Source organism: Halocynthiibacter sp. SDUM655004, assembly GCF_026015885.1.
GTDB lineage: Bacteria > Pseudomonadota > Alphaproteobacteria > Rhodobacterales > Rhodobacteraceae > Falsihalocynthiibacter > Falsihalocynthiibacter halioticoli.
Map to the genome: position 1 here is coordinate 973,440 of NZ_JAPDUG010000002.1, position 113,197 is coordinate 1,086,636.

At 52.9% G+C, this 113,197-nt stretch carries 114 protein-coding genes, 1 tRNA gene and 5 pseudogenes; 66 read left to right on the plus strand and 54 right to left on the minus strand.

Annotated features, from left to right (window positions below):
* Positions 1-134: 134 nt before the first annotated feature.
* The gene (locus N9C89_RS12350) at positions 135-848 is read left to right on the plus strand and encodes a phosphatase PAP2 family protein (protein WP_263954216.1); all 714 of its coding nucleotides are present in this window, start codon (positions 135-137) and stop codon (positions 846-848) included.
* Here N9C89_RS12350 and N9C89_RS12355 read toward each other — a convergent pair.
* On the minus strand, positions 820-1,254 hold the full coding sequence (locus tag N9C89_RS12355; RefSeq protein ID WP_263954218.1) for an RbsD/FucU family protein: 435 nt from the start codon (positions 1,252-1,254) through the stop codon (positions 820-822). The two genes, N9C89_RS12350 and N9C89_RS12355, sit on opposite strands and share 29 nt — an antisense overlap.
* Positions 1,255-1,315: 61 nt before the next feature.
* Positions 1,316-1,492, minus strand: coding sequence for a hemin uptake protein HemP (gene hemP, locus N9C89_RS12360; protein WP_263954219.1), 177 nt, complete (start codon positions 1,490-1,492; stop codon positions 1,316-1,318).
* A gap of 205 nt (positions 1,493-1,697) precedes the next feature.
* On the opposite strand from hemP, the gene N9C89_RS12365 reads away from it, so the two are divergent.
* On the plus strand, positions 1,698-3,479 hold the full coding sequence (locus tag N9C89_RS12365) for an IlvD/Edd family dehydratase (protein WP_263954220.1): 1,782 nt from the start codon (positions 1,698-1,700) through the stop codon (positions 3,477-3,479).
* A 44-nt stretch (positions 3,480-3,523) separates the two neighbouring features.
* Here N9C89_RS12365 and N9C89_RS12370 read toward each other — a convergent pair whose 3' ends face one another.
* Positions 3,524-4,360, minus strand: a complete 837-nt coding sequence (locus tag N9C89_RS12370; protein WP_263954221.1) for a fumarylacetoacetate hydrolase family protein — start codon at positions 4,358-4,360, stop codon at positions 3,524-3,526.
* 109 nt (positions 4,361-4,469) lie between these two features.
* Between N9C89_RS12370 and N9C89_RS12375 the strand changes: the two genes are divergently transcribed.
* Both N9C89_RS12375 and N9C89_RS12380 read left to right on the plus strand, forming a co-directional pair.
* A complete protein-coding gene (locus N9C89_RS12375) occupies positions 4,470-5,141 on the plus strand; it encodes a GntR family transcriptional regulator (protein ID WP_263954223.1) in 672 nt (223 codons plus the stop codon).
* A 2-nt stretch (positions 5,142-5,143) separates the two neighbouring features.
* A complete protein-coding gene (locus N9C89_RS12380; RefSeq protein ID WP_263954224.1) occupies positions 5,144-6,052 on the plus strand; it encodes a sugar kinase in 909 nt (302 codons plus the stop codon).
* A gap of 50 nt (positions 6,053-6,102) precedes the next feature.
* On the opposite strand, the gene N9C89_RS12385 is transcribed toward N9C89_RS12380, so the two are convergent.
* The 4 genes from N9C89_RS12385 to N9C89_RS12400 all read right to left on the minus strand — a co-directional run bounded on the left by N9C89_RS12385 (position 6,103) and on the right by N9C89_RS12400 (position 9,890).
* Positions 6,103-7,272 (minus strand): Gfo/Idh/MocA family protein, encoded by a 1,170-nt coding sequence (locus N9C89_RS12385; protein ID WP_263954225.1) that lies wholly within the window; start codon positions 7,270-7,272, stop codon positions 6,103-6,105.
* A 2-nt stretch (positions 7,273-7,274) separates the two neighbouring features.
* On the minus strand, positions 7,275-8,333 hold the full coding sequence (locus N9C89_RS12390) for a sugar phosphate isomerase/epimerase family protein (RefSeq protein ID WP_263954226.1): 1,059 nt from the start codon (positions 8,331-8,333) through the stop codon (positions 7,275-7,277).
* Positions 8,334-8,539: 206 nt separating this feature from the next.
* Positions 8,540-8,680 carry a hypothetical protein gene (locus N9C89_RS12395; RefSeq protein WP_263954227.1) on the minus strand — a complete coding sequence of 47 codons (141 nt, stop codon included), beginning with the start codon at positions 8,678-8,680 and terminating at the stop codon, positions 8,540-8,542.
* Positions 8,681-8,852: 172 nt separating this feature from the next.
* The gene (locus N9C89_RS12400) at positions 8,853-9,890 is read right to left on the minus strand and encodes a LacI family DNA-binding transcriptional regulator (RefSeq protein WP_263954228.1); all 1,038 of its coding nucleotides are present in this window, start codon (positions 9,888-9,890) and stop codon (positions 8,853-8,855) included.
* A gap of 179 nt (positions 9,891-10,069) precedes the next feature.
* Here N9C89_RS12400 and N9C89_RS12405 point away from each other — a divergent pair, with 179 nt between their 5' ends.
* From N9C89_RS12405 to N9C89_RS12430, 6 genes are all read left to right on the plus strand, one after another.
* A complete protein-coding gene (locus N9C89_RS12405; RefSeq protein WP_263954229.1) occupies positions 10,070-11,302 on the plus strand; it encodes an ABC transporter substrate-binding protein in 1,233 nt (410 codons plus the stop codon).
* A 119-nt stretch (positions 11,303-11,421) separates the two neighbouring features.
* Positions 11,422-12,318: a carbohydrate ABC transporter permease gene (locus N9C89_RS12410; RefSeq protein WP_263954230.1), complete on the plus strand. Its 897-nt coding sequence runs from the start codon at positions 11,422-11,424 to the stop codon at positions 12,316-12,318.
* Positions 12,308-13,207 (plus strand): carbohydrate ABC transporter permease, encoded by a 900-nt coding sequence (locus N9C89_RS12415; protein WP_263954232.1) that lies wholly within the window; start codon positions 12,308-12,310, stop codon positions 13,205-13,207. Before N9C89_RS12410 ends, N9C89_RS12415 begins: the two co-directional genes overlap by 11 nt.
* A 3-nt stretch (positions 13,208-13,210) precedes the next feature.
* A complete protein-coding gene (locus N9C89_RS12420) occupies positions 13,211-14,302 on the plus strand; it encodes an ABC transporter ATP-binding protein (protein WP_263954233.1) in 1,092 nt (363 codons plus the stop codon).
* Positions 14,303-14,305: 3 nt separating this feature from the next.
* Entirely contained in the window at positions 14,306-15,052 is a 747-nt protein-coding gene (locus N9C89_RS12425) for a sugar phosphate isomerase/epimerase family protein (protein ID WP_263954234.1), read from the plus strand.
* 9 nt (positions 15,053-15,061) lie between these two features.
* A complete protein-coding gene (locus N9C89_RS12430; protein WP_263954235.1) occupies positions 15,062-16,183 on the plus strand; it encodes a Gfo/Idh/MocA family protein in 1,122 nt (373 codons plus the stop codon).
* A gap of 56 nt (positions 16,184-16,239) precedes the next feature.
* On the opposite strand, the gene N9C89_RS12435 is transcribed toward N9C89_RS12430, so the two are convergent.
* Complete coding sequence (locus N9C89_RS12435; protein WP_263954236.1) at positions 16,240-17,031, minus strand: N-acyl homoserine lactonase family protein; 792 nt, start codon at positions 17,029-17,031, stop codon at positions 16,240-16,242.
* Positions 17,032-17,182: 151 nt separating this feature from the next.
* Between N9C89_RS12435 and N9C89_RS12440 the strand changes: the two genes are divergently transcribed.
* From N9C89_RS12440 to N9C89_RS12450, 3 genes are read left to right on the plus strand one after another with little or no spacing between them, the layout of a single operon-like run.
* Positions 17,183-18,286 carry an isocitrate/isopropylmalate dehydrogenase family protein gene (locus tag N9C89_RS12440; RefSeq protein WP_263954237.1) on the plus strand — a complete coding sequence of 368 codons (1,104 nt, stop codon included), beginning with the start codon at positions 17,183-17,185 and terminating at the stop codon, positions 18,284-18,286.
* Entirely contained in the window at positions 18,286-19,314 is a 1,029-nt protein-coding gene (locus N9C89_RS12445; protein WP_263954238.1) for a Gfo/Idh/MocA family protein, read from the plus strand. The genes N9C89_RS12440 and N9C89_RS12445 overlap by 1 nt, the downstream gene beginning before the upstream one ends.
* An 8-nt stretch (positions 19,315-19,322) precedes the next feature.
* On the plus strand, positions 19,323-19,622 hold the full coding sequence (locus N9C89_RS12450; RefSeq protein WP_263954239.1) for a putative quinol monooxygenase: 300 nt from the start codon (positions 19,323-19,325) through the stop codon (positions 19,620-19,622).
* Between the two features lie 37 nt (positions 19,623-19,659).
* On the opposite strand, the gene N9C89_RS12455 is transcribed toward N9C89_RS12450, so the two are convergent.
* The 3 genes from N9C89_RS12455 to xylF form a co-directional block, all read right to left on the minus strand.
* Entirely contained in the window at positions 19,660-20,424 is a 765-nt protein-coding gene (locus N9C89_RS12455) for an ATP-binding cassette domain-containing protein (protein WP_263954240.1), read from the minus strand.
* A 14-nt stretch (positions 20,425-20,438) separates the two neighbouring features.
* Complete coding sequence (locus N9C89_RS12460; protein ID WP_263954241.1) at positions 20,439-21,704, minus strand: sugar ABC transporter permease; 1,266 nt, start codon at positions 21,702-21,704, stop codon at positions 20,439-20,441.
* Positions 21,705-21,851: 147 nt separating this feature from the next.
* Positions 21,852-22,838 (minus strand): D-xylose ABC transporter substrate-binding protein, encoded by a 987-nt coding sequence (xylF, locus tag N9C89_RS12465; RefSeq protein ID WP_394358509.1) that lies wholly within the window; start codon positions 22,836-22,838, stop codon positions 21,852-21,854.
* A 266-nt stretch (positions 22,839-23,104) separates the two neighbouring features.
* Here xylF and N9C89_RS12470 point away from each other — a divergent pair, with 266 nt between their 5' ends.
* Together N9C89_RS12470 and N9C89_RS12475 are read left to right on the plus strand one after the other, a co-directional pair.
* Positions 23,105-24,328: an ROK family transcriptional regulator gene (locus N9C89_RS12470; protein WP_263954244.1), complete on the plus strand. Its 1,224-nt coding sequence runs from the start codon at positions 23,105-23,107 to the stop codon at positions 24,326-24,328.
* Positions 24,318-25,832: a CRTAC1 family protein gene (locus tag N9C89_RS12475; protein ID WP_263954245.1), complete on the plus strand. Its 1,515-nt coding sequence runs from the start codon at positions 24,318-24,320 to the stop codon at positions 25,830-25,832. The genes N9C89_RS12470 and N9C89_RS12475 overlap by 11 nt, the downstream gene beginning before the upstream one ends.
* Positions 25,833-25,845: 13 nt before the next feature.
* On the opposite strand, the gene N9C89_RS12480 is transcribed toward N9C89_RS12475, so the two are convergent.
* From N9C89_RS12480 to N9C89_RS12505, 6 genes are all read right to left on the minus strand, one after another.
* On the minus strand, positions 25,846-27,159 hold the full coding sequence (locus tag N9C89_RS12480; protein ID WP_263954246.1) for a cytochrome-c peroxidase: 1,314 nt from the start codon (positions 27,157-27,159) through the stop codon (positions 25,846-25,848).
* The gene (locus tag N9C89_RS12485; protein WP_263954247.1) at positions 27,156-28,160 is read right to left on the minus strand and encodes an aldose epimerase family protein; all 1,005 of its coding nucleotides are present in this window, start codon (positions 28,158-28,160) and stop codon (positions 27,156-27,158) included. The genes N9C89_RS12480 and N9C89_RS12485 overlap by 4 nt, the downstream gene beginning before the upstream one ends.
* A gap of 30 nt (positions 28,161-28,190) precedes the next feature.
* Positions 28,191-29,501 (minus strand): xylose isomerase, encoded by a 1,311-nt coding sequence (gene xylA, locus N9C89_RS12490; protein ID WP_263954248.1) that lies wholly within the window; start codon positions 29,499-29,501, stop codon positions 28,191-28,193.
* Positions 29,498-30,952 (minus strand): xylulokinase, encoded by a 1,455-nt coding sequence (gene xylB / locus N9C89_RS12495; protein ID WP_263954249.1) that lies wholly within the window; start codon positions 30,950-30,952, stop codon positions 29,498-29,500. The genes xylA and xylB overlap by 4 nt, the downstream gene beginning before the upstream one ends.
* Before the next feature lie 199 nt (positions 30,953-31,151).
* Complete coding sequence (locus tag N9C89_RS12500; protein ID WP_263954250.1) at positions 31,152-32,207, minus strand: ABC transporter ATP-binding protein; 1,056 nt, start codon at positions 32,205-32,207, stop codon at positions 31,152-31,154.
* 17 nt (positions 32,208-32,224) lie between these two features.
* Positions 32,225-32,962 carry an IclR family transcriptional regulator gene (locus N9C89_RS12505; protein WP_394358510.1) on the minus strand — a complete coding sequence of 246 codons (738 nt, stop codon included), beginning with the start codon at positions 32,960-32,962 and terminating at the stop codon, positions 32,225-32,227.
* A 191-nt stretch (positions 32,963-33,153) separates the two neighbouring features.
* Here N9C89_RS12505 and N9C89_RS12510 point away from each other — a divergent pair, with 191 nt between their 5' ends.
* From N9C89_RS12510 to N9C89_RS12525, 4 genes are read left to right on the plus strand one after another with little or no spacing between them, the layout of a single operon-like run.
* Positions 33,154-33,924, plus strand: coding sequence for an SDR family NAD(P)-dependent oxidoreductase (locus N9C89_RS12510; protein ID WP_263954252.1), 771 nt, complete (start codon positions 33,154-33,156; stop codon positions 33,922-33,924).
* Between the two features lie 2 nt (positions 33,925-33,926).
* Positions 33,927-34,835, plus strand: coding sequence for a 2-dehydro-3-deoxygalactonokinase (locus N9C89_RS12515; RefSeq protein WP_263954253.1), 909 nt, complete (start codon positions 33,927-33,929; stop codon positions 34,833-34,835).
* Complete coding sequence (locus tag N9C89_RS12520) at positions 34,832-35,449, plus strand: 2-dehydro-3-deoxy-6-phosphogalactonate aldolase (RefSeq protein ID WP_263954254.1); 618 nt, start codon at positions 34,832-34,834, stop codon at positions 35,447-35,449. The genes N9C89_RS12515 and N9C89_RS12520 overlap by 4 nt, the downstream gene beginning before the upstream one ends.
* Entirely contained in the window at positions 35,446-36,321 is an 876-nt protein-coding gene (locus N9C89_RS12525; protein ID WP_263954255.1) for an SMP-30/gluconolactonase/LRE family protein, read from the plus strand. The genes N9C89_RS12520 and N9C89_RS12525 overlap by 4 nt, the downstream gene beginning before the upstream one ends.
* Before the next feature lie 67 nt (positions 36,322-36,388).
* On the opposite strand, the gene N9C89_RS12530 is transcribed toward N9C89_RS12525, so the two are convergent.
* On the minus strand, positions 36,389-38,926 hold the full coding sequence (locus N9C89_RS12530; RefSeq protein ID WP_263954256.1) for an ABC transporter permease: 2,538 nt from the start codon (positions 38,924-38,926) through the stop codon (positions 36,389-36,391).
* The gene (locus tag N9C89_RS12535; RefSeq protein WP_263954257.1) at positions 38,923-39,612 is read right to left on the minus strand and encodes an ABC transporter ATP-binding protein; all 690 of its coding nucleotides are present in this window, start codon (positions 39,610-39,612) and stop codon (positions 38,923-38,925) included. The genes N9C89_RS12530 and N9C89_RS12535 overlap by 4 nt, the downstream gene beginning before the upstream one ends.
* On the opposite strand from N9C89_RS12535, the gene N9C89_RS12540 reads away from it, so the two are divergent.
* The 3 genes from N9C89_RS12540 to N9C89_RS12550 all read left to right on the plus strand — a co-directional run bounded on the left by N9C89_RS12540 (position 39,602) and on the right by N9C89_RS12550 (position 42,421).
* Positions 39,602-40,315, plus strand: coding sequence for an arylesterase (locus tag N9C89_RS12540; protein ID WP_263954258.1), 714 nt, complete (start codon positions 39,602-39,604; stop codon positions 40,313-40,315). The two genes, N9C89_RS12535 and N9C89_RS12540, sit on opposite strands and share 11 nt — an antisense overlap.
* Before the next feature lie 59 nt (positions 40,316-40,374).
* Positions 40,375-41,658, plus strand: a complete 1,284-nt coding sequence (locus tag N9C89_RS12545) for a 3-deoxy-D-manno-octulosonic acid transferase (protein WP_263954259.1) — start codon at positions 40,375-40,377, stop codon at positions 41,656-41,658.
* A 61-nt stretch (positions 41,659-41,719) separates the two neighbouring features.
* A complete protein-coding gene (locus N9C89_RS12550) occupies positions 41,720-42,421 on the plus strand; it encodes a Crp/Fnr family transcriptional regulator (RefSeq protein WP_263954260.1) in 702 nt (233 codons plus the stop codon).
* A gap of 51 nt (positions 42,422-42,472) precedes the next feature.
* Here the strand turns inward: N9C89_RS12550 and N9C89_RS12555 are convergent, their stop codons facing one another.
* From N9C89_RS12555 to N9C89_RS12565, 3 genes are all read right to left on the minus strand, one after another.
* The gene (locus N9C89_RS12555) at positions 42,473-43,609 is read right to left on the minus strand and encodes an ABC transporter substrate-binding protein (RefSeq protein ID WP_263954261.1); all 1,137 of its coding nucleotides are present in this window, start codon (positions 43,607-43,609) and stop codon (positions 42,473-42,475) included.
* 24 nt (positions 43,610-43,633) lie between these two features.
* Positions 43,634-43,870, minus strand: a complete 237-nt coding sequence (locus N9C89_RS12560; protein ID WP_263954262.1) for an Lrp/AsnC ligand binding domain-containing protein — start codon at positions 43,868-43,870, stop codon at positions 43,634-43,636.
* A gap of 136 nt (positions 43,871-44,006) precedes the next feature.
* Positions 44,007-44,660 carry a 50S ribosomal protein L25/general stress protein Ctc gene (locus N9C89_RS12565; RefSeq protein ID WP_263954263.1) on the minus strand — a complete coding sequence of 218 codons (654 nt, stop codon included), beginning with the start codon at positions 44,658-44,660 and terminating at the stop codon, positions 44,007-44,009.
* 154 nt (positions 44,661-44,814) lie between these two features.
* Between N9C89_RS12565 and N9C89_RS12570 the strand changes: the two genes are divergently transcribed.
* Complete coding sequence (locus N9C89_RS12570; RefSeq protein ID WP_263954264.1) at positions 44,815-45,966, plus strand: MFS transporter; 1,152 nt, start codon at positions 44,815-44,817, stop codon at positions 45,964-45,966.
* Between the two features lie 2 nt (positions 45,967-45,968).
* On the opposite strand, the gene N9C89_RS12575 is transcribed toward N9C89_RS12570, so the two are convergent.
* Both N9C89_RS12575 and trpA read right to left on the minus strand, forming a co-directional pair.
* A complete protein-coding gene (locus N9C89_RS12575) occupies positions 45,969-47,132 on the minus strand; it encodes an alpha-hydroxy acid oxidase (RefSeq protein ID WP_263954265.1) in 1,164 nt (387 codons plus the stop codon).
* 162 nt (positions 47,133-47,294) lie between these two features.
* Positions 47,295-48,086 carry a tryptophan synthase subunit alpha gene (gene trpA, locus N9C89_RS12580; protein WP_263954266.1) on the minus strand — a complete coding sequence of 264 codons (792 nt, stop codon included), beginning with the start codon at positions 48,084-48,086 and terminating at the stop codon, positions 47,295-47,297.
* A gap of 143 nt (positions 48,087-48,229) precedes the next feature.
* Here trpA and ychF point away from each other — a divergent pair, with 143 nt between their 5' ends.
* The 6 genes from ychF to N9C89_RS12610 all read left to right on the plus strand — a co-directional run bounded on the left by ychF (position 48,230) and on the right by N9C89_RS12610 (position 54,601).
* Positions 48,230-49,327 (plus strand): redox-regulated ATPase YchF, encoded by a 1,098-nt coding sequence (ychF, locus tag N9C89_RS12585; RefSeq protein WP_263954268.1) that lies wholly within the window; start codon positions 48,230-48,232, stop codon positions 49,325-49,327.
* Positions 49,328-49,410: 83 nt separating this feature from the next.
* Positions 49,411-49,500: transfer RNA gene (locus tag N9C89_RS12590), tRNA-Ser, on the plus strand.
* Between the two features lie 142 nt (positions 49,501-49,642).
* Entirely contained in the window at positions 49,643-50,995 is a 1,353-nt protein-coding gene (locus tag N9C89_RS12595) for a DUF6538 domain-containing protein (RefSeq protein ID WP_263954269.1), read from the plus strand.
* A gap of 395 nt (positions 50,996-51,390) precedes the next feature.
* The gene (locus N9C89_RS12600; protein WP_263954271.1) at positions 51,391-51,603 is read left to right on the plus strand and encodes a hypothetical protein; all 213 of its coding nucleotides are present in this window, start codon (positions 51,391-51,393) and stop codon (positions 51,601-51,603) included.
* Positions 51,600-53,717 (plus strand): hypothetical protein, encoded by a 2,118-nt coding sequence (locus tag N9C89_RS12605; protein WP_263954272.1) that lies wholly within the window; start codon positions 51,600-51,602, stop codon positions 53,715-53,717. The genes N9C89_RS12600 and N9C89_RS12605 overlap by 4 nt, the downstream gene beginning before the upstream one ends.
* A 122-nt stretch (positions 53,718-53,839) precedes the next feature.
* Positions 53,840-54,601 carry a hypothetical protein gene (locus N9C89_RS12610; RefSeq protein WP_263954273.1) on the plus strand — a complete coding sequence of 254 codons (762 nt, stop codon included), beginning with the start codon at positions 53,840-53,842 and terminating at the stop codon, positions 54,599-54,601.
* Between the two features lie 88 nt (positions 54,602-54,689).
* Here the strand turns inward: N9C89_RS12610 and N9C89_RS12615 are convergent, their stop codons facing one another.
* Entirely contained in the window at positions 54,690-54,890 is a 201-nt protein-coding gene (locus tag N9C89_RS12615) for a hypothetical protein (RefSeq protein ID WP_263954274.1), read from the minus strand.
* A 100-nt stretch (positions 54,891-54,990) separates the two neighbouring features.
* On the opposite strand from N9C89_RS12615, the gene N9C89_RS12620 reads away from it, so the two are divergent.
* The 4 genes from N9C89_RS12620 (at position 54,991) to N9C89_RS12635 (ending at position 59,899) form a co-directional block, all read left to right on the plus strand.
* Positions 54,991-55,560: a hypothetical protein gene (locus N9C89_RS12620; protein ID WP_263954275.1), complete on the plus strand. Its 570-nt coding sequence runs from the start codon at positions 54,991-54,993 to the stop codon at positions 55,558-55,560.
* A 323-nt stretch (positions 55,561-55,883) separates the two neighbouring features.
* Positions 55,884-56,837: a GIY-YIG nuclease family protein gene (locus tag N9C89_RS12625; RefSeq protein WP_263954277.1), complete on the plus strand. Its 954-nt coding sequence runs from the start codon at positions 55,884-55,886 to the stop codon at positions 56,835-56,837.
* A gap of 147 nt (positions 56,838-56,984) precedes the next feature.
* On the plus strand, positions 56,985-59,330 hold the full coding sequence (locus N9C89_RS12630; protein WP_263954278.1) for an AAA family ATPase: 2,346 nt from the start codon (positions 56,985-56,987) through the stop codon (positions 59,328-59,330).
* A 392-nt stretch (positions 59,331-59,722) separates the two neighbouring features.
* Positions 59,723-59,899 (plus strand): hypothetical protein, encoded by a 177-nt coding sequence (locus tag N9C89_RS12635; RefSeq protein ID WP_263954279.1) that lies wholly within the window; start codon positions 59,723-59,725, stop codon positions 59,897-59,899.
* Here N9C89_RS12635 and N9C89_RS12640 read toward each other — a convergent pair.
* Positions 59,896-60,198 (minus strand): annotated as a pseudogene (locus N9C89_RS12640) (cupin domain-containing protein); the annotation flags it as partial. The gene N9C89_RS12635 and the pseudogene N9C89_RS12640 sit on opposite strands and share 4 nt — an antisense overlap.
* 226 nt (positions 60,199-60,424) lie before the next feature.
* Between N9C89_RS12640 and N9C89_RS12645 the strand changes: the two are divergent.
* The 3 genes and pseudogenes from N9C89_RS12645 (at position 60,425) to N9C89_RS12655 (ending at position 63,208) form a co-directional block, all read left to right on the plus strand.
* A pseudogene (locus N9C89_RS12645) lies at positions 60,425-61,259 on the plus strand (integrase core domain-containing protein).
* A 295-nt stretch (positions 61,260-61,554) separates the two neighbouring features.
* Positions 61,555-62,970, plus strand: coding sequence for a Stealth CR1 domain-containing protein (locus tag N9C89_RS12650; RefSeq protein ID WP_263954280.1), 1,416 nt, complete (start codon positions 61,555-61,557; stop codon positions 62,968-62,970).
* Between the two features lie 22 nt (positions 62,971-62,992).
* The gene (locus tag N9C89_RS12655) at positions 62,993-63,208 is read left to right on the plus strand and encodes a hypothetical protein (protein WP_263954281.1); all 216 of its coding nucleotides are present in this window, start codon (positions 62,993-62,995) and stop codon (positions 63,206-63,208) included.
* A 26-nt stretch (positions 63,209-63,234) separates the two neighbouring features.
* On the opposite strand, the pseudogene N9C89_RS16195 reads toward N9C89_RS12655, so the two are convergent.
* From N9C89_RS16195 to N9C89_RS12665, 3 genes and pseudogenes are all read right to left on the minus strand, one after another.
* Positions 63,235-63,438: pseudogene (locus tag N9C89_RS16195) on the minus strand (integrase core domain-containing protein); the annotation flags it as partial.
* 440 nt (positions 63,439-63,878) lie between these two features.
* The gene (locus N9C89_RS12660) at positions 63,879-64,034 is read right to left on the minus strand and encodes an IS3 family transposase (RefSeq protein WP_263954282.1); all 156 of its coding nucleotides are present in this window, start codon (positions 64,032-64,034) and stop codon (positions 63,879-63,881) included.
* Between the two features lie 155 nt (positions 64,035-64,189).
* Positions 64,190-64,363, minus strand: coding sequence for a transposase (locus tag N9C89_RS12665; RefSeq protein WP_263954283.1), 174 nt, complete (start codon positions 64,361-64,363; stop codon positions 64,190-64,192).
* Between the two features lie 239 nt (positions 64,364-64,602).
* Between N9C89_RS12665 and N9C89_RS12670 the strand changes: the two genes are divergently transcribed.
* Complete coding sequence (locus N9C89_RS12670) at positions 64,603-65,775, plus strand: cell division protein ZapB (RefSeq protein WP_263954284.1); 1,173 nt, start codon at positions 64,603-64,605, stop codon at positions 65,773-65,775.
* Positions 65,776-65,935: 160 nt separating this feature from the next.
* Positions 65,936-66,727 carry a hypothetical protein gene (locus N9C89_RS12675; protein WP_263954285.1) on the plus strand — a complete coding sequence of 264 codons (792 nt, stop codon included), beginning with the start codon at positions 65,936-65,938 and terminating at the stop codon, positions 66,725-66,727.
* A 182-nt stretch (positions 66,728-66,909) separates the two neighbouring features.
* On the opposite strand, the pseudogene N9C89_RS12680 reads toward N9C89_RS12675, so the two are convergent.
* Positions 66,910-67,320: pseudogene (locus tag N9C89_RS12680) on the minus strand (integrase core domain-containing protein); the annotation flags it as partial.
* Between the two features lie 10 nt (positions 67,321-67,330).
* Between N9C89_RS12680 and N9C89_RS12685 the strand changes: the two are divergent.
* Positions 67,331-67,876 (plus strand): annotated as a pseudogene (locus tag N9C89_RS12685) (IS3 family transposase); the annotation flags it as partial.
* 273 nt (positions 67,877-68,149) lie between these two features.
* Here the strand turns inward: N9C89_RS12685 and N9C89_RS12690 are convergent.
* A complete protein-coding gene (locus tag N9C89_RS12690) occupies positions 68,150-69,580 on the minus strand; it encodes a CDP-glycerol glycerophosphotransferase family protein (protein WP_263954286.1) in 1,431 nt (476 codons plus the stop codon).
* Between the two features lie 763 nt (positions 69,581-70,343).
* Between N9C89_RS12690 and N9C89_RS12695 the strand changes: the two genes are divergently transcribed.
* The 5 genes from N9C89_RS12695 to N9C89_RS12715 all read left to right on the plus strand — a co-directional run bounded on the left by N9C89_RS12695 (position 70,344) and on the right by N9C89_RS12715 (position 75,607).
* Positions 70,344-70,751, plus strand: coding sequence for an adenylyltransferase/cytidyltransferase family protein (locus N9C89_RS12695; protein WP_263954287.1), 408 nt, complete (start codon positions 70,344-70,346; stop codon positions 70,749-70,751).
* 362 nt (positions 70,752-71,113) lie between these two features.
* Positions 71,114-72,118: a LicD family protein gene (locus tag N9C89_RS12700; RefSeq protein WP_263954288.1), complete on the plus strand. Its 1,005-nt coding sequence runs from the start codon at positions 71,114-71,116 to the stop codon at positions 72,116-72,118.
* Between the two features lie 513 nt (positions 72,119-72,631).
* Complete coding sequence (locus N9C89_RS12705; RefSeq protein WP_263954289.1) at positions 72,632-73,267, plus strand: acetyltransferase; 636 nt, start codon at positions 72,632-72,634, stop codon at positions 73,265-73,267.
* A gap of 202 nt (positions 73,268-73,469) precedes the next feature.
* Positions 73,470-73,715, plus strand: a complete 246-nt coding sequence (locus tag N9C89_RS12710; RefSeq protein ID WP_263954290.1) for an acyl carrier protein — start codon at positions 73,470-73,472, stop codon at positions 73,713-73,715.
* Complete coding sequence (locus tag N9C89_RS12715; RefSeq protein WP_263954291.1) at positions 73,712-75,607, plus strand: HAD-IIIC family phosphatase; 1,896 nt, start codon at positions 73,712-73,714, stop codon at positions 75,605-75,607. Before N9C89_RS12710 ends, N9C89_RS12715 begins: the two co-directional genes overlap by 4 nt.
* A gap of 498 nt (positions 75,608-76,105) precedes the next feature.
* Here the strand turns inward: N9C89_RS12715 and N9C89_RS12720 are convergent, their stop codons facing one another.
* From N9C89_RS12720 to uxaC, 11 genes are all read right to left on the minus strand, one after another.
* Entirely contained in the window at positions 76,106-77,914 is a 1,809-nt protein-coding gene (locus N9C89_RS12720) for an ABC transporter ATP-binding protein (RefSeq protein WP_263954292.1), read from the minus strand.
* Positions 77,915-77,968: 54 nt separating this feature from the next.
* Positions 77,969-78,376, minus strand: a complete 408-nt coding sequence (locus tag N9C89_RS12725; protein WP_263954293.1) for an adenylyltransferase/cytidyltransferase family protein — start codon at positions 78,374-78,376, stop codon at positions 77,969-77,971.
* Positions 78,377-78,789: 413 nt separating this feature from the next.
* Complete coding sequence (locus tag N9C89_RS12730; RefSeq protein ID WP_263954294.1) at positions 78,790-79,296, minus strand: DUF3299 domain-containing protein; 507 nt, start codon at positions 79,294-79,296, stop codon at positions 78,790-78,792.
* Positions 79,287-79,796 carry a DUF3299 domain-containing protein gene (locus tag N9C89_RS12735; RefSeq protein WP_263954295.1) on the minus strand — a complete coding sequence of 170 codons (510 nt, stop codon included), beginning with the start codon at positions 79,794-79,796 and terminating at the stop codon, positions 79,287-79,289. Before N9C89_RS12735 ends, N9C89_RS12730 begins: the two co-directional genes overlap by 10 nt.
* Positions 79,793-81,043 (minus strand): ABC transporter permease, encoded by a 1,251-nt coding sequence (locus N9C89_RS12740; protein ID WP_263954296.1) that lies wholly within the window; start codon positions 81,041-81,043, stop codon positions 79,793-79,795. The genes N9C89_RS12735 and N9C89_RS12740 overlap by 4 nt, the downstream gene beginning before the upstream one ends.
* Positions 81,040-81,738, minus strand: coding sequence for an ABC transporter ATP-binding protein (locus N9C89_RS12745; RefSeq protein ID WP_263954297.1), 699 nt, complete (start codon positions 81,736-81,738; stop codon positions 81,040-81,042). Before N9C89_RS12745 ends, N9C89_RS12740 begins: the two co-directional genes overlap by 4 nt.
* 5 nt (positions 81,739-81,743) lie before the next feature.
* Entirely contained in the window at positions 81,744-82,412 is a 669-nt protein-coding gene (gene zrgA / locus N9C89_RS12750; RefSeq protein WP_263954298.1) for a zinc uptake protein ZrgA, read from the minus strand.
* Positions 82,413-82,542: 130 nt separating this feature from the next.
* Positions 82,543-83,970: a mannitol dehydrogenase family protein gene (locus N9C89_RS12755; RefSeq protein WP_263954299.1), complete on the minus strand. Its 1,428-nt coding sequence runs from the start codon at positions 83,968-83,970 to the stop codon at positions 82,543-82,545.
* Positions 83,971-84,062: 92 nt separating this feature from the next.
* Positions 84,063-84,887, minus strand: a complete 825-nt coding sequence (kduI, locus tag N9C89_RS12760; protein ID WP_263954300.1) for a 5-dehydro-4-deoxy-D-glucuronate isomerase — start codon at positions 84,885-84,887, stop codon at positions 84,063-84,065.
* A 9-nt stretch (positions 84,888-84,896) separates the two neighbouring features.
* Positions 84,897-85,214, minus strand: coding sequence for a cupin domain-containing protein (locus tag N9C89_RS12765; RefSeq protein ID WP_263954301.1), 318 nt, complete (start codon positions 85,212-85,214; stop codon positions 84,897-84,899).
* A gap of 69 nt (positions 85,215-85,283) precedes the next feature.
* Positions 85,284-86,690 carry a glucuronate isomerase gene (gene uxaC / locus N9C89_RS12770; protein WP_263954453.1) on the minus strand — a complete coding sequence of 469 codons (1,407 nt, stop codon included), beginning with the start codon at positions 86,688-86,690 and terminating at the stop codon, positions 85,284-85,286.
* A gap of 109 nt (positions 86,691-86,799) precedes the next feature.
* Between uxaC and N9C89_RS12775 the strand changes: the two genes are divergently transcribed.
* Positions 86,800-87,492 carry a GntR family transcriptional regulator gene (locus tag N9C89_RS12775; protein WP_263954302.1) on the plus strand — a complete coding sequence of 231 codons (693 nt, stop codon included), beginning with the start codon at positions 86,800-86,802 and terminating at the stop codon, positions 87,490-87,492.
* Between the two features lie 354 nt (positions 87,493-87,846).
* Here N9C89_RS12775 and N9C89_RS12780 read toward each other — a convergent pair whose 3' ends face one another.
* Positions 87,847-88,713: a LysR family transcriptional regulator gene (locus N9C89_RS12780; protein ID WP_263954303.1), complete on the minus strand. Its 867-nt coding sequence runs from the start codon at positions 88,711-88,713 to the stop codon at positions 87,847-87,849.
* A gap of 92 nt (positions 88,714-88,805) precedes the next feature.
* Here N9C89_RS12780 and N9C89_RS12785 point away from each other — a divergent pair, with 92 nt between their 5' ends.
* On the plus strand, positions 88,806-89,288 hold the full coding sequence (locus N9C89_RS12785) for a c-type cytochrome (protein WP_263954304.1): 483 nt from the start codon (positions 88,806-88,808) through the stop codon (positions 89,286-89,288).
* A 69-nt stretch (positions 89,289-89,357) separates the two neighbouring features.
* Entirely contained in the window at positions 89,358-90,233 is an 876-nt protein-coding gene (locus N9C89_RS12790; RefSeq protein WP_263954305.1) for a cytochrome c, read from the plus strand.
* A 26-nt stretch (positions 90,234-90,259) separates the two neighbouring features.
* Here N9C89_RS12790 and N9C89_RS12795 read toward each other — a convergent pair whose 3' ends face one another.
* Positions 90,260-90,970 (minus strand): hypothetical protein, encoded by a 711-nt coding sequence (locus N9C89_RS12795; protein ID WP_263954306.1) that lies wholly within the window; start codon positions 90,968-90,970, stop codon positions 90,260-90,262.
* Between the two features lie 200 nt (positions 90,971-91,170).
* On the opposite strand from N9C89_RS12795, the gene N9C89_RS12800 reads away from it, so the two are divergent.
* Positions 91,171-91,728, plus strand: coding sequence for an isochorismatase family protein (locus N9C89_RS12800; protein ID WP_263954307.1), 558 nt, complete (start codon positions 91,171-91,173; stop codon positions 91,726-91,728).
* Between the two features lie 389 nt (positions 91,729-92,117).
* Here the strand turns inward: N9C89_RS12800 and N9C89_RS12805 are convergent, their stop codons facing one another.
* The gene (locus N9C89_RS12805) at positions 92,118-93,317 is read right to left on the minus strand and encodes an SGNH/GDSL hydrolase family protein (protein ID WP_263954308.1); all 1,200 of its coding nucleotides are present in this window, start codon (positions 93,315-93,317) and stop codon (positions 92,118-92,120) included.
* Positions 93,318-93,918: 601 nt separating this feature from the next.
* Between N9C89_RS12805 and N9C89_RS12810 the strand changes: the two genes are divergently transcribed.
* The 4 genes from N9C89_RS12810 to N9C89_RS12825 are packed head-to-tail and all read left to right on the plus strand — an operon-like array spanning position 93,919 to position 97,529.
* Positions 93,919-95,052, plus strand: coding sequence for a hypothetical protein (locus N9C89_RS12810; RefSeq protein WP_263954309.1), 1,134 nt, complete (start codon positions 93,919-93,921; stop codon positions 95,050-95,052).
* Between the two features lie 32 nt (positions 95,053-95,084).
* Positions 95,085-95,522: an SxtJ family membrane protein gene (locus N9C89_RS12815; protein ID WP_263954310.1), complete on the plus strand. Its 438-nt coding sequence runs from the start codon at positions 95,085-95,087 to the stop codon at positions 95,520-95,522.
* 9 nt (positions 95,523-95,531) lie between these two features.
* Positions 95,532-95,681: a DUF5989 family protein gene (locus N9C89_RS12820; protein WP_263954311.1), complete on the plus strand. Its 150-nt coding sequence runs from the start codon at positions 95,532-95,534 to the stop codon at positions 95,679-95,681.
* 9 nt (positions 95,682-95,690) lie between these two features.
* On the plus strand, positions 95,691-97,529 hold the full coding sequence (locus N9C89_RS12825) for a carbamoyltransferase (protein ID WP_263954312.1): 1,839 nt from the start codon (positions 95,691-95,693) through the stop codon (positions 97,527-97,529).
* A 4-nt stretch (positions 97,530-97,533) separates the two neighbouring features.
* Here the strand turns inward: N9C89_RS12825 and N9C89_RS12830 are convergent, their stop codons facing one another.
* The 6 genes from N9C89_RS12830 to N9C89_RS12855 form a co-directional block, all read right to left on the minus strand.
* On the minus strand, positions 97,534-99,111 hold the full coding sequence (locus N9C89_RS12830; RefSeq protein ID WP_263954313.1) for a carbamoyltransferase C-terminal domain-containing protein: 1,578 nt from the start codon (positions 99,109-99,111) through the stop codon (positions 97,534-97,536).
* 261 nt (positions 99,112-99,372) lie between these two features.
* Positions 99,373-99,927, minus strand: a complete 555-nt coding sequence (locus tag N9C89_RS12835; protein WP_263954314.1) for a F0F1 ATP synthase subunit B — start codon at positions 99,925-99,927, stop codon at positions 99,373-99,375.
* Positions 99,928-99,931: 4 nt separating this feature from the next.
* Entirely contained in the window at positions 99,932-100,480 is a 549-nt protein-coding gene (locus tag N9C89_RS12840) for a F0F1 ATP synthase subunit B' (protein WP_263954315.1), read from the minus strand.
* 80 nt (positions 100,481-100,560) lie between these two features.
* Positions 100,561-100,800, minus strand: coding sequence for a F0F1 ATP synthase subunit C (locus N9C89_RS12845; RefSeq protein ID WP_039017421.1), 240 nt, complete (start codon positions 100,798-100,800; stop codon positions 100,561-100,563).
* A 62-nt stretch (positions 100,801-100,862) separates the two neighbouring features.
* The gene (locus N9C89_RS12850) at positions 100,863-101,636 is read right to left on the minus strand and encodes a F0F1 ATP synthase subunit A (RefSeq protein ID WP_263954454.1); all 774 of its coding nucleotides are present in this window, start codon (positions 101,634-101,636) and stop codon (positions 100,863-100,865) included.
* A 74-nt stretch (positions 101,637-101,710) separates the two neighbouring features.
* Positions 101,711-102,070 carry an AtpZ/AtpI family protein gene (locus N9C89_RS12855; protein ID WP_263954316.1) on the minus strand — a complete coding sequence of 120 codons (360 nt, stop codon included), beginning with the start codon at positions 102,068-102,070 and terminating at the stop codon, positions 101,711-101,713.
* 278 nt (positions 102,071-102,348) lie between these two features.
* Here N9C89_RS12855 and N9C89_RS12860 point away from each other — a divergent pair, with 278 nt between their 5' ends.
* Positions 102,349-102,678 carry an ArsR/SmtB family transcription factor gene (locus N9C89_RS12860; protein ID WP_263954317.1) on the plus strand — a complete coding sequence of 110 codons (330 nt, stop codon included), beginning with the start codon at positions 102,349-102,351 and terminating at the stop codon, positions 102,676-102,678.
* Here the strand turns inward: N9C89_RS12860 and N9C89_RS12865 are convergent.
* Positions 102,675-103,607, minus strand: a complete 933-nt coding sequence (locus N9C89_RS12865; protein ID WP_394358511.1) for a DMT family transporter — start codon at positions 103,605-103,607, stop codon at positions 102,675-102,677. The two genes, N9C89_RS12860 and N9C89_RS12865, sit on opposite strands and share 4 nt — an antisense overlap.
* On the minus strand, positions 103,600-104,478 hold the full coding sequence (locus N9C89_RS12870) for a LysR family transcriptional regulator (RefSeq protein WP_263954318.1): 879 nt from the start codon (positions 104,476-104,478) through the stop codon (positions 103,600-103,602). The genes N9C89_RS12865 and N9C89_RS12870 overlap by 8 nt, the downstream gene beginning before the upstream one ends.
* 142 nt (positions 104,479-104,620) lie before the next feature.
* Between N9C89_RS12870 and N9C89_RS12875 the strand changes: the two genes are divergently transcribed.
* The 13 genes from N9C89_RS12875 (at position 104,621) to rpmE (ending at position 112,722) form a co-directional block, all read left to right on the plus strand.
* Positions 104,621-105,199 carry an FMN-dependent NADH-azoreductase gene (locus N9C89_RS12875; RefSeq protein ID WP_263954319.1) on the plus strand — a complete coding sequence of 193 codons (579 nt, stop codon included), beginning with the start codon at positions 104,621-104,623 and terminating at the stop codon, positions 105,197-105,199.
* Positions 105,200-105,210: 11 nt separating this feature from the next.
* Complete coding sequence (locus tag N9C89_RS12880; RefSeq protein WP_263954320.1) at positions 105,211-105,564, plus strand: DoxX family protein; 354 nt, start codon at positions 105,211-105,213, stop codon at positions 105,562-105,564.
* A 275-nt stretch (positions 105,565-105,839) separates the two neighbouring features.
* Complete coding sequence (gene ffh, locus N9C89_RS12885) at positions 105,840-107,339, plus strand: signal recognition particle protein (protein WP_263954321.1); 1,500 nt, start codon at positions 105,840-105,842, stop codon at positions 107,337-107,339.
* A complete protein-coding gene (locus N9C89_RS12890) occupies positions 107,340-107,858 on the plus strand; it encodes a GNAT family N-acetyltransferase (RefSeq protein WP_263954322.1) in 519 nt (172 codons plus the stop codon).
* On the plus strand, positions 107,855-108,418 hold the full coding sequence (locus N9C89_RS12895) for a GNAT family N-acetyltransferase (RefSeq protein ID WP_263954323.1): 564 nt from the start codon (positions 107,855-107,857) through the stop codon (positions 108,416-108,418). The genes N9C89_RS12890 and N9C89_RS12895 overlap by 4 nt, the downstream gene beginning before the upstream one ends.
* Before the next feature lie 82 nt (positions 108,419-108,500).
* Positions 108,501-108,800, plus strand: coding sequence for a chorismate mutase (locus N9C89_RS12900; protein ID WP_263954324.1), 300 nt, complete (start codon positions 108,501-108,503; stop codon positions 108,798-108,800).
* Between the two features lie 55 nt (positions 108,801-108,855).
* Positions 108,856-109,242: a 30S ribosomal protein S16 gene (gene rpsP, locus N9C89_RS12905; RefSeq protein ID WP_263954325.1), complete on the plus strand. Its 387-nt coding sequence runs from the start codon at positions 108,856-108,858 to the stop codon at positions 109,240-109,242.
* Positions 109,243-109,260: 18 nt separating this feature from the next.
* Positions 109,261-109,890 (plus strand): 5,6-dimethylbenzimidazole synthase, encoded by a 630-nt coding sequence (gene bluB, locus N9C89_RS12910; RefSeq protein ID WP_263954326.1) that lies wholly within the window; start codon positions 109,261-109,263, stop codon positions 109,888-109,890.
* 8 nt (positions 109,891-109,898) lie between these two features.
* Positions 109,899-110,429 carry a ribosome maturation factor RimM gene (rimM, locus tag N9C89_RS12915; RefSeq protein ID WP_263954327.1) on the plus strand — a complete coding sequence of 177 codons (531 nt, stop codon included), beginning with the start codon at positions 109,899-109,901 and terminating at the stop codon, positions 110,427-110,429.
* 12 nt (positions 110,430-110,441) lie between these two features.
* On the plus strand, positions 110,442-111,251 hold the full coding sequence (trmD, locus tag N9C89_RS12920) for a tRNA (guanosine(37)-N1)-methyltransferase TrmD (protein WP_263954328.1): 810 nt from the start codon (positions 110,442-110,444) through the stop codon (positions 111,249-111,251).
* Between the two features lie 85 nt (positions 111,252-111,336).
* Complete coding sequence (locus N9C89_RS12925) at positions 111,337-111,753, plus strand: MAPEG family protein (protein WP_263954329.1); 417 nt, start codon at positions 111,337-111,339, stop codon at positions 111,751-111,753.
* A 358-nt stretch (positions 111,754-112,111) separates the two neighbouring features.
* Positions 112,112-112,489, plus strand: a complete 378-nt coding sequence (gene rplS / locus N9C89_RS12930; protein WP_263954456.1) for a 50S ribosomal protein L19 — start codon at positions 112,112-112,114, stop codon at positions 112,487-112,489.
* Between the two features lie 11 nt (positions 112,490-112,500).
* Entirely contained in the window at positions 112,501-112,722 is a 222-nt protein-coding gene (gene rpmE, locus N9C89_RS12935) for a 50S ribosomal protein L31 (RefSeq protein ID WP_263954330.1), read from the plus strand.
* Between the two features lie 67 nt (positions 112,723-112,789).
* Here rpmE and N9C89_RS12940 read toward each other — a convergent pair whose 3' ends face one another.
* Positions 112,790-113,050, minus strand: a complete 261-nt coding sequence (locus N9C89_RS12940) for a hypothetical protein (protein WP_263954331.1) — start codon at positions 113,048-113,050, stop codon at positions 112,790-112,792.
* Between the last annotated feature and the right edge of the window lie 147 nt (positions 113,051-113,197).

Consider the following 113,197-nt stretch of genomic DNA (forward strand, 5'->3'; position numbering starts at 1 on the left):
CAACGGTTTATTCAAAAAATTTGTCGGCAAATTGTGCAACGCAGCGAGCATTGCGTGGGCCATAACGGCAAAGACGCTTGGACGGGATAACTTTACCGTGCTAGGCAAACCCAATACCAATCCGGAAGCCATTTATGCAGCCCTATCTTCAGAAACTGGTCCTCGCTTTCCTCTTCACATTGATGGTGTTTACGACGGTACCAAAGCTTGATCTCTGGGCAACCGGATTATTCTACGTCGAAGGCGTCGGATTTCCTGCTGCGCAAAACGAGTTTGTTGTTCAACTCCGCTTTCTCATGATGCGCTTTATGCTTTTACTCCCGATTATCGCGCTCGTGATGCTGGTTGTGAACATCTGGAAGCGTGGGTTTGGCGGCATTCCGGCAATCGTTTGGGGTAAAATCCTTACGCTCTTTCTCTTGGGGCCGGGCCTGTTGGTTAATGGTATACTCAAAGAATATTGGGGGCGTGCTCGTCCAGAGAAAACGCAGTTTTTTGGTGGTAGTGCCGAGTTCACGCCGCCTTTTCAAATAACGGATCAATGCAGCCACAACTGTTCATTCGTTTCAGGCGAGGCGTCAGGCGCAACAGCGGTTGCGATTTCGCTGTTCGCGCTGTCTTACTGCTTCACAAATGAAATCCTCGCCAAAGCTACGCGTATTTTTGCGATTGCATTTGCGGTTATCGCATCAAGCTTTCGCGTCATCATGGGTAGGCATTTTCTATCAGACACGATCTTCGCGATATTAATGGTCCTGTTGGTCTCTTACGCGATAAACGCGGTATTTAGTCGAATCTGGCCGCCCAAAGCTTCTGGCGCTAGCTCGGCGCGACAACACCTTTCTTAAGTATTAGATTCCCATAAATCCGAAGCTCGCCCGTTTGGACGATTGCGTAAGCTTTCTTAGCTTCCTCATAAAAGGCAAACCGCTCTACAGTTTTGATCTGGGCGGGGAAGTCTGCTGTCTTGTTGATGATCTCTTGATACTCCTGAACCACAGGCGGAATCTCATCTGGCTTGCCCACAATTTGCATGGAGCGCGCTGGATCATCGACGAAATTATCAAGCGGCATAATGCTCAATACAGCCTCGACGACATCCGGTGCCGCAACGCCATCAAGTCGCACAAGCCGATCAGTGCTGGAGTCACTTGGGAAATTGGCATCAGCGATCACAATTTCATCGCCGTGGCCCATGCTGGCCAAGATATACAACAGATCAGGCGAGAGGATCGGATTTAGATTTCTGAGCATTTGCGAACCTTTGCTATGATTAACCCTACGGTAATCAGAGCCACTCGCAAGTCCAGCAAAATTACTTTGTTAGGATCAGTTTTCCCGCGCGCGTAATCCGCAAATGGTAAACCGCTCCGTCAAGAACAAGGTTAGCCTGCCCATGTGTACGCGTGAGGCTGCGAACATCGTAGGCGGGTATATCAAGCTCAACTTTGGTGGCTTCAATGTTTTGATCAATTTCAACTCTGGCGTTCATATCAATTCTCCTGATGCTCCTCATTTCTTAGTTTTTTAGTCAGGATTCGTCAACAGCTTTATCCCTTGCGCCTGAACCAAACATAGAAGTATGTTTTATTGGCAAAATTGAGTGGTAGTTTGCAAATTAAGGGGCTTGCAGACTCCCGCGTGATTTTAATCCAGAAAACTGTCGGAAACGACCTCGTTCAAACGCAGGAACACGCATGAAACTTCGCTCACAAAAATGGTTTGATAACCCGGAAAATCCCGGAATGACCGCCCTTTACATCGAACGTTATCTGAACTTCGGGATCACTCGAGAAGAACTTCAATCCGGCAAGCCGATCATCGGAATTGCGCAAACCGGTAGCGATCTTTCGCCGTGTAACCGTCATCATGTTGAGCTTGCGAAACGCGTGCGCGATGGAATTGTAAGCCAAGGCGGGATTTGCTTCGAATTTCCCGTGCACCCGATTCAGGAAACCGGGCGCCGCCCGACTGCGGCACTTGATCGCAACCTCGCCTACCTCGGACTGGTGGAGGTTCTGCACGGCTATCCACTTGATGGTGTTGTCCTGACAATCGGCTGTGACAAAACCACGCCTGCGCTTCTTATGGCCGCGGCAACGGTGAATATTCCTTCGATCGCGCTTTCAGTTGGCCCGATGCTCAACGGTTGGCACAAGGGCAATCGCGCCGGCTCCGGTACAGTGATTTGGGATGCGCGGCAGGACCTCGCCACTGGCGAGATTGATTATAAAGAATTCATGGATATCGCCTCTGCCTCTGCCCCGTCGGTTGGCTATTGCAACACCATGGGAACGGCCAGCACCATGAACTCACTCGCTGAGGCATTGGGTATGCAGCTTCCGGGTTCGGCAGCTATTCCTGCGCCTTACCGTGAGCGCGGTCAGATTTCTTATGAAACCGGCAAGCGCATTGTGGATCTCGTGCGCGATGACGTGAAGCCCAGCGATATTATGACCCGTGAAGCGTTTGAGAACGCAATTGTCGTGAACTCGGCCATCGGCGGATCAACCAACGCCCCGATCCACCTCAACGCAGTTGCGGCCCATCTTGGCATCGAGCTCACCAATGCAGACTGGCAGAAGCATGGTCATTCAACGCCACTGCTTTGTAACGTCCAGCCTGCGGGCAAATACTTGGGCGAAGACTTCCATCGCGCCGGTGGTGTTCCTGGCGTTTTCTCGGAGTTGCTTAAAGCAGGTGTCTTGCCTCACCCTGATGCACGCTCCGTTGGCGGAACAACCGTGGGCGAAGCCTATGCCAATTCCGAAGTAAGCAATCATGATGTGATCTACCCTTACGACAAACCACTCAAGCCAGCGGCTGGTTTTGTTGAGCTTTCGGGTAATCTCTTTGACAGCGCGATTATGAAAACAAGTGTAATTTCCGAGCATTTCCGTGAGCGGTATCTGTCAAACCCAGATGACATGAATGCCTTTGAAGGGCGCGCCATCGTGTTTGACGGACCGGAGGATTACCACGACCGTCTCGACGATCCGGCGCTGAATATCGACGATAGCTGCATTCTTGTGATCCGCGGCGCGGGGCCAATCGGCCATCCAGGTGGTGCGGAAGTTGTGAACATGCAGCCGCCTACCGCGCTCATCAAGCAAGGCGTGAGTGAGCTGCCTTGCATCGGCGACGGGCGGCAATCGGGTACATCCGGCTCGCCGTCAATCTTGAACGCGGCCCCAGAAGCGGCGGCTATGGGTGGGCTTGCTCTTGTTCAAACCGGAGACATGTTGCGCATCGACCTGAACAAAGGGTCGGCAGACATCCTAATCAGCGAAGAAGAACTCGCGACCCGTCGCTCAGACCTAGAGGCCAAGGGCGGATATCCCTACCCCGCGCACCAAACGCCGTGGCAGGAAATTCAGCGCGGCATGGTTGACCAGTTCGACAAAGGTATGGTGCTTAAACCGGCCACCAAATACCGGAACGTGGGTGACATCGACAAACTCGCCCGCGACAACCACTAATCAAAAAAGAAACGCCCCCAAGAAACCTTGGGGGCGCTTTCGTTTTAGAGGCTCTCAACCGTTTGTTTCTGCGAGCCGAGGTTCTCGATACCAAGCTCAACAGTATCGCCAACTTTCAGGTATTTCGGTGGGTTCATCCCCATGCCAACACCTGGAGGCGTACCTGTACAAATCAGGTCTCCTTCTTCGAGCTTCATAAAGCTGCTCATGTAGGAAACGATTGTTTTCACATCAAAAATCATAGTGGAGGTTGTGCCGGTTTGCATCCGCTCGCCATTCACATCAAGCCACATGTCAAGATTTTGCACTTCAAGCTCATCAAGCGTCACAAGCCATGGACCAGTCGGGCAGAAGTTCGGGAAGCTTTTACCCTTCATCCACTGGCCGCCACGGTCAATCTGCCACGAACGCTCTGAAACGTCGTTCACAACTGTAACACCGGCTACGTAGTCAAGCGCGTCTTCCGGGGCCACGCCGAAAGCAGTTTTGCCGATAACGATGCCAAGTTCGACTTCCCAATCAAGCTTGGTCATGTGATCCGCATAATAGAGCGGCGCGTTTGGGCCACAGAATGTGGACGCGGATTTGTTAAAAAGGATGGGTTCTTCCGGAACAGGCAACCCAGATTCTTTTGCGTGATCTGTATAGTTCAAGCCAACGCAGTAGATGTTCTTTGGCTGACTGATCGGGGTTCCGATACGCTGGTCACCTTCGTAAAGCGGGAACTCAGCCAGATCGAGACCTTTCAGCGTATCGGCAACACCTTCAAGTGTTTGCGGACCAAAATCCTTCACCACAGACGATACATCGCGCGCTTTGCCGTCCGCATCCAATACACATGGTTTCTCCGATCCTTCGGTGCCCATTCTTAGCAGTTTCATGCAAATTCCCTCTTAACTGTTATCTTCATTTCCCCTACCGAATCCTATTGCGGCTCGGCGCTCGGCCATCTAATATGTTAGTCTGCGAGAAGTCACAAGCCTGGATGTTATGGACAACCACCGAACAGCCTCCGTTACCGAAACGATCTATGATGCGCTTTATCGGCAAATCATTGAGTTGGAACTCAAGCCCGGACACAAAATGTCCGAAGCGGAGATCGCGCGCCAATATGATGTGAGCCGTCAGCCGGTTCGAGATGCCTTTTATCGACTGTCCAAGCAAGGTCTCCTGCTGGTACGGCCACAGCGCGCAACCGTCGTCACGCATATCTCGGTCAGCGACATCAAGAGCGTGCAGTTCATTCGAACCGCGCTTGAGAAAGAAACCGTTCGCGCCGCTGCTGCGAAGATTGATGATATTCAAGCTGATCTATTGGAACTTATGATCACGCGGCAGGTTCAGGCGCTCTCGCGTAAGAACCTCAGCGAATTCTATCAGTGGGATGAAAACTTCCACGCGCGCATATGTGAAATCGCAGAGCGCCCAGAAGTCTGGGACCTTATCACCGATGTCAAAGCACAGGCCGACCGCATCCGTTTTCTTAGCCTGAACTTCGATGCCGGAGACGCCCTCACCGACCACAACGAAATCGTAACGGCCCTACGCGCGCATGACGGTGAAGCTGCTGCGGCGGTGATCACCAATCATCTAACACGAACAGAATCCTCCCTCCCCCGCATCCTCGCAGAGCACGCGAGTTACTTTAAGGATATCACCTGAACATGACGAACAAGACTTTCCTTTCTATTGGCGAAGCAATGATCGAAATGGCCGTTGTCGGCCCAGACACCTATCGCCGCGGGTTTGCCGGAGACACGTTCAACACAGCTTGGTACCTCGCCAAACTTCTCCCTACTGACTGGGGTGTGAAGTATTTCTCGGGTCTTGGTGTAGATGCGGCCAGCAATGAGATGCGCGAATTTGCCAAGTCTTCGGGGATCGATATGTCGCCCGCACGCGAGGTCGCGGAGAAGACAGTCGGCCTTTACATGATCCACCTTGACGGCGGCGAACGTAGCTTTTCCTACTGGCGTTCGGATTCCGCGGCTCGGCAAATGGCAGGCGATGTGGATTACATGACTGAGAGATTCATGGAAGCGGATGTATTGTTCTTCTCAGGCATTTCTCTTGCTGTTGTGCTGCCTGAACACCGCGCGGCATTCCTTGAAGCAATTGGTAAAGCGCGCGCTGCTGGAAAAACGACAATCTTCGACCCGAACCAGCGCCTGCGCCTTTGGAAAGACCAAACAGAGATGTCAGACGCCATTTCGGATGCGGCGAAGGTTTCGGAGATCATCCTTCCGTCCTTTGACGAAGAGCAGCAGTTCTATGGTGATACTTCGCCGGAGGCGACAATCGAGCGCTATTTCGCCGCTGGTGTGAACACTGTGATCGTCAAAAATGGGCCGGGTCTTGTAACAGCGCAAACCAAGGGCGAAGCACCGATTACCGTGCAGCCGAACATTGTTGAAAACGTCGTAGACACAACTGCCGCCGGAGACAGCTTCAATGCGGGTTTCTGCGCCGCGCTCCTTCAAGGTGCAGATCTTGCGAGCGCGATTACCAGCGGCGCAGAGCTTGCGGGAAAAGTTGTCACAAGCCACGGCGCATTGGTAAACGACGCCGTTTAAACGAAAACGGGGGCAAAACTGCCCCCGTTCTTTGTGTCGTTTCTAGGGTCTTAGGCCAGCTTGACCCAAGCCGCGTTACGCGCCGACGAGCGCACGCAAGCGTCAATGAATTGCACGCCTTTAAGACCATCCTGAACAGTTGGATAGACAACCTCAGCTGGCACATCTTTCCCTTCACGGCGCGCCTGAATCGCTTCGGCCGCTTCGGAATAGATCGTTGCAAAGCCTTCAAGATACCCTTCAGGATGCCCAGGAGGTATGCGGCTCACACGGCCAGCGGCCTCACCCGAACCCGCACCGCCGCGCGTAATCAAACGCTTCGGCTCACCGAATGGAGTGTACCAGAGATAGTTCGGGTCTTCCTGACACCATTCGAGGCCACCCTTCTCACCGTAGATGCGCAACCGCAGGCCATTCTCATTGCCGACAGCAACTTGGCTGCACCAAAGTGTGCCGCGCGCTCCACCTTCGTAACGCATCATCACATGAGCGTTGTCATCGACCAATCGACCGGGAACAAACGCTTGAAGATCCGCCGAAAGTGTATCTACCTCGAGGTCGGAAACGAAGCTGGCAAGGTTGAACGCATGCGTGCCAATATCACCAGTTGAACCACCCGCGCCGGATTTCTCCGGGTCAGTACGCCATGCGGCTTGCTTGTTGTCGGCGTCCGCCTCTTCGGCAAGCCAATCTTGAACATACTCAACCTGCACCAAACGGAGTTTGCCAAGTTCGCCATTCGCGATCATCTCACGCGCTTGGCGGATCATCGGATAACCCGTGTAGTTGTGCGTCAGGATAAAGAGCGCATCCGAAGACTCCGCCGCCTTCACCAATTTTTTGGCGTCCGGCAATGTCGAAGTCAGAGGCTTGTCACAGATCACGTGAATGCCGCGCTTTAGAAACTCGCGCGCTGCATCAAGGTGAACGTGGTTTGGCGTTACGATTGCCACAGCCTCGATCCCGTTTTTCAATCGGGCCTCGCGGATCGCCATTTCCTTATAGCTGGAGTAGATACGATCCTCCGCCAGCCCAAGCGCACGACCGGACTCCAGAGCGCGTTCAGGCGTGCTGGAAAGTGCACCTGCGATCAATTCAAACTTGCCATCAATGCGCGATGCGATCCGGTGAACACCACCGATAAAGGCGTCTTTGCCTCCGCCGACCATACCCAAGCGGATTGGTCCGGACAGGGCTTCGTTGCGTCCTGTAATCGCCATGATTAAACCTCCAGACCAAGCATTTTGCGGTTGGCAACCTCATCGGTTCCGCCATCGGCAAAGTCATCAAATGCGCGCTCGGTTACGCGAATAATGTGGTCTTTGACGAACTGCGCGCCTTCGCGTGCACCGTCTTCTGGGTGTTTCAGCGCACATTCCCACTCGACAACAGCCCAGCCATCAAAATCATTTGCGGCCATCTTCGAGAACACCGCTCCGAAATCAACCTGACCATCGCCAAGACTGCGGAAACGGCCTGCGCGATCGACCCAGCTTTGATAACCACTGTAAACGCCTTGGCGTCCGGTTGGGTTAAACTCGGCATCCTTGACATGGAACATTTTGATCCGGTCTTTGTAGATGTCGATATTGTCGAGATAATCAAGGCACTGAAGCACATAGTGGCTTGGATCATAGAGCATGTTACAGCGGGCGTGATTGTTTACGCGCTCAAGGAACATCTCAAATGTAACGCCATCATGCAGGTCTTCGCCTGGGTGGATTTCATAGCAAACGTCAACGCCGCATTCATCAGCATGATCAAGAATCGGCTTCCAACGCTTTGCCAACTCATCAAATGCTGTTTCAACGAGCCCTGCTGGACGCTGTGGCCAAGGGTAAACATATGGCCATGCGAGCGCACCAGAGAAGGTTGCATGTGCATCGATTCCAAGGTTCTTACTCGCGGAAAGCGCCATTTTAACCTGCTCGACCGCCCATTCCTGACGCGCCTTTGGGTTGCCTTGAACGTGTGGTGCTGCAAAGCCATCGAATGACGTATCGTATGCGGGGTGAACTGCAACGAGCTGTCCTTGAAGGTGTGTCGAAAGTTCGGTGATCTCTACGCCGTTCTCACGGGCTTCGCCAGCAAGCGTGTCACAGTAATCTTTTGAAGTTGCGGCTTTTTCCAGATCAATGAAGCGCGCATCCCAGCTCGGAAGCTGAACGCCTTTGTAGCCACAATCTGCTGCCCATTTTGTGATTGCAGACCAGGAATTGAACGGAGCGTCGTCTCCTGCGAACTGCGCGAGGAAAAGGCCGGGGCCCTTTAATGTTTTCATGAATCCCTCCCAGAATCTCAATTAGGGCGAGAAACAATACGCGCCCGAGAGGCACCGTAATCGATTACAAATGCAGAAATCAAGCAATGTAAACGGTTACTGTCTCATTTTTCGTGAGATTTGGGGGTTCGACCTATTGCGCAGCCGCAATTCTGATGCGGATACGCTCCACGTCGATGGCAGATTTTTCGGGAAGGAACCGTAGTTCAGGACTGTGTGTTAACGAGCCAACCGCCTGGACCTGCGATTGTGTCTGGCAGTGCGAGCACCATGATTTCACGTACAATGTAGCACGCCATAAAGCTCAGAAGGATTTGGTCAATTGTAATGGCACTCAGGAATGACATAATAAACTCGTCCGTTTTAGCCTCGTTAAGCGGTCCGAACAGGAGGACCAAGGAAAATGTCGCCCGAGAAAAAGGCAACAAAATGGCGCAATTCGACGAGCAATATGGCCATTCAGCGTTGATTTCTTGCGGTGTGCCTTCGGCGCGAACAACCGATGCCGGATCTTCCTAATTATTTCTGCGGCAACGGACCTGTGCTTTCTCTCCCAACCAATTCCACGGGGACGATATGTTGAAAATGTTCCCAATCCTTGTTCGGGTTCTGGATTCTTTCCAACAGCGCTTTTGCGGCAATCCGACCGATTTCAACACGGTTTTGTCGAATGGTTGTGAGCGAAGGGTGCATGTAAGCCGCAATCGCTACGTCATCAAATCCGATCAAAGCAATTTCTTCCGGAATCTTGATACCAGCCGCCAAGAGACCTTTCATAAATCCAAGCGCCATCATGTCTGAAGCACTGAATATTCCAGTCGGACGCTGATCCATGGCAAGGATTGTCTCCGCCGCCGCTGCACCAGAGGCGAGGCGGAAATCTCCGGGCAAAATCCACTCGTCCCGAACTTCCATGCCGAGCGCGCGCGCCTCTTTTACAAATTCATCTCTGCGCGTAGGCGTTAGGATATTGTCCTTTGGGCCGCATATGTGCCCGACTCGTTTATGACCACACTCCGCAAGATGCCGCGCCGCGAGTCGCGCACCTTCGGCGTTATCAGATCTTATAGAAGGAAGGCCGACGCTCTCCGCCCATTCACAGGCATAGACCACCAGATTTTCCGACCCTGTGGCCCGCACAGATTCAATGGATTCTGGCTCCATGAACCCATCAAGGATAATAACACCATCCGCAATTCCATCAGTGAAAACGTCAGCGACATGAATTTTTGGAGTTGATTGATTTTCCGTATCCGCAACAAGAATTGAGTATCCAGCTTGGCTCGCCACTTGCTCGATGCCGGAAATGACCTGCGAGAAAAATGGATTAGACAGATTCGGAATAAGCGCCAGAATTGCGCCCGTTTTCTGGGTTCTCAAGTTCCTCGCTGCGCGGTTGGCGCGATAGCCAGTCTGTTCTACAGCCTGCAGAACAGCCTCGCGCGTTTCATCCGAAACTTGCGACGGATTACTTAACGCGCGACTGACACTGGCGGTCGAAACGCCCGCCGCTCTCGCAACGTCGAGAATCCGCGCTCTCTGATTCGGTGACTTCATTCCTCCTCCTACGAGATTTTCCCTGCCTGCACCAAAAGTTTGACGGAAGGGCTTGACAGAATCTCAATTAGAATGTCCCATACTGTAATCGATTACAGCATCTCTAACGTAACGATGCGTGAAATTGTAATCGATTACAAGGGCGTCGTGGGATGACGCTTACATAAAGGGAGGAATCTATGAATTTCCGTAATGCACTTGTTGCAACTACTGCGCTTTGCGCGGCTTCCGCAGTTTCTGCGGCCGATCTAGAGGTAACACACTGGTGGACATCAGGCGGCGAAGCTGCTGCTGTTGCCGAATTTGCAAAAGCTTTCAACGAGACAGAAGGCAACAACTGGGTCGACGGCGCGATCGCTGGCGGCGGCGGCGTTGCACGCGGCGTAATCGTAAGCCGTATTCTTGGCGGCGATCCAATGCACGCCACCCAGCTTAACCACGGACGTCAAGCCGAAGAGCTTGTTGAAGCTGGCCTGATGCTTGACCTTACTGACATCGCAGAAGAAGGCGGCTGGCGCGACATCGTACACCCTGTTTCGCTTCTTGATAGCTGTACAGTAGACGGCAAAGTTTACTGTGTTCCTGTGAACATCCACTCTTGGCAGTGGCTCTGGCTGTCGCACAAAGCATATGCTGACGCAGGCGTAGACGTTCCTTCCAACTGGGATGAATTTGTTTCTTCCGCTCCAGCTCTCGAGGCAGCTGGCAAAGTGCCACTCGCAATGGGTCAGCAAAGCTGGCAGTCCTCAGGCGCATTTGGCGTGATGCTTGTTGCACTCGGTGGCCCTGAGCTCTGGACAAAAGTATACGCAGAGAAAGACGCAGACGCAGCTGCAAGCGCTGAAATGGCCGCTGTATTTGAAGCTGCTGCAGCCGCGCGTGAGCTTTCTGCTGGCTCAAACGTGTCCGATTGGAACCTCGCAACAGCTATGGTTATCAACGGCGAAGCCGGTGGTCAGATCATGGGTGACTGGGCACAAGGTGAATTCGCGGTTGCCGAGCAGGTTGCCGGCGAAGACTACACATGTCTGCCAGGTTTGGGCGTGAACGAAATCATCTCTACTGGTGGTGACGCGTTCTATTTCCCGAAACAGGACGATCCAGAAGTCGAAGCTGCTCAAAAAGAGCTGGCTAAATTGCTTCTGTCCAAGGAAGTACAAGTTAACTTCAACCTGAAGAAAGGCTCGCTGCCTGTTCGTGGTGATGTTGACCTTGCCGCAGCGAACGACTGCATGAAGAAAGGTCTCGAAATCCTCGCTTCTGGCAACATCCTTCCTGATGGCAACCAAGTTCTTTCCGCTGACACCACAGGCCAGCTTGAAGACCTGATGGTTGAATTCTGGAACGACACTTCGATTACGGCTGAAGACGCGCATAAGCGTTACGCCGACATCATTGCAAGCGCGGACTGATCCTCTCTGTTTGTAAGCCGCTCCCGAGTGTTCGCACTCGGGAGCAACCTGAATACCCTGATGTGCGGCACGGCTAACCCGTCGCACACCCTCAGCTAAATCCAACAGCGAGAAATTCCATGGCGGATGCAAAAAGGCCCAACCAGCTTTTGCGCAATCTGAACGCCAAGGTTGCCGCGATCCCAATGGTCGCTACTGCCCTTGTCGTTTTCGTAGGTTGCACAATATGGACGATTGTCCACTCCTTTACTAAATCAAAACTTCTTCCAAAAACCGATTTTGTTGGTCTCGACCAATACGAGCGACTTTGGAAGACCAACAAATGGCTGATTTCCATTGAGAACTTGGCAATCTACGGGATTTGCTCCCTTGTATTGTCGATTTGCATTGGATTCTTCCTTGCGACTCTGTTGGATCAGAAAATCCGCTTTGAAAATACAATCCGGACGATCATCCTTTATCCGTTTGCTCTGTCATTTGTTGTGACTGGCCTTACATGGCAGTGGATTTTGAACCCTGACTTCGGAGTACAGAAGATCGTGCGTTCCCTTGGTTGGGAAAGCTTCGCTTTTGATCCCCTCTATAATCAGGACATCGTGATCTACGGCATTCTGATTGCCGCAATCTGGCAAGGGTCTGGTCTGATCATGGTCATCATGCTCGCTGGTCTCCGAGGCATTGATCAGGAGATCTGGAAAGCCGCGCGCGTTGACGGAATTCCAAAGTGGAAAACATACATCTTTATCGTGATCCCGATGATGCGCCCTGTTTTTGTAACGGCGCTCGTACTCATCACCGCCGGCATCGTTAAGGTCTATGACCTTGTCGTCGCACAAACCAATGGCGGACCGGGCATCGCTTCTGAAGTTCCGGCCAAATACGTTATTGAATCCATGTTCAAAAACCAAAACCTCGGACAGGCATTTGCCGCCTCTACCATGATGTTGGTGACGGTGCTGATAATCCTCGTTCCCTACGCTTATCTCGAATACGGAGGGAAACGCCGTGCAAAATAAGTACAATCTCGAAGGCCCGCAGGGCACCAAACCCCGCAAGCGCCTCTCCGGCACAAACATCATGCTCTATGGCACGCTGCTGGTCGTTGCGTTCTACTATCTCCTACCTCTTTATGTGATGGTTACGACATCGCTTAAAGGCATGCCCGAGATCCGCGCAGGTAACATCTTTGATCTGCCGGTAGACATTACGTTCGAGCCATGGGTGAAGGCGTGGTCTACCGCATGTACCGGCCTGAACTGTGACGGCCTTAGCCGCGGTTTCTGGAATTCGGTTTCCATCCTCGTTCCTTCGGTGGCGCTATCTATCGCGATCGCTTCTGTAAACGGCTATGCGCTGGCAAACTGGAAGTTCAAAGGGTCCGAAGTATTCTTCACCATTCTAATCTTCGGTGCATTCATTCCCTATCAGGTGATGCTCTATCCGATTGTGATCCTGCTCCGCGAAGTTGGCCTCATGGGATCGCTTTGGGGGCTGGTTGTGGTGCACACGATCTTTGGCATGCCAATCCTGACGCTATTGTTCCGCAACTATTTCACATCACTGCCTGACGAGCTGTTCAAAGCTGCTCGGGTTGATGGTGCCGGTTTCTGGGGAATTTATTTCCAGGTGATGCTACCCATGAGTCTTCCGATCTTTGTTGTGGCGATGATCATTCAGGTCACAGGTATTTGGAACGACTTCCTCTTTGGGGTGATCTATACAAAGCCGGACATCTATCCGATGACTGTACAGCTCAACAACATCGTGAACTCGGTACAAGGCGTGAAAGAGTACAACGTCAACATGGCGGCTACTCTTCTGACCGGCCTCGTTCCTCTCATTATCTACTTTGCCTCTGGCAAGCTCTTCGTGCGCGGCATTGCTGCCGGTGCGGTGAAAGGCTAAATCATGACAAGCACATCAAGCGTATCCATCAAACACCTCGATCTCAGCTTTGGCGCGGTCGAAGTGCTCAAAGACCTCAACCTCGAAATTGCCAACGGCGAATTCCTCGTGCTTCTCGGTGCGTCCGGCTGTGGCAAGTCAACGCTCCTGAACTGCATCGCCGGACTGCTGGACGTAACGGGCGGCCAGATCCACATCAAAGGCGAGAACGTCACATGGGCAGAGCCAAGCGAGCGCGGCATCGGCATGGTGTTCCAGAGCTATGCGCTCTATCCACAAATGAGCGTTGAAGGGAACCTTTCCTTCGGCCTCAAGAACGCCAAACTCCCGAAAGACGAGATCAAGAAACGCGTTCAGCGCGCTGCAGAAGTCCTGCAAATGGAGGACCTACTGAAGCGTAAACCGGCGGCCTTGTCTGGTGGTCAACGCCAGCGCGTTGCTATTGGCCGCGCCCTTGTTCGCGATGTGGACGTATTCCTCTTTGACGAGCCATTGTCCAACCTTGACGCCAAGCTTCGCGCGGACCTGCGTGTAGAAATCAAACGTCTGCACCAGCAGCTTCACAACACGATGATCTATGTGACACACGATCAGGTGGAAGCCATGACACTCGCGGATCGCATCGCGATCATGAAAGACGGCCTGATTCAGCAACTCGCAAGCCCAAGTGAAATCTACAACAAGCCGGCGAACAAATACGTGGCCGACTTCATCGGGTCGCCCTCAATGAACTTCTTCCTCGGCGCAGTTAACACAGATGGCGCGCCGACCTTTGAAACCGCGGGGCAGACCATTCCGCTCACGGGGTATGAGTTTGTTTCGTCCCCCGCCGCGGGCAACGCATGGATGGGTATTCGCCCAGAACATATTGTTGTTGGCGAGGCCGCCGAAGCATCTGACTTCAAAATCGACACAAGCGTCGAAATCGTCGAGCCAATGGGCAGCGATACCGTAGTTTGGTGCGAGGTTATGGGTGAACGCATTCGTATCCGCATCGACGGCCAATCTTCTGTTGAGCCCGGAGACACATTGCGGATCGGATTTGACGCCGCACGCCTCTCACTCTTTGAAAAAACCACCGAAAGCAGGATCTAAATCATGAGCGCTTCCTTTCAACTTTATAGTGCCAGAGACTTCACCCCATGGGACGACGTTTTCAAAACTCTGTCCGAACTTGGCTACACGGGCGTAGAGGGCTATGGCGCCCTTTATGGCGACACCGACAAGGTTCGTGCCGCGATGGATGCAACGGGCCTGTCAATGCCAACCGCGCATGTCGGTATTGATGACCTAGAAAGCAATCTTGAGAAGGTCGTCGAAATCGCGGGCGCTCTTGGTATCAAAACCATTTATGCGCCCTACTTGATGGACAATCAGCGCCCGTCAGACAAAGCAGGCTGGCAAGCCTTTGCCGCGCGTCTCGCCGCGGCTCAAGAGGCACTCGCTGCGCATGGCATCGGCTTTGGCTGGCACAACCACGACTTCGAATTTGTCGCAACAGCTGATGGCGCCGTCCCAATGGAAGTAATCCTTGAAGCCGCGCCAAAAATCGAATGGGAAGCAGACATTGCGTGGATCGTCCGCGGTGGCGGTGACCCAATCGCATGGATCACCAAATACGCTGACCGCATCTCTGCGATCCACGTCAAAGATATCGCGCCTGAAGGCGAATGCACGGACGAGGATGGCTGGGCAGATGTTGGCGAGGGCACCATGGATTGGGCGGGCATCCTTGATGCTGTTCGCACCAAGACCAAGGCAGCGCACTTCGTAATGGAACATGACAAACCAAACGATTTCAAGCGGTTCGCAACCCGTTCGATCAACAACTACAAAGCTCTTTAGGAGTTCGAAATGACTAATAAACTTGGCGTCGGCATCATTGGTGCCGGCAATATCTCAGCGGCTTATCTCCGGCTTGGCCCTATGTTCAAAGGCATCGAGCTTCGGGCCGTCGCTGATTTGAACATGGATGCCGCGAACGAGCGCGCAAAAGAATTCGGCGTTCGGGCTGAAACTGTCGATGGCCTGCTTGCTTCGGATGACATTGATATCGTTGTGAACCTGACGATCCCTGCTGCGCACTTCGAAGTTTCAAAAAACGTACTGCTTGCCGGCAAGCATGTGTATTCGGAGAAGCCATTCGTTCTGACCTTGGAAGAAGGTGCCGAGCTTAAAGCACTGGCCGAAGAAAAAGGGCTCCGTGTTGGTTCCGCTCCAGATACGTTCATGGGCGGCGCGCATCAGCGTGTTCGCAACATAATCGATAGCGGCGAGGTTGGAAAAATCACGTCTGGGACGGCTTTTGTGATGGGACACGGGATGGAGCATTGGCATCCAAACCCTGACTTCTTCTATCAGCCAGGCGCAGGCCCTGTTCTAGACATCGGCCCTTACTATGTCACCAATCTGGTACAGTTGCTCGGTCCTGTTGCGCGGGTTGCCGCCCTCACGTCAACGCCAGCTCCAGAGCGCCTCATCACGTCTCAACCACGCAATGGCGAGAAAATTCCTGTTGGCACACCGACAACAATTCACGCTTTGCTTGAGTTTGAATCCGGCGCAGTAATCACCATGGTAACAAGCTGGGATGTCTGGCAGCACGGTCATTCAAACATGGAGCTTTATGGCGAAGAAGGAACGCTTCACGTGCCTGATCCAAACTTCTTTGGCGGCGAGATCAAGCAAACGAAGCGCGAAGCTGACGTTGAGCTTTCTGGTGAATGGGAGCACCCATTCTCTGTTCCTAACGACGGAGACAACGCAAATTACCGCTGTGCAGGTTTAGCCGATATGGCGATCGCCATTCAAGAAGGCCGCCCACACCGCTGCTCCGATGCACTAGCGTTACACGCTGTCGAGGTCATGACATCGATCCTCGCTGCTGGCGAAAAACGTGGTTTCGTCGAGATGTCAACAACCTGCGAGCGCCCTGCTCCGCTCACTCCGGATGCTGCGCGCGAACTGCTCGCTTAAGTTTGGAACATTAAGAAATTCGGGCGGGCCAAACGGCTCGCCCTTTTTTGTTGATACTACGCTTTGAGCCGATCAAGCCGCCATAAATAGCCACTCTCGCCGAATTCATCGAACCGATCCGTAACCAGCGGATCGTGTCCTGGAATAACTCGCGAAGCGCTTCCCCCGGCTAGGGCCTGAATCTTGTCAAACCCCTGCACCATGTCTTCCATATCAACGACAATCGGAAACGGTTTTCGCTGCTGAAAGTTCTCGTAGTAATGCGCGGCGTCGCTTGCGAGGCACAATGGTCCATTCTCTGTTTCAACACGAACGGCCTGAAGACCGCGTGAGTGGCCTCCGATCCTATGAACAGTGACGCCCGGCGCGACTTCGCCGTCCCCCTTGTAAAACACCACACGCCCAGCGAAGACATGCCGCACCATTTCGCAAACATGATCGGCCGTGTAAGGCATCTGCAATGTCGGATCACACATGCAAGGCCCCGTCGCAAAGCCCATTTCGACTTCCTGAAGGTGGAACTTCGCGTTTGGATACCGATCTAGCCCCCCCGCGTGGTCATAGTGGAGATGCGTTACGATGACTGTATCGATAAGCAGTGGGTTTACATCCAATGCGGCCAGCGCCTGTGCTGGATCGCGCAAGATCGGTCGCGCACGCCTTTGGCCTTCGGCCTCGTCATAGCCCGTATCTACAAGAATATTTCGTGTGCCATCGGTCAGAAGCCAAACGAAATAGTCCATTCCATGTTGCGCGGCGGGGTGATCGTCAAATATGAAGCTGTCTTTCCGCGTTCGCGTATTCCGCTCCGCATATTTAACCGCATAGACCTGCCATTTGGTTGTCATTTGGCCTCCTCCCCGCTTATCGCTCTTTTTAGATGTATTTTTGATCATTTCAGATTGCAAACTGTCGTTGCGTGCATTAATGAGTTTTTTAATGCATTTATTAAGGTATCCGCAATCCTTGATAAGAGCAAAAGCTTAAACAAGGTGAAACATGACACGGACGCCCAAGATTTCACTCATAAAGGGTGACGGAATCGGTATTGACGTTGCAGAGGCCGCGCTTGCGGTAACATCAGCTGCGCTGAAACACTCTGGAGCCGTGGCACCGAACATTCAAGAGATCAAAGCCGGAGCGGGATACTATGCCGAGACTGGCAGGGATATCGAACCGGACGGCGAAGAGCGCGCTGGCGAAGCGGATGCCATTTTCCTCGGCGCGATTGGCCTTCCTGCTATTCGTCATAAAGATGGTACAGAAATCTCTCCGCATCTGCGCTTGCGCGACCGGTATCAACTTTATGCAGGCATTCGCCCCGTCAAGGCCTACCCCAACGCACCGCAGCGCCTTGCTGATCCTCGGGCCGAAGGTATCGACATGATAATCCTTCGCGAAAGTACCGAAGGGCTATTCTACACCGCAGCTGTTCACAACCGCGCAGAAATCGTGCCCAATGTCGAAGTTCGCGACATCATGCGCATTTCGCGCGCCACAACGGAAAAACTCCACGAGTTTGCGTTCCAATTGGCCGAAAAACGCAAAGAGCGCGGAAAATCCGGGCGCCTTACCTGTGTGGACAAAGCCAACGTATTTACCAGCCAAGCCTTCTTTCGCCAGATCTTTGACGAGGTGAAAGCCGCGCATCCAACCGTCGAAACGTCTTACAATTATGTGGACGCCATGGCGCTTGACCTTGTGCGCAAGCCTTGGGAGTTTGATGTCATGGTTATGGAAAACATGTTTGGCGACATCCTGTCTGATCTCTGCGGCGGCCTTGTCGGCGGGATGGGCATGGCGGCCTGTGGCGAAATCGGTGACACCATCGGCCTATTCCAGCCCGCTCACGGAAGCGCGCCGGATATCATGGGCCAAGACAAAGCCAACCCGCTTGCAGCTATCCTGTCCGGCGGCTTGATGCTTGACTACATCGGCGAAAAAACAGGCGTTGGCGGTTATGAAGATGCAGGAGCGCTCGTCGACAAGGCGGTAGACCTTGGTTTTGAACGCAACGCGCTCCGGCCTATGGAGTTTGGCGGCGATATGGGCACCAAAGCCGTAACCGAAACCGTAATTGAGCTGCTCGAAGAGGTTGCCTAATGGAGGCGCCGTACAAGGTTGCGGTTATTGGTCTGGGTTATTTCAGCCAATTCCACCTAGATGCTTGGCGGGACATTGCAGATACCGAGCTTTGCGGCGTATTTGACCTCGACGCGGTGCGCACGCAGGAAATCGCGGCTGAATACAGAACCAAAACTTTTCAATCCGTCGAAGACCTTACCTGCGAACAACTTGATATCATCGACATTGTTGCACCTCCGCCAGCGCACAAAGCGTTGATTGAAACCTTTGCCAGCGATGGTCGGGTCATAATTTGCCAGAAGCCGTTCTGCACGTCCCTCAAAGAAGCTGAAGCCGTTGCAGCACTTGCGAAAAAACGCGGCTGCACGCTCATTATTCACGAGAACTTCCGCTTTCAGCCGTGGTATCGGGAGATCAAATCGGTGCTCGAAAGCGGAGAGCTCGGCCATGTTTACCAAGCCCGTTTCGCGCTTCGGCCCGGTGATGGACGTGGCAAAGATGCCTACTTGTCGCGGCAACCGGCTTTCCGAACCATGGACCGTTTGTTGATACATGAAACCGGTGTTCACTTTGTCGATCTGTTCCAATTCCTCTTCGGTGACATTCAAAGCGTCTATGCAGATATTGAGAATCTAAACCCTGTGTTGGCGGGGGAAGACGCGGGCGTGATGCTGATGCAGCACACGACGGGCACCCGTACAATGCTCGACGGCAACAGGCTTTTGGATCACGCAGCAGAGAATACCCGCCACACGATGGGCGAAATGGAGATCGAAGCCGAGAACGGGACTTTGCGTCTTGATGGATTTGGCAAGATCACAATGCGCAAGTTCGGAGAGCTGAGCTGGAGCGAACTTCCCGTTTCTGAGCCTATCGACGATATTCGGTTCGGCGGTGGCTGTGTCGAAGCGCTGAACCGCCATGTTGTTGCTGCTCTTAACGGCACGAAGAAATTTGAGAACACCGCGGCAGAGTATCTATCCGTAATTCGTGTGACCGATGCAGCTTATGTTTCCGCCGAAACCGCAACCAAACAAACACTTTAGGAGCAGCTATGTTCGCCGTTTGCGTCACATTCATCATTGAGCCATCTAAGGCCGAGGCTTTCCACGCGCACATTAACCTAAACGCGAAAGCATCCGTAGAGATGGAAGCGGGATGCCAACTTTTCGATGTCTGCACAGACCCAAGCGACCCCGCCAAATTCTTCCTCTATGAAATTTACGACAGCGCCGCCGCGTTTGATGAGCACCTTGAAAGCGCGCATTTCAAGTCATTTTGCTCCGACATCGAGGGAATGGTCATCGACAAGAAGGTAGAGAGTTTTGAAAACGTAACGGCGGCACGCAAATAGCGCACCGCCGTTCGTTTAGGCCCTAAAGAAAGATCGCTTATGCGTCTTCTTTATTTTCATGCGGATGCTTGCCGAGAATAATCATCCCGAGCAAATCATCGTCCGTAACCTCATCAACATTCACAGTGCCAACAAGCTTGCCGTTCTTCATAACAGAAGCGCGGTCGCAGAGGTCCATAACATCGTGAATGTCGTGGCTGATGAGGAAGATACCAATCCCTTCAGACTTGAGCTGCTGAATGAGTTCCGAAACCATCTGGGTTTCGTGCGGCCCAAGCGCGGCTGTTGGTTCGTCCATGATCAGGATTTTGGCGTTGAAGTATACCGCACGTGCAATCGCAACAGATTGGCGCTGGCCGCCGGATAGCGCTGAAACAGGGCTGCTGAACTTTTCGAAGTTCGGGTTCAGACGGCCCATGATCTTCCGCGTTTCCGCTTCCATCGCGTCATCATCAACCGTACCAACGTTGGTTACAATTTCGCGACCAAGGAACAGGTTTGACGCAGCATCGAGATTATCCGCCAAAGCAAGTGTCTGGTAGATCGTCTCGATGTTGTAGTTCCGCGCATCACGTGGGTTGGCGATATGCGCCTTTTCGCCGCTGATATAAATCTCGCCCGCATTTGCGTGATACGCACCGGAGAGGATTTTGATCAGCGTGGACTTACCCGCACCGTTGTGACCCAGAAGGCCCACAACTTCACCTTCGTGCAGGTCAACCGACACGTCATCCACAGCCTTCACACCGCCAAAGGCGATGGAAATGTTCTTCATCTCGACGAGAGGGGTTTTCGTAGTCATTCTCATATCCTCCCTTAAACGCCGACTTTACGGCGATAAACGATGTCGATCCAAACCGCGACAACCAGCACGAAGCCCACGACCATGTTTTGCAACGGTGCGTCAACGCCAACAGAGGCCATACCAGATTGCAAAGTTTGCATGATCGCAGCACCAATCACAGCACCATAGATCGTGCCGAAGCCCCCAGCGAGTGCGGTTCCGCCAATAACAGCGGCCGCAATCACACGAAGCTCGTCGAGCGTTCCGAGGCCCACGTCAACCGAACCAAGCCGCGCCGAGGCGACAACAGCAGAGATACCTGTAAGCGCGCCCATGAGCGCAAATACCTTGACCGTCAGCATACGCGTATTAATGCCCGAAAGCTCTGCGGCTTCTGGGTTGCCACCTGTTGCATAGATATAGCGGCCAAAACGCGTGCGCTTAGACACAATCGTCATGGCAACGGTCACCAAGAGCAGGATCACAACTGGAATCGCCACACCATGGTTCAGAGACAATGTATCGGTAAGCTCAAGCCCCCGCGCCTCTGCAACACGTGCCCGCGCGCCTTTGGCAATTGGATAGGAATTGAGCGTCCAAACGAAGCCCATAATCAACCCTACGGCCAAAGCGATAAGAACACCCTCTGCCCAAACAGGCTTCACAACAAAACCGTGGTTCGCTTTACGGCGGCGAGACAGAATGATCAGGACAACAGCAGCAAAAGACGCAAACAAGCCAAAGGCCCAACTCAGCGTTTCACCAAGTGTTCCCTCTGCACCGCCTCCAAGTAGCTTGAAGTTCGGATCAAGTGGAGAAACGGTTTGCCCCTCTGTGACCCACCACATAGCACCGCGATAGATCAAAAGCCCGCCAAGCGTAACGATAAAGGCTGGAACGGTCAGATAACCAATCACCCACCCCTGCGCGGCGCCGATAACAAGCCCCATCAGAACCGCCGCAACTGAAGCGATGATCCAGATCGACCAATGCCCGAGCCCGACGATATCCGGCAGGACGTGCACTTGAAGCGCCGCGACGCTCATGCCGATAAAGCCCAATAGCGAACCAACCGATAGATCGATGTGTCGCGTCACAATCACAAACACCATTCCGGTTGCCATAATCGCAACGGATGAAGTCTGTACCGAAATATTGAACAGGTTGCGCGGCGTCAGAAAGCGCCCACCGGTCCAGAGATCAAAAACCACCCAAAGAACGACAAGTGCGCCGATCATACCGAGCAGCCTTGGATCAATGCCCACATTGGACACGAATTTTTTAGCTGAATCTTTCATGTGTTGCCCTCTCCCAAGCGGCAAAGCTTAGATACGCGTTTTGATACGTTCCTCTCTTTCTCGAGGACGCAGTACCAGAAATCACGTTTTTTGGAAAATTGTAAGGAGCAGAGCCCCCAGCTCAAGGCTGAGGGCTCGTTGTTTGGTTTACTTACAGACGTCGAGTGTCGAACCGGCGCAAAGCGCTTCTTTCGAAATCCAACCCGCGTCGAGAACAACGTTGAGGTTGTCTGCAGTTACAGGAACCGGCTCAAGGAACTTCGCCATCAGCGTTGTACCAGAAGGCGATGTCCACTCAGCAGCACCGTCGATCGTCGCGTTTGGATCTTCCGCGAGCGCAACAGCAATCTCACCAGCGGCTTTACCAAGCTCACGGGCGTCTTTCCAAACCGAAACGGTTTGTGTGCCGATCGCAACGCGGTTCAGCGCAGCGTGGTCACCGTCCTGGCCGGATACTGGAATACCTTCCATACCCTGAGCAGTAAGAGCAGCAACAACACCACCAGCAGTACCGTCGTTGGACGCAACAACAGCATCAACATTGTTGTCGTTGGCTGTCAGGATTTGCTCCATGTTGCGTTGCGCATTCGCAGGAACCCAGCCGTCAGTGTAAGCTTCGTCAACGATGGTGATATCACCCGCGTCGATTGCAGCTTGAAGCACTTCTTGCTGACCGCCGCGCAGGAAGTCTGCGTTTGGATCAGTTGGCGAGCCTTTGATCATCACGTAGTTGCCTTTTGGCTGTGCAGCCAAAACAGCACGTGCCTGCATACGGCCAACTTCAACGTTGTCGAATGTCAGGTAGAATGCACGCTCGTCTTCGATCAGACGGTCATAAGCAATTACAGGAATGCCTTCGTCAGCAGCAGCCTGAACAGCAGGGCCAACAGCAGATGTGTCTTGTGCCAGAACGATCAGCGCATTTGCACCCTGAGCAATCAGAGATTCAATGTCAGAAAGCTGCTTGGCAGAAGAAGATTGTGCGTCAGCGGAGATGTAAGATGCGCCAGCCGCATCCAGAGCTGCAACAATCGCAGCCTCGTCAGTTTTCCAGCGTTCTTCCTGGAAGTTCGACCAGCTCACACCAACGACAACACCGTCAGCAAGAGCAGTTGTTCCCAGAACAGCAGCCATAGCGACCGCAGCGAAACCAGTTACTTTTTTCATTTGATCCTCCCTTTCAAGATCGTACGCACCCCATAATACAGTTTGGAATCGGGGTGTGCCCAAAATTGATAGCACCATTAAATTCAGAGGTCTAATTAAATCCGCGCACCTCTTCTCACGAAATTGAAAATGATTGAAAAACCAAGAAAAAACTGGTTTGAATACAATATGCTCGAGAAATCGAAATAATGGATTCTGCTTGGAGCAAGCATTTGGGGAGGAATGATTTCTTGGTGAAGAACGACAAAATTTCATCGTCATCCGACCAGCGCGAATCAGGGCGTCAGCAGGTGATCAGCGCGATTCGTAAGGCTGAACAGATCGCCCGAATCGACATTGCTTCGCAGACGGGCTTTAGCCCAGCAACGGTAACATCCATCACAAGCGAACTCCTCAACGCGGGCTTAATCGAAGAGGTTGCGGCATCCGAGCAGCGCGACACAAAACGAGGCCGCCCAAGGGTTGCGCTCAAAATTCGAGGGGACTCCCACTTCGTTGCTGGCATAAAAGTCGCCAACACCTCTGCTACTGTTGCCCTGATGAATTTTGAGGGGCAGACCATTGCGGAATCCGAAATTCCTCTGCCGAGCAGCCAACTTTCGGGCCCTGAGATGGTCAGCTTTATCCGCAAGGCTCTTGAAGACACTTTGGAGGACACCGAGCTTTCAATAGAAAAACTTTCAGGCCTTGGCCTTGGCGTTGCGGGTATCATCGATGCACCGCGTGGCTTCGTGTATTGGTCGCCCTCCATGACCGAAAGAAACGTGCCACTTCGTGATCTGATCGAAGCCGATATCCCTCTTCCCGTATTCATCGACAACGACGCGAACCTTGTTGCCAAAGCCGAGCAGCTTTTTGGCATGGGCAAGTCCTACAGCGACTTTATCGTCGTCACCATTGAACACGGTGTCGGTATGGGCATCGTGATCGACGGCCAAATTTACCGCGGTACGCGAGGTTGCGGCGCCGAGTTCGGGCACACAAAGGTTCATTTGAATGGCGCTCTTTGCCGATGCGGGCAACGTGGGTGCCTTGAAGCCTATGTCGCCGATTATGCGCTCATGCGCGAAGCCGAGATCATGGGCTCCGGTGGGAACGAAGAGCTCTCAGAAAACCGCCTCGCCCAACTCTTCACAGACGCGAAATCCGGTGACTCTCTCGCCCAATCCATTTTTCATCGCGCAGGTACCATGTTTGCCATGGGGCTTGCCAATATCGTTAACATTTTCGACCCAGAGCTTATCATCCTCTCTGGTGAACGGATGCAGTTCGATTACCTCTATGCCGACGATGTAATTGAAACCATGAAGAAATCAGTCGTTCAGATAGACGCCCCACTCCCGCAGGTCAAAATCCACAAATGGGGAGATTTGATGTGGGCCAAAGGGGCCGCCGCCTTTGCGATGGAAGGTGTGACAGAACTTGCCATACGAGAGATTACCCACAATGCGGTGTAGCACGGCCCTCCTAACCACACTCCTTGCCACACCGATTTTCGCAAACCCAAGCTTCGAACCGATCTCGATTGAGGCGCATGAATACATTGGCGGCTGGGAGTTCTATGTCGGCGGCGGGCTTGCTTCGTTTGACTGCAACGATGATGACTTGCCCGAACTTTACGCCGCTGGTGGCGAGGCCCCCGCTGCGCTGTTTGTGAACACAAGCACCAAAGCGGCGTTGGACTTCCGCAAAGAAACGCCAGAGGCACTGGCAATTCAAGGCATGACTGGCGCTTACCCAATCGATATCGACAGCGATGGCATTACCGATCTCGCCATCTTGAGCGTCGGTGAAAATATGCTTCTGAAAGGCGAAGGCAATTGTACGTTTCGCCCGTTCGACGCGCTCGAATTCTCAAGTAGCAGCCATTGGACAACATCATTTTCAGCAACGTGGGAAGCCAACAACTCATTGCCAACTCTCGCCTTTGGCAACTATGTCGACCGAGAAGATCCGAACGGTCCTTTTGAGACCTGCGACGTCAACACGCTCTACCGCCCAAATGGCAAAAGTTACGCCACCCCGTTCGAACTATCGCCTGGATATTGTACGCTCTCGATGCTCTTTTCTGATTGGGGGCGCAACGGGCGCGCTGATCTGCGGGTGTCAAATGACCGACACTACTATGTGAAAGGCGGCGAAGAGCAGATGTGGGCGATGGAGGAAACACCCCGTCTGTACACGCAGGAAGATGGTTGGGAATCCTTCTCGATTTGGGGCATGGGCATCGCAAGCCGTGACCTAACTGGGGATGGGCTTGCCGAAATCGCGCTCACTTCGATGGGCGATCAAAAAATCCAGTCGCCTATCGACCGATCTGCGCCACGGTTTACCGACTACACGTTCGAGCGTGGAACGACAGCTCATCGCCCCTATACCGGCGGTGACGGACGCCCCTCAACTGGTTGGCATGTCGCGTTCGGCGATATCCAGAACAACGGCAGAGACGACATCTTCATCGCGAAAGGAAATGTCGAACGCATGCCTGGCGCGGCGATGAAAGACCCAAACAACCTGCTAATTCAAGGTGAGGATGGGAACTTTACCGAGTTCGGTGACGTTGCTGGCATTGCCTCGCTTGTGCGGAGCCGCGGTGCGGTGCTTGCTGATTTAAACAATGATGGGCTTTTGGATCTCGCTGTGAACAACCGCAAAGCGCCGCTAGAAGTATATCAAAATACTTCAACAGAAACCGGAAATTGGCTTGCGGTGCAGCTATCCCAGAACAGCACCAACACTGACGCGATCGGCAGTGTGATTGAGGTCAAAACCCAGTCTGGAATTCAAACCCGAGAAGTTACCATCGGGGGCGGCCATGCAGGCGGCAGTTTGGCAGCGCAGCACTTTGGTCTTGGCGATCATACTGACGGAGAACTGCGCGTGATTTGGCCGGATGGAACAGAAGGTGCTTGGCAGGCATTTAAGGCTGGTCAAAAGATCACCGTTCGGAATGACACCTAAGCCATACGCACAATCACTGCGTAACCGCATCGAGCGGCAACCCACTCGGAACAGACTCCGGCACGCCGAGGCGCCCTCGTCCGTCATTATCGTCCTTGAGCGCTGCTAAAAAGGCAAGAATGTCATCCACTTCAGCATCGCTAAGGCCGGAATTTGGTGCGAGTGAATTCGCATCGGCAATGGCATTCACTTCCGCTTCATTCTCGACAATATGCCAATCCTCTGCCTCAGCGAACTCAGGTAGAGCAGCGCGATCTGCGGAATAGGCCCGAAGAGATGCGACCGGATCAAGATGGTGCTCCACCACATCGCGCAGGTCAGCATACGCACCCGAATGACCATAGGGCGCAGTCACTGTAACGTTGCGAAGGCTCGGTGTACGGAAGGCATAAGCATCCGCTTCCGCTCCGGTCACAAGCATTCGGCCTGTATCGCGAAAGTGGCTTTCAAAGGGTGCAGATTTGCCAGGGCCGATCTGGGGCATCGCAATGGCATGAAAATCATGGTCTGTTTGGAACTGGCCGCTATGGCAACTGTCGCATTCCGCCTTGCCATAAAAAAGTTCCATGCCGCGCAGTGCTCCGCCACTAAGGCTAGCTTCGCCTTTGATGTGCCGGTCAAACGGGCTGTCATCCGAGCGCCACTCAAACGCAATAAAATCTGCAAGGGCATTCGCAATATCAACATAGCCTATCGGTTGATCCACCCCGATTATCGCGTCAAAGCGCTCCCGATATTCTGGAATGCTCGCAACGCGCGTTGCGATGATATCCCAAACTCCGCCTTCCTGACTGTTTTGCCCAAGCCTTGCAGCTTTGGAAATATCGCTCTCGGAGTAGTGACCTGCCATTTCATCGCCAGATAGCACAGGGAACATGGCCTGAACCGCTAGAATATTTTTGGCGCCAGCCAACATCTCTTCGCCAAGCGGAGTGCGCACGCCGTTTGGCTCCGCTGGATCGAGCTCTACACGCCCGTCATGGAACATCCGCGTAAATTCGGTAGCGCCCAAATTCCACAATGCTGGCGCATTGCGCGGAATTCTTTCTTCCGGCGGGTTTTCTGGGTCAAACATCCGATGCAACCCAAGACCAAATCCGCCCTCTCCAATCCCTAGCGACACCCCATCAGAGGTGCCGAGTGTTGGGTGGTGACAGGTTCCACAAGAAATATTCTTGTTACCGCTCAAAATCGGGTCATAGAACAGAAGCTGCCCGAGCTCTGCGCTTTCAAATGAAACCTCTGGGAACACTGCATTCGCATCTGGGAGCGGACCGGCGAGCGCCGGTACTGCGATGGTAATTGCAAGTATCCCTGCCAATCTCATTCGCGACCCTCTTCGATTGTTACGGTAAGCTTCTGTTTATAAGGCACATCCGGCGTAGCAAACCTTGCTTCGAAGCCTGCTTGGTTCAGCGCATTCGGAAAGGTTTGCGGCTCAAGGCAGATGCCACCATGCTTCACATGCTCCCTGCCATTTAACCCAGCAACGCTATTGTCCAGATAGGCACCAGTGTAAACCTGAAGCCCCGGCTGTTCTGTTTCAAGCGTGAGCGAAAGTCCGTTTGGCGCGTTTAGGACGGCAGCGGGGGCGCTGCCTTCCAGTACAAAGTTATGATCAATCCCGAGCTGTTCGGAATCTGCATCTTTGATTAATGTTGGCTGTCGAAAATCAAATCGCGAATTTGCAATGCCAAGAATTTCGCCCGTTGGGATCAAGGCATCATCAACAGGGGTATATCGATTTGCCGCGAGGTGCAGCTTATGATCCCAAATCGTACCTTCCCCCATCAGGTTATAGTAGTTGTGCTGCGCCATATTAATTGGCGTCACCTGATCTGATCGTGCCTCCATCTCGTAGGTAAGCGCGGCACCATTCAGTGAAACCGTAACTGTAAAATCAACTGCGCCAGGGAACCCTTCTTCGCCATCTGCGGAGTGGTAAGTAAACCGCGCAGCGTTGTTCGCAGTATCAAGCGCAACAGTCCAAAGCCTACGGGCGAGGCCCAACGCTCCGCCATGGAGCATGTTCTCGCCCTCGTTCTGTGTGCATTGGTAGCTCTTGCCATCCAGAGTGAAACGGCCACCTGCGGTACGATTTGCCACGCGCCCCGCGATTGCGCCGAAATAGGACGGGTTTTCAAGATAAACCGCGGGATCGTCATAAGACAGAACAACGGGAATTTCGCGGCCTTTGTGACTGACGCGCCAGTCCCGTGTCGCAGCACCCGCCGTAAGAAACGAGACCGAGGCGACATTGCTTTCCAATGTCACCTCGTCAATGCTCGCACCATCAGAAGTGCGAGCAACTGTTTTAAGCAAAGCCATGTAACGCTTTCCTATAGGCTGTGTTGCAACCTAAACGAAGCGGTTAACAACATTCTCCAGATACTCTTGTTTTCCAGAACGCGGCTCCGGATTTACATCTTCAGCTTCAACGTATTTCTGAATATCTTCAAGCGTATAGTCGCCCTTGAGCATCTTTTGCGCTTCGTCGCTTTCCCAGCCCGCATAGCGATCGGCAAGCTCTTTATCGAGCGTTCCGTCTTCGATCATCGCTGCCGCTGCTTTGAGACCGCGTGCACAGATATCCATTCCGCCGATGTGACCGTGCAACAGGTCCGCAGGATCGACCGACTGACGACGGATCTTCGCGTCAAAGTTCGTTCCGCCTGTCTTTAGGCCGCCATCCTTGAGAATGTGGTAATAGGCGAGCGCAACTTCAGGAACATTGTTCGGGAATTGGTCTGTATCCCAACCGGATTGATAATCGTTCCGGTTCATGTCGATGGACCCAAGAATTCCGAGTGCTGCAGCAGTTGCGATCTCATGTTCAAAGCTGTGGCCGGCGAGGATTGCGTGGCCTTGCTCAAGGTTGAGCTTTACTTCGTTCTCAAGACCGTGGCGCTTAAGGAAGCCATAACATGTCGCGGCATCGTAATCATACTGGTGCTTGCTAGGTTCCTGTGGCTTAGGCTCTACAAGGATTTCGCCCTTAAAGCCGATCTTGTGCTTGTATTCGACAACCATATTGAGCATCCGGCCCATTTGCTCGTCTTCCTTGCGCAAGTCGGTGTTCAGCAGCGTTTCATAGCCCTCACGACCGCCCCAAAGCACATAGTTCTCACCACCCAGACGCATCGTTGCATCCATACAGGTTTTGATAGTTGCCGCAGAATAGGCAAACACATCAGGATCAGGGTTCGTGGACGCACCAGACATAAAGCGCGCTTGGCTAAAGAGGTTCGCCGTACCCCAGAGAAGTTTAACGCCAGTTTCGGCTTGTTTTTGCTCGAAGAGATCAACGATTGCGTTGAGGTTCGCTGTGTTCTCGGCAAAGTTCTTCCCTTCTGGGCGAACGTCGGCGTCGTGGAAACAGTAGTATGGCACGCCAAGTGCTGTGAACATTTCAAACGCAATGTCGACTTTCTTCTTGGCGAGGTCCATGTTGTCTTGTGGGTACCACGGGCGGTCAAATGTGCGCCCACCGAAGGGGTCTCCGCCTTCCCACGCGAAGGAGTGCCAATAGGCTGCGGCAAAACGCAAGTGGTCTTCCATACGTTTGCCCATAACGATCTCGTCAGGGTTATAGTGACGGAAAGCCAGCGGGTTTGTGCTGTCTGGGCCTTCGTATTTGATCTTGTCTACTGGGAAAAATCCGGTGCTCATTTTGTGATCGCCTTTATTGCTGGATAGAGCGCGCGATAGGTTTCGTAGGCCTCGTTATAGGCCGCCGAAAGCTCTTTGCGCGGGTTTACGGTTTTGGCCACTTTCGGGCCGGTCATTATATCTTTTGGGGCAGCGCCAGTGTCTCCGACAATGGCAAGCCGCGCCGCTCCGAGGGCCGCGCCGAAATCGCCCGCTTCGGGCAGATCGATTGGCATATCCAAAACAGTCGCCAACATCTCGACCCAATAAGGGCTCGCGCTGCCGCCGCCGATGGCCAGAACGCGCTTGAGATCGGTTCCGGTTGATTTCAGCGCCTCAAGATTGTCGCGCAGTGCGAAGGCCACCCCCTCCATAACGGCTTGCGTCAGGTCGGCATGGGTTGTGCCAACACTCAGGCCAATGAAGGATGCACGAATTGTGCTGTCGTTATGGGGCGTGCGTTCGCCTGATAGATAGGGCAAGAATTGGATCGAACCCGGGCCTGAGATCGTGTCTCCAAGCTGCGCGGAAAGTTCCGCCGGTTTTGAGCCGAGTGTTTTTGCGAGCCAGTTCATGCAATCGGTCGCCGCAAGGATAACACCCATCTGATACCATGTGTCGGGAATGGCGTGACAGAATGTGTGAACGGCGCTTTCGGGCTTGGGCGAAAAACGGTCTTTCGCCGCCAAAAGCACTCCAGACGTTCCGAGAGAGACAAAACCGTCCCCTTCAGAGAAACACCCGACGCCACAGGCCGCAACAGCGTTATCACCACCGCCCCCAACGCAAACAACCGGTCCTTCTATTCCCCAATCGCTGGCCAAAGCCGCGCGCAACATTCCTGCGGGCGCACTTCCTTCAACGAGATCGGGCATCTGGTCGCGACGCATTCCTGATTTCGCCAGCAACTCGTCTGACCAATCGCGCGCGCCAACGTCAAACCAGCTTGTTCCAGCCGCATCCGACATATCGCCAAAATACTCGCCTGTTAGCCAATAGCGGAGGTAATCTTTCGGCAGAAGAACCTTGTGAATTTTGGCAAAAACTTCAGGCTCGTTGTTGGCGACCCAAGCAACTTTTGGCGCTGTAAATCCTGGAAACACAATGTTGCCAGATATTTCGCGGAACCCTTCGGTTGCGTCAAATTCAGCCGCCTCTTTCGCGCTACGCGTGTCGTTCCAAAGCATGCAAGGACGCATGACTTCGCCGCTGGCGTCAACAAGCGTAGCACCGTGCATATGGCCAGAGATACCGATCCCTTTTAACGCAGCAAGTTCTTTTGGGTGAGATTTCCGCAATGCGGTAATGGTCTTTTCGCAGGCATTGATCCATTCCTGCGGGTCTTGCTCGCTCCAACCTGAATGCAGATGAGACACATCATAGTGCGCCTCTTCAGAGGCTAAGATTTGCCCTGAAGCATCAGCAAGAACAGTGCGAAGCCCCGATGTCCCGAGGTCCAGCCCAAGATACATATTACCCCTCCCAGAGACTGAGCCAATCGCGACTCAGTTTTAATTTAGCGATTAAAATATATTCACGGGAAGTTCGGTCTTGTCAACGGCGGCAAGAGAAAACTGGCACAAAAATCTTACCAATCCGGCGCATTCCCTCAATGAGCGCAACAAAAAAGGGCCGGCAAGTGCCAGCCCTATTTAGAAAATTTCGCGTTTCTTAGCGAATGCGCGCTTCTGACGATTTGTCAAAGAACATCGGCGTACCATCAGAGATTTTAACGCCAACCTTCGCACCCGCACGAACCGGCTCGTCCTCGCGCGCCTCTACGATCAACCGCTCGCCGTTGTCCGCGGTCAGGTAAACATAGGAAATACCGCCGAGGGACTCTGTAATGTCGACAGTGTGGGTTGCTGCATCCTTATCAATCTCAAGATGGTTCGGACGCACGCCAACAATCACCTCGCCGCCCGCTGGCAAGTTGACATCGGCCTCAAGCATGAGGCCCAGCCCCGCTGCGTTAACCTTACCCAAGGCCACAGTTCCGTCGACAAAGTTCATGGCAGGGCTGCCAATGAAACCCGCGACGAATTTGTTGTCAGGATCACGGTATAGCTCGAGCGGCGCGCCCACCTGCTCGATCCGCCCATCGCGCAGCACAACGATCTTGTCCGCAAGCGTCATCGCCTCGACCTGATCGTGTGTCACATAGATCATGGTTGCGCCAATCTCTTTGTGAAGCCGCGCAATCTCGACCCGCATCTCGACACGGAGTTCAGCGTCAAGGTTGGAAAGCGGCTCGTCAAACAAGAAGACTTCGGGCCCACGAACGATTGCACGCCCAATTGCAACCCGCTGCCGCTGACCGCCAGAAAGCGCCTTTGGCTTACGGCCCAGATAATCATCCAACTTAAGGATTTTGGACGCTTCGCTGACCTTCTCCTTGATCTCGGATTTGTTGTGGCCCGTCATTTTCAGACCAAAGCCCATATTTTCCTCGACCGTCATATGCGGATAGAGCGCATATGTCTGAAAGACCATCGCAACGCCACGATCCGCAGGATCAACATGGGTTACATCTCGCGTGCCAATTTCAATTTTGCCACCAGTGGTTTCTTCAAGGCCAGCAACCATCCGCAAAAGTGTGGACTTACCGCAGCCAGATGGCCCGACAAACACGCAAAATTCACCATCATCAACCGTCAGATTAACGCCATGGACGACTTGGACATCACCATATTTCTTGATTACATTCTTGAGAGTTACACCTGACATATGCGCTATTCCAATCGTTATTTGGTGAATGTTTGATCAGGAAAGCGCCAATTCTGGACCTCTTCCTGAATGTCACGGGCCGCTTCTCGCATGCGAGGAACGAAGCTTGCCAGACCGTTGAGATCGGTCTTGTTTGTTGTACTTGTCACGGAAATTCCCCCGAGAACGCGCCCGCTACTCGACAAGAGCGGCAGAGCAACACAGATGATTTCCGGTTCGTGTTCCTCGTCGTCGAAACCATATCCACGATCTCTGATCGCTTGAAGTTCCGCTTTGAGGCTTTCTGCATCGGCCAAAGTTTTTGGCGTGAACCGATGAAATGATTGTTGTGAAACGATCTCGTCAAGCTCATCCTTCGGCAGGAAAGCCATCATCGTTTTTCCGACGCCCGTACAATAGGCGGGCCCGACCTTTCCAGCTTGAGAATACATCGGAATGGTCTCGCCGGCATTTCTTTTGTCAATGTACAGCACCTGCGCGTTATCGAGCTGCGCAAGGTGAACCACCTCGCCAAGATCACGGGACAGAGCGTCGATATGCGGCCGAACAACAGGCGCGATGGAACTGCTCGCCCAAGCGACATGTGCCAATTTCACCAGCCGAATGCCGAGGCGGTAATACTGGCTTTCAGGATCGTAAGACAGCATGCGTTGATTGGTGAGCGTTTGAACGAGTCGGTAGAGAGTCGCCTTTGGATAAGGGCTCGCCTCAAGAAGCTCGGAGAATCGAATTGGCCGCTCGAACGACGCAACCATATCAAGCACTTCAAGCGCCTTTCCTACGGTACCATCTCCGTTATTCGAGCTTTTCAAGCCGTATTTCCTCCACTTAGTCTTCGCCATTCTCAGACGAAACTATTGCATTCATACCCTAAAACCCACTATAGTTTCAATATATGAAATTTAGTTCCAAATATTGGGACCAAAAATATCTCACGGGAAGAACAATGACAACACAACCTGTCTACCCTGACCTCAAAGGGAAATCCGTATTTATTACTGGCGGCGGTTCGGGCATCGGCGCCGAACTTACCAAGGCGTTCTTGCTTCAAGGGGCAAAGGTTGCATTCGTGCAGCGCTCCGACGCGACGGCTTTCTGCGACGAGATGGAAAAGGAAACAGGCAACCGACCGCTTTTTATCCCAACTGACATCACCGACATTGCAGCGCTGAAATCATCGATTGCAAAAGCATCAGACGCCCATGGCCCTGTAACGGTTCTGGTCAACAATGCTGCCAACGACCAACGTCATGCAACTCTCGAAACAGACGAGGAGTTTTGGGATTGGTCGCAATCAATCAACCTCAAGCCCTACTTCTTCGCGTGTCAGGCCGTCATTCCAGGCATGCAGGAGGCTGGCGGCGGTAGCATCATTAACTTCTCATCCATCTCCTACATGATGGGAGCCGGGGGCTTTCCGGCCTACACAACCGCAAACTCGGGAATCAACGGCCTCTCGCGCAGCCTCGCTCGCGAATTCGGGCCAGACCGTATTCGTGTAAACGCTTTGGCTCCAGGCTGGGTCTTCACCCAAAAACAACTGGACAAATGGGCAACGCCAGAAGGCGTGGCAAAACACCTTGAGCTGCAGTGCCTCAAAGACAAACTGGTTCCCGAAGATATCTCCGGCGGTATTTTGTTCTTGGCCTCTGACAGCAGCAAAATGATGACTGGCCAGATGATGGTGATTGACGGCGGCGTGGTGGTGACAGGTTAATCATGACTTCTGAACAACCAGACTGGATCGCAGTTGATTGGGGCACATCGCACGTTCGCGCTTGGGCCATGACTAATGCAGGCAAAATCATAGCAGAGAACGGCTCTGCCAAAGGCATGGGATCGCTTGCAAAAGATGAGTTTGAACCCGCGCTTCTTGAATTGGTAGAACCGTGGCTTTCAGCGCAAACAACGGTTGTAGCCTGCGGCATGGTCGGCGCACGGCAAGGCTGGAAAGAAGCGCCTTATGCCGAGGTTCCCTGCCTTCCTTTTGATGGCAAAACGACGAAAGTCGAGACACATGATAGCAGATTGGACGTCCACCTGCTTTCGGGTTTAAGCCAGATGAAGCCCGCTGACGTTATGCGCGGCGAAGAAACCCAAATCGCTGGTTTCATCGCCGCAGAGCCAGATTTCGACGGCGTGGTCTGTTTACCTGGCACGCATACCAAATGGGCTCGGATATCCGCAAAGGAGGTCGTGAGTTTTCAGACCTTTATGTCGGGTGAACTCTTTGCTTGCCTAAGCAATCACTCCGTTTTGCGCCACTCGGTCGCGGGCAAGGCGTGGAACGACGAAACATTTGAAACCGCAATCAATGACGCTATCTCGCATCCTGAGAAACTCGCTGGCCGACTATTTTCCCTGCGCGCGGACTCTCTTTTGCACGATCTGGGAAATGCAGAAGCTCGCGCGCGCTTGTCGGGCCTGTTGATCGGCGCAGAAATCGCAGCAGCCCGCCCTTATTGGCTGGGCATGGATATCGCGATTATCGGGGCTGACACGCTGTCTGGCCTTTATTCTCGCGCATTGGAGCTACAAGGATGCGCGCCACGGTGTCCGGATGCCGAAAACCTTACGCTCGCTGGCTTGGCCGCCGCCTACCTTACCCTAAAGGAGACCTCTTCATGAGCCGTCCTATCATCGCCATCATCCGTGGCGTCAAACCCGACGAAGCAACCGACATAACAGCAGCACTCATCGAAGGCGGCATTGACCGTATCGAAGTGCCGCTGAACTCGCCCTCGCCGTTTGAGAGCATTAGCGCAATGGCAAAGAAGTTTGGCGACAAAGCTCTAATCGGCGCTGGAACTGTGCTCACTGTTGATGACGTAAACGCTGTTGCCGATGCTGGCGGTAAGCTCATCGTATCGCCGAACATGGATGTCGATGTAATTCGCGCATCCAAAGCGCGCGGCCTCCAGAGTTTCCCTGGTGTACTCACACCAACAGAATGTTTCGCCGCACTACAAGCTGGCTCTGATGGCCTTAAGATCTTCCCATCGTTCTTGCTTGGCAGCGCAGGATTGAAAGCCATCCGCGCCGTTCTCCCTGCCGAGACGCCGATTTATATGGTCGGTGGTTTTGGGCCCGCGAACTTTGCCGAGATGCTCGCTGCGGGCGCCCAAGGGTTCGGGATGGGTACAAAACTATATCAACCCGGCTATACCGCCGATGAAGTCTATAAACGCGCTGTCGAAACCGCCGAAGGGTACGACAAAGCGCTTGAGGAGGTAAGCAATTGACACACGCAACGCTTTTTGATGATCGTCAGTGCACGCTTGGCGAAGGGCCGCTTTGGCATCCAAAGCGCGAACAATTCTTCTGGTTCGACATTCTTGAAAAGAAGCTCTACTCCAAAGATGAGACTGGCCCGCTCGAGTGGGAGTTTGACGAATGCGTCTCTGCTGCTGGCTGGGTTGACCACTCCACTCTCCTAATCGCAAGCGAAACCTCGCTCTTCCTCTTTGATGTCGACAAAGGCGAAAAGGGTGAAACGCTCGCACAGATCGAAGCCGACAACGAAATAACACGATCCAACGATGGCCGCGCTGATCCGTTCGGTGGCTTTTGGATTGGCACGATGGGCTATGACGCAGAGCCGAATGCGGGCGCAATCTACCGCTACTACAAAGGCGAAGTGCGCTGTATCTTCCCAGAGATCACCATCACCAACGCGATCTGTTTCTCTCCGGACGGTAAGTTCGCCTATTTCTGCGACACCGCCGAAAAGGTTATCCGCCGCCAGAAGCTTAACCAAGAAAACGGCTGGCCAACGGGCCCAAGCGAAGTATGGCTCGATTTCACCAATGAAGATTTTGGCGCTGACGGCGCTGTCGTCGACTCTCGCGGTTGCCTTTGGAATGCACAATGGGGCGCGAACCGCGTTGCGTGCTACAGCCCTGAAGGCGTTTTGCTCGAAACCATCGCGGTTCCTGATGCGAGCCAGACCTCCTGCCCTGCATTCGGCGGGAAAGACCTGACAGACTTGTTGGTCACAACAGCTCGTGTCTTGCTGTCAGATGAAGCACTTGCAAAAGAGCCACTAGCGGGCTCGACCTTCATTTCGCTCAATGCCGGCAAAGGCCAAGCGGAGCACCAAGTTAAGCTTCCGTAGATAGCACCAAACGCGTTTCCATAGGCTCGAGGCAATCATTGCTTCGGGCCTTTTTAATTTCCGCGCCCTATTCTTTTGCGCGCAAGACCTGAGCGGGCCGCGCAGAAAGTGGCCGCCACGCAAAGAGCAGCCCTGCAAGAAGCGTGATCAGCGCACCACCAAAGACAATCCCGAGAGCAGATGGGATATCAAAATTAAAGTCGGTCTCCATTACGAACGTCATCACGGCCCAACCTGCAATGCCTCCCGCAAGAATTGCAACTCCGCCAGCAGCAGCGCCAAGAACAGCAGAACGCAGCGCAAAACTTGCCAAAACCGTTGCCCGAGAAGCGCCAAGAGTTCGTAGAACCGCAGCTTCAAACACGCGAGCGGACTCCCCTGCGGCGGCGGCACCGATCAAGACCACAAATCCTGTTATCAGCGTCGCAGCGGCACCGAGGGATGTGGCTGTCGCGATCGAGCCAAGCGCCTCTGACACACGATCAATGGCATCTCGAACACGAATGGCCGTTACATTCGGGAACTCTTTTGAAATCTCCCGAACCAATCCTGCCTCTGCGGATTCTTCGGCATAAACGGTTGCGATATGACTGTGGGGGGCGCCTGCGAGAGCAGACGGGTTGAAAATCATGATGAAGTTCATGCTTATGTCGGAGAAATCGACCGCGCGGAAACTGGCAATCTCGACCGTTAGATCGCGGCCAAGAATATTGACCGTCAGCGTATCTCCTAGCTTCAGCCCCATTTCTTCGCCTTCAACTTCAGAAAAGCTAACAAGGGGCGGCCCCGAATAGTTTTCCGGCCACCATTCTCCCTCAACAATTGCTGAGTTCTTTGGTGGGGCGTCCGCATAAGTCACCCCCCGATCTCCACGGAGCACCCAATGTTCACCGGCCACATCTCGCGCGGGTTGGCCATTAATTTTGGTGATAATACCGCGCAGCATCGGTGCGGTTTGAATGTTGTCTACGCCAGTCGTGTTAAGCGTTTGATCTCGGAAAGGGTCGATCTGGTCGGGTTGGATATCTACAAAGAAATAGCTCGGCGCGATCTCTGGAAGGCCGCGCGCGATGGCATCTCTCAGGTTCGCATCGATTTGGCCGACCGACGCCAAAATAGACAAACCAAGTCCGAGCGAAAGGACCACGGATGTCGCCGCACCGCCTGGTGCACCGATGGCGGAAAGCGCGAGCCGCAGCGCGCTTCTCCCATGAGCAAACCGCGCAGAATGACGGGCAAATACCCGCACTCCTGCAGCGCAAATCGCCAAAAGGACCAGCGCCCCGGTCACGCCAACAGCCGCCCAAATCGCTAGTTTCGGAACACCTGAAAAATATGCCGCCGCACCAATCAGAGCGGCAAGAATGCCTGCTGTGATGACGATATAAACGGGCCTCGGCCATCCACTCGGACCGCCAGAGACTTCACGGAACAAAGCAGCCGCACGAATTTTCTCGGACCGCGCCAATGGCCAGAGCGTGAACAGGCTTGCGGCCAAAACGCCATAGATCGCCGCCTCAGCAAGCGCACCCCAATGCACCTGTACAACCGCCGGAATTGGCAAGCGGGCTTCCAATATTGGTGCAACAGCAAGAGGCAGCACAGCGCCAAGAACTAGGCCGATGGCAACACCAATAACAGATAGTATCCCGATCTGAATGACATAGGCTCCGAAGATCACGCGCCGCTCAGCGCCGAGCGTTTTCAGGATGGCGATAACTTCTGTCTTTTTCTCAAGATAGGCGCGAACCGCAGCAGAGACCCCCACACCACCGACTGCAAGACCAGCGATCCCGACCAGCACAAGAAAGGCTCCGATCCGATCAACGAACCGCGAAATTCCCGGTGCGCCGTTTCGCATGTCGCGCCACCTTGCGCCGTTATCACCGAAAAGGTCGAGCGCCTCCTTCTTCAGGGCCTCAAGGTCAGAACCCTCTGGAAGTTTTAGTCGGTATTTCGTTTCAAAAAGCGTTCCCGGTGCAAGCAAACCGCTTTCGGAAAGGTCTTCTTTCAACACAATCGTACGCGGCCCTAGCCCAAATCCCATACCCGCGCTGTCTGGTTCTTTCTCAAGGATCGCACCGAGCCGAAACTCCTGAAGGCCAAGTGAAAACCTGTCTCCTAGCGCAAGCCCCAACCGATCGGCCAAAATTTGATCCATTGCCGCGCCAGGTGTTCCGTTTTCATCAGAAAAGGCGTCTGACAGTGTTCCAACGGACAAACCCACGTCTCCGTATAACGGATAGAGCCCATCAACCGCCTTTATCTGCGTCAAGCCACGCTCTGCGTCATCTCCACTACCTTTAACAGCCATGGAGCGGAAATCTGCAATTTCCGATACCGCAAGCGCCGTGTCTTCCATCCATTCACGCTCTGCATCATCTGCAAACCTGTAAGTAAAGGTCAGCTCCGCATCGCCACCTAAGATTGCTGCGCCCTCGTTTTCCAGTCCTTGTTGAAGTGCCTCGCGCACAGAGCCAACGGCCGCAATCGCGGCAACCCCAAGCGCAAGGCACAGGAGAAAGACCCTAAAACCTGCGATACCACCACGCAATTCGCGGCGAGCAATGCGGGCGGATTGCGTCAATTGGCTCCACAGTTTCACTGGGCAGCCTCGGCAAGTTCGGCCAAACGCCCATCAACCAATCGTACCACGCGATCACATTTCGCCGCCAAGGTGTTGGAATGTGTGACCATCACGAGCGTCGCGCCGTGCCGATCGCGCAGCCCCATCAGCAAGTCCATAATTGCGGCACCGTTCTCGCCATCAAGGTTTCCGGTTGGTTCATCCGCGAGTAAAATTTCTGGTCTCGGTGCGGCGGCGCGGGCAAGTGCAACGCGCTGTTGTTCCCCGCCAGAGAGCTGCGCCGGATAGTGACCAACACGCGCCCCAAGCCCAACCTGTTCCAATTCGGCACGCGCCTTGTCAAACGCATCTCGATCTCCGGCGAGTTCAAGCGGCGTGGCGACGTTTTCAAGCGCGGTCATTGTCGGAATAAGGTGGAAAGACTGAAACACGACGCCCATATGATGCCTGCGGAACCGCGCAAGGGCATCTTCATTCATGACTGAGAGGTCTTGGCCCAACGCAAGGACACGCCCCGAACTGGCCTGCTCAAGGCCACCCATGACCATAAGCAACGAGGACTTCCCCGAACCCGACGGCCCAACCAATGCCAAAGTCTCAGAACGGGTGACATCAAGAGAAATCCCCTTCAAAATATCCACTACTCCGACGTTCCCCGAAAGCGAGAGCGTTACATCAGAAAGCGAGAGTACCGTGTCGGCCATTAATCTTTTCCCTGTTCAAGGCGTATCAATTCTATATGGGGCGGCATTGTCGGCTCGCAACGTCTTATTCGGCATAACATTTTCGTTGGTTGCAACTGTACAATCAGTTTCAGCGCAAACCGTCACAATCGCCGTCCTCGGAGATAGCCTGACGCATGGATATGGCCTCCCCGCTGAAGAGGGGCTGGTATCCCAACTTCAGCGCGAGCTGGACGATGCAAACGCAGATGTGGTCCTTATCAATGCCGGTGTTTCCGGGGATACCACCGCAGGTGGACTTTCACGCATCGACTGGACAATGACGCCCGAAACCGACGCCATGATCGTGGCGCTTGGTGGCAATGATCTCATGCGCGGGATCGACCCGAAACAGAGCCGCGAGAACCTTCTTCAAATCATCGAACGGGTTCAGGCCAAAGGGTTACCGCTGCTTCTTGTCGGCATCGAGAGCAGCAACAACTTCGGCCCGGAGTTTAAGGCGGAATTTGACGCGATATATCCCGAACTCGCTCAGGAAACAGGCGTGCTGTTATATCCGGATATCTTCGCTGCGTTCCGAGATGAGTTAACCGACCCAGCTGCGCTCCGCAAATATATGCAAAGTGACGCGATCCACCCGAACAAAGACGGCGTTGCACTCATCGCCGAGGAACTTACGCCGAAAATCATCGAGCTTGCGGAACAGGTACGAACAGGCGAATAGATGTTTAATCCCGCCTGTCTTGGCGCTACATTCTGAAAACGCTGTAAGAGGAAGATCACGTGTTGTTGCGCCTATATCTCGGGTTTGCTGCGCTGAATGCGCCTCTCTGGCGCATGATCCTCCGCAAGCGGCTAAAAATGGGGAAAGAAGACCCCGCCCGCATGGCCGAGAAATTGGGCGATAACCTCGCTACGCGACCTGCTGGGCCTGTCGTCTGGGTTCATGGCGTAAGTGTCGGCGAAAGCTTGTCATTACTCACTCTCCTCAAAGAGCTCGGCGAAGCGCGGCCAGACGTTAGCTTTGTGCTGACAACGAACACACGAACCTCCGCGGATATGCTTGCCAAAATCGATCTGCCGCCGCGCGTCATCCATCAATATCAACCAGCAGATACTACTTCTGCGGTAAGAAAATTCTTGGCGCATTGGCAGCCTGATCTTGCCGTGTTCTCGGAATTGGATATGTGGCCCTGCCTACTCTGGGAAACGCATAAATCGAGCGTACCCATGTTCCTCATTAACGCGCGCATGAGTGATCGAAGCATGCACAAGCGCCGTTTTGGCCGTGGTCTATATCGCTCTTTGGTTTCGATGTTCGACATGATCTTTTGTCAAGAGGACGTCTCGCGCGCGAACTTTATTACTCTTGGTTCCGCACCGGAGAAAACAATCGTCACAGGTCCGCTGAAAGTAGCTTCCGAACCACTGCCGGACAACGAGCAGGAACGCCAGAAGCTGGGAGAGGCAATTGGCAACCGGCCATATTGGCTCGCAGCTTCAACACATCACAGCGAAGAAGATCGTATTTTTGAAGCCCATCAAATTGCGCGGAAAACCCTTCCGGATTTACTTCTGGTAATAGCGCCTCGTCATCCGAAAGACAGCGAACAAACCCGCGCAAAGTGCCTTGGTTATTTCTCCCGCATCGCGCGGCGAAGCAAGGGCGAAGCAATTCAGCCTGATACAGAAGTCTATATCGCCGACACGCTCGGCGAACTCGGGTTGTTCTTCCGCCTATCACCGGTAAGCTTCATCGGGCATTCGTTACCTTCTGTTGGCGCGCCATTGCCGGGGAAAAATCCTTATGAAGCGATCACGCTCGGCTCTGTGGTCATCCACGGGCCGGAGTACAGCGACTTCACCTATATTTACGACACGCTTCACGGAAACGGCGCAACGATCAAAATCGAAACAGAGCGAGAGTTGGCTTCAGCCGTGATCAACGCGCAGGACCCAACGTGGCGCGCGCCCTACCAATCCGCTGGTGAAATGGCAATGACGAACGCCAAGTCCGCCCTAACCGTCCCGCGTGATCATATTCTTTCTGCCTTGCCAGTTGCTTGATTGACCAGTATCTCAATTGCCCAACCTACAACGCGCGCTCCAACATCAAAGAAACAGCTCCATGCAAGAAGAACACCGTACAATCGCACGTGAATCACTTTTGCTTTCGAGCATCCCTGATGATCTGGCAAACGAGATTCTGAGCGAAACAAAGACCCGCCGCTTTAAGCACGGGCAAATGATTTTCTCGCATGGCGATGTTGCATCGAGCATTTTCGTTGTGATCGAAGGCTGGGTAAAGCTCTTCCGCGTCACGCCAAACGGTTCAGAGGCCGTTGTGGGCGTGTTTACGCAAGGAAGCAGCTTTGGTGAGGCCGTTGCGTTCAAAGGCGATCAATATCCGGTGAGCGCAGAGGCCGTGACGGATGCTGTTGTTGTTCAGGTGAGCGCCAGCAAGCTTCTAGAACTGATGCAAGCGCGGCCCGAGGTTTGCACTGCTATTTTGGCTGCGACCTTTGCGCATCTGCACGGGCTGGTTTCGCAAATTGAGCAACTCAAAGCCCAAACCGGCGCACAGCGGGTCGCCGAGTTTCTACTGACCCTTTGCCCGAAAGATCACATCGGGGAATGTTCGGTCACGCTTCCTTACGACAAGGCACTCATTGCGGGGCGCCTCGGAATGAAGCCCGAAAGCCTGTCTCGTGCCTTCGCAAAGCTTCGCGCCATCGGCGTCACCATTCAGCGGAACCATGCTGTTATTGCCGATACCGAAGACCTTGCTGAATATGCCGAACGCGACCCAGCAGAGGCTTGGAGCAAATAAAAAGGCCCCGCACTTGCGCGCGGAGCCTTTGGTAATTTCGTTTAAAGCGGCCTACATCTTACATTCAGCAGCATAAGCATCAGCGTGATCGCTTAGGCCGACACCGATGATCTTGTTTGTGAACACGTCGCCTTCCTGAACAACTTCTCGCACATAGATATCCTGAATCGGGTGGTGGTTTGGCCCGAAAGCAAAGTCACCACGTACCGAAGCAAAATCGGCTTCTTTCAAAGCAGCGCGGAACGCGTCCTGATCTGCTACATCGGCCTTGTCCGCAGCACTGATCAGAAGGTTTGCTGTATCAAACCCTTGGCTTGCATAGAGAGACGGCAGACGGCCGTACTCTTCTTGGAAACTTGCAACAAATGCCGCGTTTGCTTCGTTGTCAATATCTTTGCTCCACTGCGAAGTGTTGGTCACACCCAATGCCGCAGGGCCAACCGCTTGCAAAATCCCTTGGTCAAAGCTGAACGCAGGGCCGATTACAGGAATATCAACGCCGGAATCCGCGTACTGCTTGAGGAAGGAAATCCCCATACCACCAGGCAGGAAGAAATAGACGTTCTCGGCTCCGGAAGCGCGGATTTGCGCGATCTCTGCGGCGTAATCGGTTTGGCCAAGCTTGGTGTAAAGCTCGTCGGTGACATCACCTTCGAAGAACCGCTTGTAACCAGTAAGCGCGTCTTTGCCCGCAGGATAATTTGGCGCGAGAATAAAGCTGCTCTTGTAGCCTGCTTCATTCGCAGCAGCACCCGCAGCTTCATGCAGGTTGTCGTTCTGCCATGCCACGTTGAAATAGTTCTTGTGACAGCCCTTGCCAGCAAGCGCGGAAGGGCCCGCGTTGGGCGACAGATAGAATTTGTCCTGCGCAACGGCGCTCGGCACAACGGCCATAGCGAGGTTAGACCAAATGATGCCAGTCAGAACATCTACCTTCTCGGATTGGATCATCTTATCGGCAAGCTGAACAGCGACATCAGGTTTACGCTGGTCGTCCTCGATCACAACTTCCATGTCTGAGCCGGCCTGTTTAACCGCCAGCATGAACCCATCTCGCACATCAAGCCCGAGTCCAGCACCACCGCCGGAAAGTGTGGTAATCATCCCAACTTTAAGTGGCTCGGCATTTGCCGTTGCTCCAATTGCCAGCGCGCCCAGCGCGACGGCACAGTTCTTCAGAATCCCCATTGTAGTCTCCCTCGTTTGTTTTTCTTAGAATGCTTTGAAAGTCAGCGTCGTTAGCGAGCGCTCGATCCCCTCAATATTGAGGAGATTATCATTGATGAACTTACCCACGTCCTGCCCTTCTGGAATGTAGAGCTTCATCAGAAGGTCATAGTCCCCGCTCGTGGAATAAAGCTCGGAATGGATTTCGCGCAGCGTGATTTCATTTGCGACGGTATAGGTTGTTCCCGGCTTGCAGCGGATCTGAACAAATACGCAGGTCATATCGGCACCCCCAAGTTGTGCAATATCAGTGGTTCAGACCGCACTATGCGCAACGGTCAGAATTTTATCCACCCCCAAACGCAAAACGCGAGGCCAAGGCCCCGCGTTTCATAAATCATACAGTAGAAAGAGAAGATTACTCTTCTGTTGCTGCTGCTTCTTCTGTGGCTTCTGCCTCTTCGCCTTCTGTCTCCTCTTCTTCGTTGTCGGAAGAACGGAGGCTCGATGGAGCGGAGATGTTTGCAATAACGAAGTCACGGTCGATTGTCGGCTTCGCACCTTCTGGAAGCTTGATGTCGTTGATTGTGACAGTGTCACCAACTTCAAGACCAGTAAGATCAACTGTGATGCTTTCAGGAATATCGCCAGCAGTAACAGTCAGCTCGACTTCAGGACGAACCGCGTTCAGAACGCCGCCGTGCTTGAGGCCTGGGCACTCTTCTTCGTTGATGAATTCAACGTGGATAAAGAGCGCGATCTTGCTGGTACGCTTGAGGCGCATCAGGTCGAGGTGCGTTGGAAGGTCTTTCACTGTGTGACGCTGAACGTTCCGGCAGATAACGCGAACGTCCTCTTGGCCTTCAACTTTCAGGTTGAACAGTGTCGAAAGAAAGCGACCTTCTTTCAGCTTTTTGTAAAGTACGTTGTAAGGAACGTTGATGGGTTGCGGATCTTCGCCACCACCGTAAACGATACCTGGAACGAGTCCATCACGGCGTGCTTGACGAGCGGCCCCCTTGCCTGTCCCCGTACGAACCGTAACTTCTAGGTCTGGAATTTGGCCAGCCATATTGATTCTCCTAAGTTAGAGAGCCTTCCTCCAAGGGTGTAAGGCTCGATGAAGTCGCGCGTATATGTGAGAATCTCGCAATTGAAAAGTCTTTTTTGACGCTCGCTGTCTTTGGGACTTGCGTTGCCAATTTTTCCATGCGAACGCGATGCATATGAACTGGACCCATTCTCTCTATCTTTCCCGACATACCGCGCTTGGCTTTATGGCACAGGGTATCGTTTGGGGCAGCTTTGCCGCCTACGCCCCCGCGATCAAAGCTCAGATTGGCGCAACTGATGCAACCTTTGGAACTGTCCTGCTCTTCGGCGCCATTGGTGCAGTAACCGCCATGTGGCTTGCGCCAAGGTTTGATCGGGCGTCTGGAAGGTTTGGGCTTCCGATTGCTGCGCTCTTTCTGGCGTTGGCCTATCAGATTCCCGTACGCCTCGAATCTCCCCAAGCCTTTGCGGCAGCGCTTTTCTTCGTAGGTGCCGCGTCTGGGTTGCTTGATGTGGTCATGAACGCGCGACTTTCAAACATTGAGAACCGTAACAACACGTCTCTCATGAATCTCAACCACGGGCTTTTCTCTGTGGCTTATGCAACCGCGGCCATTAGCGCGGGATTGCTTCGGGATTCAGGAACCGGAATCTCGACGACCAGTTTGATTGCGTTCGCGGTCATAGGCACCTCTTGCCTGTTTATGAGTGAGCCGCGTGAAGATTTTGGCGTAGAAAACGTCAGTACCCCAACAGGAAAACCTGCGCTCGGCGGTGCCGTTTTCTGGGGCGGTCTGATTGTATTTGCTGCATTTCTTTCCGAAAACGCTGTCGAAGGGTGGTCCGCACTTCACATCGAACGCAGTCTTGGCGGCGGCGCGGCAGAGGGCGCGCTTGGCCCTGCGATGCTTGGCATCACCATGGCAATTGGCCGTCTCTCTGGGCAAGCGCTCGTTCAATGGTTCAGAGAAGCAACGGTCGTATTTTGGGCTTCGCTGCTGGCAGCATCCGGCGCACTCATTGCGGCCGCAGCCCCGACCCCGATGGTTGCTTATGTCGGCTTTGGCGCGTTGGGGCTAGGTGTTTCGGTGATCGGGCCAATGGTCTTTGCACTTGTTGGCCGACGTGTACCGGATGACATCCGCTCGCTTGCAATCTCGCGCGTTGCAGTCATCGGTTATCTTGGCTTCTTTGTCGGGCCGCCCGTTGTCGGCTTCCTTGCCGAACTCATTGGGCTACCCGCCTCATTTGTATTCGTGGCACTCGTTCTCGCGGCCGTGCCGGTGCTTCTTATGCTACTCCGGCGCGACCCGCGAATTGACTGAGGCTATTCCCACTCGCCGCCAAAGTTCTTCGGTACAAGCAGGATGTCGCGATCAACGTTGTTGATATCGCGGTGACCACAGAGCGCCATTGTGTAGTCCAGCTCTTTGTGGATCACTTCGAGCGACTTAGTCACACCCTCTTCGCCCATCGCACCAAGCCCATAGATATAGGCGCGACCGATGAAAGTGCCCTTTGCTCCCATAGCGATTGCTTTGAGAACGTCTTGACCAGAGCGGATACCACTATCCAGATGCACCTCAACCTTATCACCAACAGCGTCGAGAATTGCCGGAAGCATCCGGATCGAAGACAGCGCGCCGTCAAGCTGACGGCCTCCGTGATTTGACACAACGATCGCATCAGCACCCACTTCAAGCGCCATACGTGCGTCGTCCGCATCCAAAATACCCTTGAGGATCAGTTTGCCGCCCCATTCGTCCTTAAGACGTTTCACCCAATCCCAGTTCATACGCGGATCAAATTGCTCATCCGCCCAGCGTGACAGCGAACCGAGATTTTCCACACCTTTGGCATGGCCAACAATATTGCGGAACGTGCGGCGCTTTGTTCCCATCATCTCTAGGCCCCACTTCCAACGGCGCGACAAATCAAGCGCTGTTTGCGGTGTAAATTTGGGCGGCGCTGTGAGGCCGTTTTTCAGGTCTTTGTGTCGCTGTCCCAAGAGCTGCAGGTCGAGCGTCAACACAAGTGCTGAACAGTTTGCCGCTTTCGCTCGCGCGATAAGACCAGACACAAACTCCGCATCCCGCATCACATAGAGCTGGAACCAGAAAGGCGTGCTCGTTGCTTCGGCCACATCCTCAATCGAACAAATCGACATAGTAGATAGAGTGTATGGAACGCCGAATTTCTCTGCGGCACGGGCGGCTTTGATTTCGCCATCTGCGCGCTGCATCCCTGTCGAGCCGACTGGCGCAAGAGCCACCGGCATTGCAACATCCTGCCCAATCATCTGGGTCTTGGTCGTACGGCCTTCCATATTGACCGCAACGCGCTGCCGCAGACGGATTTTCTCGAAATCACTGGTGTTCTCGCGGAATGTCTGCTCGGTCCAGCTTCCGCTTTCACAATAGTCATAGAACATTTTAGGCGAGTGCCGTTTGTGCAGGCGCTTCAGATCATCGATGCAGGTAATAACGGGCATTTCAGGGCACTTTCGTCAATATTGGTAACTTTCGTTTACCAATATCGCCATTTCCGTGCAATGCAACATGAATCTGTACCGAAGAGCGAACAGGCGCGTTTCAGCAAACAAAAAAGGCGGCCCCAACCGGAACCGCCCTCAAATTCTACAGTTTGAAAGTTATCAGGCGCGGTGCGCGCCCTCCGCCAACTTGGCCACAAACTCAAGAACGTCATCCGCAGATTTACCCGCGCCGATTTGGCCAACAATCGCAGAACCAACGACACACCCATCTGCTGTCTTGGCAATATTCTCGGCCTTCTCTGGTGTGTTGATACCGAAACCAACGATCACAGGAAGTTCGGTTTGCGATTTAATCCGCGCCACTTCCGGCCCCACGTCACCCGCCTCTGCTTCGGCGGCACCCGTCGTTCCGGTAACCGAAACATAGTAAACAAATCCGGAGGTATTCTGGAGCACTTTGGGAAGGCGCTTATCATCGGTTGTTGGTGTTGCCAGACGAATAAAATTCATCCCTGCGTTTTGCGCGGGAATACAAAGCTCTGTATCCTCTTCTGGCGGAAGGTCGACAACAATCATCCCGTCTATACCAGCTGCCTTAGCGTCCTCAAGAAACGCATCCACGCCACGGCTATAGATCGGGTTATAATACCCCATCAGTACAATCGGCGTTGTTGTATCTGTCTTGCGAAACTCCGCAGCCAACTCAAGCGTTTTCGCCAGTGTCATACCGCCATCCAACGCGCGCTGTCCTGCAAGTTGAATTGTAGAGCCATCCGCCATCGGATCGGTAAATGGCAGCCCAAGCTCGATCACGTCGACGCCTGCCTTTGGCAAGCCCTTAACGATCTCAAGCGACGTTTCGTAATCTGGGTCACCCGCCATAACATAGGCCACAAACGCCTTTTTATTCGCCGCACGCAGCTCTGAAAACTTGGCATCAATTCTTGTCATGGTCATTCCTTCGCGCGGGCCATAGTGCGGCACAGTATTTTCCAAGCGTTTTGCGCGAAAACAGGCCGGAAATCAATGCCCCGCTTGACCTTGCCCCCTCTGCGCCACTACATGCGTCCAATCAACTGCCACCGGAGAGTTTCATGGGTTTCAAAATGGGTATCGTCGGTTTGCCGAATGTAGGCAAATCCACTCTGTTCAACGCACTTACCAAAACCGCTGCTGCACAGGCCGCAAACTTTCCGTTCTGCACCATTGAACCGAACGTTGGTGAAGTCGCTGTACCGGACGCGCGCCTCGACAAGCTCGCGGCAATTGCTGGCTCTAAACAGATCATCCCCACGCGCATGACATTCGTCGACATTGCGGGCCTCGTAAAGGGTGCAAGCAAGGGCGAAGGGCTCGGCAACCAGTTCCTTGCCAACATCCGCGAATGCGATGCGATTGCCCATGTTCTTCGCTGCTTCGAAGATGGAGACATAACGCACGTTGACGGCCGCGTTGACCCCGTTGAGGACGCAGAAACCATCGAGACCGAACTCATGCTTGCCGATATGGAAAGCATCGAGAAACGCCTTCAGGGCCTATCGCGCAAAGTTCGCGGCGGCGACAAAGAGGCCGTTCAGCAGGAAAGACTGCTCAAAGCTGCCCTCGAAGCGCTCGAGAACGGTAAGCCTGCGCGCACAGTTGAAGTTGACGAAGAAGACGCTCGCGCATGGTCGCTCCTTCAACTACTGACCTCTAAGCCGATCCTCTTTGTCTGCAATGTCGAAGAATCCGCAGCAGCAGAAGGTAATGCCCTTTCCGCCAAAGTCGCTGAAATGGCTGATGCCCAGGGCGCCGCGCACGTGATCATTTCCGCTGCGATCGAAGAAGAAATCAGCCAACTCGAGGACGAAGAAGCCGAAATGTTCCTCTCCGAAATGGGCCTCGACGAAGCTGGCCTGGATCGCCTCATTCGCGCTGGCTACACTCTTCTTGATCTCAAGACCTACTTCACAGTCGGCCCCAAAGAAGCCCGCGCATGGACTTTCCCTGCCGGTGCCCTTGCTCCGAAAGCCGCAGGAGTAATCCACGGCGACTTTGAAAAGGGCTTCATCCGAGCCGAAACAATCGCCTATGAAGATTATGTCGAACTCGGCGGCGAGGCCGGTGCAAAAGAAGCAGGCAAGATGCGAGCAGAAGGAAAATCCTACGCCGTAAAGGACGGCGATGTGATGCATTTCCTCTTCAATACCTGACATCCCCAACAAGCGCAAAAAAATGCCCGCAAACGCGTTTTTGCGCTTGTTTCCCCCTATGCGCCGCTGATAGACGGGTCAGCGGAGACGTGGCCGAGTGGTCGAAGGCGCTCCCCTGCTAAGGGAGTAGGCGGGAAACCGTCTCGAGGGTTCGAATCCCTTCGTCTCCGCCACCAGATCGATGGCATTCTGAAAATTATTCAATCAAATCAACTAAACACACCAGCCCCACAAACAAAGGCGCCCTAACCTCCTTGATCTGCTACCCTTTTTGCGCCACATTTTGCACCACATTGAGGCAAAGGTGAGTGGCATATGGTCAATCTGGTTCGGCGTGGAACGACATGGTATTTGAAGCGACGGGTTCCTGTTCAGTTTGCCAAGATCGAGCCCCGCAAGATCATCTGGATCAGCCTCAAAACAGATTCTCAATCCCTTGCCCGCATCAGAGCGAATACGATTTGGGCTGAACAGGTAGCGCTGTGGGAGGCAAAGCTTCTGGGACGTGATGGTTCCGAAGTGGAAAAGTATCGCGCCGCCCAACAGATCGCTTCTGCGCATGGCTTTACGTTTCAACATCTCTCAGAACTGCAAACCGCACCGCTGGAGGATATTCTTGAGCGCGTTGAAGAGTTGGCAGCCACCAGTGGAACGCCGGACAAAGAGCTTGCAACCGCTCTCTTAGGCAATGTTACGGCTCCAACGCTTAAGCTCTCCGGTTTGGTGGACCACGTTCAGGACCTCAACGCACACGACAATCGCTTCAAAAGCCCCGAACAAATGCGGCTTTGGCTAAACCCTCGTAAGCGAGCTGTTGGTAATCTTATCAAGGCTCTGGGAAAAGATTGCGATGTTATTGCTGTTGGCACCCCCGAAGCGCGCCGTCATCGAAAATGGTGGCAGGCGAAGATCGAACGAGAGGGGCAGTCGGTCAAAACAGCGAACAAAGATTTTCATTACCTTTCCGGGATGCTCGCGCGATTTTACGATGACCTTGATCATGAAGATCCTCCCAGGCCCTATGCCGGTGTTGCCATTCGTGATCGCCATGCAAGCAGCAGCCGTAAGGCAGAAGTGCCGGTTGAGTGGATTACCGAGAAGTGGTTTGCGCCTGGCGCATTCAATGGGTTGAACGCCGAAGCACGGGATATCTTGCTTATGTCGATTGAGACGGGATGCCGACAAAGCGAGATCTATAACCTTCCGGCCTCCGCCCTGAAGCTGGATCACCCAATCCCCCATATCGAGGTTGTTAATGAGGCCTCAGACGATCCGGACAACCGCCGCGAAGTCAAAAACCAATCCTCGCAACGGCAAATTCCATTGGTTGGCGTTGCGCTTGAGGCCGCGAAGCGTCATGCGGAGGGCTTCCCACGCTATCGCAACAAGAGCAGCTATAGCGCGACGGTTAACAAATTCTTACGCGAGAGTAAGCTGCTTCCCGAAGGCGTCACCATCGGTGGTCTGCGTCACAGTTGGGAGAGCCGGATGAAGAAAGCGGGCTATGATACAGACGACCGCGGCGAACTCATGGGCCACTCGCTGAAGGGGCGACGTGGGCGCGAAGTCTACGGTGACAGCATGCCCCTCGCAGAGCGGCAGGAGATTGCACTGTCGGTTATGCTGGACGTACCGGAGCATCTGATGGGGACAGCGGAAAACGGATAGCCATGGCCTTCTGCTTCCAAGGCACTCCTCAACAAGCTCACCGGGTTTGGCGAACGAACCGCAGATATTCCTACCCCGCGGTCCGGCAAAATGTTGATAGAAAGCGGGCTGTTGCGAAGCACCAGTTCTCACCCACTCCTCATTTGCAGTAAACCTGATATGCAAGATTACCGAACTGGGTCAGTTGGGACGAGGAGAGCGCCTTTAGTTTCGCGTTGCGAAAATAGCTTTTCGTTGCGGCGATCTCACACATACTTTGGCTAAATTACAGAAAACTTGTTGTTGATCTGCCGACCGACATCACACCCTCAATTGATGCCAGCCCCATCCCATTTCACCCCATTCAAAAAAAGTCGGTCCGCGAAAAAACCTGTGGATAACCCTTGGAAGCAGCCTTGGGTTCGCGGCACTCGGTCATTCTCATATCGAAACTCGATCAGCTTCTCGCGCAGCAGCTTGAGATTGCGCAGGCCATCGATGCCGCCGGCGATAATCTCGACTGTACAATGTGTCTGGCCCAGCTTGAGCGGCTGGAGCAGATGTTTACCTCCCTCCTCCCGGACTATGACCCGCGCACCGCCGTGGCCTGTGAGGATAGCCCCTTATGATGATCGGCTGGTCCAGGCATATGGAGGCACCGGAACCGCGCATCCCGATTGATTATGCGCTGGCGCCTTCGGTGCTCAAACCCGGCGTTGGGAATGTGGCGCGCACCCCGGCTCCCGAGCTGCTGCACGGGCGTCCACAACTGCTGTTATCAACGCTGCATGCAATCACAACCCAAACCAAAATCCGCACGATGGTCTTATCGTTCCATGAGCATGATATCGATCAGGAGGCCTTTAACCGCGGCGACCCTGCGCTCCGACAGAAAGTGGCGCGGGTGCTGTTTGCGGTCGACGCTTTTGCCCATGCGGGGATTCCGCAGCACGCGCGTCTGCCATTTATGGTGACGACGCACACCCATGCAAAGAGGTTCGAGCTGAATGTGCTTTGGCCGCGCTGCGTGATGGGAGGCCATGGGCGTCCATTAAACATCAACCAGCACTCCCTCTCGGAAGGCACTAAGGCCCATTGGAACAGTCTAGAGGATTTCCTGAACCACCACTTCGGCTTTGCAGATCCTCGTGATCCAGAGCGCAAACTCGGGCTTACCGGCCCGGACAAGCTCGAGAAGGAAGTGATCGAGGCCACACGTGCAGGCATCACGTTTGGCCCTGACAGGCCCAGAGAGATGGTGGTGCAGGCACTGCAGAAGCTGCGCCATGCAAAAACCCCTCTGCAAGACATGCTGAACCGCATAGGAGAGATACTGAGGACACTGGGCTGGGGTCCCCAAGACATACCGTCGTCCAAACCAGACAAGGACGCCCTACTGCTTGGCGCGCCGGGCGCGCCGCGCCGCGATGGCGTTGTGGTGACCGGCTTGATCATGGACGGTCCCGGAGATGAGGCGAAGCTGCAGCGGGCTTTGCGGAACCGCCAAGCCTATTTAGACGGGGCCGCACCCCGCCTTGTCTCCAACTGGCAACGACGCGTGAGCTATAACCACCGCTACTTCGGCAAAGGGAATTGGCCAGCGCCGCGGTCGGCCGAAGAGATCGTTGCGATGATCGGCTCTGCGACGAACAACACCGCGGCGCTGCCGATCCCGCGCGTTCACCCTGACTTTAAGCCACGCCCTGCCCTGAACATATCTGCGACGGTGTCCCGTGCGTCCGCCCTACGTGGGGCCGACGTGCTTCTGGCGCGGCTTCACCGGATTTTGGACCATATCAATGCCCGGCGGCAGCAGTTGCTGTTTGACAGGTTCTGCGCAGCCCTCACACCACAGCTTACGAACATCGCCACTCAACTGGAGTCTCGCCATGACCGAAGAACCCATCTCACCACATCCCTCTCAGCCCAATCAGCACAGTCAGGCCAGTCAACCCAAGGTCGCGACCTCCGCTCCGGACACAGCCGAGCGGCTGGATTATCTGATCAATCTTCTCGAGCAGTTGCTGAACGCGCGGGACGCCTCACCTCTGAACGACAACATCGCTCAGGCACTCCAGCTTCTGACCCGGATCGCTACGGAACTGGAGAAACCGGCGGATTACTCGGAGTTGAGCAAGCAGATCGACGAGAAGTTCGCGACACTGGGGCACCAGCTCAACGAACAAGCGCAACAGATAAAGAAGCTGAACGAGCATCTCGACGCGCAGAAGAAAGAGATGAAGGCGCAAACACAGATTCTGCAACAGCTGCAGAACTGGCTCACGGTCCCGGTGCGTTCAGACCCGACAAATACAGCCGCGGCGAAAGACTAAAGGCCGCTCACGCCGCACTGCAGCAGATCTTTCCGGGGGAGCTATTCCGCATGCGCTTCTGGCATATATCGCAGGTCGGCGAAGTTCTTGCGATCCGGCTCGCCGGCGGTGTCATCGTTCTCACGACAGCGGAATTACTCCATGCCAAAACGCAAATCCCCTCCCGTAAGTTGGCCGCGCTCGGTGCCGAACTCGGTCTTTCCTATTTGCCACCACGGGGACAAAGGGTAAGGCCGAGGCCGGAACCAAAACCTGACCAAAAACCTGCGCCGCAACCAGAGCCGAGCCCGGTGCCTCCCCCAGAACCTGAGCCGGCCCCCGAAGCGCCGGAGGATGAAGATACCACCGAGGAAACCTACGGCATCGACATTCCTGACGCTCCCGACGATCCCTCGCCGGATTTTTTCTAGAGCCGAACACGCCTAAAAGACTCTGTTAACAGAGTCTTTGGAAGGGCAAAAGTTGTGGCCCTGCGCTGCCGGACCACAACAAACCATTGAAAGAAAGATATAGATTTAGAGGAAGATATAAGATGACGCAGGCAGAACACACAGAAGCCGTTGCGACAGAGCGCCAAACCTCAAAGCACCAGCCTACCGCAGATCAAGTGGAATTATTCTTGCACAAACTGTCGTGCCTGTCCCAGCGGCGCAAGGTGTGGGAATCCACCGCGCGCGATGAGCTCTACGCGATCCTAACCGACTGCTTCAAGTTCTATCAGGTTGTTCAAAGAAAACCCGCGTTGATCGCGCAGGTCAGAGCGTTTTTGCAGACCGAGAACCTGCCGATGCGCAAAGACAGCAGCCCTGCGGTTCTGATCGTTCGGGCCGTGTTTGGAGATTGCGGCCCAAAGGCCTTCACCTATGCGAAGCTTCTTGAGTTGGCCTATCAGGAAAATCCCGATGAAACCGATTTAAGGGCCTTCATCAAAAGGAACGGTGGCCTTGATGCCATTCGCCGAGCCAATGTCAAAGGCATTACATCGGGCTCGGATGATGCGGCGGCGTTCCGCAAGATGGTGGCGTCCCTGCCTCACGACCCTGAACGCCCCTCCGGCATCCAGATTACGGATGAGGTCGCGACCAGCGAAGAAGGTCTGACGCTCTTGCTGGTACAGCGCGACGACAGTGGCGAGGACCGCATTGTTTATGCCACAGGTGAACGCAAAGCGCTCACACCGTTTTTGAAGAAGGCGGTGCAAGCAGCGGGAGGTGCTGAGGGTATGGCGGATGATGCGGAGGGTGCAACGCTGGCGCAGGTTTCCATGCCTGCCACAGGACAGACGCAAGCGTAGCGTCACGCAGGCACGACAGCCACGCGCTGCGGCATCAAAGACAGTTTTGACGAGGTGGAAGGCGCCATCTATATGGCCCCGCCTCTCTTCAGCCGTCTTTCTTCTCCACGCTATGCGCTTGTAAGCCAAGTTCAATCAGACGCCGGATGGCCTCGTTCTCTGAATTAATACGCTCGGAGAACCGGTAGTCCGCGATCCGTTCAGCCTGTTCTTCGGTTAGGTTTACGAGCTTCTTGATATGATAAACTGTATTTTTTGCCATAAATAGCAAATAAGACATATGCAGCATGTTGACAATATGCTCGCAGCAAAATATATTAAGACGAGCTGAGACGGTGTTGGCGCACCCTCCCAGCCCTAACCAAAGCAATCTCGGATCGGAGATCACGATGACTAAGAAATCACTTAACACGCAGGCTTGCGTGACAAAAGAGCCGAACACGGCATTCATGGCAGCTTTATTGACCCGCGCTTCGGCACCCGGTTCACACAAGACCTCCCCCACAACAGACACGCTTCCCTCAGGCGCAAAGCACTTTGCTGCGCTGGTTGATGCGGTGCAAGAAGCACTGCTGATCGAGGAAGACCTGCTCAACCCTCTGAGCTGGGATCCCGCTACAGACGGGTTTTATGCCGACGCTACCGCGCAGTGGCAGCACTGTCTCGATCTATCACAGGTCTATGATGCGCTTTATCGCGCTTTGGGGCCGGTAAACCCGCTCTGGACGTTGGGCATGTATCTGCACAAGATCCTCAAAACCGAGGCCGTGGATGAGATGCGCTATTATCAGGCGCGGCTCCAGAGCTGCTGTGCACAGATGACTGCGGCAGGCACTCTGGCGGACGCCCAAGCGGATCCTGCACTTGCCGCGCTCAGCAGCACTGTGCTGCCGCGCGCCGAGGGGCTCGTAAACCGTCTGGTTGAACTGGCCGAGGCTGAAGAGATGCTTCTCGCATAACACGCAGCTCCTGGTTTTGGGTTGGCTCTCTTAGGCCGCCCACCTCCCGGCTTTCCTCAGAACCTATCGCAACACGTTCGGCATAGGGGCCGCTTCAAAAGAGAGGTCCCTTTCGGGCGCCTCGACGTCCTTGAACGGTTCACGCTGTTCAGGCGGCGGCGCTCCGCACTCTGCTCAGATATCTCTGCGCGCCTCGTGTTGCACCACATTCCCCTTGCATGCGCTGCACGCTGCGGGGCTGTCCAGCGATGCCGTTGGCCAGCCTGCAACCCTCTCCGCATGTCCAACTCAATTCGCATGTCCAACTCAAAATGGAGCTTCTTATGAGCATCACAACGTCACCATCAGCAACACTCTCCTCAACACCGCCAGCAACACCGCCAGCAACACTGTCTACACCGGGTATCCCCCAAGCCATCCATGCCCGTTGGCAGGAGGCCGCCAAGGCCAAAGGCTTTGACATTCTCGCGCGGGTCAAAGACCGCTTTCATCTCTCTATCCGCTGTACAGCCTGTCATCGGGCCCATGACACACGGATCAATGTGGTGCGTGATCACCAGCCGCTTTGCCCTCACTGTATCGAAGACCGTTGGCGCGCAGATGCAAAGGCCGTTGGGCTGGTCTGGGAGGGGCGCGACCCGGAGGATCCACTTGCCGCCTTCTATACCGCCCCCTGCGGTCATCGCCTCCGTCGCCAGTTCGAGCTGATCAAGCGCGTCAAAGCCGGAACCTGCTCCTATCGCTGCGAGATCTGCCACAAGGCCAAGGAGGAAGCCGAAGCGGAGGCACGGGGCTGGACGCTCCTCGGGCCGGATCCGGAGGGGAATCCGAACTATCGCCTTTATGAACACAAAGACTGTGGTCATCAGCAGCGTATCGCCCGCGCCAATATGCAATCAGGGCGCTTTACCTGCGCCAGTTGCGACGCGGGTTGGGCTTCAGAGCCAAGCTTTATCTATGCCATGCGCTTCGTGCTTCCTGACGGGACCCGCCTTGCCAAGCTCGGCTTCTCCCGTGATCCGCAGTCGCGTCTTACCTATCAGCTCAAGCGCAGCCCCGATCTCGTGGCCAGCGTACTTCTCACCGTGCCCTTTGCCACGGGCCATGACGCGCTCTGTCAGGAAAAGGCACTGCATACCGCACTGAAGGCCCGTCATCCAGACGCCGTGGTGCCCGCTGCCACCTATGCGCCTTGGATCAACGTGCGCTCCGAGATCTATAACGGGGCGCTGGAACCAGAGATCCTCAAGGTGCTGACCGCGCTTTTGCCAAGCTAGGCGGCAGGGTTTCCAGGGCGGCGCGTTGCTGGGTCACCGCACACGCTGCCCAGTTACCCCCCCCCTCGCGCCCAAACCCAATCTGCCCTCTTCCCTCTTCTCACGTCACCACGCTCCTGCCCCAAAACATCTGCAAAGGACATTTCCATGACCGTTTTATCCTCACCCTCTGCTGCATCCGCCACTGCCGCTTCCAAGTCTACTCAGGCGTCACCAGCGCGCGCCTCCGCAGCTGCAGTCTCCCCGTCACACGCCACCACCACCTCCTCTGCCTCGCCCAACGCGCTCATGCGCCGGCGTCCGGAGTGGTGGAGCTTTGCCCAAGAGGTCATCACCCGTTTGCGCAAGGCGCAAATGGAGAAGTTAAAGCTGCAAGCGGCCGAGCGGGCCGAGGCACAGGCAGCGCTGCAAGCCCATGCGCAGCGCAAGCCGTCCACTCCGCGGCCCAGCTTTGGCGCAACCTACCAGCCCCCTCTGCACCAGAGCCCATTCCTTCAGGCGCTTTTGGAGCACGCAGGGCCAACCCAGAACCTGCCCGAGGTTACAGAGGCCATTCGTGCCGAGGGTGGCGATCCCTATGCCACCGATACAGAGGGCCGCGCCATGCCCGCGCCCGCCCTGCCCCATCGGGAGTTGCTCATGGCGCTGCGGCTTGCTGTAAGCTTTGGCAGCAGCGCGTGCATTACCCGCGCCCTCGCCCCCGGTTCCCTCACTCTCATTCTGGGGCATGAAGGCGGGCGCTTGGTGGAAAAACTCATGTCCAACATCCTTCTGCCGGATGGCTGGGACAGCTGTGGGCCGATCCCCACAGCCTTTGAACCGCGACGGCTTTATATCCCCGACACCATGTCGCCGAAGGATCTGAAGCACATCCTCGCCACCCGCACCCCGATCCTGTGCTTTGCCGAGACCGAGGAGGAATTGCCTCCGCTCCTGCAAGACACAGCACCGCAACAAGCGCGTCTCTCCCTTGCGCCCGTCACCCAAGACCTGCTGCTCGCCGTCCTGCGGGCAAGCCACAGCGCCACAGGGCGGGTCGACGAGGCTGCGGTCTGCAAAGCGCTACCGGATGAGGTGGTCCTCGCTGAGATGAACGAGGTCGAGCTTCTCTTTGCTCTCCGTGCGCCGACAGCTCTTGAGGCGGCCGAGAGTCTGGCGATGCTGGCGGAGAGAAAGCGCGCAACACCTGGTCCGACCCCTGACCCGACAGCTTTGATGGGCACCACCACCGCTCATCAGGCCGCGCGACGGATCATGTCTGACCTCAAGCTCTGGACCGCGCGCCAGCAGGAGAGCTCCAAGCAAGCTCCTATTCCATGGGGAGAGCTCACCCGCTCCCTGCTCATCCACGGTGCCCCAGGCACCGGCAAGTCCTATATGGCGCGGCAAATGGCGCGTTATGCGGGCGCGACCCTTGTTGAAGCCAGCTTTGCCACATGGCAGAGCGCAGGACATCTTGGCCAGATGCTCAATGCGATGCGCGCCAGTTTTGATGAGGCGCTCAAAGCCTCCCCTGCGGTGCTGTTCATCGACGAGATCGACGCCGTCGGGTCCCGCTTCGGCAGCGATCACAACGGCAAATCCTATCGGGTGCAGGTGATCAACGGCTTTCTGGAGCAGGTCGACCGTTTGGCCCGCCACGAGGGGGTTATTCTGGTGGGCGCTTGTAACCGCGTGGAGTCGCTTGATCCAGCGATCCAGCGCCCCGGTCGGTTTGACGAGATCATCGAGATGCCCCTGCCCGATCTGCACGACATCACCGCCATGCTGCGCGGTGCTCTTGGGCAGAGCTGCGATAAGGCTACAGTCACCTCACCCGCAATCACGTCTCTCGCTCACTCTTGCGTTGGCCGCACGCCGGCTGTGATCGATGCGGCCCTGCGCGCGGCAAAGTCCGAGGCGCGCCTAAACAGCTGTGCGCTTGATCTACCCACGCTGGAGAAGCATCTCGGGGCCACGCAAGAAGACCCCGCTCGTCTGCGGCGCATCGCGCTCCATGAGGCGGGGCATGCGCTGGTCAGCGCCCTGCTCACCGGACAGCTCCCCCAGCGTATTGTGATCGCGGCCGACAGCGGCTTTGTCGAGGAAGCTCGTGCCACGCCGCCCAGCACGCGCCAGGAGTTCGAGGACCGCGTTGCGATCCTGCTGGCCGGTCGCGCAGCCGAGCACCTGATGCTTGGGGAGGTCTCGAGCGGATCGGGCGGCGGGACCAAGAGCGATCTCGCCCGCGCCACCCTGCTCCTCACGCAGATGAGCCGCGAGCTCGGCCTCGGTCTCCACGGCCCTCTCTGGCTCGGCCCCATCGTCCCGCAGAGCCTCAGCGACAAAGAGCACAACGACATCACCGCCAAGCTCACACGTCAGCAAGACCGCGCTCGTGATTTGCTTGCGCCTCGGAAAGGGCAGATCGAGAGGCTGGCGGACGTGCTTGTTGCTGAGCGGGAAGTTAAGCGCGAGAGACTGGTGGGGTTGTTTAAGGATATGGAAGTCTAGGTGTCGCTATAAAAAGCAAGCACGCGGGCGGCGAAAAAGCCCGCTGCTTGGGGCTTTATGAGAATTCCAGAGGCTCGCATGGCACAGGTTTGCGAAATAAAATAACGCAAATACAAAGTATTACATAAAATATTCCCTGTGGATAACGTCGCTTTTTTGCTGAAATACGATTCCGCCCGCTTTATATTGAACACATCAACTCCGAAAGACTTCGGTCAACCCCCAAACCCTAGACGCGCAAGGCCTCCCCCTGCGCGAACCATGGAGCACGGCCTAAATTGCAGATGCGGCACAACATAACGCCAGCACCCCACAGCGGGTCGCAGAGCACTGTTGCATCTGGCACGTCCCCGGCAGCCAACACCCGCCGGATCCGCAACGCCATACGTATCGTGGCCAAGCTCCTCGAGGCCGACACCGCCTATTTGCCGCTCTTCCAAAGGCTTGAGGTGGACCTCAAAGCAGCAGAGGAGCAAGAGCACGCGTTGGAAAGGGCGATGCGGTGGGTAGCGCAGGATCAAACATACGCTGAAGATGACGCCTTCCGCAGTAAGAGTGGCTCAGGTTAGCCCCTCGCCCCTTGGCCGCGCTCATAAACATCTTCGTAGCGGTTAATATCATCCTCACCGAGATAGCTGCCCGTTTGAACCTCAATAAGAGTTAGCGGTACTTTGCCGGGATTTTCTAAACGTTGGACCGCTCCGAGAGGTGTGTAGACGGACTGGTTCTCGGCTACTAGCGTCTCATCACGATCAACTGTAACCTTTGCCGTGCCTTCGACAACGATCCGATGCTCCTCACGGTGATGATGGCTTAGTAGCGAAAGCGCCGCACCAGGGTGAACCACGATACGTTTCACTTGAATGCGCGTAAAACGACGAGGCTACTGACAGGTGTCCGACGTCAGCGCCTATGGGTCCCAATAACATTATTTTCTAAGGGAGGGTTTCTGACTCATCGTAACCACTGTAGATATGCCGTTACTCACGAGACATATCCTTTAACCTCCCCGTATTGGAAAGAAGGAGATATTCTTGAACAAGGATCAACGCGAGATTCAACGTAAGCTGCTGGTACTGTGATACGCAGAAGAGATCGGCCATGTAGCAAAAGCTTGCCGTTATTTTGGGATTGGCCGCGCCCATTATTATCGTTGGCGCAAAGCCTGCGCCAAACGCGGAGACGGTGGCCTGATCAATGCGCCCCCCCCATCCCCAAAGGCACGCCAACAGGACGCCGCCCGAGCGAGAGGCGAAGGTGCTTTACCTTCGTCGCAAGTACCACCTCGGCATAATACGGATCGTAAGGTATCTTGAGCGCTTTCGCGGCATCAAAATGTCTGTGGCGACGGTCTCACGCATTCTGCGTCGCCATTGGATGAGCCGTCCCCCTCGCGGAACCCCGCACGCGCAAAGCGCACACCAAGCGCTATCAGAAACAGGCACTCGGACATCACATCCAGATGCATTTCAAGCTACTGACTTGCAAAGAAAAGTAGGGCCCAAAGGTTCGCCGTATTTATTAAAAATCCATAGATGATGCAACACGTGTACGGGCGCTAAAGATTTGCGACAGGCACTCCCAGACCAATGCCAAAGACTTCTCAGATCACATCATCGAAAAGTTTCCTTTCCGCATCCTTGAAATACAGACGGACAACGGCCAAGAGTTCCAAGCGAAGTTCCACTGGGACGTCGGGGACCTTGGCATTCGCCAAGCTTATTATAAACGTGGCACGCCGCAGTTGAATGGGAAAGTAGAACTATTCCATCGCTCAGACGGGCAAGAGTTCTACCAGTTGCTCAACTAAAAAGATGATGTTGATCTCGAAGCTAAACTGGATGAGTGGGAGCGCTATTACAACTCCATCGGCCTCACGGTGCGCACAACGGTAAGACGCCTTACGAAGCCCTCGTTGAAAAGCTATAGTCAGCAGAAGGAAAGTCTCACGAGTAACGGCGCCTTACGCAAGTGATCAATGCTCTGAAAATCCGAAGCCCCGTACATTGCGATGGAATTTTGCAAACTGATAGCGCAAAGATAAAATAAAGGATAACAATTCAGCTTACCACACCACAATGCAACGCGTATTCTCAACCAAGAAACTAGGGGAGAAATCAGTAAGATGTTACAAACGGTCCGGGAGGTTCAAATACCTCTAATCAAAGCGCTCTTGGACACTTCAAAAGACCTAGGTGCGCAAGTTTACCTAGCAGACACAGTAATGTCGGCACGCCCAACTTTTTGGTTTTGCGGTTCGACTGAACAGCGTGCGAATTTAATCTCAAGATTAAATGCAAAGCATATCCGCATATTTGCCTTACAAGGCAGGAAACGATTAGAATTTGAAACCTCTTCTAAAGAGGCAATAAGCGCAGTTGCATATCAAAAATACGTCAATAATGGCGTAGTTATTCATGGTGCGGCCTCAGGAATAGAAATCGAATTCTGCTCTTTTGATCCTAAGGCAGACATGTGGAAAGCTCGCCGGGCTGGAGTTGAAAGTGAAGCAAGCACGACATATTTATCCACTTTGAAAATGGTGGATTTTTTGGGTTTCCGTGTCCAAATGTTAAAGAATGCCGTGTCAATACAAAAACAATGCTCGTCGTTAAGAAAAATTGATCTTGTATACACTTGGGTCGACGGCTCTGACCCGGAGTGGATGGCACGTAAAAGAGAAACAGAAAAGCAAATAGGTAAGTTCACGGCAACTATTGACGCCACTCATCCTACTAGGTTTGAATCACACGAGGAATTGCTCTACGTCGTGCGGTCAGCGCTTCGTTATTTCGTTGATGTCGGCAACATCTACATTGTCACAGACCAACAAACACCATTGTTCTTAGGGGACTTAAGTGATCGCGTCTCGATCATAGATCACAAAGATATATTTCCGAAGAATGACTATCTTCCATGTTTTAATTCGCACGCTATTGAGGCAAACCTGCACAGAATTCCAAATCTTAGTGAACACTATCTTTATCTAAATGATGATGTTATTTTTGGGAGTGCAATGTCAGCTGCTGATTTTTTCGATGAATTTGGTCGCTCTCGTCAGTTTCACTCAAACGCCGCTTGTCTTCCAAACGAACCATCAAGTTCAGGCGAACTTGCGGTAAATGCCGCTGGTATCAATAATCGAAAACTGCTGGAAAAAGAATTTGGGTATTTTTCTTTCCGAAAATTTAAACATGTAGCGTTCGCCACTCGCAAATCGGTCATGAGACAAATGGAGAAGGATCTTCCTGAGGCTTGGGCAGCGACTTTGCCGAATAAGTTTCGATCACCGGAAGATTACTCAATAGCTGGAGCTTTATACCAGCATTACGCAGCAATTACCGGCAAAGCAGTGTCTAGTTCAATACGATATAATTATTTTGATACGACTCAAGCGGCCAATACAGAGAATGCAAAGCTACTCATGGACGATGACTGGAGGCGCGCTCAAATGTTTTGCGTCAATGATACATTACCAACGAATGAGTCTGAAAGGACTAAGAGCCATATAATGTCCATCGTGAGTAGAGTGGTAACAAAAAATGGTGGCCAAGTTCAACCACTGAAGTTTGCCCACCCCTCCCCTCCGAGACGGTGGAAATTTTTTGGTCCGAGAGAAAAGCTACCGAGCTATGAGTGAAACTGGTGTTCGGGCGATTTGAATGACGGCGATGCATCTGGTTGGATTGATGTTGCAACACATCCAGCCAACCATTCGTGGACGCACCACCATGGATGTCACTACCGTCATTAATTTCACTGGTCGAGACACGTTCGCTGACTCGCGGACAGTTCGCTTGCTCAAATGCGCTTGGGACTTGCTGCAAGCTGCTATTGGAGCCGAACGTGATGCCTTTCTCGCCAAGTTTGCCGAATGACGCACAACGGACGGTCGCACCGCTGTCTAGCCCCCAATTTCAGTACCACTAATTTTGGGTTTCTCTAGTAAGGTTTCGGGCAAGGGTGGTCGCAATCCGAGCGCATGGCGAGGCCTGATGTGATTGTATTCCTTGAGCCAAATACTGATCGCAATCCGAGCCTGTTTGATGCTGTGGAACCATTCAGCGTTTAAGGCTTTTCGGCGCAGAGTGCCGTTGAACCGTTCGTTATATCCGCTCTCCCGGGTTAGATTTGGATCGACTTAACCTCAATCTTCCTAAACCAATCTTGAAGTTTTTGTACAATGAACTTCCCGCCATTGTCAGAGCGGATAAATTCAGGTTTTCAGTATTTCAAAAGCAGGCGATGCATCACTTCCAAAACATCGTCTGCCCCATTCTTTCTTTCACCTCAACACAAAGCGCTTGGCGGGTTTACTCGTCCAAGACAGTCAATTTCTTAGAACTCCGCCCTTTACTCAGCTTGTCGTGGATCGAGACATTGGGAGCGCCATTGGTCCGAGCGACAATGGCGAGCATCGATTGCCCAGACGTGACTTGGATGGGTGGGGCGTAGGCGAATGATTGAGCTGTCTTTGTGGTAAAGCCGCCGTCGCTTCTTATGTCGCTCAGGCAGCTTGAGCTCCTCTTCACGCCACAAACGCTCAACTTACTTGTGATTGACCCGCCAGCCTTCGACCCGCAGCAACTTAGTGATTTTACGATACCCATATCGCCCATACCGCTTGGCCAAACGGATCACAGCCAAGCGCAGCGCTTCATCATCGCGAACCTTGGTTTGATAGTGTAGACTGGATCGTGACATGCCCAGAACGGCGCAGGTTCGACGCTCTGAAGTGCTCAACCTTTGACGGGTGTGGATCACGGCCTGACGCAACTCCTCGATCGTCAGACCTTCGACTTTAAATAATCAAGGCTCTCCTTCAGGATCACCTTGTCCAGCTGAAGATCCGCAACAATTTACTTCAGCCGATCGTTTTCCTTCTTGAGTGCCTTCATCTCGGAAAGCTGCGGGCGCCCCAGACCGCCGAACTTCTTGCGCCAATAGTAATAAGTCTTATCGGAAATACCCACTTTGCGACACGCGCTGACAACATCAAGCCCATCGTGTAAATGGACATCAATCTCGCGCAATATCTTAAGCGCATCTTAATCTGAATACCGTTTCCGCGCCATTCTTTGGAACTCCCTTCGTCAACAAATAGTGGCACTATTTTAGGGGGCCAAGACACAACAAACCCTCCATTAGCAAATTGCCCTAATTGGTCCCATAAGAGCTGACGTCATACAAATCGAACCACCACAGAGTTCAACATAGTGGATTGCGGACAAACCTTTCTTAGCCTAAAGGTAAGGCAAAAATTGGTGATTAGATGTTCGATAATTGCGTACTCCACATTGGCACAGAAAAGACAGGGACAACCTCTATTCAGGGGTTCCTCAATCTCAATAGAAAAAAATTGTCCGCTCAGGGATTTCATGTTCCTATTTCATTCGGAAGAAAAGAGCATATCCAACTAGTCAATCTATTTGCAAATAATCTAAAGAGATTTTCAAAGCGCAATAACCTCGGGCTAAACACTCCAGAAAAGATTGATGCATACAAAGCCACTCTTGGTGACAAAAGCCGGAGAGAATTGCGCGATCTATCCAAGCGCGGAGGAACATTGCTCTTAAGTTCTGAACGCTTGCTTCCATATATTACTACAGAGAATGAAATCCGGGCACTTTCAGACTTTTTATACGAGCATTGCAAAAAGGTGCGTATCGTTTGTTACATTCGCCCTCAGCATGAGTTCGCTATAAGCTATTTTTCGACAGCGTTACGGACTGGGCACGAAAAAGAGAGTATTTTACCTTCGGTTGAAATACCGAGTGATTTATACAAGCTTGATTACAATACCGTCTTGAACTTTTGGCAAAAGTATTTTCCTGCGGCAGACTTTTCTGTTCGAATCTTTGATCGGCGCGAACTCGTAAACAGTAATGTTGTGTATGATTATTGTGATGCCTCAGGAATCACAATTGACAATTTTTTGATGCCGAAATCTGTCAACAAGTCTTTGAAGTGGCAGGCACAAAAATTTCTTATGGAGTTAAATAAGTGTGGCCCGGCAAAATATCGCGGGGTTAGAGACACCGTGTTAGATGAACATTTTAGCGGTAAAGGAATGCTGCCTACGAGCGCTGAAGCAGAGGCGTTTTTTCGGGTTTTTGATTCTTCAAATGAGTTGGTTCGACAAAGATTTTTTCCAAGAAGGTCACAACTTTTCGAGGTGGACTTCAGTAGTTTTCCAGAGAAGCAACCAAATTATGAACTTACATGCGCAGAAGCTTATAGGATCTTTCATACGTTATTTTATGAAACTGCCATCGGTTTAGAGAAGCAGAGAAAACAGCTTATCGAGAAAAACAAACAGCTTATCGAGAAAAACAAACAGCTTATCGAGAAAAACAAACAGCTTATCGAGAAAAACAAACAGCTCGTCGAGAAAAATAAACAGCTGAGCAAGAAAAGAAAGCCCTGGAAACTGAAGTTAAGGTGATGTTTTTACTAAATTGACAGCCGCACCAGAGTTGAATGTCAATAGAGTAAAAAATTTTGAACCAGAGCTATCCTTATATGTAATAAACGAAGACACTAGATAGTAGCTCCTATCTAAATAAGACATAGTCCTTTCATACATCCGCTGATTTCATTCATAAGTGAAACAAGCCCAAAGTTTATCTGAAGCAGGAAAAATGGCAATCGTATCGTTTGAAAATAATTTTATTTTTGTGAAAACAAAAAAGGTGGCTGGGACAAGTGTTGAAGGTTTACTGCGAACTTTCTGTGGTAGTCGCGACATTATAACGCCCTTTACACCTAGAGACGAAGTCGAGCAAATAGATCGAGGTTTGCCACCTCAGAACTACGCAAAGGTTCGAGAGAATGAATTAAAATTTAACGATCTCATAGCTGACGGGCACTTGGAAGATGCAATAGATTTCCTCGGTAAAATGCCAAAGAAGCTAAATAACCACGCTCGCGCCAAGAAATTAAAGGCGTTCGTCGGGAGCGAATTCTGGCAAAACTCATTTACGTTTTCAATTGAGAGGCATCCATATAGCTTCATTGCCTCTAAGCTGAATTTTAATACACGCAATTATAATAGTTGTACGGATACGATTTCGAAACAACCAAATCTCTCTCAAAAACTCCAAGCAAAGATTGATGCAGGGATACTGCCTAATATGGGAAATTCTAGCTGGTATCGTGACGAAGATGGCGCAATTTTAGTAGACCGTGTCCTTCTCTATGAAAATTTAGAAGAAGAATTAACCGAAGTTTTACAAAGATTAGGATTGGAGGCTAGTGCTGTCGAATCTATGCCTGAATTCAAATCATTAAGGCGCTTCACTGTTGATGATGCCAAAGCCATTTTTACTGAAAATCAACTTGAGTGCATTTACAATGCGTTTCGAGAAACTTTCGATACATTCGGCTACGAGAGCTAAGTGAGCAGCCACTGCTTGAGCGGTCCAATTTGAAAGCTAGTGCATGACTGGCGTTTGGTCCATCTGAATGAAGGCCTCTTGTTCTGCTAGAATCTGGACTCATTTCAGTAGAACGTTATTTTGCAAGCGGCGCTCCGTGCCCAGGTAATCCCCCCATTTTTAATGGGGCTCAGCCGTAGAATTCACGCGGCTGTTTTCAGTTTCATAGCGGGTGACATGCCGCCGATGCCCATGTTGGGCCGCTCGTTGTTGTAAGTCCAGAGCCATTCAGTCGCTTGGTCTTGTGCCTCTTCAATGGTTTCAAAGATATATTGGCCCAGCCATTCGCCGCGAACCGTGCGGTTGTAGCGTTCAATGTAGGCATTTTGTTGTGGCTTGCCCGGCTGGATGTATTCCAGTCGAACATTGTGTTTTTCGGCCCATTCCAGCAGCTTGCCGCTGATATATTCCGGGCCGTTATCGACACGAATTGTCTGCAGTTGGCCGCGCCATTCAATGATCTGGTTTAAGCTTCTGACGACCCTCTCTGCGGGCAGTGAGAAGTCCACTTCGATGCATAGGCCCTCACGATTGAAGTCATCCAGCACGTTCAATGGTAATCCCCCTGATCGATACGGAGGAGAACCAGCGATCGTGGCTGACAACACACTAGATCGGCAGTTTGAGGTGAACACCCCAGACACAGTTTGGGTGACCGACATCACATACATCAAAACCCATGAGGGTTGGTCGAATCTGGCAGTCATCAGTGATCTGTTTTCAAGGCACCTTGTCGGTTGGTCCATGCAGTCACGCATGACAACATACCATGCCTTGCTGGCATTGCTGAGAGCCGAGTAACCGCGTAAACCAATGACAAAGGTGACGATCCACTCCGGTCAAGGGTCGCAATTAATTGGCAAAGAGTGACAATCGTTCTTGGATAAGCACCACTTGGATGCCAGCATGAGCCGCCGTGGAAATTGCCACGACAACGTCGTGGCGGAGAGCTTCTTTCAACTCTTGAAGCGCGAACGGATCAGGCGGCGGACATACCTCACACGCTACGCCGCAAGGCAGGACATGTTCAACTACATCGAGATGTTATACAATCCGACACGCAAGCACACGAACAACGGCCTGTTGTCACTGATTGACTATGAAATGTAACAGCAGAATATGGACAAGACGGATGTCTAGAAAACTAGGGGCACCTCACACCAACGCACTGAACTGCAAAAACACACCCTTCGCTCGCCACGATGCTGGGGCCAGAACTAGTCTGTCACCGTGTCCCTAATCTAGACCTGCAAACTCAACGGAATTGAACCACATGGCTATCTGATCGCCATCGCAGCTGGACACAAACAAACGTATATCGATGATGTTGCCGCCCTGAAACTACGCTAACTCAATGTGACCGGCACACCGTTAACGGTGTAATCATTTTGATTCAATATTGGTAACCCTTGCAAGCTGCTCCGTAAACTCAGCCAAAGCCCCATTGGGGAATCTACCAAGTGAATACGACAGTACTTTTTGACGTTCTGACCGAAGGTCATCGCTGATTTTAATCGAAGTAATTAAATTGATTACTTCTCCTGGATCGCCCAGAATATAGGCTGCGCGAGAGGATGGATAAGTTCGAGCTAGTTTCTCCTGCGTCTCGTCGGAAGCGTTGCAAAGAATTACTGGTTTCTCAGTGACCAAGTACTCATTTAGCACGCTCGATATATCAGTAATGAGCACATCAGATTGATTCATTGCTGAGTGTAGACTATCATCTTTTCCTAAGACCGGAATGTCCTCCTGTGCGCAAAATGCGTTAATCCTTTTGAGTTCGCTCATTGTTTTTTTGCAGCGTGTCCCGGTCATCGGATGAGGCTTAAAAGTAACCGACACATTGGGGAGTTGAGCAAGTTGTTGAACAATCGCAAGCCCCCAATCCCGCACAGAACCAAAATTAGCTTCTTCGGTAAAGCCCTCCCATGTCGGAGCGTAGAGAATGTTAGCGATGTCTTTAGACGCAATCTCTTTTTCAAGCGCCATTTCCGCTTGCGGACGCCCGACAAAAACAACTTGATTATCTCGAATTGGGAGGCCTGCGTCAATGAGCCTATCCTTGGCCAACTGCCCACCAACAAAAAGATAGTCATACGCCATCAAGAATTTGCTTTGGTTTACAACCTTGTCGCTTTCGCCATGATTAATGAAAATATGCTTGCACTCAATGTGGCGAAGAACTTGGGAATTATGGATTCCATTTCCTGGATATAAAACACCGCGAACACCAGAGTTGATAATTTGAGAGACATGTTCTGGCTTTCTAGCATGAATAACCGGTATCGAGCCGCCTTTGATTTTGGAGCAAAGTGCTAGATGACGCCCAATAATTGCTGTACGAAATGGAAGTTGTTCCAAAACAGGCACCCATTGATTAACTTGATAGGATGACGTTACAGGTCCGGATACGTGTACAACAAGTTCAAAAGGCTGAGCGCTTAAGTCACTACAAAGCCGTTCGTGGTTCTTTAAAAACTGCCTACGCAACAGAAGAGATTCATATAGCTTTAAAGCAGCAACACTAAGAGCGACGCAAAACGCTCCTATGCCTATTTTGGGATCGAACATCCAAAACCACGCGGCGGCGACGAAAGCAAGGGGCGAATAAGCTAGAAGTTTTGAACAATTATCGCTTGCGTTTATGTAAAATAGCTCTTCAACTTTTGAAAGGTGTCGCTCTAAGTGCTTAAGTAAAATTAAAGAAATTAGGGAAGCAAGCAACAGCGCAACCTGAAAGCCCCCAATGGGCGACACAAACAACCCAATTACACAGAATGAAATAACCAATAGTAGAGCACTGCGTGTCGTCATTGCCGTAATTCCTCGTCATACGATACTATATGCTCTAACGATGAGGCAACACGCTTGCAAGCGTGCTTACCTGGAAGTTGTCTCTTCCATGAAGCGACGTGTTAATTCGCTTGAAATTAACCTACTGAGGCTAATTAGATCGGCCGAACCCGAGGTTCTCAAATTATTGATCAGCTAATTGCCCAATGTACTGAACGCGCTTCGTTCGACAATCTTGAGGCAGGAACCCGCGTTGCCCCCCCCAAAAAAAACTTCAACGAAGAATTCAAGCTTGATGAGGTCAACAAAATCACGGTGCGTGGATACACTGTTCGTGAAATTTCAGAACTATTGTAAGGCCGCACACTCTCTCTGAAAAACGGGAGGCGGTGTCTGCGCAGGTTGTGGAACTAAGGCAAGCCCGGAGCGATTCAGGGACTGAATTGTGTTCTTGTAGAGACAAATTCCCAGTCAAAGCGCCGAACCGAGTCGTCGGTCGAGCGTATCGGGATATTTCTGTACGCCGACAGCCAGATGCCAAATCTGCCATTCTATTCGCCCACAGGACTTATTGCTTTCGGGGTGTCGTTGGTTTAGAGGCAATCATTGCCTGTGAGGCAGACCATAGCTGGTGCGCTAGCCATTTTTCGATTGCGGTCAATCGTTCAAGCACTCTGAGTATTTCTGTTGAAATCTCTGAACAATTGAGTTTGGTTGTTGGCGATCCGAGACAATTCCTATTGTTTAAAAACAAGCGTTCAGGCTTAGAATGAAGGAAGTTATAATGAAAACTGTAATTAGTTATGGAACTTACGATTTGTTTCATTTGGGCCACGTGCGTCTGCTACGCCGATTAAAAAGTTTGGGCGGTCAGCTTGTAATTGGGTGTTCCACTGACGAATTTAATGCATCGAAAGGCAAGCAATGCATTATGTCCTACGAGCAGCGAGTAGAAATTTTAAGATCGTGCCGTTACGTAGACGCGGTATTCCCAGAGCAGAGCTGGGATCAAAAGCGCGACGATATCTTACGCGAGAAGGCTGATATTTTCGGTATGGGGTCTGATTGGGAAGGTAAGTTTGACGACTTGAAGGATATCGTAGATGTTATTTATCTCCCCAGAACTGAGGGGATTTCCACAACGTTCTTGCGACATGAGGTGATAAGAAATTATACGGTACCGAAAGCCTGACCGCTAACGTACTGAGAAGTTTCTGCCAAACTGATTGGTAAACGATTTAAATGAATTATTCCCAATGATGTCATGACGCATTCGCTTCACTGCTAGACCAGCTTAAAAGTGGCTGTTCGAAGAACGTCTTGCGAACAATTGGCACTGCTTGGGCGTTGTGATGGTGGATAGGGCAGTTACAACGGCATCAGCGACTGGTCAATGGAAGGTGAAAAACTTTTGAGCCCGCACCTATGGCCCAAAAAACTCTAACGACAAACAGAGCTCATCGGCTGAATCTCTTAAGTTGCTCAGCATCATAAATATGTTACAAACCCTACCGCCTGTATTCCTCTTAAAACAGAATAGATGAGATTTAATTTATGCCTAAGCTTTGGCGACCACGAGTTCTACCAGTGCAGAAACGGGACCTAAGCCAGAAATCGTGGGCTTCGCTTAGGGCTTGTGACGAGGAGTTACTCAATCGCGAGTTAGTTGATAAAAGCACGGTAAAATCCCTACGAAAGACCATCAATAAAGTGCCACGAGCAGAGCGGGGCGTAGACTGGGTTGAACGAGTAATCAGTATCTATGCCGTAAAGGAGGCAAAACGCAAAAGATGGCTAAGTTTAATATATTCAATTGAGCGTACGCGGATTGAAGCAGGTGAACATGAAAAGTTCAAAGAATTCAAAAGCCGTCTAACATCACAACTGAGCATCGCAGACACAGAGAAAAAGTTCAATTTGATCTTCGAACTCAGCGATCATGCGTCTGCATTGGAGCAACTCAGGACCCTGTTCGATCGCTTGCACACAGAGGAGTACAAGGCCTTCGTGAACTCTGGAACGCTTCTGGGAGCGGTTCGTGAGAAGGATTTCATTGCGCATGATTACGATGCTGATATTGCTGTACTGCTTGAAGGTAATACGGATTCCGAGCTTGTCGACAGCTTCAATCGGCTATTCTACGATTTACACAAACACTATGGAGATGAGTTACGCCCCAGAGCAGAGTGTAAACAGCCGCATGTAAAAGTTAAGACCAAGAGTGGACTGGCGATTGATGTGTTCCCAGCCTGGCAACGGGACGGTAGCATCTATATCTGGCCCCATACATTCGGCGAACTTAAGATGAGTGATATTTTGCCTGTGAAGGAGTGTATGATCAAAGGCGAGACGTTTCCCGCGCCTGCAAACCCCGAAAAGATGCTGGCGCTAAATTATGGAGCCGGCTGGAATACACCGGACTCGAAATTTAAATTCCCTTGGGAAGAGGCGGAGATCAAGTTCGCCGGCTTTCTGGATGCGTTTTGCGCGGACACCAAAAAACACATCAATGGCACCAAAAAACAGTGGTTCTCAAGCCTCTTCAATTGGAAAGCCTGAACTATCTGGCCTCTGGCAGCGGATCGACCGTGCACTTGTTCGCGCACAAGCGGTCTGACGCAAACCTCAGAGAAAGTCTTCATTCAAATTAAGGGAAGTCGCACGAGTAATTGCACCCCAAACAACGAAAAGGTTCCTATCAGCCCCGGCATTCTTGCTACTCATTTTGCTACTCATTTTGCGCCACACCTATACTCAGAAAAAGTATTTATTATTTAAAATCAATAAATTAATGTGATCGCGAAATTTGAATGGCAGACTTCGTCTCCGCACTAGACTGTCCATCGAATACCGCATTTCTAATTCAACACGTCAGCAAAAAATTGTAACGCGCACTACAACAAAGTTTCTTTGTTCTGCTTCCAAGTCACTAATTTACCACTGCTATCTCAAGGTTTTCAGAAGAGTTATTCAAGCAAGTAGAATGAACAAGGCTAGCGATCAAATCAAAAATAAACTAACAACCAACTTGTACCACAAATATTTGGCTGGTCGGATTCAAGAGGGTATTTTATGGACTTAGTTGTCGTCGGCACTGGGGGGCTCGCGAGAGAGTTTTCTGCTTTCTTTTCTGAAGAAGTAAACATTGTTGGCTACTCTTCGACCAACCCAGAAGAATTCGAAGAGTTCGCCCTACCTGGGAAGTACTTCGGAAGCGACATAACTCCAAACAGTGTTGGAACCAAATATGCGGTACTAGCAATAGGAAGCCCCGCTACAAAGAGAGCGGTTTCAGACAAGCTCAATAAGTTAGGGTTCGTATTTCCTAACTTAGTGCATTCATCAGCCGTTACGGCAACAAACGTAATAGAGGCTGATTGCGAAGGAGTAATCATCTCTCCGAACTGTGTTGTCGGCACTAACGTCCATTTTGGAAACCATGTTTACATTAACTTTATGGTCGGGGTCGGTCACGACGCTACATTCGATAACTTCGTTCAAGTGAACCCGGGAGCGCAAATTGGTGGCGCCGTTTCAATCGGCGAAGAGGTCTTGATTGGTTCAGGCTCCACCGTTTTACAAGGGCAGAAGATTAATAAGTCCTCAACCGTCGGCTCAGGGGCCGTTGTATTCTCAACTGTTGCTGAAGATTCTACCGTAATTGGAAATCCCGCAATGCGTCTAAAACTTCCGCGGCGCGAAGAATAACCAGCTCGACAGCAAACTACAGAAAGAAATCAACTTCCTTCCCTTAATAAGGGACTAGATTGGTTGCGGAACAATATAGCCCCATAATCAGCTTACTAATGCCCTAAATTCCTTTAAATTCTAGTAAGAGTGGTTTTTACCGTATCTAAGGCTGTTATTTATTTTTAGCAGAACAGTTATCGTGCACAAAAGGATTTGAATTATGGCAGACTCGCAGGTCATTCTCGACAAGGTAACAGAGATTATCCGGGAGTTATTCGATGAGTATGACGGCCCCGTCACCATGACAACGACAGCAGATGATATCCCTCAGTGGGATAGTCTTGCGCACGTCCGTTTGATGATGATGATTGAGATGGAGCTCGGTGTGCAATTTAGCACATCAGGTATGTTGGGGTTCGAAAACCTCGGCGAGATGGTTGAAGAAGCGGCAAAGCAAAGCACATGACAAACTGCAACTTTCCTTGGCGGCCACCTCTGGCCAAAGACTGGGCTGAGCGTTTAACTGAAATTGAGGCAACTCTCGCCGAGGAACGAGCGCCAGACTATTCAACTGTTAAAACACTCGCCAATCAGCAATTGGGCCGACGCGAGCAGCTTCTGGTAGAACGCTTAGCAAAAAAACTCAAGAAGGCGGCCCTGATTGACGATGCGTTTGCGCCCATGACCATCGGGTTACTCGGCAATCGCACATTAAGCTATCTTCCTGACCCTTTGGCGGCAGCCGGGTTGGCTCGGGGCCTCTCTATTTCCTCTGTAGAGGCACCATACGACAGCGTAGCGAGCTTTGCCTTCTCGCCTGCCAACTGTTTCGCCCAATCTCTTGATGCGGTCTTGGTTGTGCTAAATGAAAGTGCTCTTGCAAGCAAGCGGCCTCTGCTTGATGTTTCGGCCGAGAAGGAAGCTCTTGCGGATGCTGAAGAGCTGTTTGTCGCACTGGCATCAGCAGCAAAGCAAAAAACGGGCTGCCCAGCGATTTTTGCGACGCTCCCCGCCGCGCTTCAGGTCTCATCTGCGGAGTTAGCGACGCCCGGTTCAAGTGCGCGGTTTAGGCAACGCATTAATCTCTTGCTCGCAGAAGGTGCAATCGAAGGAAAGTGGTTGTTGTGGGATCAGGCCGCGCTGGCAAGCAGGGTTGGGCTTGAGAATTGGCTAGACCCAGTTCGGTACCATGCTGCAAAAATACCCTTCAGCCTAGAAATGTGCCCATTGGCGGCGGACAACATAGCAAGCATACTAGCGGCGATGAAGGGCAAGTCCGCACGCGGACTTATTCTAGATCTCGACAACACATTGTGGGGCGGTGTCATTGGTGACGACGGGCTAGCAGGAATCAAGCTTGGACAGAATTCGCCTGAAGGTGAAGCTTTCGTCGCGTTTCAGAATTTCGTGTTGGGCTTACGTGAGCGTGGTGTTGTTCTCGCGGTTTGTTCCAAGAATACCGATGAAATCGCCCGCGAGCCGTTCCGTGAACATTCCGAGATGGTTATCAAGGAAGACCATATCGCCGTGTTTCAGGCCAACTGGAGCGATAAAGCGACAAACATCAAGTCCATCGCCGAAACGCTTAGCTTGGGCCTCGAATCTTTCGTGTTCATCGATGACAATGCGGCAGAGCGCGAGCGCGTTAGACAGGAGCTGCCTCTAGTCTCGACAATCGAAGTCGGTGAGGACCCATCCTTTTATATTGAGCGGATCGCCCAGTCTGGCCAGTTTGATCATTTACCTTTGAATACTGAAGATATTTCACGGGCTGAAAGTTATGGTGGGCGCGCTGCAGCGGCTGAAATTAGAGCCAAGATCGGAAATTACGACGATTATCTGACCACCCTCGAAATGCGTATGACGATCTCTCCCTTCGATGACGTAGGGCGCGCGCGCATCACCCAGTTGATCAATAAATCGAACCAATTCAACCTGACAACAAGGCGCTATGGAGAAGAAGATGTCAGGGCAATTGAGAACGACCCCGATCAACTAGGTTGGCAAGTTCGTCTGGACGACAAATTCGCTCAGCACGGCATGATCGGTGTCGTGATTGTTCGGCAAGATAGCAAGGAATGGATGATTGATACTTGGCTGCAATCCTGTCGTGTCTTGGAACGGGGCGTAGAGCAGCGCGTGATGGATAGCCTGTTTGAGGAAGCCGCGAAGGCAGGCGTTGAGAATATAGTCGCGCAGTATATTCCGACAGACCGTAACAAAATGGTGTCCAGCTTCTATTCGGACATGGGTTTTAACGTTGATTCAGAAAACGATGACGGCTCGGTTGATTATTCTTGTAGCGTACAAGACTATGAACCGCATCGAACCTTTATCGATGTTAGCTTAGAGAAATAAGAAAGCCTGGATGGTCAAATCGAGCGTTTCCCTCTTTTAGGTGGCGCAGCCTAAAGTTGACGGAACATGGGCAACGGGCCGTCGACAGGATTTGAAATGCGTAATACTCGCAGACATTCCGTGCTAAGGTTTTAGCTCAATTTGGTGCTGAAAACCGTTCAATGCTTGCACTGCGTGTAGAACCGATTTGCTGGCGATCTGGCTTTTCATTCGGGAACATTTAGAAACCAATCAATCCCAACTGAAAATTCGTTCAAACCATTAGAATTTTCATCGTGGTATGTACATCATGCACGATGCTCTCAATACATCTCGTATAAATTAGTACATCCGTAACCGTTGTTTAAGTTTAGAGCGTGGTTCCCAATAATGCTAGTCGGGCAACTGACAGTGGTTATGCAATGTGACACTTAATGATTGCACAGCCGAGTAGAGCTTAGATTTCATAAGCATTTCTATTTATGTCACAATCTATTTACTAACGCCGTTAATCGTCGTTCAAGTAGATGAGGTCTCTGTATTTTCACCCGCTGCAGATTCAAATTGTTGATCAACCAAAGCTCGAAACGGTCCGTTTTGATTGAGGAGATCGCTTGGTCGACCCGCCTCGATGACCTCACCCTGATCTAGAACATAGATCATATCTGCATTCATAACGGTACTTAAACGATGCGCTACAACGATTGTTGTACGATCAGCAATATTACTTTGCAGAGCGGACTTTACTCGGGTTTCGGAGTTTGCGTCCAGGGCACTCGTCGCCTCGTCTAAGATAAGAATCTTACTGTTTCTAAGCAAAGCTCGTGCGATTGCGAGACGTTGCTTTTGTCCTCCAGACAAAAACGCACCGTTTTCACCTACTGGAGTTTTGTAACCCTTGTGAAGGTCCTTAATAAAATCTTCTGCGCTCGCTGCGCGTGCTGCGGCGTAAACTTCTTCATCGGTTGCATCGGGGCGACTACATTTAATGTTCTCAAAAACTGTTGAGGAAAACAAAAATGTATCCTGATCTACGAAGGAAATTTCTCTATGAATCGACGCCATGGTTGCATCACGTAGGTCCATATTGTTGATTTTAACAGAACCTTCGCTTGGATCGTATAGACGCATAATCAAGTTCAGAATAGACGATTTTCCGCCACCGGAAGAGCCAACCAGAGCGGTCATTTTACCCGCTTCAAAGGTTAGATTTATGTGATTAAGAATTGGCTTATCTTCTCGGTAACCAAAACTTACATCTTCAAATCGAACCTCTCCATCGCCCTCGGGCAATGGCTTCGCGTTCGGTTGATCCTCAATCAATAATGGAGCATCAATTAGCTCAAACAATTGACGTGTGATAACCAGTTTGGTCTCTATTGATACTCGCATGCGAGACAGACGCTTGGCAGGCTCGTAAGCCATCATCAGCGCTGTCACGAAAGACATCAGCTCACCCGCTGACAACGGCTGCGCATTAAATGACTTTAGTGTGCTAACGATCAGAATGCCTGCTATTGCAAAGCCCGCCAAGGTTTCCATCAATGGGCCGGTTATAGCTTGTAAGCGCACGATTTTATTCGCTCGATTTTCTACATCAGAAACAGCTTGGCGCATTTGGCCACGCATCTCACCTTCGAGGTCGAAAACCTTGATAACTCGCGCGCCCTGCATCGATTCTTGGGCAAGTTTGATAATCTTGGCGTGCGCCGCCATCTCATTCGACATCACGTCGCGAACAGCCGAAATAAGTTTGCGTACGCCAAGGACTGCAACTGGTCCGAAAATCAATGTTACAAGTGAGAGTACGGGTTGCTGATAGTACATCACAGCGACCAATCCAATCAGCGACAGCAAATCTCTTACATAAGAAACGACAATCGTCTCGACCAGCGATCGAGCGGCACGAACGCTTTTTGTTAGCCGGTTAAGGATGCCAGAAGATTCGTTCGTATTGTAATACGCTGCTCCTTGTTGAAGCATTTTCTCGAACAACTCATTCTGCTTGCGAGCTACAATTCGATTACCCGCACGCTGCATGAAAACTGTCTGAATATATGTGGCAACTCCTTTTAACGAGAATATGCCGACAATCATCAGAGCTACTGAATAGACGTGACCACTACCCTCGCTTTCGGTGAGCGCATTCACGATCCCTTCCATTGACCATGCTGTGAGAGCAGTGGTGATTGCGACTACAACCATTGCAACCATGGCGATCCCGTATTGGCGCCATTCCAATGCCATGCTTTCTTTAAGCAAACGCTTAATGATCGGATCTCGTAGCGGAACGAGAGCGCCGAATAGTTTTTTAAGCTTTGTTTTCATTTTTGATTGTTTTACCGATCATAATCGCAATTCGTTATCCAAACGAGACATGCATTAGTTTTTGGGGACTGTATAGTTTTTGATAACTTCTTGACGTAGCATGGAAGTCGATATTCCATCCGTCCTAGGCAAATATACGACGTCAACGATATCCTTGAGATCGTCAAATTTCCCTTCCCAATCAGAGCCCATACCAAAGATATCTGCTTTTTCTCGTATGATATCCTCACGCTTCTGATCCCAACTTTGCTCCGGGAACACCGCGTCAACATATCTGCAGGATCTTAGAATTTCCACGCGTTGCTCATAGGACATAATACATTTTTTACCCTTCAAGGCATTAAACTCATCAGTTGAGCAACCAATAACAAGTTGGCCCCCAAGGCTTTTCAAACGACGCAGCAAGCGCACGTGCCCCAGATGAAACAGATCAAACGTGCCATAACTAATCACAGTTTTCATCTTTTCTTCCTGCCTAGTAGTATCATCTGCGAACCCATTGAAACGACCAAACCAGCATTAATTGGATTGAATTGACCCATAGTGATCGCCCATCCCTTCAAGCACCTAAATGTACTTCTGTTCAAGGCGCAAACTTATGATCGATCAGAGGGAAAAGCACTCACTTTTCAACGGAAAGTCCAATCTGTGCCACTATGCACTCACCCAATCTTCAAGGCCTAAGCTTTTTAGCCGAACATAGAGCTCGTCATTATGGGCCCGATGCACGCGCCCTATTTCAAAGGCATGTGCGGATGGATGGGCATGCTTAACGCTGCAACCAAAAGTTCGGCTTGCTACCAATGCGATTTCTTCTGCTTCTCTAGAACCGCCTTTCTAAACGTCAGTTCAAAATAGGCATTGATTTTCGCAGTTCAATAAAACGGAGCAATCTTCTCAGCAGAGATTACATATCCGACATCAGCGATCTGAAGGGAGGACGCACTCGCTCCGAACATCCCTGTTACGTTCACAGCCTCAAACAAACCTTCGGATTCATAGGGTTCGTTGGTTTGAACAAGTACAAGTTGATTGGCTGGTGGAGGCGGAACATGTACGCAGGCACCGATAAATGGCACGAGCAAAAATGCCGTTACCCCTGTGCCTTCATACTCGATGGGCACCATGTACCCCGGAAGTCGCACAATCTTTCCGTTCCAATCAGAGCGGAAACCTGTGGCTTCAGGTTGCTGGCTTGCAAGCGCAGATTGGTCATGCTGAACAACCCCCTGAAGAGATTGCGCAAGACCGGTTTGGCCCTCAGGCAAGAGGTCATCCCAATTCAAATCCACAACTTCTTCGGCCGCGCCCAGCTTTGGCATCACTACGGCCGCTGCGGCAATCGCAAGCGCTTGCCTGCGGCTAAAGGTGCTTATTCCCATTCGTACAGCTCCATATGGTCAGCAACCAAGCTATAGCCTGTATCTGCGACCTCGGTCGATAGGGACTCCGTACTCATTCGGCCGCTAACCCAAACCGCAGCCCAAAGATCGGTATCTGGCCAAGGTTCTTTGCTATGTACGAAAACAAGTTGGTTTGCTGGCGGTGGAGGCGTGTGAATGCAAGCGCCGACGTAGGGAACAAGCACAAACTCTGTTACGCCTTCCGATGTCATCTCAAGCGGAATAATATAACCCGGCATGCGGATATAGGCGCCATCTAACAGGTCGTTTACTTTGGCGCCGTTGTCATCATAAATCGGGCGCCAATAGTCACTCGCTTCATCAAGCTCACCTTCACCGATGATTTCGGCGTATGGAACACCAGGTGGGATCAAATCTTCCCACATAATCTCTGTCGCTCTCTCGGATAGAGAGATCGATGGGAAAGACACAGCGGCGAGTGTCGTTGCGAGTAAGTCGCGTCGGTTTAGTTGGCTCATGATTTCACGATCATACCATCAGCGAGTGAAAGGCGGAAAGCTCGGATTGCAGGCACCATGCTCACAATCGCGCCAGCACAGACAACAGTAATAATCACCCAAAGCTCGCTCATTCCAGGAGGTGTTATCGGTAAGTACAGCCCGAATGCCTGATCAACGATCGGCTGCGCAACAAACAAGCCCACGTAGAGAATACCGAGCCCTAACACAGCGCCACAAAACGCCGTCAGCGCAGACTCCAGCACGAGCAGTCCTAGTATTGTGAAAGGGCTAGCTCCCATTGCACGCAATATAGCCATCTCACGCCGGCGCTCGTTCAAGCTCGACAAGATTGTGGCCATCATTCCAAGCAGCGCAGTCACAACCACCATAACCGAAACGGCCAGCAGCGCTGTTTCGGCGATTCCGACAATCGCCCAAAGTTCCTGCAGTGCAACACCCGGCAATATCGCCAATAGCGGCTCTTCGGAATACTCATTGATGGCGCGCTGAAGCGCGAAAGTTTGAAGGGGGCTATTCACGCCGACCAATGCGGCAGTGATTGAACTTGGGGTGAGGTCCATCTGCCGAATGATCTCTTCCGGCGTTGACTGTCCGGGAACGCGCGCGCCGCTCTTCCAGTCAACATGGATCGCCTCAATCGCCTCAAGCGAAACGATCACCGTTCGATCAACGGGCGTTCCTGTCTTTTCTAGAATTCCTGATACACGAAATGGCTGATCTTTGTGCTCGGAGAAAGATGCAATGCCGTGCGCCACAACAATTGGGTCACCCGTATTATAGCCAAGCGTCCGTGCAACATCCGCCCCAATCACGGCATCAAACAGATCGCCCATAAGCTCGCCCTGCTGAATGGCAAGGCTTCTTCCGTTTCGGTATTTGTAATGTTCAAAAAACGCCTCCGTGGTCCCCATAACGCGGAACTGACGGTGGCTATCCCCAAGCGAGATCGGCACGATCCAATCCACTTCAGAACGCGACGCAATATCTTGGTAGCTTTCCCAAGTCACGTTGTTCGTTGCGTTCCCAATTCGGAACACCGAATAGAGCAACAATTGCACAGACCCCGACCGCGCACCGACAATCAAATCTGTACCCGAAATCGTATCAGCGAAACTTGCCTTTGCCCCTGTACGAACCTTCTCCACTCCCAGAAACAACGCAACCGAGAGCGCAATCGCCAGTATGGTCATGCCTACAGTGAGTGCACGCGCCAAGAGCGAACCGAAAGCAAGCCGCAAGATCATGCCTGCCTCCCCTCTACACTCACAACGTCTTTCATATAGACAACCCGATCAAACCGAGACGCAAGCCTTGGGTCGTGACTTACCATAAGCAGCGTCGATTTTTGCGCTGCAACTTGAGCGAACAACAAGTCGAGAAAATTTTCCTGACTGGTTTCATCAAGCGAAGATGTCGGCTCATCAGCAATCAGAATTGGTGGCTCACCGATAAGCGCGCGAACAACAGCAACGCGCTGTTGCTGGCCAACACTTAGGTTCGCTGCCTTCGATTTCTCAACACCTTCGGGCAATCCAAGCAGTTTGCACATCTCAATAGCTTTCGCTGCTGCATCCGGGCAGCGTGCGCGGCGCTTTGGTGCAAACTTTAGCGGCAGCAAAATATTGTCGAGTACGGTTCCAAAAGGTAGGAGATTAAACTGCTGAAAGATGATGCCGATTTGCTCGGCTCTGAATCTATCTCTAGCCCATCCCGACAGCGAATTCAGGTTGGTTCCACCGACATTGACCTCGCCGCTGTCGGCAAGGACCGTCCCACACATCAAAGACAATAGGGTCGATTTTCCCGATCCACTTTCCCCGAGAAGCAGAACAGTCTCGCCCTGTTCGATTTGCAACTCTGGAACGGAAATCGCGAATGATGATCGGGATGACCACCGAAAGCGGACATCCCGCAATTCTATTACAGGGCATTGAGACAAGCTTATTATAGTCCGCTCAAGTCAAGTTCAGGATTTGCGCGTTCGACCTCGAAGGCTTGTGCTCCGTTTGGACCAATAGCCTGCACCTCGAGTTCGAGTGCGTTCTCGAAAGTTTCAAAATAGTCGAAAGTGATCTTAGTCAGAGCTTCAGGGTTTTCGCAAGTAAAGCTGTATTCGGCATGAAATTCGGAGTGAGCCGCACCATGTTCGTGGTCATCGCCGTGCTCATCATGCTCATGTTCGTCGTGCTCGTCATCGTGGCCGTGTTCGTCGTCGTGGCCGTGCTCTTCACCGTCTTTGTCGTGATCATCATCATGATCGTGCGCTTCATCATGCTCTGAATGGTCGTCGTCATGATGATCATCTTCCTCTAGGCCCGCATGGACATCAACTACTGCGCAGCCCGCCGCATCTGGGAGAACAAACAAACTCTGCGGCTCTTTCAAAACTGCGACTGCAGCCTCGACTTTTGCTCTATCTTCGGCGCTTTCCGCCATATATTCAAACCCAACAATATCCGCACCAGGCGCATGTAACTCCATCGCAAGCGTGTTGCCATCGATTGCAAGATTGAGCTCACCAACGCCATGCTCATGGCTATCAAGTTCACGGGTTTCGTCGGCAAATACGGCGGTCGGGACAAGCGCCAAAAGGCAGACAATCGGTCGATACATATCAAACTTCCAAATTGATTTCGCAATGGCGGCACAATGGCCGATCCATCTGGAACTTTCAATCGTTATGTTATCACATTCCAATCATCGCAGATGACCGAACAAAATCAAACCTGTTATCTGTAAAATGCTAGCTTTTGACCACCGCCAATGCACCATTTTGAAGCAAACCTTCATAAGCCTCGGTCACGCGTGCGACGAAGTCTGGATTGCTGGACAGAGACGGATCAAACACCTCTTTCATTGACAAAACCGCCTGTACTTTGGCCGCAGGGGTGTTTGCTCCATCAATCGCCGCCTTAAGCTTGTCTGCGAGCGGATCTTTGACCTCAATCCGGTCTCCGTTCTCATCGACGCCACCCACATATCTGATCCAGCCAGCAACAGCCAATGCAAGGCAAGTGTACTCGCGGCCAGCTTGAATATTGTCAGCAATCGTACCCAGAAGACGCTGCGGTAGCTTCTGTGACCCGTCCATCGCGATTTGCCACGTACGGTGTCGAATGCTTGGATTTTGGTATCGTTCAAGCAAAGCATCACAATAGGCCTCAAGGTCCTCGCCCTCTGGTTTTGGAACCGTTGGGATAATCTCGTCGCGCCATATCCGTTTACAGAGTTCGGCAAATGCTGGCTCTGCAACTGTCTCCGCGATCGTTTCAAACCCTGCAAGGTATCCGAGATATGCGAGCGTCGAATGGGTTCCATTCAAACACCGAAGCTTCATCAACTCATGCGCATCCACATCTGCAACGAATTGCGCGCCACCGGCCTCCCATTGCGGGCGCTCTCCGTTCACGAAATTGTCTTCAATCACCCATTGACGAAACGGCTCATGCTGAACACACGCCGGATCATGATACCCCTGAGCCTTCTCAAGGCTCTTTACATCAGCGGGCGTTGTTGCCGGTGTAATCCGGTCAACCATGGTCGAGGGAAATGCGCAATTCTCTTCGATCCACGCCGCAAGTGCGCTCTCACGTTCCTTGGCAAAAGCAAGTACCATGCCTTTTGCGAGCGTCCCGTTTGAAGGGATGTTGTCACATGGCATGACGGTAAAGGGCGCAACGGCCGCGGCGCGGCGGCGCGCGAGGGCTTCAACGATAAACCCGATTGCAGACTTGGGAGCCTCCGGGTTTGCAAGGTCATGCGCGATATCCGAATGGTCAAGTTGGAGTTCGCCGGTTGCGGGCTCGTGGCAGTATCCCTTTTCGGTGATCGTCAGAGAGACAATCTTGACCGCAGGATCAGCCATTTTCGAAAGAACAGCCTCAGGGTCTTCGGGCGCAACAAGAACACCGCTGATCGAGTTGATCACACGGTACTCCGTTTGCCCAGCGCCAAGCGTGACCGAGGTAAACGCCCCATCCTGCGGATCAAGCTGATCTTTCGCAGTCGGGCTTCGGAGCGACACCGCGAGAATTCCCCAATCCTTGTCGCCCTGTTTTATTGCATCATCGGTATATACTGCATTGAATGCGCGAAAAAACGCACCAGGCCCAAGATGAACAATGCCGACGTTCGGCTTTGATCCGGTTCGTTTTAGCCGTGGAACGCTCATATCAGTCTCCAGTCTATTCGGTGATCTAAATTCGCAAACAAATCGCGCAGGACACACGAATGCCTCCTGCGCTTGTCTTTCCAAAGTAGCGACTAGCGAAGCTCGCTTGGCTGGACAAAGTCCATATCGGTATAGTCGACATTGTCGCCAGCCATCGCCCAGATAAAGGTATAAGATCCGATACCGGCGCCAGAATGGATCGACCATGGCGGCGAAATTGTCGCCTCTTCGTTGCCAACAACAAGGTGGCGCGTTTCTTGTGGCTCACCCATAAAGTGCATCACGCGGGACGCCTCATCCATACCCCAATAGAGATAGGCTTCCATCCGGCGGTCATGCACATGCGACGGCATCGTATTCCAAACCGAACCATCCAGAAGCTGGGTATAACCAAGCACAAGCTGGCAGCTTTCCATGACCAGCGGATGGATGAATTGATAAATCACGCGTTTGTTCGAAGTTTCGGCCTCGCCCATTTCGACTTTGGCCGCATCCTCGAGTTTCACGAGCTTGTTTGGGTGTGTCTCATGAGCCGGCGCAGACGTGATATAGAAGCGTCCCTGCCCGCCAAAAGTAACCGCCCCTGCGCCTTTACCGAGATAAAGCACATCACCGCGGTCTAGCGTCCAAGTCTCGCCCGCTGCGGATACGGTTCCTGTTTCGCCGATGTTCACAATGCCCATCTCGCGGCGCTCTAGAAACGTTGCTGTGCGTGTTTCCTCGACCTTATCAATAACGAGTTCAGCACCATTTGGAACGGCGCCGCCAAGCACAAAACGATCATAGTGCGTATATACAAGGCGAATTTCGCCATCCTTAAACATACCCTCTGCAAGGAAGTTCTTACGCAGATTGTCTGTGTCCATGGTTTTTGCATGGTCTTGGTGAATGGCGTGGCGGGTTTCTACTGTGAGCATTGTGGTTCCTTACAAAAAGTCTTCACGGCGTGGCGCGAAATTATCGATCAAGCGGCCTGCCTCAAGACAGACACACCCGTGCGTTGCGTTTGATGAAATAACGAAAGAGTCACCGGCTTTGACGGTGAACTCCCTGTCTTCGATCGTGAAGCGGAATTCTCCGCTTTCAACATAGGTTGATTGGACATGTGGATGGTTATGAAGGTCCCCTTTTCCGCCCTTTTTGAACGAAAAGCTGACAACCATCAGATCTGCGGAGTCCGAAAGAACTTCGCGCGTTACAAAGTCATCCACTTGGACAGTGGGAAATTTTTTCAAGTCAGACATAATTCCTCGTTTAGGCTGGTGCGTTGGTCGGTTTGCACTGAGTGTTTCTTGATCTGGTTTGCCCGATCACTAAAGTCGGTACGCCTCTTTCGCGAGGCGGTAAGTAAGATCATGAGCCACCTCGAATGCATCGCTTTCGCCAAGGCGGCCTGTTGCAACCAGCGTCGCCAAATAAGCGCAATCTGATCGCCGCGACACATCATGCCGCGCCGGAATGGAACAAAACGCCCGCGTATCGTCATTAAAGCCGGCGGTGTTGTAAAAACCTGCGGTCTCTGTGGTTTGCTCGCGGAATCGCATGATGCCTTCGTAGCTGTCAAAGAACCACCAAGGTGGCCCAAGACGCAGCGCCGGATATGCGCCAGCAAGTGGCGCAAGCTCGCGCCCATAAACCGTCTCGTCCAAAGTAAACAAAATAATATTGAGGTCACGCTCCATGCCGACTTCGCTCAGAAGTGGCCGAAGCGCATGCACGTAATCCGTACGAGACGGGATATCAAAGCCCTTGTCCCGCCCATGACTGGCCAACACTTTTGATGAGTGGTTGCGCACCGAACCGGCGTGGATTTGAAGCGTCAAACCATCATCAAGGCTCATGCGCGCCATTTCCGTTAGCATCTGCCCTCGGAATGCATCGGCTTCTTCTTTACTGCATTTTCCTGCAATAGCCTTTTGAAACAGGGCTTCTGCGTCTTGACGTGACAATGCCTCGGTCCGCGCCGTCGCGTGGCCGTGATCGCTTGCGGTCGCGCCATGTTCCTTAAAGAACGCGCGACGCAGACGGTGCGCGTTTAGATACCCGCTCCACGTAGCTGTATCCTCGCCCGTGAGCGCTCCGAATTTCTCAACATTTTCGGCAAACCCCTCAAACTCAGGATCAACAACGGCATCGGGACGATAGGTCGTAATAACTCGCCCGTTCCAATCGCTATCGCGGATTTGAGCGTGCCACTTCAGATCGTCAAGGGCACCTTCGGTTGTTGCTAGGCATTCGATGCCAAAGCTCTCGAACAATGCACGCGGGCGGAACGCATCTTCGGCGAGCTTTGCTTCAATATGATCGTAATACGCGTCAGCTGTGTCCGTGTTAAACGGGATATCCAACCCAAAGACATGCTCAAAGGAATGGTTGAGCCACAAAGAAGAGGGCGTACCTCGGAACAGATGGAAATGCTCTGCAAAGATGCGCCAAATCTTGCGCGGATCCGCCTCGCCAACGCTACCGTCAGCGCGCGGAACGCCGAGGTCATCCATCGAGACACCTTGGCTGACCAGCATCCGGAAAACATAATGATCCGGCGTTACAAATAGCTCCGACGGGTTGGGGAACCGCTCATTCTCGGCAAACCATTGCGGATCGCAATGCCCATGCGGGCTAATGATCGGAAGATCAGCTACTGTTTCATAGAGCGCGCGGGCGATTTGCCGTGGCTTGTCTTCTACAGGGAAAAGTCTGTCTTGATCTAAAAGCGCCACTAGTTCATCCATCTGATTTCGAGCTTCGATATTCTAATACGCTACTATACCAGTTGTGTCAAAACGGCTTTTGATCTAAGAAAGTCATGTCAGAAAACGCGGATGAAATATGAACGACCTCGGCATAAGTCTCGAAGCAAATAGGCGCAGCACAACAACCACCGATCTGGTGTTTGACGCGGTTCACCAAGCTATTATCACATTTCAACTGCCGCCGGGCACCAAAGTCTCCGAGGCGGAGGTCGCCAAACAGCTTGATGTTTCTCGGCAACCAGTGCGCGACGTGTTTTTCCGTCTGTCTAAGCTCGGCTTCATCGCAATTCGCCCGCAACGCGCAACATTGGTCACCAAGATATCTGAACAAAGCGTGCTCGAAGCGGCATTTATCCGCAAGGCCATCGAGTTGTCATGCCTCGCCGAAGCTATAGAGCTTGGAACTGACGAAGACATCCACGAGCTTAGAGCCTTGATCCAACAACAAGAAGCTTCGGTTGAGGCCAATGACCTCCAAGGTTTTCACGCTCTGGATGACATGTTTCACAAAGCAATATGCGCAACCGCAGGGCACGCCCACGCATGGCCCCTCATCGAAGAGCAGAAAGCCCACATAGATCGGGTACGCTTTCTTTCGCTTCCATCTGGCCTCCCAACCGCGTTTGAGCAACACAAACGGATCATGGACGCGATCGAAGAGCGGAACACCCCGCGCGCCTCCGAACTTCTGGAAGAACATCTCGCGCGCATCAAAGACATCCTTCAACAAGTCCGCGCACAACACCCTGAGTACTTCGAAAGCCCCTGAGCGCTGACAATCGAGTACCCATCCCTAACGCTTGAAATCAAGCCCGCTGCGGGCTACGCGCAGCCAACCGCGCAAGACGTTGAAGACCGCTGGGACGAGCTCGGCCAGCTTAGCCGAAGCAACTATGACGCCAAGCAAAGCGGCACCGGCGGCGCGCACACTAAAGACAACCCAACAGACTTTAGGTATCATCAAAGAAAGCTAAGCCCGAATGAAGCCGCACGCGTGTGGCGATATCTGAATTCGAGGCTGACTGAGTCCGAGATGGAGTTATTAGCGCGTTATAGACCTGACGGCGCAATCGCCCCGCTTAACATCTTGGATCGCTTCAAGTTCCTAAGAGCCTGACCCAAGCTAATCAGCACCACGCCCCGCAAGTTGATCGGCATTTTCGCCGAGATAGGCCGCCAAACGGTCCGCAACAGCTCTAATACGTGGAACGATACGCATATCCGCATGAGAAGCGACCCAAACAGGAACAGACGCAATGTCCTCAGCAACGGGTACAAGACGCAGTTGCGGCTCGGCATCTCCTAAGAACCTCGGCAAAACAACTTTACCCAACCCCGATATCGCCATTTCGCGAAGAACGAGGAATGAATCCGCCCCGATTGTAATATGCTCTGGTGCGATATGCGTTGCCATCCACCTTGCTGGAACCGCTCGCGCCAATTCGCCGGTTAGGCCAAGCCATGTCTCCGGCGCATCCTTAGCGGCATAAGCTCCAAACCCTAGGTCACAAGCAATTTCGCCCCGCATATCATCCGGCAAAGTTGGCGTAGGCCGAACAGAAATATCCGCCTGCATCCGCGCGAAATCGAGGTGACTGTTGTTGCTGAGAAGGTCAATCGTCAGCTCGGAAGATTCTGAATGTAGGCGCGCAACGAACTTTGGCAACAGAATCTGACAGAACGAATCCGTCGAAGAAACCCGCACAACGCCCCTCAATGGTGCGACCGCGCTTTGCATTGTCCGCTCGACAGCAAACATCGCATTTTCAACTTCTCGCGCCGCCTCAATGACTCGCCATCTATCCGGTAAAACGCGATAACCGCTATGGCTTCGTGCAAAAATCGGGCCACCGTGGTCATCCTCAAATGCCGCGACACGTCGGATCACCGTTGCGTGGTTCACGCCCAACAGTTTCGCCGCCGCGCTCACAGACCCCTGATCCACCACGGTCAGGACGAAACGCAGATCATCCCAATTCCGCTTGTGCATAAATTAACAAACCTTCTGCAATATTTACCAATATACCTGCTTTTATTCACATGTATACTCGAAGGATATGACCAACTTATTGGAGGCCCGCGATGAATTTTAAACTTACCCTTTTGGCCGGAGCCGTTGCACTCGGAACACTTGGTTCCGCTGCGATTGGCGATTCCCACGATGAAAAAGCCTTGCTGGCAGCGGTTGAAGCCCGCCAAGCCGTAATGAAGCTCTATGCATTCAATGTCGGACAACTCGCCGCGATGGCGAAAGGCGAAGTCGAATATGATGCCGACGCTGCTACAGCGGCCGCGTCCAACCTCGCCGCACTTTCCGCTCTTGATCAATCCAAACTCTGGCCTCCAGGTTCGGATACAGAAGCGCTCGGAGACAAAACCGCTGCACTTCCGGCAATCTGGCAAGCTGACAGCATGGCGATGAAGCACGGTATGGATCTTGCCAATGCATCTGCTGCACTGGCCGAGTCTGCCGGTGATGGGCTTGATGCGATGCGCGCAGCGTTCGGTGAAGCAGGCAAAACCTGCAACGCATGTCACAAAGACTATCGCCAGCGCCGCAACTAGGCTTAACATTCAGGACAAATTATCGGGGCGGAACATGGTTCTGCCCCTTTACTGCGTGGAGGGAAGGTTATGAAGTTCCTACGGTTTCTGCTGCTTCTTGGCGTCATTGGCCTTGCCTTGGCATGGTTTCTAACGCGGCCGCAAACCCTCCCAGAAGACTACCTCGCAGGACTTGAACCCAACACAGAACACGGCGAAACGGTGTTCTGGGCCGCTGGCTGTGCGTCCTGTCACGCTGCGCCCAAATCAACAGGAGACGACAAGCTTGTCCTGAGTGGAGGGTACAGAATCGAGAGCGATTTTGGCACATTTGTTGCGCCCAATATCTCGCCAAGCGAAGCAGGAATCGCCGGTTGGTCCGCACTCGACTTGGCCAACGCACTCAAGGAAGGCGTCTCTCCAGACGGCAAGCATCTCTATCCATCATTCCCCTATACAACCTACGTCAACATGACTCCGCAGGACATCGTAGACCTTAAGTCGTTCCTCGATACGCTGCCGCCGTCTGATGAGGAAAGTGCGCCGCACGAACTCGGCTTTCCATTCAACATGCGCCGCGGGCTCGGACTGTGGAAAATGGTGAACCTCAATGAAGGCTGGGTGCTTGAAATCGCCGAAACCCCACAAATCGAGCGTGGGCGCTATCTGGTCGAAGCGCTTGGCCATTGCGCTGAATGCCATACACCCCGCGACATTACGGGCGGATTGGATCATGCAAACTGGATGGGGGGCGCGCCGAACCCGTCTGGCAAAGGCAACATTCCGGCCATAGCGCCTGACAAGCTCGACTGGAGCGCACCCGATATCGCCTATTACCTAGAGACAGGCTTCACGCCGGAGTTCGATAGCGCAGGCGGTGCGATGGCAAGTGTCGTCGAAGGTCTTGCAAAAATCTCGCCAGAAGACAGGGAAGCAATTGCCGCTTATCTAAAAGCTCTACCATAACTTTTAGCGGCAACTGAAAAGCAGGCCTACCCGAGAAGTGCGGTTAGGCTGCTTCCCGCAAACTTCAAGCCAAGCACAACGGTGGCGATACCAACCACCGCACGAATGCCGTTAAATGAAATGCTGCTACGCTCTTTCACTGCATGAAGCGGGAAGGAAATCGCCTTGGAAATCAGCATCATCCCGGCAATCGAGCCAATACCGAAGCAGAGCACATAGGGAACAATTGCCCATTTCTGGTCCACAACTTCCTGCGCATAAATCAACAACGCCGCGGAGCCAGCAAGCCCGTGCATCAGCCCGATCCCCAACGCCCGAGGCGAAACACCGGCCTTATGAGCGTGATTGTGATCGGAATGCGAATGCTCAACAGCATCGTCTTTGTGCGAATGAAAATGTGCGTGGCGCTCGCCGTCTTCGTGGCTGTGTACATGCATATGCACCTTTTCCTTGCGGAGGCGATACACAAGAGAGCCACCGAGATAACACAGCATCAAGCCAACGATACCTTCAAGCGCAGCCTCGGTTGTATGGCTGATGTTTCCACCAAACAGAAACACAGGCACAACCACCAGAAACAGAGTCACAGTGTGGCCCATGCCCCAGCTATAGGCTTGCTTCAACGTATCCTTAAGCGACCGTTTCCGAACCGAAAAACTGGCAACCGCCGCGAGGTGATCCGCCTCAAGAGCGTGCGTCATGCCAATGAAAAAGCCAAGGAGGAGAGTAAAGGTCACGAAAACACCGCCACATAGAATGGAATACCCCTACGGGCATTTCTGCGGGTGGTAGCACTGGTCTGCGCAAAACCCAAGAACCGATTGCTCACGAACCCCGTTCCCTCACCGAGAGTTTAAGAGTGATCACTTTGCAATCGGCCCTGTCGTAAATTTCATCAGAACGGAGTATCGTGAGGTACGAAGCAAAGGATACGAACATGCCGACAGACCTCATAAACCGCGACACCTCATTCCTCGTTGTGGTTGACCTGCAAGAACGGCTCGCACCAGCAATCGCGGAATTCGATCGCGTTCTCGCCTCGGCCATGGCGTTGGTTCAGGCGGCCGAAGTTATGGGCGTACCTGTGATTTTTACCGAGCATTGCGCCGCTAAGGTTGGCCCAACGGTTCCAACACTGCTAGAGGCGGCCCCCAGTGCACCCGTTCTTCACAAAACTCATTTCGGTACACTTGAAGAAATGGAGCACCAGAAAACCTTTGCGGAATTTAGCGGCCGGCGCCCCATAGTCTGCGGCACGGAAACTCATGTTTGTGTTCTGCAAACGCTTTTCGGCTTTCTGCAGCACGGATTTTCACCGCTTTTGGCCACGGATGCCTGCGGTTCGCGGCGCGAAGCCGATAAGGCAACAGGCATTGCGCGCATGGTAAACGCAGGAGCCGAAGCCGTCACCACAGAGATGGTCATCTTCGAGTGGCTGCGCCGCGCAGACAACGACCTTTTCCGTAAAGTGCACCCAATCATCAAGGCGCTCTGAAACGCGCTCCATGCCCTGCTGACTACGCACCTCGCCTGTTTCAGAGTTGCTATACAATTCTGAGACAGGTTTCGGTTAGAGCACTCGCCCCCGTGAATTCAACACGTGGTTCTACTATTGACCCATTGGTTGCTTCAGATTCTTTGACCGGTCGTTCGGCGTGCTTTTCAAAAGGTACGCAATTTACATCGCCAATAATGCGGTAGTGTAACGCTGCTGAAGTCAGTGTATTCGTTCAGTTACCATGAACACGCTCAACTGTACTTCTCGGCGTTGGAGCACTTTGGATTGAGACCGAAGAAACCGAGAATTCGGCAGCGGCAAAACGGCAACCCCGATAATCGGTAAGAACAGTAAATTTGAGACTGCTAGCGCCCAATACCATTTCCTCACGACTCAACCGCTGACGGGCAATTCAAATGCGCCGGATCAAATTCTGTGGCGTTAACAAATTCAGAAGTGGCTACTGGTGAATACCCGAGGCTGCTCGCGAGTGCGTTTGAAATTTCACGCGCCGTTAGGAAATAGGCGTACTCTGTAAAATGCGCATCCGGCCAGCCATAGATCCGCTCAAGAGCCTTGCCCTTGTCAAACTCAGCCTGAAGCATGGGCAGAATATGCACCACTGGTGGCAAACCATGCCCTTCAGCAAAATCATCTAGCGCGGCTTCCATGTGATCCGTGACTTCAACCGCAAACTCTTGCTGCCAGACGGGAAATCTCTCGCTGTCGAAGTATTCACGGCTTGGAATTGTTACGAGTTGCAACTTCTTCCCCACGGAATCCGTATAGGCTTTGAACTCGGAAACAGATGTCACCAACTGATCAGAGAGTTCGCGAGCAGTTGGAAGAGAAGCAGCGTTTGGGGCTACGGCATCTTTGTTTTTGAGGTTGCGATACGACTTAAGAAATACATCCCCGACAGCCGATTTATCTAATATCGCCGCAAACTTAATCTTCATTTTCGTGGCGTAAGAAAGCCCTCGTTGCTGCTGCAGCTCATACAGCTCTTTTGCGCGCGCAAGGCGGCTTTCAAAACCGAGATCATTCTGTGCATCGTTCCCTAAATACAGAACCAGAATAACCAAGTCATGCTCGATCGTTGATGAATTTGCCTGATATGTCTTGAGGTACTGTTTGGGTCCGTGACCACCAATACCAAAATTATGAAACTCTGTATCTGGGTACCATCTATTTAGTACTGCGGGGATTGTCTCGGTATCATCGGCAAGTGTCCCGCGAACGAAGGAATCTCCGACAACGATAACACCGTTCTCTTTTGCCTCCGTGCTGCCAGCAATGCGAAATCCATTTTCGTCGTAGGTATGCAAGGCGACGGACTGGTTTCGAAACTCGAAATACTGTTGATTTTCGTATTCTCGACTTACCACTTCTGGGTCGAACTTCTGGTGATCCTTAGGTCCATAACAAAAGTGATGCTCAAAGTCGTGAAGCGGCAATCCAGCAATCTTTCGAGATTCTACAGCCTCGACATTCCAACTTTGATAAAAACGAAATGCAACTTCGATAATCGCTATCGTAACAAAAGATGTAATGCAGATTAGTGCAATATTCTTAAGCCAATTCATTGCAGCCCTCGTGTATGCATTAAGCAATGTAGCGCGACACTTGAATTTATCAAAGAAATTTCTAGTAAATCGCTGCGCTCCGCCAGAACTCAGAGCATGAAAATCGCAGTATCGATACGCAGAGAAACATTGAGATTACAGCGACTTGGAGCTGAAAATGCCAGAACCAACAAAGCCACAAAACTGTATTTTTCTCAGAATGATAATGATTGAAAACACATTCAATCAAGCGTGCGCAATGGCCGCAAATGTAGGCACCAATAATGCACATTCGGCTAATCTGGCCGCCTTAGAAAGGCCATTGCGAAACACAAGATCCACACAAGATTTTGCGTTTTGGCCAATTGGGTATATCAATATGAAATTCAAGTAAGTGATTAGTAGGTTGAGCATTATGACTCACGTCCCAGAAAACACCTCTGGCTCAGCCCTGCCAGGCCGAATAGGGATGCTAATCTGCTTACTGCTCGCAGGCTACTTCTTCGCTTACGCTGCCTACGCATTAGTTAACGCAGATGTTTACCTAACCGATCTCGCACGCATTTTGCGCTATTGTGCCGTTCCCGGCTTCTTTGCAATTTTCTTACTCTTAGCAGCTTTTATGTTTTCGCCGAACAGCCGGCTCGCCATTGGCGTTTTCTTTTTAAGCATAATCTCGGCCTTGTTCGCCTTCGAAGCCCTGCTGACAATGCGAACAATCAAGGGCGTCTATAACCTCGTCGGGTACATGGGTGAAAACGGCGAAACGCCTGAAAGCGTCAAGAAAGGTCTCCCTCCGGCCTATACAACGAAAGCAATCAATCGCGTACTTGGCGTTGAGAGACTGCAAGATGCGATGCTTGGTGGCGTTCCGTTTGAGCAAGTTATGTTGTGCAGCAATGGGCACCAACCGATTACTTATTCCGCTGATCGTTATGGCTTTAACAATCCCGATACCATCTACGAAAACGCGATCGACGTCATGGTGATTGGGGACTCTTTTATAGAGGGCATTTGCCTACCGCCAGGTGACGATATCGTTGGCCAGCTTAGGCAACATATTCCCGCATCCGCGAGCTTTGGTTCGCGAGGTACCGGTCCTTTGTTTCACCTTGCCGTCTTGGGACGATATGGAAGGGAACTCAAACCACCACATACCATTTTCGCGTTTTTTGAGGGCAACGATTGGGAAAACCTGAAACGGGAAAAGACATTCCCGTATTTAAAAGAAGCGCTAGATGCCGATTCAGATTTCGGAGAAACTCAACTCAGCCCTCAAATGCAAGAGGCCGCCAATAGCGTTATCGAAAGATGGTGGGCCGAAACAACGGGCGGAACAGCAGAAGTCCTGAGCCGCAATTCCGTTTTGCGGAACTTTCTTGCACTTCAGAAGACAGCGGGACAGCTGGGAATTCACTACCCGAGGGCCGCGACAGAACAACCTATCTACAACGAAATTATTAAGGCCGCGAAGGGACTGGTTAACGAATGGGACGGAGAGCTTTCAATTCTGTATATCCCGGCGGCCGATCGCTATGCTGGGCTTTTTGACAGCGGCTTTGCCTTTAACCAACACAAGCTCGTAAGCATCGCTGCCGAAGAGGCTGGCGTGCCAGTCATTGATCTCTCCGAAGTCTTCAAAGCGACCGAAGATCCCTTCAGCCTCTACGCTCTGGATTCCCACTTCAGTAGAGCGGGGGCTTCGCTTGGAGCAAAAACTGTTGCAGAGTACTTAACAACGGAACGAACCAAATAGAATACTGAGTTATTAACAGCAGGTATTTATTGATGAGAAAGTCCGGTCACGAAGATTATACACGCGAAGAAACCAATGAAGGCCCCTCAAACCGGAGCTTCGGCCTAACCGTGGGCGGTATCCTACTTGGTTTGGGAGTTCTGAGGTTCCTTTGGCACGGTGAGTTCGGAACGTTTACAACCATTATGCTTCTCGCGGGCGGGCCACTCGTTCTCGCGGCATTTCTAATACCCAACCTATTGACACCATTAAACAAAGCATGGATGGCACTCGGCCTTTTGCTGAGCAAAATTGTTAGCCCGATTGTGATGTTTCTAATCTTTTGCATCGCGTTCATTCCAACCGCAATGGTGTTGAAAATACGTGGCTATGATCCAATGAGAGCCAAAGTTGACCCAAATGCCAAGACCCATTGGATAAAACGAGAACCTGCAGGACCAAATCCGGATGATATGATCAATCAGTTCTAGGAGTATTTCATGGAATTTCTGAGCGAAATTTGGAGCTACATGCGAACCAGAAAGAAGTTCTGGCTCCTTCCAATTCTGTTGTTTCTTGGAATTTTTGGCGGCCTAATCGTACTCACACAAGGAACGGCCGTAGCCCCATTCATTTACACGTTATTCTAGGAATATCAGATGCTTATACTTGGGATATCGGCTTTCTATCACGACAGCGCTGCCGCGCTGTTGAGAGATGGGAAGATCATCGCCGCCGCTCAGGAAGAGCGGTTTACGCGCAAGAAACACGACGCCCAGTTTCCCGAAAACGCAATCTCGTATTGCCTTGAGGAAGCAGGCTGCACAATCGATCAGGTTGACCAAGTCGTGTTCTATGAAAAGCCATTCCTCAAGTTTGAGCGACTTATGGAGACATATGTTGGAAATGCCCCGCGCGGATTCCAATCTTTTCGGAGGGCGATTCCCGTTTGGATAAAGGAAAAACTGTTCCAAAAATCTTTGCTTGGCAAAGAGCTGAAGGCACTAAATGGAAACAAAAAGTGGGATGGTAAGTTATTGTTTACCGAACACCACCAATCCCACGGTGCCAGCGCATTTTTTCCTTCGCCCTTCGAAAGCGCCGCCGTTCTTACCATGGATGGCGTTGGTGAGTGGTGCACAACCTCAATCGGACACGGCAAGGGCAACAGCCTCGAAATCATCCGCGAGCTACATTTTCCGCACTCGCTCGGATTGCTCTATTCGGCGTTCACCTACTACACGGGATTTCGCGTGAATTCGGGCGAATACAAAATTATGGGCCTCGCGCCTTATGGGAATCCCAAATACGTCGATCTGATCCGAGACAATGTCATCGACGTTAAAGAAGATGGCTCAATCTGGCTGGATCAGTCGTATTTCAACTATGCGACCGGCCTCACAATGACGTCGAAAAAGTTTCACGACTTGTTCGGCGGCCCGCCCCGTCAGCCCGAGGCAAAGCTCACCCAAAAGGAAATGGATCTCGCCGCGTCTATTCAGGTTGTAACGGAGGAGATCGTTCTGAAGCTGGCTAGAACAGCGCGAGACATTACCGGCGAGAAGAACCTATGCCTTGCTGGCGGTGTTGCGCTGAACTGTGTCGCCAACGGTAAACTGCTGCGCTCTGGTATTTTCGAGAATATCTGGATTCAACCCGCCGCTGGCGATGCTGGCGGCGCGCTCGGCGCGGCGTATGCGGCGTGGTACCAATTTCAAAAGCAGCCACGTCCAAAGCTCAACGGCGCGCGAGACTGGATGGAAGGCACCTACCTTGGCCCCAAGTTCGAAACCGAAGATACGAAGCGTCGCCTTGATGCAATTGGCGCCGAATACATCGTTCTGGATGACGACGAGCTGATTACCCGCGCCGCCGATGCACTCGCAGACCAGCGAGCGCTTGGGTGGATGCAGGGCCGCATGGAATTTGGCCCGCGCGCACTCGGGGGCCGTTCGATCCTCGGCGATCCGCGCTCACCCTCTATGCAAAAGGTGCTGAACCTAAAGGTGAAGTATCGCGAAAGCTTCCGTCCCTTCGCGCCCTCTGTCCTTCGTGAGGATGTCGGCGAGTGGTTCGAGTACGACACCGACAGCCCCTATATGCTGATGGTCGCTGACGTTGCCAAGTCGCGCCACAAAATGATGACAGACCAAGAAAACGCCCTCTTTGGTATAGAGAAACTCAACATTGCGCGCTCGGAAATTCCGGCGGTCACCCATGTTGATTACTCCGCACGTATCCAAACCGTGCACAACGATACAAATCCGCGGTACTGGAGCCTGATTTCGGCGTTCAAAGAGCGCACGGGCTGCCCTGTTGTAGTGAACACGAGCTTTAACGTGCGGGGCGAGCCGATTGTCTGTACACCGGATGACGCGTTCCGGTGTTTCATGGGCACCGAGATGGACAATCTGGCAATCGGCAACTGCTGGCTGATCAAAGAGGACCAAGACAAGTCGCTTGCTCAAAACTACGAAGAGGAATTCGAGCTAGATTGATCCTCTACTGCTTTAGAAAACGGTAATAGGTGAGACCGGCCACAAACCCGTCGAGCCCGACTGTTTTTGCATAGTCGTACAAATCGCTTGTTCGGTTGATAAAACCGGAACCGACAAAATTAAGCGATGTATTGCAGAGCACCCCAACGCCACTCACCTTTTTAAACTCCGTAAGCAGGTCATAGAACGACGCATTTTGATCTCGGGTTACTGTCTGCACACGTGCGGATTCATCAACATGTCGGATTGCTTCCAGCTGCGGGTCGGTCACTTTCTGGAAGTACATCATATAGGGTGACGGCCCGCTCCAATCGAAGTGCTTTGACACATCTTCTTCCAAACAAGCTGGCGCAATGGGCTTGGAAAGCTCTCGTCCTTTGATCTCATTCAATCGCTCTGACGTTTGCTTGCTGAATGGCGCCGCGAGGACCGATCTATTGCCAAGCGCGCGCGGGCCAATCTCGCAGTTTCCGCGCGCCCACCCGATAATTTCACCCCGGTAAAGCGCCGCTGCAACCTCAGCAAGGTTCACCTCCGAGGCCGCAACATCCTCCATATGGTCAACGCCAATATCATCTAAGAACGGCTGCCCTGAATACACAGTCCACTCCAGCTTTGCGCGTCCAGTGAAGTGCCGCATTGCATCCACCGCCGTCCCAATCGCAGAGCCGGTGTCGTTGGTGCAGGGCGGGACGAAAACATCTTTGAACAGCTTGCTTTCTCTCCACCGCGTATTCCAATCGCAATTCAAGCCTCCGCCGCCAGCAATTAGAAGCGGGTAGCTTTGGTCTAAATTCGCCTTCGCAAAATCAAAAAACCGTTGGAATATTGCATCCGAGACCTTAGCCGCCAGGTCTTTGAACTTCTGGCTGTCTACGCCGATATTGAAAAACGGAGAGCCTTCTAAACGCCGCTTGTCAGCGACCGATAGCTTTCCCTCTTGGCCAAAGATAAAGTCGAAAACCTCTTGCTCGTCTTTATCCAACGGCCCAGTTTTCCCAGCAGCACTCGCAGCTAGAAGCTTGCCAGGTTCATCGTTGTGAACTGTCTCTGACTGTCGTGAAACTCCGGCGCTCGCCAGAAAATACAGGAATGAAAACTTGTTTCCAGGGGCGTCGAGGACCCGCCCCAAATGCTTGACCTGAAGCTTCTGGTCGATTTCGTAAAACTCGCCAAGCTCGCCTTCCCAAACCAGAACATAACAAGGTTCGCCCTGCGGAAATGGCGACATCGCATAGGTCGACCAGATATGAGAGCGTTCATGTGTGGAGGAATAGAAATCTACATTCTTCCCGAAGAACCCCTTCTTCTGCCCCACCTCAGACCCTTCACCGATCCCGAAGTACCCAGCGCCCGACGTGGATACGATTTCGTTGCTGGTGCCAGACCAACCGCTAAGCGAGAGCACATCTGGAAGCTCTTTGAACCAAAGAGCCGCATCCATAAAGGCATCTGGCGTGATAGAAGAATTGCGCAGAAAGCTGTCTTTTTCGGCTTCATAGGAGAAGAGCAAGTCGCCCCGATCCGTATCTATACCGGCGATTGTTCCGTCATGCCCTGGCTTAAAAGAAAGAATTTTCACTATCAAATCCCTCGCCTATCGCACAAAATATATACTTCTCAATCATATAAGCGTTGCATTAAACGCGCTCTAAAACAACCTTGGCTATATTGACTCATCGAAATGGGCGTATCGCATCAAACAGGCGCCGCCATTTAAAACTTGGCTAAGACGAGCTATCGCTGTTTCTGTCTGCTCTCGTGATCTGCTGGAAACAGGTGCTCCCAAAAACAAAAAACCCGACCACTTGGGCCGGGTTCTTTAGCCTGAATGAACAGGAATTTAGTGTAGCTTTGCGCCAACTTCCTTGATCGCATCTTCGATCAGGGCGTTACCTTCGGCAGCGGTTGTGCTCTTGGCAATCACGTCGCGGGCAGCGCCCACAGCAACAACAATCGCCGTATCGCGAACCTCTTTGACAGCAGCCGCTTCCGCGGAAGCGATCTGGTCTTTGGCACCGGCAAGGCGGCGCTCGATCGAGGCTTTGATGTCGGCTTTTGCAAGTTCGGCAGCTTCTTCCGCTTCAACCTTGGCCGCAGCCACGATCTTGTCGGCCTGAGCCTGAACTTCTTTGTGCTTGCGCTCGTAGTCCGCGAGGATTGTCTGAGCATCTTCGCGCAGTGCGCGGGCTTCGTCCAGATCAGCTTTGATGCCTTCTGCGCGGGCGTCCAACTGGCCGCCGAGCATGGCAGGAACGCCAAACTTCAGCAGAACCGCGATGAATACCAGAAACGCGATGAGAACAACAAAGTTCGTATTGCCAAGCGATAGGAACGGGCCGTCAGCCGCAAGGGCCGGGCTCGCCAAAAGGGCAAATGCAACGGAAAGTTTTTTCATCGTCTTACCCTTTCATCCGCTCGGAAACGGCCGCGGTGATCGTTTTTGCATCGGCTTTTCCGCCCATGGCTGCAACGATTTCCTTGGCTGCGTCTTTTGCGACCTTTTTCACGCTGTCCATCGCACCTTCACGAATTGCCGCAATGGCTTTTTCGCTTTCGGCGGATTGGGCGGCAATCTCTGCGTCGGCCTTGGCCATTGCTTTATCAAGATCGGCCTGAATATCGGCCTTTGCCTGAGCAACAATCGTCTGAGCCTCTGCGCGTGCGTCTGCGAGTGCCTTCTTATAGGCCTCTTCCGCTTCAGCCGCTTTTTGCTTCAGCTCTTCAGCAGCAGCAATGTCGTTGGTGATCGTGCCCTGACGTTCGGCCAAAACGGCTGCAATGCGTGGCAACGCAACCTTAGACAGAACGAGGTAAATCACAACGAGGGTTACGGCCAACCAGAAGATCTGGTTTGGAAACGACGAGAAGTCGAGCTGTGGCATACCTGCGGCGGCTTCTGCTTCATGCAGATCGTGCAGGTCTACTGTTTTATGTGCGTCATCCGCCATATCGTCCTCCAGGAACCTAGTTTACAACAGGTGGGCGCCACAACTGGCACCCACCCGCACGTAAGGATGGTCCGTCAGACTTAAACAGCGAACATCAGCAGAAGTGCAACGAGGAACGAGAAGATCCCCAGAGCTTCCGCAAAGGCGATGCCGATGAAGAGAGTAGCTGTTTGTGCCGCTGCGGCGGATGGGTTGCGAAGGGCGCCTGCGAGGAAGTTACCTGCGACGTGGCCCACACCGATGGCTGCTGCGCCGGAGCCGATGGCTGCGAGGCCTGCGCCGATGAATTTGCCGAGAGCTGCTGCTGCTACGAGTTCCATTGTATTTCTCCTTACGATGGTAATTTGGAATGTCAGTTAGTGATTGTTCAGACCTGATCCGTTTAGTGCGATGGATGCAGCGCGTCTTTCAGGTACACGCAGGTCAGAATGGTGAACACGTAAGCCTGAATGAAGGCCACGAGAACTTCGAGGGCGTAAACGGCGGTGATGGCGAGGATCGGCAGGAAGGCAAACAGCCCCAGCGCGCCTGCAAAACCGGCGAATACTTTGATAACAGCGTGGCCCGCCATGACGTTACCCGCCAAACGAATGGAGTGGCTAACGGGGCGCACGAAATAAGAGATAAGCTCGATGATCGCGAGGATCGGGCGCAGCGCCAGCGGCGCCGAAGAGACCCAGAACAGGCCGAGGAAACCCGCGCCGTTCTTAACAAAGCCAACAACCGTTACTGTTACAAACACCAGAAGCGCCAGTACAGCAGTAACCGCGATGTGCGATGTTGTTGTGAAGCTCATCGGCAGAAGGCCGAGGAAGTTCGCGAACATGATGAAGAGGAAGAGCGTCATGATATATGGGAAGAACTTCACAGCGTCTTTGCCTGCAACGTCTTCAACCATTTTATAGATGAAACCGTAGAGCATCTCGCCAACGCTCTGTGTGCGGCTTGGCACCATGGCGCGTTTGCTTGTGCCGAACACCAGCAACAGAACGATTGCAACAACGGCCAGACCCATCCAGAGGGTCACGTTTGTTGGTGTGTACCAGTGGATTTCGCCGTGACCGTCACCGAAGAGAGGTGCCACTTTGAATTGGTCCATTGGGTGAATTGCGAGGCCAGCATGCTCCGGCTGAAGGAATACGCTTGCGGCAATCATCAATGCGATTGCTGCCCAGAACGCGATCTTTCCAAAAGAAGAGCCCTGTTTTGCTTCCTGCTGTGCGGCCATGTTCAGTCCTTCGAATTCTCTGCGGCATGTGCCGCTGTTGTCTCTGTCGAGTCGGCGTCTGCCTTCTCTTTTTCCGATTGAAGCTCGCTCGCGGTGCGGATCATTGTTTTGACCCCTGCGGCAAACCCCAGCAATGTAAACAGCACCATGAATATTGGCAGCGTTCCAAACAGAACATCCAGCCCGTATCCGATGCCAAAGCCGATCCCAAGACCGACTACCAGCTCGATCACCATGCGCCATGCCTGATTGGCCAGCGAATAATGCTCGTCCTTTGGCGGCGCGGGTTCATGGCTTTTCTTGAGCTTGTCAATCTTGTCTTCCAGCCTCTTTAGCTGGTCGTGATTGTGCTCTTTTGCCATGACGGAACGGCCCCCAAGGTTTCGCCGCAACCTATGAAGGGTCGCGTTCAGAGTCAATAAAACAAACGCGGGATTCTTTGTCGCGTAAATTACTGTAAACAAACAATAATAATTGTCGCAAGGATTCCCGCACCCCGCCTCCGCATCCCTGCTTCGGGTAAAACGGCTCAAATCGCTTATTCAACCATCAGGTTAAACTTGGGGAATCCGCGCCCACCCAAAGCCGAACACTTAACCAAACAGTTGACCAATTCGCGCCCTCTCCCTACACAAATCTCATGGACCTAGACACGACATTCGCCGCCCTAAGCGATCCGACACGGCGGCACATTCTTTCTATGCTGCTGGAGGATGACATGGCCGTCACCGATGTGGCGGAGCCGTTTGATATGTCTTTGGCTGCCATTTCCAAACATCTCACCATTCTGACCCGCGCGGGCTTGATCTCGCAGGAGAAGCGCGGGCGGGTGAAATGGTGCAAGCTGGAGCCTGATGCCCTCAAGGACGCGTCAGTCTGGATGCAGAGTTTCGGCCAATTCGAAGCCATCAATCTTGACGCCTTCGAAACCTTCCTGACCGAAAACAATCTTACGGGCGAAAACAGCTAGTCCTGTCGCAGCAGCATCAACAGCGCCGCAATCGTGATGCCAACTCCGATAAACACGACGCCCGCTGGCGCGCCATGGCCCAGCGCCAATTCCCAAAGGATCACCCAGCTCGGGATTACATAGGTATATGCCATGACCTTCGCCCCCGGCAGCCGCATCGACGCAATCTGCAATAGGGTAAAACTCCCCGCAGTGGCGAAAATCGCAGTATAGAGGATCGTGATCCAGACAATCGCAGGCAAGCTGCCCCAATCCGTTGCCAGTATCGCAGGCGCGCCGAGCGTCAGCAGCAAGACAGACCCCGCAACAAGGTTCGCAAAAGAGATCATGACCGCGCTCTCGCCGCGATTCCATTTTCGCAAAAGCGGGATATGCAGCGCATAAGCCGCGCACCCGACGAAAAAGATCGCCTCGCCGCGTCCGACCTCGAATTGCACAAGCGCCGCCAAATCGGCCCGAAAGATAACCCAAAGCGCCCCAACACCGCCCAGCGCAATCGCCAGCGCCACGCGCTTCGGCAACACCTGCCCAAGCATCAAATAAGAGAACCCCGCCGTAATAAGCGGAGAGAGCGTAAACACAGCCGCCGTAGAAACCGGAGTCGCAGTTTTTAGCCCCTCAAACATCAAGACCATATAGATCGCGATGAGCGTGCCATTTATGCCGTGCCGCCAAGGGGCCTGCGCCGCCTGCTGAAACGCCGCCTTTGGCGCGGGCTCCCGCACCAGAACAATCGTCAGTACAATTGCCCCCGCAATCAGAAACCGAACCGCATTAAGCGCGGCGGGCGCCACCTCATTCGCGACCAGCCCCCCAAGGCTAAACGATCCCGCAACCAAGCAAGAAAAGCCGAGCATCGCCGCATGCCCCACCCATTCGCGCCGTCTGGCGTCATGAAGGGGCTGCGCGCGCCCGACTGCCTCAACCATATCCTTGCGCACGGGCGCGCTCCTTCAAGAACTTCAAAAAAGCCTGAACCTTTGGCGTGCGATGCAAATCAACATGGGTCACAATCCAGCTTGCAGCTTCCCATTCTTTGCGCGGCGCGGCAATCTCGACCAGATTTGGATGCGAACGCGCCATAACCTCGCTCATAAACCCGATTCCCGCCCCTGCTATAATCGCTCGCTCGCCATCTTCCTGATCAGAGCAGCGGAACAGTACCCGATCCTGCGGAATGGTCTCTTTCATCCACTGAAAGAACGGAGCGCGGCTGCTCTCATCATCCGGCCCTACAAAATCATGCTTTGCCAGTTCCTCGTCTGTCTTGGGCATGCCATTGCGCTCGACGTAGTCTTTATCTGCGTAAAGCCCGATCTGAACGGTACTGAACGGCTGTACAACATTGTCAGGCTCTTGGGGCGGCTTACCGGCGCGGATCGCCACATGCGCTTCGCCGTACTCCAGCCTGAACACGCGAGCACCCGTTAAGAACCGAACCCGCAACCCCGGGTGCATACGCTGAAAGTCCACCAAGATCGGCGCGAGCAGTTCCCCAACAGGGCGCAAACTCGTCACCACAAGGTCGCCTGAGATTTCCGCGCCCTGCCCCTTCAACCGCCCGACCATTTGGGTGAACTGATCATCGGTCACCTTCGCAACCTGCAACAGGTCCTGCCCTGCTTCCGTTGGCGTGTAACCGCGCGCATGACGTTGAAAGAGCTTCGTCTTTAGCTCGGCTTCAAGCGCATCAATGTGCCGGATCACCGTTGCATGGTGAACGCCCAACACTTCCGCCGCGCCGCTAACAGTTCCGACCCGCGCAACTTGAAAGGCCGTTTTCACCTCATCCCAGTTCATATCTTAGGCTCCTTGGTTCCGTCGCAGACGCCAATTCTGCACTTTTGTGCATTTTCACACACATGCTGTTGCTTTTCCCAGATTGCGTTCGAAAACGCAATTCCCCATTTCTATGTCAACGCAAATTCAAAGGAACAGATCAATGACAACCAAAGTCCTCCGGATCGACGCATCCGCCCGCACCCAAAACTCCGTCAGCCGCGATCTTGCCGATCACGCAGTGTCGCTCATCCCTGATGCCGAGGTTACCTCCCGCGATATCGGGCAGGGCCTGCCCCACATCAACGAAACATGGGTTGGCGCAACATTCACCCCGCCGGAAAGCCGCACAGAAGCGCAGTCCGAAGCCCTCGCGCTGTCTGATGAGATCCTTCAGGAAGTTCAGGACGCCGACACCATCGTGATTTCTACGCCGATCTATAATTTCAACATCCCTTCAACGCTGAAAGCATGGATCGACCAGATCGGCCGCGCTGGCGTTGCCTTTAAATATACAGAGAACGGCCCCGTCGGCCTGCTCGAAGACAAACGCGTGGTGATCGCCCTTGCCTCCGGCGGAACAGACATCGGCTCGAACGTGGATTTCGCAACGGATTACCTGCGTTTCATCTTCGGGTTTGTTGGCATCAAAGATGTACATTTCGTACTGGCCAAAGGCGACGATAACGCAGAAGCCCATGAAACACTCGCCTCGCTCCTCGGCGACCGCATCGCAGCATAAGGAACCTCGACATGTCAAAATACAGCAATATTGCGTTTCTTGTGATCCGCGCGCTCCTGACGGTCGCTTTCCTCGCTGCGGGGAGTGCGAAGCTGCTCGGAGCAGAAATGATGGTCGGCACATTCGAGGCCGTCGGCGTCGGGCAATGGTTCCGCTATGTGACTGGCTTGATCGAAGTTGGCGGCGCAATCCTGCTTTGGGTGCCGGGCTTGCAACTACTTGGCGCGGCAGCACTGACCGTTACCATGATCGGAGCGGTCCTTGCACACCTCTTTATCCTCGGACCATCCGCGCTCCCCGCGCTCGTCCTCGGCGCATTGGCGGCTGCAACCGCCTATCGCTTCCGCGGCCAAATCCCCGCATAAATCAAATGGCGTCCGCATTCAGCCGCGGGCGCCTTATACTATTCCCCGCCGATAGCCCCCCAATTCCCCGCATCGCTTGACTCTCCGGCCCACAGCGCCTAAACGCACCCCATATCCCGAGGGTTCCACGCCTTCGGTCCTTCATTGTGAAGGATCGCCATCCGTCAGCGCGTTGCGCCCACGGGTGCTTTTGTGGTTTGGCAATTCGTTGCCTTAACAATTCGCGCACCGTCCCTATCTTTAGGGGCATAACAAACGGCCAAGGAGCCTTGAGAATGTTTGAAAATCTATCCGAACGCCTCTCCGGTGTCTTTGACCGCCTGACGAAACAGGGTGCGCTCTCTGAGGATGATGTCAAAACCGCCCTGCGCGAGGTGCGCGTTGCCCTGCTTGAGGCCGACGTTTCCCTCCCCGTAGCGCGTGATTTCGTAAAGGCGGTTCAGGAAAAAGCAACCGGACAGGCCGTTACCAAATCCATCACCCCCGGTCAGCAAGTGGTTAAAATCGTCCACGACGAGCTTGTTCACGTCCTGAAGGGCGACGGCGAACCGGACGATCTCAAGATCGACAACGCCCCTGCCCCGATCCTGATGGTTGGTCTGCAAGGTTCCGGTAAAACCACAACAACCGGTAAGCTCGCCAAACGCCTCAAGGAAAAGGCCGGCAAGAAAGTTCTGATGGCCTCGCTCGACATCTACCGCCCAGCGGCGATGCAACAGCTTGCCGTCCTCGGCACCCAAATCGGCGTTGATACCCTGCCCATAGTGGCCGGTGAATCCGCCGTACAGATCGCCAAGCGCGCCAAACAGCAAGCGACCCTTGGCGGCTATGACGTTTACATGCTCGACACCGCGGGCCGCCTGCACATTGACGAGACCCTGATGCAAGAGGTCGAGGACGTGCGCAACGCGGTTAACCCGCGCGAAACGCTCCTCGTTGTTGACGGCCTCACAGGTCAGGTTGCTGTGGAAGTCGCCGAAGAGTTCGACGGCAAAATCGGCATCTCCGGCGTGGTCCTTACTCGAATGGACGGTGACGGCCGCGGCGGTGCGGCGCTCTCCATGCGCGCGGTGACCGGCAAACCGATCAAATTCGTCGGCCTCGGCGAAAAGATGGACGCGCTCGAAGCATTCGAACCTGATCGCATCGCCGGCCGCATCCTTGGCATGGGCGATATCGTTGCCCTCGTTGAGAAAGCCCAAGAAACCATCGAGGCCGAACAGGCCGAGCGCATGATGAAGCGGTTCCAAAAGGGCCAATTCAACATGAACGACCTGCGCATGCAGCTTGAACAGATGATCAAGATGGGTGGCATGGAAGGAATCATGGGCATGATGCCGGGCATGGGCAAAATGGCCAAACAGGTTCAGGACGCTGGCTTTGACGATAAAATCCTGCGTCACCAGATCGCCCTCATCCAATCCATGACCAAACGCGAACGCGCCAACCCTGGCCTGCTCCAAGCCTCGCGCAAAAAGCGGATTGCAGCGGGCGCTGGCCTTCAGGTGTCTGACCTTAACAAGCTTCTCAAGATGCACCGCCAGATGAGCGACATGATGAAGAAGATGGGCAAGGGCGGCATGCTCAAACAGGCCATGAAAGGCATGTTTGGCAAAGGCGGCGGCATGCCCGCCGGTATGGACCCCTCTCAAATGGACCCGAAAGCCCTTGAAGCAGCAGCCAAGCAAATGGGCAAAATGCCCGGTGGCGGCCTTCCCGGTCTTGGCGGCGGCGGTCTGCCCCCCGGTCTGTCCGGCTTCGGGAAAAAGAAGTAAATGAGCCTCATCCCCACCATAGAAACCGAGCGCCTGATCCTGCGCGCGCCGCAAATGTCGGATTTCGATCCGCTTGCCGCGCATTGGGAACTTGAGCGCACGGAATATATCGGCGGGCCTCTCGACCGCAAAGAAGCATGGAGCGCCTTCAGTGCAGATGCTGGTCAATGGATTCTGCGCGGCTATGGCATGTGGATCGTCGAAGACAAAGCAAGCGGCAAAACCGCAGGCTGGATCGGTTTCTACGAGCCCGAGCGCTACGACGAGCCGGAAATTGGCTGGATTCTTCTTGAGGAATTCGAAGGCAAAGGCATCGCCTACGAGGCCGTTGTTGCGGCCCGTGCCTATGGCGGCGAGCATTTCGGCATCACCAAGCCGTGCAGCTTTATCGCTGCAGAGAACGCTCGCTCCATCGCCTTGGCCGAGCGCCTCGGTGCCACGCGCGAAGATACCCGCGAAGGCCCGCGTGGCGCGTATCACGTCTATCGCCACCCCGAATATAACGGGGCAGCCGCATGACCGTAGAACTCATCAATTCACCCGTGCTCGAAACCGAGCGCCTGACCCTGCGCCTGCCGCGTCTTGAGGATCTCGACATCGTAACGGAGTTCATCAACTCCGACCGCTCGCGCTTCGTGCGTCCTGCTGAAGTCGACAAGGGTATGCCATTCCGTGTGCTTTCGATGTTTGTCGGCATGTGGGCGCTGCGTGGTTACGGCTTGTTCGCGCTCTGCCCCAAAGGCAGTGACAAGATGATCGGCGCGGTTGGTCCATGGCACCCAACCCATTGGCCAGAGCCGGAGCTGGGTTGGTCCATTTACGATCCCGCCTATGAAGGCAAAGGGCTTGCGCGCGAGGCCGCGCTTGCAACCCGCGACTATGCCTTTGATGTGCTCGGCTGGGAAACTGCCGTCAGCTACATCCACAAAGACAACGTAGCGTCGATCAAGCTGGCAGAAGCACTTGGCTGCACCCTCGACCCAGAGGCCGACAACATGGATGACGACAACACGCTCGTCTATCGCCACCCCGCCCCGTCCTCTGATGACGACGACGGATCGCAGGAGGCCTACGCATGAGTCCAATTTCGCGCATATGCAAAACATATGGAAATCATATGCAAATAACATCGCCATTTTGGCCCCTGAACAGGAGCACGACATGACCGACGCCGTAGAACGCGCAGCCACCCTGCTCAAGTCTCACCGCGAGAGCATCGACCGCCTCGACGCGATCCTTGTCTATACCCTTGGCGAGCGCTTCAAGCATACCCAAGCCGTGGGCCAACTGAAGGCCGAGCACGACCTGCCGCCTTCTGATCCAACCCGCGAGGCAGCACAGATCGCGCGCCTCGAAGACCTCGCCCAGCGCGCAGATCTAGACCCCGAATTCGCAAAGAATTTCCTGAATTTCATTATTCAGGAAGTGATCCAGCATCACAACAAACACAAAGAAAACTGAAACAATGATCAACGTAAGGCGTTGATTATAATTGATAACCTAGGAGACTACTACAATGGCTATGAAAATTCGTCTTGCCCGCGGCGGCAGCAAAAAGCGCCCTTTCTATCGTGTTGTTGCGGCTGACAGCCGTATGCCACGCGACGGTCGTTTCATCGAGAAACTGGGCACATACAACCCACTTCTCCCGAAAGACAGCGAAGAGCGCGTAAAGCTCGACCTTGACCGCGTTAAGTACTGGCTCGACCAAGGCGCGCAGCCTTCGGATCGTGTATCCCGCTTCCTCGAAGCAGCTGGCGTTCTCGAAGCGAAAACACGCAACAACCCAGAGAAAGCCAAGCCAGGCAAAAAAGCGCAAGAGCGCGCTGAAGAGAAAGCCGCTAAAGCAGCAGAAGCCGCCGAAGCAGCAGCCGCACCAGCGGAAGAAAACGCAGAAGAATAAAGCATTTAGGCTCAGATCATGGATGAATTTACTGAACAGTTTCACCGCGATCTGGGCCAGCTTTTCCGGTGGCGGCGCGACGTGCGCCGCTTCCGCACAGATCCGGTTCCGGCCGATCTTCTCCAGAAATGTCTGGACAGTTTTTCCCTCGCCCCATCGGTCGGCTTGTCCGAACCCTGGCGCATTATTTCGGTCGAAAGCGATGAAGCCCGCGCGGCGGCGCTCTCCAACTTTGAAACCGAAAACACCAAAGCCCTTTCCGGCCATTCCGGCGCCCGTGCAGAACTTTACGCTGGCCTCAAGCTCAGCGGTATGCGCGAAGCCCCTGTGCAGCTTGCAATCTTCTGTGATGAAGAAACCTCCAAAGGCGCAAACCTTGGCGCTGCGACGATGCCCGAAACCCGCCGCTACTCTGTTGTGGCCGCAATCACCCAGATGTGGCTCCTTGCCCGTGCATACGGGCTGGGCTTAGGGTGGGTATCGATCCTTGACGCTCCCAAACTTGCGCGCGATCTTGATGTGCCCGAAAGTTGGACACTCGTTGCTTATCTCTGTCTCGGCTGGCCCGAAGAAACCGCCGAAACACCCGAACTTGAACAAGCCGGATGGGAGCGCAGAGACCAAGCCCCATTGGTTGAAATCCGTTAGGAGACCCCATGACTGAACCCCGCATTTGTGTTGGCGCATTCGCAGGCTCTTACGGAGTGCGCGGAGAAGTCCGCCTCAAGAGTTACTGTGCTGATCCGGCCGCAATCGAGACCTATGGCTTGCTCTATACCGAAGATGGCGAGAAGAGCTTCATCGTAGGCATCACCCGCGCAATCAAGAATGGATTTGCAGCGCGTGTAGAGGGCATCCAGACCAAAGAACAGGCCGACGCACTCAACAACACGCAGCTTTTCGTGAGCCGCGATGTCCTGCCCAGTTTGCCCGATGACGAGTATTATCACAGCGACCTGATCGGCCTAACCGTACTTGATACCGGCGGAACTGAGATCGGCACGGTCCAGAGCGTTCAGAACCATGGCGCAAGTGACCTATTGGAGATCGCGGGCCCTTCGCTCAAGGCCTCGGTGCTTTACCCGTTTACTGTTGCGGCCGTACCGACAGTTGATCTGGCCGCTGGCCGCATCATCGTTGACCCGCCAGAGGGAATATTCTCTGAACCGAGTGACACCGAAGTCTAGGCGGGAAGCAACATGACAAAGCCAAACAAATCCCACGGACGCCTCTCTATCGGTGCAACTCTGCGCCCACGCGAGTTGATGACCGACACGCCACGTCTCGCCAAGACATGGACGGCGAAAATCGTAACCCTGTTTCCCGATGCTTTTCCCGGTGTGCTCGGCCATAGCCTTATCGGGAAAGCCCTAAAAGACGGGCTTTGGGCGCTTGAAACTGTTGATCTCAGGATGTTTGGCGAGGGCAAGCACAAGAACGTTGACGATACGCCGTCCGGTGGTGGCGCAGGAATGGTTTTGCGCGCGGATGTCGTGGGCAATGCGCTCGCGTTTGCCAGTCACGACGCACCAAAGGATCGTGCGCGTTGGCCTGTCATCTATATGTCGCCGCGCGGCAAACCGATGACTCAGGACATGGCGCGTCGCTTTGCTGACGCAGACGGGATGACAATCCTTTGCGGGCGATTTGAAGGCGTAGACGAACGGGTGCTGGAGCATTTCGACGTTGAGGAAGTCAGCCTTGGTGACTTCGTTCTGACCGGTGGAGAGATCGCAGCACAGGCACTGATTGATGCAACTGTGCGTCTTCGTCCCGAAGTTCTTGGCAACGAAGCTTCGACCGAAGAAGAGAGCTTTTCCAACGGGCTTCTGGAGCATCCGCAATACACCCGCCCCGCAGTTTGGGAAGGCCGCGAAATCCCCGAAGTTCTGACGTCGGGCCATCACGGCAAAATTGCGGAATGGCGGCAAGAGATGTCGGAAGAGCTGACCAAAGAGCGCCGCCCAGATCTCTGGGAGGCCCACGAGAAACAGCAAAAATCCAAATAATCTGCCTACTTCCAGAAACTTGACAGGTGCCGGAGTTTGCTTGTCTGGTAGTTCTACCAAGTTTTTTTGGGTTGGAGGTAGAAGAATGACTGCAGTTTCAGACTATTCAACGGCCATAATCTCACTTTTGGTTTTCGTCCTAATCGTGCTTTTTCAAGCTGCGCTTGTTGGCGCTGGAAAAGCCAAACAAGGGTTAACTCCTGGGAGTACGCCTTCCGAAGACTACGAAAACGGCCTCTATCGACTTAATCGTTCGCACCAAAACGGCGTCGAGAACATGGCCGCCGCGGCGATCGCGCTGTTTACATGCATTCTGGTTGGCGTTTCGGCTTGGTGGGTCAACTTGCTCATGCTGCTCTTTCTGATTGACCGCATTCTGTATGTGCTGGTCTATGCAAGAAGCATCGGAAACCCTACGCAAGGCGTGCGCACCTTTGTGTATGTTTTTGGCTGGGGTGTCCTTGTTGTTTTGTGCGTGATGGCGGGCTGGGCCGTACTTTAGGAAATAGCCACAATCACTGGCTCGATGGGCGCCGAATTCCCGCCCAAAACCAAACGCAATCGCCCTTGCGCTGACCCTTGATTGGGCCTATACCGCGCCCACTCAGGCATTGATAGCCATAGGGAGTGATTCTCTGTGGCCGTTTTTGTTTTGGGTTAAAGGGTCTGCAAACATGTGGGCGTATCAAACCGATCATTCTTCTGATCGGGTGTTATATGCACCAACCACAGAGAAGCAGCCTGAAAGCAACGATGACGTGATCTCTGGCGGGCTGATTTTCGGGACCCGGTGCAAGACCAAGAGCTCTCATGGCGCGCAAACTACGCGGAATAACCGCGAGCATTATGGAGTAGATCAGATGAACCTGATTGCAGAATTGGAAGCAGAACAAGTCGCCGCACTTGGTCATGACATTCCGGATTTTAAAGCGGGCGACACCATCCGCGTAGGCTACAAAGTAACCGAGGGCAGCCGCTCCCGTGTTCAGAACTACGAAGGTGTTTGCATCGCACGTCAAAACGGTAACGGCATCGCCGGTTCGTTCACCGTTCGCAAAATTTCCTTTGGCGAAGGTGTAGAGCGCGTATTCCCTCTGCACTCCACCAACATCGACAGCATCACTGTGGTTCGCCGCGGTAAAGTACGTCGCGCCAAACTGTACTATCTTCGTGACCGTCGCGGTAAGTCCGCACGTATCGCCGAAGTTACCAACTACAAACCCAAAAAAGACGCGTAAGGAGCCGGGACATGAAAAAAGATATTCACCCCGATTACCACTTCATCAACGTCAAGATGACAGACGGTTCCGTTGTAACCATGCGTTCGACATACGGCAAAGAAGGCGACCAGCTTGCTCTGGAAATCGATCCTTCCGCGCACCCAGCATGGACTGGCGGCAACTCCCGTCTCATGGACACTGGTGGCCGTGTATCCAAGTTCAAAAAGAAATACGAAGGTCTTGGCTTCTAAGCCAACACTCTTTCCGATTTTCTGGAAACCCGGTTGCCATGCAGCCGGGTTTTCTTTTGGCTAACGCCTAGAGCTGCGCTTCTAGCAACGCGGCCTCTTCTTCAAAGGGAATTTCAGGGGACCGCTGGTTCCCTCGCCGATCCCAATACGCAGCATTACCGATATCGCCTTCGATCCTGTGGCATAACGCGTGAATGCGATCATGAATTTGTTCGCCCTCATGGTCTTGGCAAAGCGCATGCGCATGCTCCCATTCAGCCCCAAGGGAATACCCCCCCGCTTTCAAATGCGCCAGCGCTTGTTTGGCGTCTTCAATGACTTTTGACATATCCTGTGTCCTCCTATTTTGCGCAGCCTAAGACACCTCGGAACCACAGTGAAGATTTTTCGAGCAACATGTATCAACTTCGCGTTGCGTGGCGCTTCCCATCGTTTGCGACCCAACATATAGTGGCGGAAAAACAGCGGCCATGTG

Excerpts from the sequence above, each read along its gene's own strand:
- N9C89_RS12535 (WP_263954257.1), bottom strand. The coding sequence starts at position 39,612 with ATGGCCGACACGGTACTCTCGCTTTCTGATGTAACGCTCTCGCTTTCG.
- N9C89_RS12420 (WP_263954233.1), top strand. The coding sequence starts at position 13,211 with ATGACAAGCACATCAAGCGTATCCATCAAACACCTCGATCTCAGCTTT.
- N9C89_RS12880 (WP_263954320.1), top strand. The coding sequence starts at position 105,211 with ATGTCAAAATACAGCAATATTGCGTTTCTTGTGATCCGCGCGCTCCTG.
- N9C89_RS12505 (WP_394358510.1), bottom strand. The coding sequence starts at position 32,962 with ATGGTTGCGTCGTTCGAGCGGCCAATTCGATTCTCCGAGCTTCTTGAG.
- N9C89_RS12785 (WP_263954304.1), top strand. The coding sequence starts at position 88,806 with ATGAATTTTAAACTTACCCTTTTGGCCGGAGCCGTTGCACTCGGAACA.
- N9C89_RS12710 (WP_263954290.1), top strand. The coding sequence starts at position 73,470 with ATGGCAGACTCGCAGGTCATTCTCGACAAGGTAACAGAGATTATCCGG.
- kduI (WP_263954300.1), bottom strand. The coding sequence starts at position 84,887 with ATGCTCACAGTAGAAACCCGCCACGCCATTCACCAAGACCATGCAAAA.
- N9C89_RS12365 (WP_263954220.1), top strand. The coding sequence starts at position 1,698 with ATGAAACTTCGCTCACAAAAATGGTTTGATAACCCGGAAAATCCCGGA.
- rpmE (WP_263954330.1), top strand. The coding sequence starts at position 112,501 with ATGAAAAAAGATATTCACCCCGATTACCACTTCATCAACGTCAAGATG.
- N9C89_RS12555 (WP_263954261.1), bottom strand. The coding sequence starts at position 43,609 with ATGGGGATTCTGAAGAACTGTGCCGTCGCGCTGGGCGCGCTGGCAATT.
- N9C89_RS12425 (WP_263954234.1), top strand. The coding sequence starts at position 14,306 with ATGAGCGCTTCCTTTCAACTTTATAGTGCCAGAGACTTCACCCCATGG.
- N9C89_RS12485 (WP_263954247.1), bottom strand. The coding sequence starts at position 28,160 with ATGGCTTTGCTTAAAACAGTTGCTCGCACTTCTGATGGTGCGAGCATT.
- N9C89_RS12755 (WP_263954299.1), bottom strand. The coding sequence starts at position 83,970 with ATGAGCGTTCCACGGCTAAAACGAACCGGATCAAAGCCGAACGTCGGC.
- N9C89_RS12510 (WP_263954252.1), top strand. The coding sequence starts at position 33,154 with ATGACAACACAACCTGTCTACCCTGACCTCAAAGGGAAATCCGTATTT.
- bluB (WP_263954326.1), top strand. The coding sequence starts at position 109,261 with ATGGATGAATTTACTGAACAGTTTCACCGCGATCTGGGCCAGCTTTTC.
- N9C89_RS12475 (WP_263954245.1), top strand. The coding sequence starts at position 24,318 with ATGCGGTGTAGCACGGCCCTCCTAACCACACTCCTTGCCACACCGATT.
- N9C89_RS12835 (WP_263954314.1), bottom strand. The coding sequence starts at position 99,927 with ATGAAAAAACTTTCCGTTGCATTTGCCCTTTTGGCGAGCCCGGCCCTT.
- N9C89_RS12865 (WP_394358511.1), bottom strand. The coding sequence starts at position 103,607 with ATGGTTGAGGCAGTCGGGCGCGCGCAGCCCCTTCATGACGCCAGACGG.
- N9C89_RS12875 (WP_263954319.1), top strand. The coding sequence starts at position 104,621 with ATGACAACCAAAGTCCTCCGGATCGACGCATCCGCCCGCACCCAAAAC.
- N9C89_RS12730 (WP_263954294.1), bottom strand. The coding sequence starts at position 79,296 with ATGGGAATAAGCACCTTTAGCCGCAGGCAAGCGCTTGCGATTGCCGCA.
- N9C89_RS12715 (WP_263954291.1), top strand. The coding sequence starts at position 73,712 with ATGACAAACTGCAACTTTCCTTGGCGGCCACCTCTGGCCAAAGACTGG.
- N9C89_RS12695 (WP_263954287.1), top strand. The coding sequence starts at position 70,344 with ATGAAAACTGTAATTAGTTATGGAACTTACGATTTGTTTCATTTGGGC.
- N9C89_RS12430 (WP_263954235.1), top strand. The coding sequence starts at position 15,062 with ATGACTAATAAACTTGGCGTCGGCATCATTGGTGCCGGCAATATCTCA.
- rimM (WP_263954327.1), top strand. The coding sequence starts at position 109,899 with ATGACTGAACCCCGCATTTGTGTTGGCGCATTCGCAGGCTCTTACGGA.
- N9C89_RS12570 (WP_263954264.1), top strand. The coding sequence starts at position 44,815 with ATGAACTGGACCCATTCTCTCTATCTTTCCCGACATACCGCGCTTGGC.
- hemP (WP_263954219.1), bottom strand. The coding sequence starts at position 1,492 with ATGAACGCCAGAGTTGAAATTGATCAAAACATTGAAGCCACCAAAGTT.
- zrgA (WP_263954298.1), bottom strand. The coding sequence starts at position 82,412 with ATGTATCGACCGATTGTCTGCCTTTTGGCGCTTGTCCCGACCGCCGTA.
- N9C89_RS12725 (WP_263954293.1), bottom strand. The coding sequence starts at position 78,376 with ATGAAAACTGTGATTAGTTATGGCACGTTTGATCTGTTTCATCTGGGG.
- ffh (WP_263954321.1), top strand. The coding sequence starts at position 105,840 with ATGTTTGAAAATCTATCCGAACGCCTCTCCGGTGTCTTTGACCGCCTG.
- N9C89_RS12800 (WP_263954307.1), top strand. The coding sequence starts at position 91,171 with ATGCCGACAGACCTCATAAACCGCGACACCTCATTCCTCGTTGTGGTT.
- N9C89_RS12605 (WP_263954272.1), top strand. The coding sequence starts at position 51,600 with ATGATGATCGGCTGGTCCAGGCATATGGAGGCACCGGAACCGCGCATC.
- N9C89_RS12720 (WP_263954292.1), bottom strand. The coding sequence starts at position 77,914 with ATGAAAACAAAGCTTAAAAAACTATTCGGCGCTCTCGTTCCGCTACGA.
- N9C89_RS12900 (WP_263954324.1), top strand. The coding sequence starts at position 108,501 with ATGACCGACGCCGTAGAACGCGCAGCCACCCTGCTCAAGTCTCACCGC.
- N9C89_RS12620 (WP_263954275.1), top strand. The coding sequence starts at position 54,991 with ATGACTAAGAAATCACTTAACACGCAGGCTTGCGTGACAAAAGAGCCG.
- N9C89_RS12670 (WP_263954284.1), top strand. The coding sequence starts at position 64,603 with ATGTTCGATAATTGCGTACTCCACATTGGCACAGAAAAGACAGGGACA.
- N9C89_RS12650 (WP_263954280.1), top strand. The coding sequence starts at position 61,555 with ATGTCGGCACGCCCAACTTTTTGGTTTTGCGGTTCGACTGAACAGCGT.
- N9C89_RS12405 (WP_263954229.1), top strand. The coding sequence starts at position 10,070 with ATGAATTTCCGTAATGCACTTGTTGCAACTACTGCGCTTTGCGCGGCT.
- N9C89_RS12870 (WP_263954318.1), bottom strand. The coding sequence starts at position 104,478 with ATGAACTGGGATGAGGTGAAAACGGCCTTTCAAGTTGCGCGGGTCGGA.
- N9C89_RS12350 (WP_263954216.1), top strand. The coding sequence starts at position 135 with ATGCAGCCCTATCTTCAGAAACTGGTCCTCGCTTTCCTCTTCACATTG.
- N9C89_RS12385 (WP_263954225.1), bottom strand. The coding sequence starts at position 7,272 with ATGGCGATTACAGGACGCAACGAAGCCCTGTCCGGACCAATCCGCTTG.
- N9C89_RS12400 (WP_263954228.1), bottom strand. The coding sequence starts at position 9,890 with ATGAAGTCACCGAATCAGAGAGCGCGGATTCTCGACGTTGCGAGAGCG.
- N9C89_RS12805 (WP_263954308.1), bottom strand. The coding sequence starts at position 93,317 with ATGAATTGGCTTAAGAATATTGCACTAATCTGCATTACATCTTTTGTT.
- ychF (WP_263954268.1), top strand. The coding sequence starts at position 48,230 with ATGGGTTTCAAAATGGGTATCGTCGGTTTGCCGAATGTAGGCAAATCC.
- N9C89_RS12445 (WP_263954238.1), top strand. The coding sequence starts at position 18,286 with ATGGAGGCGCCGTACAAGGTTGCGGTTATTGGTCTGGGTTATTTCAGC.
- N9C89_RS12790 (WP_263954305.1), top strand. The coding sequence starts at position 89,358 with ATGAAGTTCCTACGGTTTCTGCTGCTTCTTGGCGTCATTGGCCTTGCC.
- N9C89_RS12380 (WP_263954224.1), top strand. The coding sequence starts at position 5,144 with ATGACGAACAAGACTTTCCTTTCTATTGGCGAAGCAATGATCGAAATG.
- N9C89_RS12630 (WP_263954278.1), top strand. The coding sequence starts at position 56,985 with ATGACCGTTTTATCCTCACCCTCTGCTGCATCCGCCACTGCCGCTTCC.
- N9C89_RS12940 (WP_263954331.1), bottom strand. The coding sequence starts at position 113,050 with ATGTCAAAAGTCATTGAAGACGCCAAACAAGCGCTGGCGCATTTGAAA.
- N9C89_RS12410 (WP_263954230.1), top strand. The coding sequence starts at position 11,422 with ATGGCGGATGCAAAAAGGCCCAACCAGCTTTTGCGCAATCTGAACGCC.
- N9C89_RS12460 (WP_263954241.1), bottom strand. The coding sequence starts at position 21,704 with ATGAAAGATTCAGCTAAAAAATTCGTGTCCAATGTGGGCATTGATCCA.
- N9C89_RS12700 (WP_263954288.1), top strand. The coding sequence starts at position 71,114 with ATGCCTAAGCTTTGGCGACCACGAGTTCTACCAGTGCAGAAACGGGAC.
- xylA (WP_263954248.1), bottom strand. The coding sequence starts at position 29,501 with ATGAGCACCGGATTTTTCCCAGTAGACAAGATCAAATACGAAGGCCCA.
- N9C89_RS12560 (WP_263954262.1), bottom strand. The coding sequence starts at position 43,870 with ATGACCTGCGTATTTGTTCAGATCCGCTGCAAGCCGGGAACAACCTAT.
- xylB (WP_263954249.1), bottom strand. The coding sequence starts at position 30,952 with ATGTATCTTGGGCTGGACCTCGGGACATCGGGGCTTCGCACTGTTCTT.
- N9C89_RS12520 (WP_263954254.1), top strand. The coding sequence starts at position 34,832 with ATGAGCCGTCCTATCATCGCCATCATCCGTGGCGTCAAACCCGACGAA.
- N9C89_RS12395 (WP_263954227.1), bottom strand. The coding sequence starts at position 8,680 with ATGTCATTCCTGAGTGCCATTACAATTGACCAAATCCTTCTGAGCTTT.
- N9C89_RS12890 (WP_263954322.1), top strand. The coding sequence starts at position 107,340 with ATGAGCCTCATCCCCACCATAGAAACCGAGCGCCTGATCCTGCGCGCG.
- N9C89_RS12660 (WP_263954282.1), bottom strand. The coding sequence starts at position 64,034 with ATGTCACGATCCAGTCTACACTATCAAACCAAGGTTCGCGATGATGAA.
- N9C89_RS12735 (WP_263954295.1), bottom strand. The coding sequence starts at position 79,796 with ATGAGCCAACTAAACCGACGCGACTTACTCGCAACGACACTCGCCGCT.
- N9C89_RS12690 (WP_263954286.1), bottom strand. The coding sequence starts at position 69,580 with ATGACGACACGCAGTGCTCTACTATTGGTTATTTCATTCTGTGTAATT.
- N9C89_RS12740 (WP_263954296.1), bottom strand. The coding sequence starts at position 81,043 with ATGATCTTGCGGCTTGCTTTCGGTTCGCTCTTGGCGCGTGCACTCACT.
- N9C89_RS12515 (WP_263954253.1), top strand. The coding sequence starts at position 33,927 with ATGACTTCTGAACAACCAGACTGGATCGCAGTTGATTGGGGCACATCG.
- N9C89_RS12705 (WP_263954289.1), top strand. The coding sequence starts at position 72,632 with ATGGACTTAGTTGTCGTCGGCACTGGGGGGCTCGCGAGAGAGTTTTCT.
- N9C89_RS12895 (WP_263954323.1), top strand. The coding sequence starts at position 107,855 with ATGACCGTAGAACTCATCAATTCACCCGTGCTCGAAACCGAGCGCCTG.
- N9C89_RS12370 (WP_263954221.1), bottom strand. The coding sequence starts at position 4,360 with ATGAAACTGCTAAGAATGGGCACCGAAGGATCGGAGAAACCATGTGTA.
- N9C89_RS12860 (WP_263954317.1), top strand. The coding sequence starts at position 102,349 with ATGGACCTAGACACGACATTCGCCGCCCTAAGCGATCCGACACGGCGG.
- N9C89_RS12625 (WP_263954277.1), top strand. The coding sequence starts at position 55,884 with ATGAGCATCACAACGTCACCATCAGCAACACTCTCCTCAACACCGCCA.
- N9C89_RS12810 (WP_263954309.1), top strand. The coding sequence starts at position 93,919 with ATGTTTTCGCCGAACAGCCGGCTCGCCATTGGCGTTTTCTTTTTAAGC.
- N9C89_RS12610 (WP_263954273.1), top strand. The coding sequence starts at position 53,840 with ATGACGCAGGCAGAACACACAGAAGCCGTTGCGACAGAGCGCCAAACC.
- N9C89_RS12355 (WP_263954218.1), bottom strand. The coding sequence starts at position 1,254 with ATGCTCAGAAATCTAAATCCGATCCTCTCGCCTGATCTGTTGTATATC.
- rpsP (WP_263954325.1), top strand. The coding sequence starts at position 108,856 with ATGGCTATGAAAATTCGTCTTGCCCGCGGCGGCAGCAAAAAGCGCCCT.
- N9C89_RS12440 (WP_263954237.1), top strand. The coding sequence starts at position 17,183 with ATGACACGGACGCCCAAGATTTCACTCATAAAGGGTGACGGAATCGGT.
- N9C89_RS12825 (WP_263954312.1), top strand. The coding sequence starts at position 95,691 with ATGCTTATACTTGGGATATCGGCTTTCTATCACGACAGCGCTGCCGCG.
- N9C89_RS12500 (WP_263954250.1), bottom strand. The coding sequence starts at position 32,207 with ATGTCAGGTGTAACTCTCAAGAATGTAATCAAGAAATATGGTGATGTC.
- trmD (WP_263954328.1), top strand. The coding sequence starts at position 110,442 with ATGACAAAGCCAAACAAATCCCACGGACGCCTCTCTATCGGTGCAACT.
- N9C89_RS12595 (WP_263954269.1), top strand. The coding sequence starts at position 49,643 with ATGGTCAATCTGGTTCGGCGTGGAACGACATGGTATTTGAAGCGACGG.
- N9C89_RS12655 (WP_263954281.1), top strand. The coding sequence starts at position 62,993 with ATGACGGCGATGCATCTGGTTGGATTGATGTTGCAACACATCCAGCCA.
- N9C89_RS12845 (WP_039017421.1), bottom strand. The coding sequence starts at position 100,800 with ATGGAACTCGTAGCAGCAGCAGCTCTCGGCAAATTCATCGGCGCAGGC.
- N9C89_RS12765 (WP_263954301.1), bottom strand. The coding sequence starts at position 85,214 with ATGTCTGACTTGAAAAAATTTCCCACTGTCCAAGTGGATGACTTTGTA.
- N9C89_RS12780 (WP_263954303.1), bottom strand. The coding sequence starts at position 88,713 with ATGCACAAGCGGAATTGGGATGATCTGCGTTTCGTCCTGACCGTGGTG.
- N9C89_RS12925 (WP_263954329.1), top strand. The coding sequence starts at position 111,337 with ATGACTGCAGTTTCAGACTATTCAACGGCCATAATCTCACTTTTGGTT.
- N9C89_RS12615 (WP_263954274.1), bottom strand. The coding sequence starts at position 54,890 with ATGCTGCATATGTCTTATTTGCTATTTATGGCAAAAAATACAGTTTAT.
- rplS (WP_263954456.1), top strand. The coding sequence starts at position 112,112 with ATGAACCTGATTGCAGAATTGGAAGCAGAACAAGTCGCCGCACTTGGT.
- N9C89_RS12850 (WP_263954454.1), bottom strand. The coding sequence starts at position 101,636 with ATGATTGCCGCAAGCGTATTCCTTCAGCCGGAGCATGCTGGCCTCGCA.
- N9C89_RS12775 (WP_263954302.1), top strand. The coding sequence starts at position 86,800 with ATGAACGACCTCGGCATAAGTCTCGAAGCAAATAGGCGCAGCACAACA.
- trpA (WP_263954266.1), bottom strand. The coding sequence starts at position 48,086 with ATGACAAGAATTGATGCCAAGTTTTCAGAGCTGCGTGCGGCGAATAAA.
- N9C89_RS12450 (WP_263954239.1), top strand. The coding sequence starts at position 19,323 with ATGTTCGCCGTTTGCGTCACATTCATCATTGAGCCATCTAAGGCCGAG.
- N9C89_RS12565 (WP_263954263.1), bottom strand. The coding sequence starts at position 44,660 with ATGGCTGGCCAAATTCCAGACCTAGAAGTTACGGTTCGTACGGGGACA.
- N9C89_RS12375 (WP_263954223.1), top strand. The coding sequence starts at position 4,470 with ATGGACAACCACCGAACAGCCTCCGTTACCGAAACGATCTATGATGCG.
- N9C89_RS12575 (WP_263954265.1), bottom strand. The coding sequence starts at position 47,132 with ATGCCCGTTATTACCTGCATCGATGATCTGAAGCGCCTGCACAAACGG.
- N9C89_RS12390 (WP_263954226.1), bottom strand. The coding sequence starts at position 8,333 with ATGAAAACATTAAAGGGCCCCGGCCTTTTCCTCGCGCAGTTCGCAGGA.
- N9C89_RS12815 (WP_263954310.1), top strand. The coding sequence starts at position 95,085 with ATGAGAAAGTCCGGTCACGAAGATTATACACGCGAAGAAACCAATGAA.
- N9C89_RS12855 (WP_263954316.1), bottom strand. The coding sequence starts at position 102,070 with ATGGCAAAAGAGCACAATCACGACCAGCTAAAGAGGCTGGAAGACAAG.
- N9C89_RS12550 (WP_263954260.1), top strand. The coding sequence starts at position 41,720 with ATGCAAGAAGAACACCGTACAATCGCACGTGAATCACTTTTGCTTTCG.
- N9C89_RS12840 (WP_263954315.1), bottom strand. The coding sequence starts at position 100,480 with ATGGCGGATGACGCACATAAAACAGTAGACCTGCACGATCTGCATGAA.
- xylF (WP_394358509.1), bottom strand. The coding sequence starts at position 22,838 with ATGGCTGCTGTTCTGGGAACAACTGCTCTTGCTGACGGTGTTGTCGTT.
- N9C89_RS12820 (WP_263954311.1), top strand. The coding sequence starts at position 95,532 with ATGGAATTTCTGAGCGAAATTTGGAGCTACATGCGAACCAGAAAGAAG.
- N9C89_RS12435 (WP_263954236.1), bottom strand. The coding sequence starts at position 17,031 with ATGACAACCAAATGGCAGGTCTATGCGGTTAAATATGCGGAGCGGAAT.
- N9C89_RS12455 (WP_263954240.1), bottom strand. The coding sequence starts at position 20,424 with ATGACTACGAAAACCCCTCTCGTCGAGATGAAGAACATTTCCATCGCC.
- N9C89_RS12480 (WP_263954246.1), bottom strand. The coding sequence starts at position 27,159 with ATGAGATTGGCAGGGATACTTGCAATTACCATCGCAGTACCGGCGCTC.